The organism is Crossiella sp. CA198, assembly GCF_052078295.1.
Taxonomy (GTDB): Bacteria; Actinomycetota; Actinomycetes; order Mycobacteriales; family Pseudonocardiaceae; genus Crossiella.
The window spans coordinates 114,165-225,796 of record NZ_JBQJIM010000010.1 but is presented as its reverse complement, the minus strand read 5'-3'; the positions used below and the strand labels follow the sequence as shown (position 1 = coordinate 225,796).

Genomic DNA, 111,632 nt, shown 5'->3' with positions numbered 1-111,632 from the left:
CCACCGACAACCGCCTGCTGCCCATCGGCAAGGAGTCGGTGACCGGCACCGCGCTGGACTTCCGCACCGCTCGCTCACTCGGCTCGGCGGCCCTGGACACCGCCTTCACCGACCTGGTCCGGGACGAGCGGGGACACGCCGTGGCCCGGGTGGCCGACGCGACCGGCACTGCCACCGAGCTGTGGCTGGACGGCGGCTACGACTACCTGCAGGTCTACACCGACGACTACGCCCCGGCGGCACGCACGCCGCGCTCTGGCATCACCATCGAGCCGATGACCTGCGCGCCGAACGCCTTCAACAGCGGTGACGGGCTGATCGTGCTGGAACCGGGTCAGAACTGGAACGGCTCCTGGGGGTATCGGTCCATCGCCTCCAGTTCTTCCAACGCGGCCTCTGCCTCGGCCTGATCCTCCGGGGTCTGGTTGGCCAGGATGCCGAGCAACTGCAGGCGGTCGTGGCTGACGGTGCCAGGCTCGGCGGAGTAGACCAGTAAACGCTGGTCGTGCTCGGGGGTCAGCAGGATCTCGCAGTGCACCTCGATCAGTCCCATCTCGGGGTGCAGGAAGCGTTTCTCATCCGACCGGCGCACGGCCACGACGTGTTCGTCCCAGAGTTCGGCGAACTCGGCGCTGCTCGCGCGCAGGGCCCGGACGAACTCCAGCACGTCTTTGTCCTTGGCTCTGCGGGCCACGGTGGCCCGCAGATCCGCCACGTGCACCCGCGAGTGGTGCGGGTGGTCCTCGGCCGGGAACAGCGCGCGGCTCTCCGGGCGGGCGAACCAGCGCCAGTAGAAGCTGCGGTCCCAGCCGTGCGCCGAGACCAGATCACCCATCAGGGCGACCGAGAGCGGGTTCTGCGCGAGCACGACACCAAGGTCGGAGACCACCTGGGCGGGGTTGTCCCACAGGCGGCCCAGCAGCGACCGCAGGCTGGGCCGGATCGTCGCGGTGGGCTCCTGCGGGACCGGTGGCTCGTGCCCGGCGAGCAGGTACAGGTGGTCCCGTTCGTCACCGGTCAGTCGGAGCGCGCGGGCCAGGCTGGCCAGCACCTGGGTGGTCGGATGTCGGCCTCTGCGCTGTTCAAGGCGGGTGTAGGTGTCGGTGGAAACACCGGCGAGGCGGGCCACCTCCTCGCGGCGCAGGCCGGGGGTGCGGCGGCGGGTCAGGTCGAGGCCGGCCACCTCGGCGGGCTGCACGCGGGCCCGGCAGCGGCGGAGGAAGTCGGCGAGTTGGGTTCGGTCCACGGCTCCACCCTGCCCTGCCGCACCGACAGTTATCCAGGGACTCCGAGTCCCTGGGACGCCCAGTCCCAGGGACTCGGAGTCCTCTCCTCAACTCGGCGCCGGCGAGGCAGGCTCGGGTCAGCGGCAGCTTCGCCGCGAAACCGACTGGAGGACCCACCGTCATGAACACCCGTCCCCTCGGCGCCACCGGCCCGGCCGTCGGCGCGCTCGGCCTCGGCTGCATGGGCATGTCCGACCTGTACGGCCCGGCCGACCGGACCGAGAGCATCGCCACCATCCACGCCGCCCTGGACTCGGGCGTCACCGTGCTGGACACCGGCGACTTCTACGGCATGGGCCACAACGAACTGCTCATCGCCGAGGCACTGCGTGGCCGCGATCGCGAGCAGGCCGTCATCAGCGTCAAGTTCGGCGCGTTGCGCGACGCCGACGACAACTGGCTGGGCGTTGACGCCAGACCGGCCGCGGTGAAGAACTTCGCCGCGTACACGCTGAAGCGGCTGGGCACCGACCACATCAACGTCTACCGCCCGGCCCGGCTCGACCCGGCCGTGCCGATCGAGGACACCATCGGCGCCATCGCCGAGCTGGTGCGGGCCGGGCACGTACGGCACATCGGGCTGTCCGAGGTCGGTGCGGAGACCCTGCGCCGGGCCGCCGCGGTGCACCCGATCGTGGATCTGCAGATCGAGTACTCGCTGATCTCCCGTGGGATCGAGGCGGAGATCCTGCCGGTCTGCCGCGAGCTGGGCATCGGCGTCACCGCCTACGGAGTGCTGTCCCGGGGCCTGCTGTCCGGACACTGGGCGCCCGGCCGGGCGATGCCGGCCGGGGACTTCCGCGCGCACAGCCCGCGATTCGCGCCGGAGAACCTCGGACACAACCTGGGCCTGGCCGAGGCATTACGTGCGGTGGCCGAGCCCCGGGGCGCCACGCCCGCCCAGGTGGCCATCGCGTGGGTGCTGCACCAGGGGCAGGACATCGTGCCGCTGGTGGGCGCGCGCAGGCGGGAACGGCTGACCGAGGCGATCAGCGCGCTCGACCTGGAACTGTCCGATGTGGACCTCAAGACGATCGAACGCGCGGTGCCGGCGGATGCCGCTGCCGGAGCACGCTATCCGGAGCCGTTGATGGCGCACCTGGACAGTGAGCGGTGACCCCGGATCGGCCCATGTCGCCCGGCGGGGCGGGTGGGTCATGATGGAGGCTCCCCGTCGAGGAGTCCGCCATGACCGCACCCGGGCCCGGATCCCTGTACTGGCGTTACGCGGGTGACCGCCGTGCGCTGCTGCTGCTCGGGCGGGTCGGTCTGCTGGAACTGATGTTCCCGGCGCTGGGCGCGGGCGTGGTGGAGCACTCGGCGTTCTACACCGAGCCGTGGGCCCGCACCCTGCGGTCGATCCCGCGGATCGCCGGGGTGGTCTACGACGGTCCGGCGGCCGGGTCGACCGCGCACGGCATCCGCGAGCTGCACCACGGCATCACCGGCCGGGATGATCAGGGGCGGCGGTACCACGCCCTGGATCCGGAGGTGTGGTTCTGGGCGCACGCGACCATGTTCGACGCGGTGCTGCAGATCGCGGAGGTCTTCGACCGGCCGTTGACCGAGGCGGAGCGGGAGCAGCTCTACGCCGAGTCGGTGCTGATCTACCGGCGGTACGGGGTGAGTGATCGGCCGGTGCCCGGCGATTGGGCGGAGTTCCATGCCTACTTCGAGCGGGTGTGCGCCGAGCAGCTGGAACTCACCCCGGCGGCGCGGGCGTTGCTGGCCTTCGTGCAGCGGCCCGAGACGATGGCGCAGCCGTGGCTGCCCGCTCCGCTGTGGCGGCTGGTCGCACCGCTGGTGGGCCGGGTGCTGTGGTTCCTGACCCGCGGGTTGTCGCCGCCGGTGGTGCGGGCCAAGATCGGTGCGTGCTGGCGGCCGGTGGACCAGCAGCGGTTTGTGCGGTTCGCGGCGGTGGTAGCCCGGCTCTGGCCGTTGCTGCCGTACCGGCTCCGCTACCTTCCGCGGGCTCGGGTCGCCTTCGCCCGCACCAAGACCGGCCGGGACAACCGGCAGTCTTGGGGTCGCCGCAGGTCAGTGCCGTTCGCGGATGCGCGTTCCCGGTCCGGCGGCTAGCGTCGCGAGGCGGGAGGCGCGGCGAGCGGAGGAGGGGGACTTGCCGGTCCAACAGGTGGTGTTCGCCGCGGAGCTGGCCGAGGCCGGGCTGGAATCGGCCATCGAGCAGTTCCTGCGGACGCGTGGCGACAGCGATGTGCGGGCCGGAGTCGATCCGGCGGTGGTGCGGGCCCTGACCGAGTTGGCGCTGGCCGGCGGCAAGCGGATCCGGCCGGCCTTCGCCTGGTGGGGCTGGCGGGCCGCGGGCGGTGATCCGGCCGGGGAGCGGGCGGACTCGGTGGTGCGGGCGCTGGTGGCGCTGGAGTTGTTGCAGTGCAGCGCGTTGGTGCACGACGACGTGATGGACCGGTCCTCGACCCGGCGTGGGCAGCCCGCGGCGCAGGTGGTGTTCGCGGGCCGGCATCGGGCGGCGGGCTGGTCGGGCTGCGCGGAACGCTTCGGTGACGGGGTGGCGATCCTGATCGGTGACCTGGCGCTGGCCTGGGCGGATGATGCGCTGGTCGGTTCCGGGGTCAGCCATGACATGTTGCGGCGGGCCTGGCGGCCGTGGCAGGCGATGCGCAGTGAGATGGTGGCCGGTCAGTACCTCGATCTGCGGGCGCATGCCAAGGGCGAGGACTCCGTGCCCGCGTTGTTGCGGGTGGCCCGGTTGAAGACGGCCAGCTACACCATCGAGCGGCCGTTGCAGCTGGGCGCCGAGCTGGCCGGGGCGGCTGAGCCGATGGTGAGCCGGTTGCGGGCGTTCGGGCGGTCGCTGGGCGTGGCCTTCCAGCTCCGCGATGACCTGCTGGGGGTCTTCGGCGATCCGGCGGTCACCGGCAAACCGGTGGGCGATGACCTGCGCGAGGGCAAGCGGACCCCGCTGCTGGTGCTGGGGCTGCACCTGGCCGAGCGGACCGGGCGGCTCGCGGTGACCGAGCTGCTGACCGGGATCCTGCGCGGCAGCGGGGAAAACCCGGTGGAGGAGTCCACTGTGGACCGGGTGCGTCAAGGGCTGACCGAGGTCGGGGCGGTGGACGCGGTGGAGCGGATGATCGCCGAGCACACCGCGGCCGCGCTGGCGGCGCTGGCCGCGGCGGACCTTCGTGCGGGCCCGGCCGGGCAACTGGGTACGTTGGCCAGGGTGCTGACCGAACGCGATCACTGACGGGTTCGGCAGCCGGCGGACGACCGAACGGAGTGCGGCCATGCGGCGGGTGACCGGACGGAGCGACCACGTCCTGGTCGTCGGCGGCGGGCTGGCCGGGTTGTCCGCGGCACTGCACCTGCGCGGCAGCGGCCGCGAGGTGACCGTGGTGGAACGCGAGCCGCATCCGGGCGGGCGGGCCGGGCGGCTGGATGTGGACGGGTTCCGGCTGGACACCGGGCCGACCGTGCTGACCATGCCGGAACTCATCGACGAGGCCCTGCACGCGGTCGGCGACTCGCTGGCGGAACGACTGGAGCTGCTGCCGCTGCACCCGGCCTACCGGGCCCGGTTCGCCGACGGCAGCAGCCTGGACGTGCACACCGGGGCCGAGGCGATGGCCGAGGAGGTGCGCCGGTTCGCCGGACCGGCCGAGGCGCAGGGCTACCTGCGGCTGCGGGAGTGGCTGGGCCGGTTGTACGCGGTGGAGCGGGACCGGTTCATCGGCGCGAACTTCGACTCGCCGCTGGATCTGGCCGGCGCCTCGCTGGCGAAACTGGCGGCGCTGGGCGGGTTCGGGCGGCTGGGGCCCGCGGTGGGGCGATTCATCCGGGACCCGCGGCTGCGGCGGGTGTTCTCCTTCCAGTCCCTCTACGCCGGGGTGCCGCCGCAGCGCGCGCTGGCCGCCTACGCGGTGATCGCCTACATGGACACCGTGGCCGGGGTGTGGTTCCCGCGCGGCGGCATGCGCGCCCTCCCCCAGGCCATGGCCGAGGCCGCCGCGGCCGCCGGGGTGCGGTTCCGCTACGGCGAGACAGTGGAATCCCTGGAGGGCAGGGGCGGGCGGGTGCTGGCCGCGCACACCGCCACCGACCGGATCACCTGCGACGCGGTGGTGCTGACCACCGACCTGGCCGCCGCCTACGACCTGCTCGGCCACCAGCCGCGCCGCCCGGTGCCACTGCGCTGGTCACCTTCGGCGGTCGTGGTGCACCTGGCCGCCGAGCAAACCTCGCCCGACCTGGCGCACCACACGATCAGCTTCGGCGAGGCGTGGGAGCAGACCTTCACCGAGATCACCAGCGGCGGCAGGCTGATGTCGGATCCCTCGCTGCTGCTGACCACCCCGTCGCTGACCGATCCGACGCTCGCCCCGCCCGGCCGGGCCGGGCACTTCCTGCTCGCGCCCTGCCCGAACCTGGCCGACGCACCCCTGGAATGGGACCGGATCGGCCCGCACTACGCCGAGGAGATCGTGACGGTGCTGGCCAAACGCGGCCTGCTGCCGGACCGGGCCGCGGTGACCCGGCTGTCGCTGGTGACCCCGGCGGACTGGGCGCGCCAGGGGCTGTCCGCGGGCACACCGTTCGCGCTGGCGCACACCTTCGCCCAGACCGGGCCGTTCCGGCCGGGGAACCTGCCGAGGGCGTTCGCGAATGTGGTGCTGGCGGGGGCGGGCACCACGCCCGGGGTGGGGATCCCGCCGGTGCTGATCTCCGGTCGCCTGGCCGCCCAGCGCATCACGGGCTGACCAGCGCCGCGAGGGCGACACTCTGCCATGCAGGCGGCTGCACGGCGGCCAGACCGCGCGCGGGGTCGATCACCGCTGCACCACCCCGGCGACCGTGATCAGCCCGACCGCACCCCCGAGACCGGCCACTGGCCGCTGGCTAGGCGACCGTGATGTCGCTCAGCTCCAGGGTGATCCCGGCGACGCTGAGGTCCACCGTGTTATCCGGGTTGCGCCGGTATACCCGCCGGCTGGTCGGGAACACCAGCCCGCCCACCGTGCGATGTTCCCCGGTGTAGTGCGCGACCAGCACGTCCGCGTTGACATCGACCGTGTAGTCCAGGCGGCGGAGCAGGCCGTCGGGGCCGTAGTAGAAGGTCTGCTCGGCGGTGTGGGTGGCCAGGTCGGCGGGGAAGGTGACGTGCAGCCGCCGCCAGGTCTCGCCGTTCTCCCGCCAGGTCTCGCCTTCCTCGGCGCGGACGCCGCCGAAGGTGAACAGGTAGGGCGTGACCAGGTAGTTCCACATGGCGTAGCCCAGGAAGTAGCCGACCTGCAGCGGTTGCCACGGGGACAGCTCGTCGTTGCCGCGATAGGTGCCGCGGGGTTCGGCCAGGCGGTCCACCAGCGCGCCCGCACGGTCCCGCAGGGTGACCTCGTCGGGCCGGAAGGTCAGGGTGTGCCCGGGGTTGAGCCAGGGCGTGATCACGTGGTGCTGGCGGTGCGGATCGACCACCAGGGTCTGGCCGGTGAAGGCCTCCGGGTAGCCGCGCAGTCCCCAGAACGGTCCGCCCGCGTTCAGGTGCGCGGTGATCTCGGTGGTGTGCTGCCAGGCGGCCAGGCCGCCGTGCTTTTCCAGCACGAAGTCGAGCAGGTCACTCATTGCCGGTCGCCTTTCAGTGGAACGCGAGCTGGGTGCCGAGGAATCGGTCGGCCTGGCTGACGAACAGTTCCGGGTACTGGAACAGGGCGCCGTGGCCGGATTCCGGGTAAATGCTGAGCTGGGCGTTGGGCAGGTGCCGGGCGAGGTCGTAGGAGTTGACCGTGGGCACCATGACGTCCTCGCGCCCGTTGACCACCAGGGTCGGCTGGGTAATGCGGGCGAGGTCGGCGAACCTGTCCTCGCCGTCGGCCTGCCAGCTCGCCGTGGCGATGCCCTGTGCCTGCATGGTCTGCGCGCCCGAGGGCGGGTCGGCGTCGGCGCGGGCGGTGCGGCGGTCCCAGAACTCGCGGCCTGCGGCCTGGCTGGCGTCGGCGGGGTCGAAGAAGAGGAACAGGAAGTCCGCCAGTTCCGGCACCGCGTTGCGGGTGGCCACGCGCGGGTAGTCCGGGTGCGCGCCCTCGCTGGTGCCGCCCTTGGCCCGGGTGCCGGCCAGGATCAGCCTGCGTACCAGGTCAGCGTGCCGCAGGGCCAGTTCCTGGGCGACCATGCCGCCGATGGAGAAGCCCAGCACGTCCACGGTGCGCAGGCCCAGTCCGCCCAGCGCGGCCGCGACCCCGTCGGCGTGGCCCTCGATGGTGTCGGGGGTCTGGCCGGTGGAGGCGCCGACGCCTGCGTAGTTGAGCAGCAGCACCGGGCGGTGCACGGCCAGGCCGTCGGTGACCGCCGGGTCCCAGTTGTCCAGGCCGCCGCGGAAGTGCTGGAGGAAGACCAGCGGGGTGCCGGTGTCCGCGCCGAAACGGCGGTAGGCGTACCGGGTCCCGTCGACCTCCACGAAGTGGGTCGGCGCGGTGACGTGCGTGTGCGTGGCCATGTCCGTTGTCCTTTCCCGATGTCCAGCCGACTCGGTAAACCGATCGGTACCGCAGACGTTAGCACCAGAAGGAAACCGATCGGTACCCACTTTCCTGTGATCGGCGACACGCGGTTTTCCGGAACAGGAAAACGAGCGGTACCCTGAACACATGACCACCCAGGCCAGCCCGCGCGAGCGCATCCTCGGCGCGACCAGCGCCCTGTTCTACCGGCAGGGCATCCAGGCCACCGGGGTGGAGGAACTGGCCGAGGCCGCGGCGGTCTCCAAGCGCACCCTCTACAAGCTGTTCGGCAGCAAGGACAACCTGATCACGGCCTACCTGGAGCAGCTGACCACCAGATCCCTCGGCAACGAGGCCGGCCTGGCCCGCGCCGACCTGTCCGCCCGGGATCGGCTGATCGTCCTGTTCGACCGCCCGGACCAGGCTCTGGGCTTTCGCGGCTGTCCCCTGCACAACGCCGCGGTCGAACTGGCCGAGGCCAATCAGGCCGCGCACGCGGTGATCCACCGCCACAAGCTCGACTTCCTGCGCCGCCTGACCGAGACCGCCCGCGAGGCCGGGGCTGCGGATCCGGACGAGCTAGGCCGCCAGCTGTTCGTGCTGTTCGAGGGCTCGATGGCACTGGCGACCTCCCTGGATGACGACGCCGCCTTCGACTACGCCCGCCCGGCCGCGCTCAACCTGATCGCCGCCGCCACCGGCAGCTGACCGGAATCACTTTGAGCAATCGCTCAACATGTGCTTAGAATTGAGCACTCGCTCAATCATGGAGGCGCAGCATGGAAACCTCACTCCCGGCACCCGTCTGGCGGATCGTCGCCACGGCGGTGGCCGCGGTGGTCATGGCGGCCACCACGCTCACCCGGATCTCGGAAACGACCCGCGTCGACCCGACCGAGCAGTACCTGGTGGTGATGTCGCTGGTCGGATTCGTCCCGCTGTTCTTCATCGGCAACGACTACGCGTTCCGGGTGGCCTGCCTCGTGGTCGCGGTGAATCCCGGCCTGACCGTCCCGATGCTCTTCATGGGTCCCGGTCTGCTCCTGCTCGGAGTCGGCCTGTCCGGCCGGTCCTGGCTGGCCCGGGTGCCGTTCATCCTGCTCGGCGCGGCGGGCGGCTACCTGATCATCGTCACGACCGTGCACCGCATCTGGGGCTTGACATGACGGCCCCGCCGCGCTGGCTGTGGCGGCTGATGGCACTGCCGGTCACCGTGTCGATGGCCGTCGGCGTGCTGATGTCGATCGCCCTCGGCCCGGCCAGCCCGTTCTTCCTGGCCCTGGCCCTGTTCGGCTTCCTGCCCCTGGCCGCCCGCAGCACCACCCAGCTCGGCATCCTGTGCCTGCTGACCGGCGGCGTCCAGGTGGCCGTGGGTGTGCTGCCGTTCCTGATCCTGTTCGCCGCCAGTGGCGGCGTCATGATGCTGGTGGGACTGGTGGCCTTCGTCAGCCGGCCGGTGCGGGCACCGGCAGGGTGAACTCCGGCCGGGACCAGGTCACCCGGGGCGGCGACGGCGGCAGGATCCGGACCTGCTCCGCGCCCTGCCGACGGTAGAACTCGGCCGCGCGCGGGTGCGAGACGATCCGCACCGCGGTCAGGTCCGCCGCGGTGAGCCGGAAGTCGTGCAGGATCGAGGCGTACTCACCCCGGTAGGCCGAACAGGCGTACATCAGTTCGGTCAACTCCTCGGCCTGACCAGGGTCGGCGGGGCGAATGACGGTCACCTTCGGCAGCCTAGGCGGAGGCACCGACAGCACTACAGGTACAGCAGCGCGGTCAGGGTCAGGCCGCCGATCGCGATCAGCCAGGTGTAGGGCAGCGTGGACAGCATCACCCGTTCCGGGCGGGTGCCGGCGTACTGGGCACTCCACACGGTCTGCGTGCTGGTCGGATCGGACACGCCGAGCACCTGGCCGAGGGAGGACATCAGGCCCAGCACCGCGGTCTGCGGGTACACCCCGCCGGAGATCAGCACCCCGGCCACACCCGCGCCCAGGCCGTAGATGTTGAGCGGCCCCCGGTACAGCGACAGCGGCGCCAGCACCGCGAAGACCACCACGAACAGCACCGGACCGGCCGGGCTGACGGCTTGCACGATCGGGTTCAGCGCCGCGACCGCACCCGGTAGCCGCACCGCGGACAACAGCATGCCGATGGCCACGAACAGCACGATCGGCGGCGCGGCCACCTCGAAGGCCCGGTACAGCGTGCGCAGCGCGCGTTCCCTGGCCCCGCCACGCCGGTAGGTGCTGACCAGGCCGTAGAGCAGTCCAGCGAGCAGGGCGGGCACGATCGGCAGGTCGAAGCCGAGCGCGAGCACGATCGGCACCAGCGGGGTGAGCAGCGCGTACCAGGGCGCGTCGCCACGCCGGGTCCGTCGCCGGGCGGCGGCACGCACCGCCCAGGCGTGCCGCACGCCCTTGCGCCGGGTTTCGATGAGCACGTAGGCGATCCCGATGACCAGCACGATCGGGAACAGCCGCAGCTGGAAGGAGCGGACCTGCTCGATCGGCATCCGCAGCGCGTCGGCCAGGAACTGCCAGCCGATCAGCTCCAGGGGCAGTCCGGCGGAGATGCCCATCAGCACGGTGCCCGCGGCGACCACCTTGGGCACGCCGACCGCGATCATCGCCGGGATCCCCACCACCCCGGCCAGCAGGGCGGCCGGCGCCGAGCCGGTGATGGTGCCGACCAGCAGCGACACCCCGAACACGCCCAGTGCCACCAGCGCGGGCCGTTCCCCGCCGAACTCGACGATCTTGCGCACCAGGGTCGCGGCGATGCCGGTCTCCTCCAGCAGCGCGCCCAGCCAGGAGCCGAGCAGGATGGCGATCATGGTGGCGGCCAGCAGCGGCGCGCCGGTCTGCAGCACGGTGGTGGCCACGCTGGTGCTCTTGCCGAGCAGGCTGGCCCCGGACAGCAATCCGATGGCCACGGCGAGGAAGCCGAGGGTGAACGCGGTGGGCAGCAACCGGGTGAGCATCAGCAGCACACCCAAGGCCATCACGGCCACGATGACAAAGCCCATGGTCAACTCCGGGTGGCGGCGAGGTGGCGGCTGAGGGTCTGGGTGAGGCGCAGCGGGCAGTGCTGTCCGCCCAGGACGTGCCGGGCGTAGCTGTGCGCGGCGATCTCGTCCGCGCCGAGCACGTGGCCGCGCAGGCGGATCCGGCCCAGGGTCAGTGCGGTATGGTCGAGCCGGTGGCGTAGTTCCCGGCCCGCGGTGCCGTGCAGGCGGTGGTGGGCCTGTTCATGGGCGATCGCGGCTGCCTCGACGATCTCCGGCGGGAACGTCTCGGCTGGTCCCTGGCCGCGCAGGATGTCCTGGACCGCGATGATCGCGTCGGTGTAGAGCAGGATCCTGGGGCGGTTGGGCCGGTATTCGGCGAGCACCAGCTCGTCCGGGTGGTGGCCGCCCTCGACCCGGTGCACCGGGATGTCCGGTGGCCGCGCGGTGTGGGCGAGTTCGCGGCCGAAGTCCAGGGCGATGCGGGCCCAGCGGCGCAGGGTGTGCTCCTCGCGGTGCTCGTGGGTCGGGGTGGCGCGCAGCAGCCACACGGCGCGGTCCAGTTCGGTCATCGCCGTTCCTCCATGATCGCCACCAGCGTTTCTCCCGGTGCGCGGGTGCGGAGTTCGGTGTCGATCAGGGCGAGCAGCGCGTCCACGGCGAGCACACCGCTGAGGTCGATCACCTTGGCGCCCACCAGCAATCGGACCGCGGGGGCGCGGGCGCCGCCGTCGCCGTAGCGGGTGCGGTCGCGGATGAGTTCCAGGAGTCTGGCCGGGGCTTCGGCGACGGTCAGCGCGTCCACCTGCGCGTCGGAGCTGTGTACCCGGACCACGCCCTCGGCGTCGACCACGCGCACCGCGAGCCGCGGTCGCCGGAGCAGGCCGCGCTTGCGGGTGTGGCCGAAGACGCGGTAGTTGCCGTTGTGCGCCAACGGCAACACCTCGGCGACCGGTGCGTCCAGGCTGCGCGCGGCGATCTCACCGGCCCGCTGATCGTCCACTGTGGACGCGCGGTCCTTGGTGCGCAGGTCGGTGGCGCCGGTGGCGATGGCGCGGACCAGGTTGCGCTGCGGGTCCACCAGGACCTCCACCTCGACCCCGGCCGGGTCCGCGCCCTGGGCGACCACGGCCGCTTCGGCCTCGGCGCGCACGGCCAGCACGTCGGCGTGCCCGGGGTTGGGCACGATCCGCTCGACCGATTCCCGGACCAGGGCCAGCGCGACGCCGAGCGGGCTGATGACCTCGCTGTGCGCGGCGATCCGCCAGTCCAGCCCGGTTTCCGCGCCCAGGTGCGGGGTGACGGTCGCCGCTCCCCCACCGCCGCCGACCAGGGTGAGCAGGTCCCGGTCCAGCCGGTAGTCGGCAAGCAGGGCGTCCAGGACGGCCCGGACCGGGCGGATCGCCTGGTCGAGCACCGCCCGCGCGGCCACCTCGACCGGCACGCCCATGGCCAGGGCGAGGGGGGTCAGCGCGAGCCGGGCGAGGGTGGGATCGGCGTGCGCGTGATCGCCAGGTGGGACCACGCCGAGTGCGTTGGCCGCGCAGGTCAGGGTGATCGCGTAGCGCCCGCCCGCGGCCTCGATGGCCAGGTAGTCATCCGGGTCCTCGGCTCGTGGGCGCAGGGTGATGAGCCTGGCCTCGGCGAGTTCGGCGGCGGTGGCGAAGCAGGCGTAGGGCAGTCCGGCGATGTGCGCGCTGCGCGGTCCGACCTCGGCGATCTCCCGCTGTCCCGGGGCGAGCCGGATCATCGAGCCGCCGCCGACGCCGACCGTCCGCACGTCCAGCGCGGACAGGTAGGTGTCCCGGCCGCCCAGGCGGGCGTGCCGGATCTGCACCCGGCCGCGGCGGATCACGCTGATGTCGGTGGAGGTGCCGCCGGTCTCCAGGAAGACGCCCTCGCTGATCCGTCCGGCCAGCAGCGCGCCCGCGACCCCGGCGGCGGGGCCGGACAGCACGGTGAGCAGTGGGCGGCTGCGCATCTCGGCCAGCGACATCACCCCGCCGTCGCAGCGCATGACCATCAGCGGCGCGGTGATCCCGGCCGCGGCGATCCCGTGTTCGACCAGGGTGGCGGTCTCCAGCATGCGCGGCATGATCCCGGCGTTGAGCACGGCGGTGCGGGCGCGTTTGGTCAGGCCGTACAGCTTGGAGATCTCGTGGGTGGCGGTGGCGGGGATGCCGGCTTCGGCCGCGGCGGCGAGCACGGCCTGTTCGCCGAGTGGGTCGTCCACGCTGAACGGTTCGACCGCGACCAGCACTTCCGCGCCCGCTTTTCTCAGCGTCGCCACGGCGGTGGCGGCTCCGGCCGGGTCGCGGGCGGCGGCGTAGCTGACCGGCATCGTGCGGCCGGGGGCGAGCTTCAGCTTGCCCAGGGACCGCAGCCGCCCGGTGACCCAGCCGTCAAAACCCTTGCCTATCCCCACGATTCCGACCTTGGCGACATCGCCTTCGAGCAGGGCGTTGGTGGCCTGGGTGGTGCCGTGGGCGAGGAAGCCGACCTCGGCGGCGGCCACCCCGACCTGGGCCAGCAGCTCGGTCAGCGCGGCCACGATGCCGTGTGCCACGCCGTCGGGGTGGTGGTGGCTGGTCGGCACCTTGACCTGGCCGAGCAGCTCGAAGGTGCGCGCGCTGACCGCGACCGCGTCGGTGAAGGTGCCGCCGACGTCGATGCCGACCCTGATCCGTCCCACCGCTCCGCCTTCCGGTGTCCGCATGGTCAGTACCCGCGGATGTCCGGCCAGCGGCGTTCGACGCCGGCGCGGTCCAGTTCCTGGGTGAAGCTCTCCAGCAGCTTGGTTTCGGCGTGCACCTGGTGCGGTTCGACTCCGTTGCGTAGCGAGAAGCCCGCCAGGTGCCCGGAAACCTCTCCCACATTCCACTCGACGGGGTGGAGTCGGAAGCAGCCGTTCGTTATGTGCGTGGTGCCCAGGTTTTTCGCCGCCGGGAGCAGGTTCCGGACCCGTTGCGGCAGCAGCGCGCCGAGCGGGATCTCGAACGGAACGCTTGCCACGTCAAGGTAATTGTCCCCGCCGGTGGAGGCGTGAAGATCGATCCGGTAGCTGCCGATGCCGACCGAATCCGGGTACCTGGTGCCACCGGCCGGACCGACCAGTTCCAGGGCCACATCACGTTCGGTGACTGTCCTTTTGGCACGGATGCGCCTGGATTCGCGGATATATGGTGCTTTCGCGAGTCCGTCAGCCGTTCCGGTGATGTCGTTACGCAGCTTCAGTCCGGGGAAGCCGGTTCCGCCGTCGTGGCGTGGAGCTTCGGTCTGCAGCCAGTACAGTACGGACAGCGACAGTTGCTTGGCCTCGTGCAGGGCAGTACGGACTTCCGCGGCGTCGACCCCGCCGTCGATCTCCAGTGCGGGCATGAGCCAGTAGTCGTTGAGTGGCCAGTTGACCAGGGTGATGTCGGAGTCGAAGCTGCCGGGCTGGTGCAGGCCGCGCGCGAGGATGCGCCGGAAGCCCCACAGCTCCTTGTCTCCGGCGTCCGCGCTCTGGTCCGCGCTGACCGCGAGCGGATCGGTGTCCGGGTTGGGCCGGAAGGTGCGTTCGGTCGGTTCGAGCGTGCGTGGATCCGGTGCGCTGAAACCGATCAGCGGGCCGGGCCAGAACTCCGGCCGGTAGGTGCGCCAGAACGAGTACATCTCCGGCCGGTCGATGACGTGGTTCTCGCCCTGGTGGTGGGACAACGCGAAGCAGTAGGTGATGCCTTGGAGGTTCAGTGGATCAGCGAGATCGGGCGCGTGCGGCTCATCGTGTTCGGCGGCCGCCTCGGCCCCCGTGACGTGTTCGACGCCGGCCATCGGCAGCAGGTCGCCGGATTCGGTGGCGTCCAGGATGTAGGCGGCGCGCACGGTGATCTCGGCGCCGTCCGGCCCGGCGAGGGTGATCGCCTCGACCAGGTCGCCGTGCACGTGCGCGCGGATCGGCTTGTGCCGCAACAGGATGGTCAGTAGTCCGGCGGCGAGCTGCGGCTGGCACAGCTCCTGGAGCACGGCCAGGGCGACCCGCGGTTCGTGGCAGAGTTTGCTGACCCGCCCGGCGCCCGGGTTCAGCTCGCGCTGCCGGAGTGCCTCGGCGCGCAGCGGGTAGGCGCGCCGGTAGTAGGCGCGGATGCCCTCGCGTAGTTCGCGATAGCTCGCGGTGCACCCGAAGCGCTCGATCCACGGGTGCTCATCCGGTGGCACGGCCTGCGCGGTGAGCTGGCCGCCGATCCAGTCGGTCTCCTCGGTCAGCACCACGGTGTGCCCGGCCCGGGTGGCGGCCAGGGCCGCGGCGACCCCGCCGAGGCCGCCGCCGACGACCAGGATCTCTGTTTCACGCTCGGACAATGCTCAGGGCCTTTCGGAAGGAGTCAGCGATGGGGTGCCGGACCGGTGGTGTCGCCGGTGCGCGGCGGGCACGGCAGCAGGTGCTGGTGCGGTGGGTGATCCGCCCCGGTGACCAGGTCGACCAGCAGCCGGACCGCGGCGCGGGACATCTCCTGCCGGGGCACGGTGAAGCCGCTGATCCGCCGGTCCCGCCAGCCGGTGACCGGTGGCGCACCGAGCAGGGCCAGGGACACCGCGCCAGGGCAATCCGCGCCGAGGGTGTCCAGTGCCCTGGACAGGGCGGTGAACACGGCTCCGGTGTCGGTCTCCTCGGTGACCAGCGCGGTGACGCCCGCGGCCAGCCAGCTCGCGAGGAGTCCGGGCGTGATCCCGGCGGCGTCGGCGCGGTGCACCAGGCCGTCGTGGTCGGCGCCGATGGCCGCGGCGGCCCGGCGGACGCCGAGTTCACGGTCGGCCGAGGACGGGGCCTCGTCCCGCTCCCGGACGTAGCGGAAGTGCCGGTGCCCCAGGGCGTGCAGGCCGTGCACGACCTCAGCGGCGGCACTGACGTAGTCCGCGCCGACGTAGGGGATGCGGCCGTCCAGCTCGTCCCGGCGTCCGATGTGGACGAACGGGTAGTCCTCGGCGAGCAGCACGGCGAGCTGGTCCTCGGGCACGTGCCTGCCCAGGAACAGGCAGCCGTCGGCGACCCGGACCCGGCGCAGGATGTCCTGACCGGTGCCGCTGGAACCGGTGAACAGCAGCACGTCCTGGCCCTGGGCGGCGGCCTCGGCCTCCACCCCGGCCAGCGAGGGATAGTAGGAGTGTTCGACGCCGGTGGGGAAGGTCGCGGTGAAGGTGTAGAGGCCGAGGATGTTGTTGCGGGCCAAGGCGAGCCGGGTCGCCACCGGATCGGGCGCGTAGCCCAGGGTCTGCGCGGCGGCCAGTACCCGGCGGCGAGTGGTCTCGGCCAGGCAGATGCCGGACTTGTTGCCGCTGAGCACCAGCGACACCGTGGTCTGGGAGACCCCGGCCAGCCGGGCCACATCCGACTGCGACGGCCGTCTGCGTCCTCTCGCGGCCAACCGGCACCTCCGGATCTCCAGCGCTAATGCGGATTAGCACCGAACTGTCGTCAGCACCGGCCTTGCCCGTCAAGGCGCTGACCGAAATGGGTCAGAACGCAGTACTAATACGTATTAGGTCCTTGACCGGCCGGTATGGGCCGAGAACACTCCCCCGCCAACGCCGTGGTTTCGCAAAGGAGCGAACGACATGGACGACACCGCGCACCACCCGGCGACCTTCTCCCGCCGCACCCTGCTTGGCGGCGCCGCCGCACTGGGTTCGGCCGCCGTGCTCGGCGGGCTACCCGTCCCGGGCTCCGCGACCGCACTCGGCGGCGTGGCGGCGCCGGGTCCGGCCGCCGCGGCCCCTGGCGGCTTCCCCGACTACCGCTACCTGAAGCTGGCCTTCGACAAGGCCACGCTGACCTATCCCCCGGCCCGCCGCGAGGTGATCTTCCCGTGTGTGCGCGGCACCGCGGGCCGGATCGCCACTCCGCTGGGCCGCTTCTACCTCTACTACGCTCCGCACGACGCCCCCGGCGGGATCTGCCTGAGCTACGCCGACTCCCTGGAGGGCCCGTTCCGGGAGTACGGCGGCAATCCACTCGTGCGGCGGGAATGGCCGCCGCACTACGACTTCGTGACGCACGTGTCCAGCCCGCACGTGCTGTGGAACAGCCAGGCCAGGGAGATGTGGCTGTACTTCCACGGGGAGAACACCACCACCCGGCTGGCCCGCTCCGCCGACGGCATCACCTTCCGCTACGACAAGATCGTGCTGTCCACCGACATGCTGCCCGCCGGCACCAGGGAGACCAGCTACGCCAGGGTGTTCGAGCACAGCATCCCGGCGCGCGGGGCGAACTACGTCATGGTCTTCATGATCAATACCACCGCGAACCGGCGGTCGATCGGCTGGGGCTGGTCGGCCGACGGCCGGAACTGGAGCTTCGACCAGCAACCGCTGATCCGGCCGGAAGAGGTCGGGCGGACCAACCTGTCCGGGCCGCACGTGTTGTTCCGCAACGACTCCGCCTACGTCGTCTACCACACCGATCAGGGCGGGATGCGGATCACCGAGGTAGGCAAGGACTTCAGTCGGCGCAAACAACTGGGCGCCTTCCACACGCCGCTGAGCACCGCACCGGACAACGGTCGCTCCGCGGCCCCGTCCTTCGGTTCCGACGGTGGGCGGGAGTACATGTTCTACGAGGCCGGGGATCGCCTCGGCGGCAATATCGCGATCGCGCGGGCGGTGTGACATGCGGGCGTGGACATCGGCGCGGGCAGCGATGCCGGCTGCCCTGCTGGCCGCGGTGCTGACGTTGTTGTCGGCACCGGTGGCGCAGGCCGTCGCGCCCGCGCGGACGGCTGCCCACTGGGTCGCGACCTGGGGCACGGCCATGAGTGAGGGCAGCGCCGAACTGTCCACCTGGCCGAGCTACACCGTCCGGCATTTCCCGCACACCAGCGTCGGCGGGGCGACGGTCCGGATCCGACTGTCCAATGTGTACGGAGACGGGGCGGCTCGCTTCGGCCGGGTCACCGTCGCGGTGGCCAGCGCCGCCAGCCCACGCCGACCGGTCGGCACTCCGCGCGAGCTGACCTTCGGCGGTCGGCGATCGGTCTCGGTGGCCGCGGGCGGAATGGCTGTGAGCGATCCGCTGCCGTTCACCGTCGTGGCGGGTTCGGATCTGGTGGTGAGCATGTTCCTGGACCGCCCGCCGGGTCTGGCCACCCGGCACCGGGCGGCCTACGCGCACAACCACCTGGCCGCCGGGGACCAGTCCGGGGCGCTGGATCCGGCGGTGTTCACCCGCAGCACCACCTCCTGGTATTTCCTCTCCGATGTGGAGGTCGACGCCCCCGGCGGCGCGGTGGTGGCCTTCGGCGACTCGATCACCGACGGCGCCGGGTCCGCGGTCGGCGCCAACCACCGCTGGCCGGACCGGCTCGCCGCGCGGGATCGCAGGCTGGGTGTGGTCAACGCCGGGATCAGCGGCAACAAGGTCCTGGTGGACAACCCGGGCTACGGACCCGCCGGGATCTCCCGCGCGCAGCGGGACATCGCGAACAGGGCCGGGGTGCGCACCGTGATCCTCCTGGAAGGCACCAACGACATCCGGCAGGACGACCCGCCCACCCTGGCGGAGTTGTGGCAGGGCTACCAACGGATCGTGGCCACCGCGCACGCCCGCGGCATCCGGGTGCTCGGCGGCACGATCACCCCGTTCAAGGGCTCGGCCAGGTTCACCGCGGCCAGGGAATCCTTACGGCAGCAGGTGAATCAGCGGATCCGGTCCGGTCAGCTCTTCGACGGGGTGGTCGATTTCGACGCGGCCGTGCGGGATCCGGCTGATCCGGCCCGATTACGGGCGGAGTCGCACAGCGGCGACTGGTTACACCCCAGCGACGCGGGCCACCAGGCCCTCGCCGGGGCGGTGCCGCTCAGCGAGCTACCCGTACCGGCAGTGGCCGGGTCCAGGTCTGGCCGGTGAGGTCCTGGCCGAAGCTGCGGTGCTTGTCCTCGCTGACCAGCTCGAACCCGAACTCCTGGTAGATCTTGCGGGCCGAGGTGAGGACGTCGTTGGTCCACAGGGTGATCGCCGAGTAGCCGGCGCGTTCGGCGAAACGCAGGCATTCCTCCACCAGGCGGGAGCCGATGCCCAGGCCCCGGGCGCTCGGTTCGACCAGCAGTAGCCGCAGCCGGGCGGTGTGCTCGTCCTCGGTCACGCAGAACACGCAGCCGACCGGTTCGCCGTCGACCTCGGCGATCCAGCCAGCCTCCCGGGAAGGGTCGTGATAACCCGCGAAATCAGCGATGATCTTGGCGACCAGGGCTTCGTAGCTCTGGTCCCAGCCGAACTGCTCGGCGTAGAGCACGGCGTTGCGGCTGATCACCCAGCCGTAGTCGCCGGGGCGCAGCGCGCGCAGCACCACCGTGCGTGGGCGTGCACGGGTGGGCGCCAGCACTTCGCGCACCGTGTTCATGGCCGTCACCAGGCGTTCCTGGTCCGCTTCGGAGAGTTCGCCGAGCAGGCCCAGGACCTGCTCGGCCGAGCGGGCGTCCAGGTCGGCGAAGACGGCGCGGCCGGCTTCGGTCAGGCGCAGCACCTGGCGGCGGGCGTCGGCGGCGGACTTCTCCCTGGTCAGGAGTCCGTCGGCGGCGAAGCGGCCGACGATGCGGCTGAGGTAGCCGGCGTCCAGGGCCAGGTCGCGGCGCAGGCCGGCCACGTCCACGGTGGCGCGCTGGCCCAGCTCGAAGAGCACCCGGGCCTCGGTGAGTGTGTACGGGGTGCTCAGCAGGCCCTCGTCGAGCACGCCCAGCTGCGCGGTGTAGCACCGGGTGAAGGCCCGGACCGCGGTGATCCGCTCCTGCCGCACACTCGTCATCGTTGCCCCAGTCTACTAGTTCGTTGACTGAGTCAAACATATCATGGGGTTGACCTGGAGTCCGCTCCAGCACCTAGGGTCCGGCGCAGAGATCACCAGACTGGGGAGCAGCACTTATGCGTTACCGCACACTCGGCGGGACCGGCATCGAGGTCAGCGTGCACTGCCTCGGCGCGATGATGTTCGGCGCGGTCGGCAACTCCGATCACGGCGACAGCGCCCGGATCATCCACGCCGCCCTGGACACCGGCATCAACTTCGTGGACACCGCGGACATGTACTCCACCGGGGAGTCCGAGGAGATCGTCGGCAAGGCCCTGGCCGGACGGCGCGAGGACGTGGTGCTGGCCACCAAGTTCCACTTCCCGATGGGCGAGGGACCCAACCGGGGCGGCAATTCCCGGCGCTGGATCACCCGCGCGATCGAGGACAGCCTGCGCCGTCTGCGCACCGACTGGATCGACCTGTACCAGGTGCACCGCCCCGACCGGAGCACCGACATCGAGGAAACCCTGGGTGCGCTGACCGATCTGGTCCGCCAGGGCAAGATCCGCGCCTTCGGCTGCTCCAGCTTCCCGGCCCAGGACATCGCCGAGGCCCACCACGTGGCCGAGCGCCGGGGCCTGTACCGCTTCCGCACCGAACAGCCGCCATACTCGCTGCTGGCCAGGGGCGTGGAGACCAACCTGCTGCCCACCGCGCAGCGCTACGGCATGGGCGTGCTGACCTGGAGCCCACTGGCCTCCGGTTTCCTCTCCGGCAAGATCCGCAAGAACCAGCCGGTGGACCTGGGCACCGGCCGGGCCGCGCTGACCCCGTTCCGCTTCGACCCGTCCCTGCCGGAGAACGCGGCCAAGTTCGACGCCCTGGAGAAGCTGGCCGAACTGGCCCAGGACCTGGGCGTGACCCTCCCGGAACTGGCGGTGGCCTTCCCCGCCGCGCACCCTGCGGTGACCTCGGTGATCATCGGGCCGCGCACGATGGAGCAGTTCGAGTCGCTGACCAAGGGCGCCGGGCTGGTCCTGGACGACGCGACCCTGGACCGGATCGACGAGATCGTGCCGCCCGGGACGGACCTGTACCGGGCGGACGGGGCTTGGCAGCCGCCGTCACTGGAGCCGGGGCGCCGGCGGCGGCCGGTGGCCGAGCGCGCGGCGGACTGAACGAGCGATCGGGGGCGGCGGTCCGCTACCCGCCGACCGGGAGCCGGGCGGCGGGGCGACGGGCAGCGGCAGCAGGCGACGGCGGGCGGCCTCGGCGGGCGGCGGGCGGGTCAGGGTTGGGCGGCGGGGTTTGCCGAGGCTGCCCACTCTTCCCTGGTGAGCTGGTACTCGACGTCGCCCTGCTCGCTGCCGTCGATCTCCTCGCCGTCCCACTCGGCGAAGAACGTGCGCACGAACCGCAGCCCGGCCTTCTCCATCACCCGCCGCGACCCCGCGTTCACCGTCATGGTGTTCGCGGTGATCATCCGGACCTCGTGCTCGCGAAAAGCCTTGTCCACCAACGCGATCGACCCCTCGCTCGCCAGGCCCTGGCCCCAGGCGGCGGTGGTGAGGCGGTAGCCGAGTTCGACGACCGCGGGGTCGGCCTCGCTGGGGTACAGCTCGAACCAGCCGAGGAACTGGCCGGTCTCGCGGCGGCGGGCGATCCAGTAGCCGAGGTCGTCTGGGTAGCCGCGGCTCATCCTGGTGGCGAAGCCCGCTTCGGTCTCGGCCGCGGTCTGGGGTGCGCTGAGGTAGCGCATGGCCGCCGGATCGCTGTGCAGGGCGATCACGTCGGGGAGGTCGGCGGGGGCCGGGACGGTGAGGACCAGGCGTTCGGTGGTCAGGAAGATCGCCATGGGGTCAGTGTCCGGGATCGGGCAAGTGATTTCCGTTGCAACCAGGTTGGTGCTTTCGGCGTAGAGACGGCATGCGAGTACGTCTGTGGCTGCCGGTGGGGCTGGTTGTCGCGGTGGTGGCCACGGTGCTGATCACCTCGTTCGGGCGGGATCCGTGGCGAACCGGGTGCACCGGGCCGCTGACCGCGCCGGGGAATCCGACCGGGTCGGGGGCCGCGGTGCGCAAGGCGGTGGAGGAGGCCGGACGCGGGGTGAGCATCGGCTACGAGGTGGTCGACCTGTCCTCCTGCCAGGTGGTGGCCGGGGTGAACGCACAGCAGCGGTTCGCCTCGGCCTCGGTGGTGAAACTGCTGATCGCGCTGGACGCGCTGGAGCGGCAGGGCGAGGCGGCCGAGGACCTGGTGGAGCGGATGCTGACGGTCAGCGACGACAACGCGGCCAGTGCGCTGTGGACCGCGCAGGGCGGGCCGCAGATCGTGCAGCGGATGGCCGACAAGCTCAAGCTGGGCGGGGTGCGGCCGCCGAAGAAGGCCGGGCAGTGGGGCGACACCCAGCTCACCGCGCACGATGTCGCGCTGGTGTACCGGCATATCTCCGCGGTGGCCTCCCGGGAACACCGGCGGTTGCTGACCGCGGCGATGGCCGCGGCCCCGCGCGCCGCCGCGGACGGCTTCGACCAGCACTTCGGCATCCCGGACGGCATGCAGGGCGCCCGGTGGGCGATCAAGCAGGGCTGGGGCAGCAGCGCGGAGCGGACCATGGTGCACACCACCGGGCTGGTCGGCGGCGATCACCAGTACGTGGTGGTGCTGTTGTCCAGCTGGCCCGACGGGATGGACCGGATGGCGGCGGGCCGGGCGCTGACCGCGGGCGCCGGACGGGTGAGCGAACCGGTGTCACCCGTCTGACCAGGGTTGGCCGGGCAGCTCCCGGGTAACTGGGAGCATGCCCAACGTCTCGTACTGGATCTCCAGCACCGCGCGGGCCGCCCAGGACCGGGCGGCGCTGCCCGAGCGGGCCGATGTGGTGGTGCTGGGTGCCGGAATCGCCGGAATCACCACCGCCTACCTGCTGAAACAGCTTGGCCTGCGGGTCGCGCTGATCGAGGCCGGACAGCTGGCCGCCGGGGTCAGCGGGCACACCACGGCCAAGGTGAGCGGACAGCACGGGCCGATCCACCAGCGGCTGCGCCGGAGCTTCGGCGCCGGCACCGCGCACGCCTACGCGAGCGCCCAGACCGTGGCCCTGGAGTGGCTGGCCGGCACCTCGGCGCGGCTGGGCATCGACTGCGAGTTCACCCGCGCCACCAGCGTGCTCTACAGCGAACGGCCGGAGAGCGTGCCGCTGTTGCGTGCCGAGACCACCGCGGCGACCGAGGCCGGGCTGCCTGCCAGTTTCGCCGAGCAGACCGAGCTGCCCTTCCCGGTGGCCGGCGCGGTGCGGCTGCCGGAGCAGGCGAAGTTCCACCCGCGGCGCTGGTTGCTCGGCCTGGCCGCGCTGCTGCCGGGCGCGGGCTGCTCGGTGCACACCGGGGTGCGGGCACTGGCGCTGACCGAGGGCGATCCGTGCGTGGTGACCACCACCGAGGGGCGGATCCGGGCTCAGCACGTGGTGGTGGCCACGCATTACCCGATCTTCGACCGGGGTGCGTTCTTCCCCCGGTTGCAGCCGCGCCGCGATCTGGTGGTGGCCGGGCCGGGTGCGGGTCCGGCGGGGATGTACCTGGATGTGGACACCGCGCATTCGGTGCGCACCGCGCCACTGCCCGATGGCGGGGAGCTGCTGATCGTGGGCGGCGAGGGGCATCTGGTCGACGACGGGGAGAACACCGGGGCGCGGTTCGACCGGCTCGCCGCCTGGGCGCGGGAACGGTTCGGGTTGCGGGAGATCCAGTACCGGTGGATGGCGCATGATCTGTCCACTCCGGACGGTCTGCCCTATGTCGGCCGGTTCCACCCGTTCACCAAACGGGTGTGGGTGGCCACCGGATTCGGCCATTGGGGCATGACCAACGGCACCCTGGCCGGACTGATCCTGCGGGATCTGATCGCCGGGGTGGCCAATCCGCACGCCGAGCTGTTCGACCCGCTGCGCACCACCCTGACCCAGTCCGCGCCCACTTTCCTCAAAACCAACGCGCATGTGGCCGCGCGGCTGGTCGGTGACCGGGTCTCGGCCGCGGCCGCCGGTGGACTCGCCGAGCTGCCCGAGGGCCAGGCGAAGGTGACCACGGTCGGCACCAGGGCGGTGGCCGCGTACCGCAGGCCCGGCGGCGAACTGTGCGCGGTCGGGGCGCGCTGCACCCACCTGGGTTGCCTGGTGGCCTTCAACGACGGGGAGCAGACCTGGGACTGTCCCTGCCACGGCTCGCGGTTCGGGCTGGACGGCTCGGTCATCCAGGGACCCGCGGTACGGCCACTGCCCAGCCTGACGGACTGGGTGGCCGAGCACGGGGCGAGCGAGCCGGACAAGGCGCCGGGCGGCTGACGCTTCGACCGGCGGCGGCCGGGGTATCCGGTCCTGGTGAACGCCACCAGACATCGAGTCGTCATCGTCGGCGGAGGGTTCGGCGGGCTGGCCGCGGCACGCGCGCTGCGCAAGTCCGATGTGGACGTTGTGCTGATCGACCGGATGAACCACCACCTGTTCCAGCCCCTGCTCTACCAGGTGGCCACCGCGCTGCTCGCCCCCGGCGACATCGCACCGGCCCTGCGTGATGTGCTGCGCGGGCAACGCAACGCGCGGGTGGTGCTGGGCACCGCGACCGAACTGGACGCGCGGGCCCGCACCGTCCGGGTGGAACTGCCCGACCGTCGGCACGAGGTGGTCGAGTACGACAGTCTCGTGGTCGCCGCCGGATCCGCGGACAGCTACTTCGGCCATGAGCAGTGGCGCGAGGTGGCGTTGCCGATGAAGACCCTCTCCGATGCGGTGCGGCTGCGGTCCCGGCTGCTCACCGCCTTCGAGAACGCCGCCAACGCGCACGACCCCGCCGAGCGGGCCCGGTGGCTGACCATCGCGATCGTCGGCGCCGGGCCGACCGGGGTGGAGCTGGCCGGGCAGGTGGCCGCGATGGCCCGCCGCGGTCTGCGGCGCCAGTTCCGCGATATCGACCCGGCCTCGGCGCGGGTGGTGCTGATCGACGCGGTGGACACCGTGTTGCCGCCCTTCGCCGAACCGTTGCGCGCGCACACCGCGAAGACGCTGGGCAAGCTCGGCGTGGAGGTGGTGCTCAACCGGATGGTCGCCGAGGTCGACCAGGAGGGCGTGCTGTTGCGCGCCAAGGACGAGCGCGAAGGGCGGCTGGCCGCGCGGACGGTGATCTGGGCGGCCGGGGTCCGGCCTGCCGACTTCGCCGATCAGCTGGTCAAGGCCACCGAGGCGCCCACCGACAAGAAGGGCCGGATCAAGGTCGAGCCGGACTGCTCACTGCCGGGTCATCCCGAGATCTTCGCGGTCGGCGATCTGGCCAACCTGGACGATCTGCCCGGACTGGCCGCACCGGCCATCCAGCAGGGCGCTCACGTCGGCGAGGTGATCCGGGCCCGGCTCGGTGAGCGGCCCGCGCCGCCCCGGTTCCGCTACCGCGATCGCGGCACCATGGCCACCGTCTCCCCCGGTGACGCCGTGGCCGACCTGCGCGGACTGAAACTACGCGGCCTGCTCGGCAAGGCGGCCTGGATCGCGGTGCACCTGGCCTTCCTGGTGGGCTGGCGCAACCGGATCGCGGTGCTGGCCCAATGGGGCTGGCTGCTCACCACCGGCCGCCGTTCGCAACGGATCATCCTGGAAGCCGCCGACGAGGGCATGGTGCGGAGGAAGTCTTGACCACCACCGAGAACCAGACGCTGACCCGACTATCCACTGTGGACACCGCGAAGGTGCTGGCGCTGGTGCTGCTGCCGATCGTGGCGCGCGGCGCGGTGATCCGGCGGCCCCGCGCGGTCGCGCTGGCGCAGCGGCTCGACGCCGACCGGCACGCGGTCACCCTGCTGACCCGGTTGCGCGCCCGCTACGGCGACGCGCCACTGCGACTGCGGGTGCCGGGCCGGAACCTGGTGCTGCCACTGGACTCCGCCGACGCGCACGAGGCCCTAGCGCGCTCCCCCGAACCGTTCACCCCGGCGAACCTGGAGAAGCGGCACGCGCTCGGGCAGTTCCAACCCGAGGGTCTGCTGATCTCCCCGGCGCGAGCGCGGGCACGCAGGCGGGAGTTCACCGAAGAGGTGCTGGACACCCCGCGACCGGTGCACCCGCAGGCCGCGGACTTCACCGCGATCGTCCAGGACACCATGGCCCCCTTGCTGGCGCGGCCCGAACTGGACTGGCCCACCTTCACCCGGCAATGGTGGCGACTGGTCCGCCAGGTGGTGCTCGGCGCGGGCGCGGCCGAGGACCACCTGCTCACCGACCGGCTCTTCGCCCTGCGCCGCGCCGGGAACTGGTCCTGGCTGCACCCCAGGGAGAGCAGGCACCGGGAACTGTTCCTGCGGCAGCTGCGCGGCACGATCGAGCGGGCCCAGCCCGGCAGTCTGGCCGCCCGGATCGCCGAAACCCGGCCGGGGCCCGAGATCCACCCGGAATCCCAGGTGGCGCACTGGCTGTTCGCCTTCGACGCGGCCGGTATCGCGATCTTCCGCACCCTGGCGCTGCTGGCCACCCATCCGGAGCAGGAACTCAAGGCCCTGGCCGAATCCGCCGGGGCCAGCCCGGACAGCTACTGGGAACTACCGTATCTGCGTGGCTGTGTGCTGGAGTCGTTGCGGCTGTGGCCGACCACACCGCTGATCCTGCGGGATTCCACAGTGGACACCAGCCTGGGCGGGCACGACATCCCGGCTGGCAGCACGATCATCCTGTTCACGCCGTACCTGCACCGCGCCCCGGCCGGGTTCACCCCGGAGATCTGGCGGGACGGCACCGCGCAGTTCCACGGCGCGCTGGTGCCCTTCAGCGACGGGCCCGCGGTGTGCCCCGGCCGGAACCTGGTGCTGTTCCTGACCACCCAGGTGCTCGCCACACTGCGCCGGGAGCACGAGATCGGCTTGCTGAGCAGGGCGCACCTGCGGCCGGAGCACCCGTTGCCCAGTGTGCTCAACCATTTCGCGTTGCGGTTCGCGCTCAGCCGGCGCGGCTGAGCGCGGTCGCGGCCACCGCGAGGTCCTCGACCAGCGCGGCGAAGGCGGCCTCCCGGTCGGGCGCGCGCAGCACCGCCGAGGGGTGCTGGGTGGCCAGCACCCGCACGGGCAGATCGAATTCGGCAGGCAGGTCGAGGAGTTCGCCGCGGTGCGCGGTCAGCCGGAAGGCGGCGCCGTGCACCGACTGGGCGGCGGTGGCGCCCAGGCACACCACCAGCTCCGGGCGCAGCACGCCGAGTTCGGCGAGCAGCCACGGGCGGCAGGCCACCACCTCGGACCGGTTCGGCTTCTGGTGGATGCGGCGGGTGCCGCGGGCGTCCCGCTGGAACTTGAAGTGCTTGACCGCGTTGGTCACATAGGCCTCGGCGCGGTCGATCCCCGCTTCGTGCAGGGCCTTGTCCAGCAACCGTCCGGCCGGTCCGACGAAGGGTTCGCCCGCCTTGTCCTCCTGGTCGCCGGGCGCCTCGCCGATGAACACCACCCTGGCCGCGCCGGGGCCGTCGCCGAAGACGGCCTGGGTGGCCTCGCGGTAGAGGTCACAGCCGCGGCAGCCGCGCACGGCGGTGCGCAGCTCGTCGAGACCGGCTCCGGACGGCGGCTTCGCACCCGGGTATCTGGGCATCTCAGCTGCCCTCCCGCTGCTCCAGGCCCACCGCGAGCCGCAGTTCCCTGGCCTCGCCCTCCTGGTCCTGCCGGGTCATCAGATCCGAGAGCGCGTCGGCGATCGCGTTGAGTTTCTGCTGGATCGCGTCGTCGGAACGGGTCTGGGTGTTCTGCAACAGGGCGACCAGCAGGAAAGTGACGATCGTGGTCAAGGTGTTGATCACCAGTTGCCAGGTGTCGGCGGTGTCGAAGAGGAAGTAGGACGGCGCCCAGATGACCACCATGGCCAGGCACAGCGCGAAGAACCAGGCCCGGGACACGAAGGTGTTGACCCTGGTGGCGAACCGGTCGAAGAAGGATGGGCGCTTGTCCGCCTCACTGGGCATGACCGCGCCCTGATGCTCGCTCATGCCGTCGGATTCCCCTGGTCGGGTGGCCTCAACCGCCGTTTGCCCCGATGGGCACCGGGTAGCCGGGGCAGGTCGGAACAATCGAGATCGGCGAGGTGAGAACCATGGCGCAAGCGGCGACCAGCGCTCCGGTGCGCACCGCGGCGCAGGCCGCGGCCGTCCTGGTGGCGATCGTGTTCGTGGCGGTCGGCGTGCTCGGCTTCATCCCGGGGGTGACCACCAACTATGACGACCTGCTCGTGGCAGGCCACCACTCCCAGGCCCTGCTGCTCGGGGTGTTCGCGGTGTCGGTGCTGCACAACATCGTGCACCTGCTCTTCGGGGTGGCCGGGCTGCTGCTGGCCCGCACCCCCGGTGGCGCCCGCGGCTTCCTCATCGGCGGTGGCCTGATCTATCTGCTGCTGTGGGTCTACGGCCTGGTCGTGGACAAGGACAGCGCGCTGAACTTCGTGCCGCTCAACGCCGCCGACGACTGGCTGCACCTGGGTCTCGGGCTGGGCATGGTGGCCATGGGCGCGCTGCTGGCGCCGAGGGCGGTGCGATGAGCGCCACACCGGACCACTCGCGCGCGCCGGTGCTGGAGGCGATGCGCGCGCACCGGGAACGCAACCCGATGACCTTCCTGCCGCCCGGCCACAAACAGGGCCGGGGCGTGGACCCCCGGGTCCTCGACGTGCTGGGCCGGGACCTCTTCGCCGCCGACATCATCATGATGAACGGCGTCGACGACCGGCGGATGAGCCAGGAGATCCTCACCGAGGCCGAGGAGCTGATGGCCGACGCGGTGGACGCGGACCTGGCCTACTTCTCCACCTGCGGCAGTTCGCTCTCGGTCAAGGCGTGCATCATCACCGTGGCAGGCCCCGGCGAGGAGCTGCTGATCTCCCGCAACGCGCACAAGTCGGTGATCGCCGGGTTGATCATCAGCGGTGTGCGGCCGGTGTGGGTGCACCCGCGGTGGGATCCGGAATGGCAGCTCGCCCACCCGCCCGGCCCGGCGGCGGTGGCCGAGGGCTTCGCGCGGGCCCCCGACGCCAAGGGCATGCTGCTGATCACGCCCACCGATTACGGGGCCTGCGCGGCGATCGAGGAGACGGCGAAGCTGTGCCACGAGCACGGCAAGCCGTTGATCGTGGACGAGGCGTGGGGCGCGCACCTGCCGTTCCACCCCGATTTGCCCGCCTGGGCCATGGACGCGGGCGCCGACCTGTGTGTGACCAGCGTGCACAAGATGGGCGCCGGCCTGGAGCAGGGTTCGGTGTATCACCTGCAGGGTGACCGGGTGGATCCGAAGGTGCTGGCCGCGCGGGCGGATCTGCTGAACACGACCAGTCCGTCCGCGCTGATCTTCGGTGGCCTGGACGGCTGGCGGCGGCAGATGCACGAGCACGGGCACGCGTTGCTGGACAAGGCCCTGGAACTGTCCGCCTGGACGCGGGAGCGGCTCGCGGCCCTGCGCGGGGTGCGGGTGATGGGCCGCGCGGACTTCGTCGGCCCTGGCCGCGCCGACGATCAGGACCCGCTCAAACTGGTGGTCGATCTCCAGGAACTGGGCATCAGCGGCTACACCGCCTCGGAGTGGTTGCGGGAGAACCGGAACGTCGAGGTCGGACTCTCCGATCATCGCCGCTTCGCCGCGCAGTTCACCGTGGCCGACGACGAGTCGACCGCGGAGATCCTGGTGTCCTCGGTGCAGGCGCTGGTCGAGGCCGCCGAGGACCTGCCGCGGGCCAGGCCGATCGACCTGCCCGCGCCGGGTGAGCTGGAACTGGACCAGGTCGAGCTGCCCAGGGACGCCTTCTTCGGGCCGTGCGAGGACGTGCCCGCGGCCAAGGCGGCGGGGCGGATCGCCGCGGAGACGATCAGCCCCTACCCGCCGGGGGTGCCCGCGGTGCTGCCCGGTGAGCGGATCACCCAGGACGTGGTGGACTACCTGCGCACCGGACTGGCCGCGGGCATGTACATCCCGGACTCCGCGGATCCGGAGCTGGAGACTTTCCGGGTGAGCGCCAGGTGATCAGCGATGGCGCAGGGGCACCAGGAACCACAGCACGCCGAACCCGATCGCGGCGACCACGCCGAGGGCGATACCGGCCCAGCCACCCATGATCACCTCGCCGAGCAGGAGCACCGTGCCGGTCAGCGCGAAGGCCAGCGCGCCGAGGCCGAGCACGGTGAACCTGTTGGCCGCGCTGATGATCCGCTCCCGTTTGCCGCGCCGGAACAGCACCCGGTGCCAGGCCGCGGGCGCGGTCAGCAGGGCGACCGCGGCCCCAGCGAACAGGATCGTGATCAGGTGCGTGATCCGGATCGAGATGTCGACCTGGGTGTAGCGTTCGGTGAAGGTGATCGAGAGCAGGAAGCCGAACAGGATCTGCACCCCGGCCTGGGCCACCCGTAGTTCCTGGAGCAACTCGTTGAGGTTGCGGGTCAACCGTTCCTCGTCGTCGGCCTCCGGTTCGCTCATGCTGGGTCAGTACCCGTTTGACACCGGCTCGAACCACGTTTTCCCCGGTCAGCGCGCTCCCGATGGCGGGGCGGGTTCGAAGTGGACGACCTTGGTGGTGACCAGTTCGTCCAGGAGTTCCGGTCCGTAGCCGAAGCCCTCGCCACTGGCCCCGCGCGGCTGGGCCGCTCCGCCGGGCGCGCCGCCGAACACCGCGTTGATCTTGACGGTGCCGACCGGCAGTTCCCGCCAGGCGAACTGGGCGTGGCCGAGGTTGTTGGTGAGCACGGTGGCGGCCAGGCCGTGCCGGTCGGCGGCGGCCAGCCGGATCGCCTCGGTGAACCCTGGCACGATCCGGATCGCCGCGACCGGGCCGAAGGTCTCCTCGGTGAGCACGGCCATGTCCTCGGTGCAGCCGGTGAGCACGGTGGTCGGATAGAACGCGCCCGGACCGTCGGGAATCTCGCCGCCGAGCAGCAGGGTGGCGCCGGCCTGGACCGCCGCGCTCACCTGGGCGTGCACCTGGTCGCGGTGGCGGCGGTCGACCAGGGGCTGATCGGCGGGCCAGTCCCTGGCCTGGCGCAGGAGTTCGTCCTGGAAGCGGGCGGCGATGGCCTGGTGGACGTAGATCCGTTCCACCGCGGTGCAGAGCTGGCCGCGGTGGGTGAAGGCGCCCAGCGCGGCCTGTCCGGCGGCCCAGGCCGGATCGACGTCCGCGTCGACGATGAGGGCGTCGTTGCCGCCGTTCTCCAGGAGGGTTTTCGCGCCGGTGACCGCGGCGTCGCGGGCGATGAGCCGGCCGGCCGCGCTGCCGCCGACGTGCGCGATCACGTCGACTCCGGCGCGCACCAGGGCGGCGCCGGTGCGCGCGTCGCCGAGCAGGGTGTGCAGCACCCCGGCCGGCAGGCCGTCGGCGAGGATCTCACCGAGCAGGGCGCCGGTGTGCGGGCAGCGTTCGCTGGGCTTGTGCAGCACCGCGCAGCCGGTGACCAGGCCGGCGCCGAGCAGACCGCAGGCCACCGCTACCGGGTCGTTCCACGGGGTCAGGGCGAGCAGCAGGCCGCGTGGTTCGGGCATGGTGAAGTCGGTGGCGTGCCACTGCCCCAGCAGGGTCCGGCCGCCGCGCAGCGGGCCGAGTTCGGCGTACTGGTCCAGGGTGGCCGCCCCGGCCTCGATGCCGCCGAGCGCCTCGGCCAGGGGCCTGCCGGTCTCGGCGCGCTGCACGGCGGCCAGGTCCCCGGCACGGGCGCGCAGGGCTGTGGCCGCGGTGTGCAGTGCGGCGCCGCGCTCCGCGGGACTGGTGCGGGCCCAGGCGTGCTGGGCGGTGCGGGCGGCGGCCAGGGCCGCGGTGAGCTGGTGCGCCCCGGCGATGGGCAGCGTGCCCACCGGGGCGCCGTCCAGGGGGCTGCGGATGTCCAGGCAGGGCGGGGTGGCGGTGCTGGTCATGGGGCCCGGTTACCCGGGCGCGGCCGTTTCACCCGGTCTGGCACGGGGAATCCCTGGCACGGAGGTGATGATCATGCCCGGTAGGCAGGAACTGCCCAGCACGCTGGAGCGTTCGCCGAAGAAGGCCCAGCAGACCTGGATCAAGGCGCATGACTCGGCGGTCAAGTCCTATGGTGAGGGCGAGCGGGCGCACCGGACCGCGTTCTCCGCGCTCAAGCATTCCTTCGAGAAGGTCGGCGACCACTGGGAGCCCAAGAAGGGCAAGGGTCCCTCGGACCGGCAGGCCCGGCGTTCGGCCGGGTCGAAGAGCGTGGGCACGCACGAAGGGGTGGATGCCAACGCCAGCAAGGAACATCTGTACTCGGTGGCCAAGCGACTGGACATCAGCGGCCGCTCCAGTATGTCCAAGCAGCAGCTCGTCGAGGCGATCAAGAAGGCCAACAACCGCAAGACGGCCAAGGCCAGGGGCGACTGAACGCGGGTACGCGGGCCGGGAGCGATCGGCTCCCGGCCCGCGCTCGCGCCGTGCTCACGGCCAGGACGGCTCCTGGTCGTGGCAGACCACGAGTTCACGCAGCTGGCAGCCCGCGGGCTGGCCCAGCGCGAACAGCACCGCCTCGGCGACCCGCTCCGGCGGGTTGAGCATGCTGTCATCGGCCGGCCGGTACTGCTGCGCGCGGCTGTCGAAGAACGCGGTGCGCATCCCGCCGGGGATGAGCAGGGTCACCCCGACCGTGCCCGCGGTCTCCATCGCCAGCGCGCGGGTGAAGCCGACCACGCCGAATTTCGAGGCGCAGTAGGCGGTCGCGTCGCCCGCCGCGCGCAGTCCCAGGGTGGAGGCCACGGTGATGACCCGGCCGCCGCTGACCTTGAGGTAGGGCAGGGCGGCGCGCACCACGGCGGCGGTGCCGAACAGGTTGACCCGCACCACCCGTTCCCAGTCCATTGTGGACACCTCATCCAGTGGGCCGCAGCTGTCGATGCCGGCCGCGGTGACCATGCCGTCCAGTCCGCCCGCCCGTTCGGCCAGCCGGGACACGGCGTGTTCGGCGGCCGCGGTGTCGGCCAGGTCCACCGCGAGGAACTCCTTGGCAGGCACGTCATCGGGTGGCTGGACCCGGTCGAGCACCAGGGCCACCCCGCCTGCCTCGTGCACCGCGCGGGCCACGGCCGCGCCGAGCCCGGACGCGCCGCCGGTCACCAGGATCCTGCCTGTCTCGTTCACCTGTGCTCTCCTCACCTCATCCGGTCCAGGGCCTCGACCAGCCTGCTGGTGGAGCGGCCGGAGTGGTATGGCACGACCACCGCGTGCCCGCCCCAGTCGCGCAGCAGCCCGGCCTCGGGCAGGGTGTCCGCGGAGTAGTCGGCGCCCTTGACCCACACATCCGGCCGCAACCGGGCCAGCGCGAGGGCCGGGGTGTTCTCCTCGAAGATCACCACCGCGTCCACGCTGGTCAGCGCGCGCAGCAGCTCGGCGCGTTCCCGCGCGGGGTTCACCGGGCGGCCCTGGCCTTTGAGTCGGCGCACCGAATCGTCGGAGTTCAGGCACACCACCAGGCAGTCGCCGAGCCTGCGGGCGGCGGCGAGCATCCGGATGTGTCCGGCGTGCAGCAGGTCGAAGCAGCCGCCGGTGGCCACCACGGTGCCGCCCCTGGCCCGCACCGACCGCAGCAGTCCGTCCACAGTGGACTCGGCGGGGGGTGGTTCGCGGTGTCCGGCGGCGCCGCCCCTGGCCAGGAAGTCCGCGGCCTGCTCGACCGCGGCGGCCACCGCCTCGTCCACCGCGGCGCCCCGGTGCAGCGCGGCGGTGGCGGCGGCGGCGAACTGGTCGCCCGCGCCGCACGGGTCCAGCGCGGTGACCGGCGGGGCGGGCACGGCGACCGGGGTGCCGCCGTGGTCGAGCAGCGCGCCTCCGGCGCCGAGGGTGACCGCGACCGCGCCGGCCCGCCAGCGTCGCCGCAGCCGGGCGGCGGCCTCGTACTCGTCCTCGGCGCCCGCGGCGGCCAGCGCCTCGGCGCGGTTCGGGGTGGCCAGGCGCACCCCGGGCACCGGGTCGGGGCCACGCGGGTGCGGGTCCCACACCACCGGGATCCGGCGGGCCTGGCTGGTCAGCAGCGCGCGCAGCCGGGGGTCCTCGGTCAGGCCGCGGCCGTAGTCGGAGACCAGGATGGCGGTGGCGCAGGCGACCGCGTCGAGCATGTCCTCGGTGGCCGGGGGCCGGGCGCTGTGGCCGTAGTCCAGGCGGGCCAGCGAACGCCCTTCGGCGCGCAGTCTGGCCTTCACCGTGGTGGAGCCGGGCAGTGCACCGGCCACAGTGGACACTCCGGTCAGGGTGGCGCGCAGCCGGTCGGCCTCGGCGTCGGCGGCCAGGGCGGTCACCAGGGTCACCGCTTCGCCGTCGGCGGCGGCCAGGCTGGCGGCCAGTGCCGCGCCGCCGGGCCGGTCCCGCCTGCCGTCCAGGTCGAGCACCGGGGCCGGGGCGTCCGGGCAGAGCCGGGCGGCCCTGCCGTCCAGGTCGACATCCAGCAGCGAGTCGCCGAGCACCACCAGGCTCATGACACCCTCCGGCCCGCCAGGGTGTCCATGGTGGCCAGTTCGGCCTCGAAGGCGGTGCACAGCAGATGCACGAACACCAGCTGCGCCTCCTGCACGTGGGGGCTGGGTCCTTGCAGGGCAAGGGTTTCCCCGGCCAGCTCGGACAGCGGGTTGGGGGTGGGGCCGGTGCAGGCCCAGCAGGTGGCGCCGACCTCGCGGGCGGCTTCGGCCGCGCGCAGCAGGTTGGGGCTGCGGCCGCTGGTGGAGAGCAGCAGCACGATGTCCAGCGGGCCGGCGTGCGCGTGCACCTGGCGGGCGAAGACCTCCTGGTAGCCGTAGTCGTTGCCGATGGCGGTGACGCTGGCGGTCTCCGCGCACAACGCGATGGCGGAGAAGGGCCTGCGGTCCTCCCGGAACCGGCCGACGAGTTCGGCGGTGAGGTGCTGGGCTTCGGCCGCGGAGCCGCCGTTGCCCGCGGCCAGCAGCCGGTGCCCGCCGCTGAGCCGGTGCGCCAGCACCCGGCCCCAGCGGCGCAGCAGCGGTGCCTGCCCACGCAACTGGTCCAGGGTCTGGCGCAGGCCGTCGAGGTGGCCGCCGATCAGCTCGCCGCTCATCGCCCCTCCCCCACGGCCAGCTCCGCGGTGGCCAGCACACCGGGGATGCGTTCGTAGGCGCGTTCGGTGTCCGCGGCGATCCGGTCCCAGCCGTAGCGGGCGCGCACCCGGTCCTGGCCGGCGACGCCGAGTCGCTGGGCGAGCGCGGGATCGCCGGTGACCGCGCGGATCGCCCTGGCCAGCGCGTCCGGGTCGCGGGGTGGCACCAGCAGGCCGGTGACGCCGTCGACGACGGTGTCGGTGAGGCCGCCGACCGCGGTGGCGATGACCGGCCGGGCGCAGCTCATCGCCTCCAGGGGCACGATGCCGAAGGGTTCGTACCAGGGGGCGCAGACCACCGCGTCGGCCGAGCGCAGCAGGTGCGGCATGTCCTTGCGCGCCACCTGTCCGAGCAGGGTGACCCGGTCGGCGACGCCGAGGTCGCGGGCGTGCGCGCGCAGCCGCCGGGCTTCGGCGTCCTCGGCCAGCCCGCCCTGCGCGGGGCCGCCGGCGATGAGCAGTTCGACGCCGGGGGCGGTGGTCAGCGCGCTGATGGCCAGGTCGAATCCCTTGCGGGGCACCAGTCTGCCCACCGAGACGATCCGGCGCCGGTGGTTGCGCGGGGCGGCCGGGCCGAGCTGGTCGAACAGCTCGAGGTCGACTCCGCAGGGCACCACCGAGATCCGGTTGCGGGGCACGCCGAGGCGGACCAGCTCGAACACCTCCTCCGAGCAGGTGGCGATGACCCGGTCGGCGACCCGCCCGACCACGCGTTCCACCCCGATCCGTGCCGGCGGGCTGGTGTCGGCTTTGCCCTGGTGGCGGCGCTTGACCACGCCGAGGGCGTGGAAGGTCAGCGCCAGGGGCACCCGCAGTTCGCGGGCGGCCAGTTCCCCGGCCAGGCCGGACATCCAGAAGTGCGCGTGCGCCACCGCCGGGGTGTCCCGCCGCCAGTGCGCGCGCAGCGCTTCGGCGAACTCGCCCATGTGCGGCAGCAGCTGGTCCTTGGCCAGGTAGCGAGGTGGACCGGCGTCCAGGTGCACCACGGTGTAGCCGGGTTCGGCGCTCACCCGCGCGGGCAGCCCGGGGTCGTCGCGGCGGGTGTAGACGACCACCTCGTGCCCGCGGCGGGTGAGCGCGCCCGCGGCGGGTGAGCGCGCCCGCCAGTTCGGCCACGTGCAGGTTCTGCCCGCCCGCGTCGACCTCGCCGAGTGCGGCCAGCGGGCTGGCGTGCTCGGAGATCAGGGCGATGTTCATCGGGTCACCTCCGTCAGGATTCGGTCCCAGTGGTCGACGAAGGCCGTCAACCCGTGGTGTGCCAGTGCGTGTTCGCGGGCGCCCGCGCCGAGTTCGCGGGCCATCGCCGGGTCGGCGACGAGCGCGCGCAGCGCGGTCACCAGGTCCTCCACCCGGCTGGAGAGCACCCCGGCCGCCGGTGGCACCGCGCGCGGCGCCTCGGTGGCGGCCAGACCGATCACCGGCAGGCCCAGGTGCATGGCCTCCAGCAGGGCCAGCCCGAGCGAGGTCCAGCGGTAGGGGTGCAGGTAGACCCGGCGCCGGGCCAGTGCGGTGTGCAGGTCCGCGGCGGGCAGGTCGCCGTGGGCGGTGAGCCGGTCCGGGCCCAGCCCCAGGTGGGCGCCGAGTCCGTCCAGGCCCATGCCGAAGACGTCCAGGGGCGCGGCGGCGGCGAAGCGCGGCAACAGGTCGGTGCCTGCCACCCTGGCCCGGCGGATCGGTTCGTTGACCACCACCCCGGCGTGCGGCAGTTCCCCGGTGTAGCGGTGGCCGGGGTCGGGCACGCCGTGTTCGACCACCACGGTGGGGGTGGCGCCGCAGTCCCACATCAGGTCGTTGAAGTGGGTGACGTGGGCCAGCAGCAGGTCCTGGCGGTCGGCCAGGGGGTGGCGGGCGTCCCGGATGGCCATCGGCGGGGTGTTGTGCTCGACGTAGACCGCGGGCAACTCGCGGCCGAGGGCGCGGCCGGTCCAGCGTTGCGCGAGTTCGATCTCCTCCGGTCGTTGCAGCACCACCACGTCGAGGTCGGTCTCGGCCAGGTGTTCCACCGGCGCCTCGGTGGCCGCTGGCAGGTCCCGTCCGGCCAGGCCCAGGCCCCATTCGCCGCCGACCGGCAGCCGGGGGATGAGGTAGCGGTGCCTGCCGCGGGCGAAGGAGTTGAGCCAGCCGCCGTGCACATGCCACACCAGCACCCGCAGCGCCCGGCTCACGCCGCCACCTCGGCCAGTTCGCGGACGGCGGCCAGCACCGCGGTGGCGGGCACCGAGTTCAGGCAGGGGTGGCCGGGCACCGGGCAGATCCGGGCGCGGCTGTCCCGGCAGGGCGCGTGCTGATCGCCCAGCAGCACGTGCGGGCCGGGCGGCGCCCAGCGGATCGCGGGCACGACCGGGGCGAACAGCGAGACCACCGGGGCGCCCACCGCGGCGGCCAGGTGCGCGGGCCCGGTGTTGCCTGCCACCACCGCGCTGGCCCCGGCCAGCACCCCGGCCAGTTCCGGCAGGCTGGTGCGGCCGCCCAGGTCCAGTGCGCGTCCGGCCGCGACCGAGGCGGTCAGCGCGGTCTCCCCAGGGTCGCCGGTGACCACGACCCGGTAGCCGGCCCGGAGGAGTTCGGCGACCGCCTCGGCGCAGCGCCACGGCGGCCAGGCGCGGGCGGGCACGGACGCGCCTGGGTGCACCACGACGTAGCCCGGCGGGCCGGTCAGTTCCCGGGTGTCCGGGTAGCCGGTGACGGCCAGCCTGCCGTCATCGGCTGGTGGGCGGGGGAATCCGGCCGCGGCGGCGATGGCCAGGGCCCGCCCGGCCTCCGGCTGGTCCTCCTCCAGGTCCGCGCCGGGGCGCAGCCGGATGTCCAGCAGCGCGCCGGGATAGTCCACCGAGGCCGCGGTCAGATGTGGGATCCCGGCCAGCCGCAACACCAGCGCGGTGGGCAGCGGCGACTGGTGGAAGGAGGTGAGGATGACCGCGCGGTCGCACCGCAGCGCCCGCACCGCGGTCACCAGGGACTCGATCTCGGGTGCGCGCACGGGTTCGGGTTCGGCGTCGATCCACGGGCAATGCCAGCACAGGATCCGCCGCACCCCTGGCAGCAGCTGCGCGGCCTGGTGACCGCGCGGTCCACACAGGAGCACCACCTCGGCGGCGTGCGCGATCGCCCGGATGGCCGGTCCGGCCAGCAGGACATCGCCCGCACTGTCCAGCCTGCACACCAGCACCCTGCTCATCGCCGGACCTCCGCCGGTAGCAGCAGGTCCAGCGCGGCGGGCAGATCGGCGGCCACCACCGGCGCGTGCGCGACCTCATGCGCCCTGGTGACCGGGGTCGGCACCAGGATCGAGTACACCCCGGCGGCCTGACCGGCCCGCACATCGGACTCGATATCGCCGATGAGCACGGTGGCGCTGGTCGGCACACCCAGTTCGGCGCAGGCCGACAGGATCATGCCGGGCTGCGGTTTGCGGCAGCGGCAGCCGTCCAACGGCCCGTGCGGACAGACCTGCCAGGTGTCGAAGGGCCCCAGCAGTTCCTCGATCCGGCGGTGCACGGCCGAAACCTGCGCCACCCGCAGCAGTCCTCTGGCGACACCGGACTGATTGGTGACCACCCCGGTGCGGACGCCGCGCGCACGCAGCCGGGCCAGCACGGCCGCGGCGCCCGGCATGGGCGCGACCAGTTCGGGATCCCCGTTGTAGGGGACATCCCGGATCAGGGTGCCGTCCCGGTCGAACAACACCAGACCGGGCCAGGCGGCTTCGACGATTCCTGTCACCTGGCGAGGCTTGCCAGGCGCGGAAGTGCTAAACACTTCGCCGGGAAACGCTACTCCGGGTCACATCTGGTGGTGGGTAAGGCGATTGAGGCCGGGTACACCTACTCGGACTCCCATCCGCGGCGGCCAGGGCGGGCCTCGGCAGGACGCGGTCCGGGCACCCTGGGGCGCCCGGACCGCGATCCGGTGCTCAGCGGGCCAGGCGCTGGGTGAGCATGGCCTTGGCCTGCTCGGCGCCCTTGCGGCTCTCGCCCTGTGCCTTGCGGAAGAACTCGGCCAGTTCGGTGTCGCCCGCGCGTTCGGCGTCCTCGATGTAGGTCTCCAGCCGGAGCACATTGGACAGGCACGCCTCGGTGAACCAGATGATGTTGTAGTCCTTGTCCCGCGTTCCGGTCACGCTGCCGGTTTCGGTGGTGGACACGGATCCTCCTCCGCTGATGGTGTGGTCTTCCCCGTGGGACTACCCGGCAGGCTCCCGCGCACACCGACGTTTCCCGGGTAGGGCCCCGGGTAGCCGCCGGGGCAGAGCGGAGCAGTGAAAGGGGCGCGCGATGCGGTTCGAACGGGTCGTGGTCACCGGGGGCGCGGGCTTCCTCGGTTCCCACGTGTGCGAGGAGCTGGTGTTCTCCGGGGCCTCGGTGGTGTGCGTGGACAACCTGGCCACCGGCAGGCTGTCCAATCTGGACACCGTGGCCGGGCATCCGCGGTTCCACTTCGAGCACGCCGATGTCACCGAGCCGCTGCGGGTGCCCGGCCCGGTGGACGTGGTGCTGCACCTGGCCTGCCCGGCCTCCCCCGCGGCCTACCTGCGGGAACCGGTGACGACCATGCGCACCGGCTCGCTGGGCACCCTGCACGCGCTGGAGCTGGCCAGACTGCACCGGGCCCGGTTCCTGCTGGCCTCCACCAGCGAGGTCTACGGCGATCCGCTGCGACACCCGCAGACCGAGGACTACTGGGGCAATGTCAATCCGGTCGGCCCGCGCAGCGTCTACGACGAGTCCAAACGTTTCAGCGAGGCGCTGACCATCGCCTACCAGGCCCAGTACGGGGTGCGTGGTTCGATCGCCCGCATCTTCAACAGCTACGGCCCGCGGATGCGCCCCGACGACGGCCGGATGATCCCCGCCTTCATCCGGCAGGGCCTGGCCGGGGAGCCGATCACCGTCTTCGGCGACGGCGCCCAGACCCGGTCGCTGTGCTACGTCAGCGACACCGTGCGGGGCCTGATCGCGTTGGCGCGCAACGACTTTCCCGGCCCGGTCAACATCGGCGGCCCGGATGAACTCAGCGTCACCCAGATCGCGGAACGGATCCGAAGGCTCACCGGCGGCACCGCGCCGGTTCGCCACGGCGAGGCGATGACCGACGATCCGCGCCGCCGCTGCCCGGACATCGCCCTGGCCAGGCGGGAACTGGGCTGGGCGCCGCAGGTATCCCTGACCGAAGGGTTGCGGCGCACCGTGGACCACTTCGCCGCGACCTCGTTTGCCCACCGGGCCGCCGGGTAGCCGGTCGCCATGCGCGTCCTGGGTGTCAACGCCATCTTCCACGATCCCGCCGCCGCCCTGGTGGTGGACGGCCAGGTGGTGGCCGCGGCGGAGGAGGAGCGGTTCAGCCGCCGCAAGCACGGCAAACGGCCGGTGCCCTTCTCCGCCTGGGAACTGCCAGAGCAGGCCGCCCGCTGGTGCCTGCGACGGGCCGGGCTGAGTCCGGCCGACCTGGACGCGGTGGCCTACTCCTACGATCCCGACCTGGTCGAACCGGGCCAGCCCGGACTGGACGAGCACTGGGAGGAACTGCGCACCACCTACGCGCGGCGCGCCCCCCAGTTCCTGGCCACCGCCTTGCCCGGCCTGGACCCCGGCATCGTCCGGTTCGTGCCGCATCACGTCGCGCACGCCGCCTCGGCCGGGCTGGCCGCGCCCTTCGGCGGCGATTCGGCGGTGCTGGTGGCCGACGGCCGCGGCGAACGCGCCTCGCACCTGGGCGGCAGCTACCGCGACGGCCGGCTGGAGATCCTGGCCTCCCAGCGACTGCCGCACTCCCTCGGCCTGATGTATGAGTCGCTGACCGAACATCTGGGGTTCCTGCGCGCCAGCGACGAGTACAAGGTGATGGCGCTGGCCTCCTACGGCTCACCCGTGCACGCCGGCCTCTTCCGCGAACTGCTGCGGGTCACCGGCGACGGCGGCTTCCACCTGGAGCCCATCGACTGGGGCGGGTTGGCCAAACCCCGCGAGAGCGGCGAGCTGGGGCCCGAGCACGCCGACCTGGCCGCCAGCGTGCAACTGCGGGTGGAGGAGGTGCTGCTGGAACTCGCCCGCTGGCTGCACGCCGCGACCGGGCACCGGCGGCTGACCATGGCCGGAGGCGTCGCGCTCAACTGCGTGGCCAACACCCGCATCCACGCCGAAGGACCCTTCGAGCAGGTCTGGGTGCAACCGGCCGCCGGGGACGCCGGCACCGCGCTGGGCGCCGCCCTGCACGTCACCGCCACCGAGGACACCCCGGCCGCGCCGATGCCCGGCGCCGATCTGGGCCGGGAATGGACCGGCGACCAGCTCCGTCAGTGCCTGGAGACCGCGCGGCTGACCTACACCGAACCCGCCGACATCGCCGAGACCGTCGCCGCCGCGCTCGCCGAGGATCAGATCGTGGCCTGGTTCCAGGGCCGCGGCGAATACGGGCCGCGGGCGCTGGGCCGCCGCTCCCTGCTGGCCCATCCCGGACGGGCGGACAACCTGGCCCGGCTCAACGAGGTCAAGGGCCGCGAGCAGTTCCGCCCGGTGGCCCCGATGGTGCTGGCCGACCGGGCGGCCGAACTCTTCGAGCGCGGCCCCATTCCCAGTCCGCACATGCTGTTCGTGCACGACGTCCGCCCGGACTGGCGGGACCGTATCCCGGCGGTGGTGCACGTGGACGGCACCGCCAGGGTGCAGACCGTGGACGCGGACCAGGATCCGTTGCTGGGCCGGATGCTGACCGCCTTCGCCGCGCGCACCGGGTTGCCGGTGGTGGTCAACACCAGTCTCAACACCGCGGGCAGGCCGATGGTCGACGACCCCAGGGACGCGCTGGAGTGCTTTGGTTCCGCGCCGGTGGATCTGCTGGCCATCGGCCCGTTCGCGGTACACCGGAGGGAGCTGACCTAGGAATGTCCACAGTGGACTACGCGGTGGTGGTGCCGACGGTGGGCCGGGACAGCCTGTGGCGGCTGCTCAACTCCCTGGCCAACGCCCGCGGCCCGCACCCGGCCGAGGTGATCGTGGTCGACGACCGCCCCGACCCGCAACCACTGGGTCCGACGCCGATCCCGGTGCGGGTGCTCACCTCCGGCGGGCGCGGCCCCGCCGCGGCCCGCAACGTGGGCTGGCGGGCCACCGAACACGAGTGGATCGCCTTCCTCGACGACGACGTCGTGCTCAGCCCGGACTGGCCGGAACGACTGGCGGGCGACCTGGCCCGGCTGGACGGCAAGGTCGCCGCCAGCAAAGCCCGGATCACCGTGCCGCTGCCCGCCGATCGCGCGCCGACCGACGCCGAACTGGGCACCGCCGGACTGGCCAAGGCGGAGTGGATCACCGCGGACATGGCCTACCGGCGCAGCGCGCTGGCCGCACTCGGCGGCTTCGACGAACGGTTCCCGCGCGCCTACCGCGAGGACGCCGAACTGGCCATGCGGGTGCTCGACCACGGACTGGAACTGGCCGAGGGCGGGCGGCGGACCATCCATCCGGTGCGGGAACAGGGATTCCTGGCCAGTGTGCGGGCCCAGCGCGGCAACGCCGACGACGCGTTGCTGCGCAGACTGCTCGGCACCGGCTGGCGGGAACGCATTGGCGGGCGACCCGGCCGCTTGCGCCTGCACACGCTGACAACCGCCGCGGCAATGGGTGCGGCCGGATGTGTGATCGCGGGCAGGCCGCGCGCCGCGATCCTGGCCGGGCTGGTGTGGGCCGGGCTGACCGCGGAGTTCGCGGCACGCCGGATCCAGCCCGGCCCGCGCACCCCGGCCGAGATCACCCGGATGGTGGTGACCAGCGCCGCCATCCCGCCGATGGCCTGCCTGCACCGGCTGCGCGGGGAACTGCGGCACTGGCGGGTGCGGCGATGAGCGCCCCGGAGGTGCTGGTGCTGCGCGCGCTGGGCCTGGGCGATCTGCTCACCGCGGTGCCCGCGCTGCGGGCCCTGCGCCGCACGCACTTCGATGCCCGGATCACCCTGGCCGCACCGGAATGGCTGGCCGGACTCCTCGGCGATATCGGCGCGGTGGACCGGCTGCTCACCACCGACGGCCTGACCGAAGCACTGCGCTGGCAGGCCCGGCCACCCGATCTCGCGGTCAACCTGCACGGCCCCGGCCCGCAGAGCACCGCACTGCTGCGCGACCTAGACCCGGTCCGGCTGATCGCCTTCGACCCCGCGCACTGGCGGGAGGAAGAGCACGAGGTGCACCGCTGGTGCCGGCTGCTCACCGAACACGGCATCCCGGCCGATCCGACCGACCTGCGCCTGCCCAGACCCTGGTGCCCGTCCCCGGTGCGCGGCGCGGTGGTGCTGCACATCGGCGCCAGCCACGCCAGCAGGCACTGGCCTGCCGAGCGGTTCGCCGAACTGGCCCGGCGGCTGCCCGGCCATGTGGTGCTCACCGGCAGTCTGCCGGAGCGGCCGCGGGCCCAGCGGATCGCCGAACTGGCCGGACTGCCCCCCGAACGGGTGCTCGCCGGGTACACCGGCCTGATGGAACTGGCCCCGCTGGTGGCCACCGCCCGGCTGCTGGTGTGCGGGGACACCGGCGTGGCGCACCTGGCCACCGCCTACCGCACCCCGTCGGTGGTGCTGTTCGGCCCGGTCTCCCCCGCCCGCTGGGGCCCGCCGCCACAGCGGCCCGAACACCTGGCGCTGTGGGCCGGGGTCAGCAGCGACCCCTTCGACCACACCCCGGCTCCCGGCCTGCTGCGCATCTCGGTGGACGAGGTGCTCGACGCGGCCCGGCGGCTGCTGCCCCGGAAGGGATCTCGCGCATGGGCGCACACCGGATAGCCGTCATCGGCGCGGGCTACGTCGGCCTCACCACCGCGGCCTGCCTGTCCCGGCTCGGTCACCGGGTGCACTGCGCCGACCTCGATCAGTCCACTGTGGACGATCTACGGCACGGCGTGGTCGGCCTGCGGGAACCCGGCCTGGCCGAACTGGTGGCCGCCGGACTGGCCGAGGGCACCCTGGACTTCGGCGCCGACAACCTGGCCGCGGTCCAGGACGCCGAGTTCGTCTTCCTGTGCCTGCCCACCCCCTCGGCCGCCGACGGGGCCGCCGACCTCGGCGCGGTGCACGCCGTGCTCAGCCAGATCGGCCCCGCCTTGCGCGAGGGGTGCGTGGTGGTGGTCAAATCCACCGTGCCGCTGGGCAGCACCCGGGACCTGCGCGCCCGGCTGGACCGGGCCGGGGTCGCGGTGGCCAGCAACCCGGAGTTCCTGCGCGAGGGCCACGCGGTGACCGATTTCCTGCACCCGCAACGGGTGGTGGTCGGCGCGAGCGAGGAGGACACCGCGCGCCGGGTGCTCGACCTCTACCGCGACACCGGCGCGCCGACGCTGATCACCGATCCGGCCAGCGCCGAACTGGTCAAGTACGCCAGCAACAGCTTCCTGGCGATGAAACTGTCCTACGTCAACACCCTGGCCGAGTTGTGCGAGCGCACCGGCGCGGATCTCACCGCGGTCACCGAGGGCCTGGGCCAGGACGAGCGCATCGGCCCGGCCTTCCTGGCCGCCGGACCGGGCTGGGGCGGCTCCTGCCTGCCCAAGGATACCAGGGCGCTGCTGCACACCGCCACCGAGGCCGAGGTGGAGTTCCCGTTGCTGGCCGCGGCGATCCAGACCAACGAGCGTCAGGCCGGGCGGATCACCGGGCTGGTGGCCCAGGTGCTGGCACGGCCGTTGCGCGGGGCGCGGATCGGACTGCTCGGACTGACCTTCAAGGCGGGCACCGACGATCTGCGGGACTCCCCCGCGCTGGCGGTGGCCCAGGCCCTGGCCACGGCAGGCGCGCACCTGCGCGGCTTCGACCCTGGCGTGCCCGCCGGGCAAGAACGGATCGGGCCGGTGGGGCTGGTGTCCCTGGCGGAACTCGTCGCCGAGGACGCCGACGCGGTGGTGCTGCTGACCGAATGGCCGGAGTTCACCGAACTGGACTGGCCCGGCCTGGCCGCCCGGATGCGCACCCCGCTGCTGGTGGACACCCGCGACCACCTGCCGGCCAAGGCCCTGGCCGCCGCGGGCATCCGCCACCACCGCCTCGGCCACCCCACGCCGAGCTGACCCACTCCCCGCCGAGTTGGCCCAATTCGTACGCGTAATTTGCCCAACCGGGCGTACGAGTTGGGCCAACTCGTCCGCGGACACGATTGGGCCGCCCCCGGTGGTGGCTTGGGGGCGGCCCAATCGTTTTCCGATGCGGCGGCCGGGCCCTGCTTCCCGGCCGCGCGCAGGCTACCTGGTAGTCGGGTCCGCGCCCGGCCGGACCTCACCACGCCAGCCGCCGGTCTCCTGACCGCGGTGCTCGATGAACTCCTTGAACCGGCTCAGATCACCACGGACCCGGGTCTGCACGAAACCGAGCGTGTCACCGACCTTCTCGGTGGCACCTTCCGGCTCGAACTCGATCCGCAGCGACACCTTGGTCTCAGTGCCCTGCGAGGTGAAGGAGACGGTGCCGCGGTGCTTGGGCCCGGACAGCACCGTCCAGGAGATCCGCTCGTCGGGGACCTGGTGCAGGATCTCGGCGTCGAACTCACGCTCCACCCCGGCGATACTGGTCTTCCAGTGGGTCAGCGTGTTCGACACCTGATCGACCCGTTCGACGCCCTTCATGAACTCCGGGAACGTCTCGAACTGGGTCCACTGGTCGTAGACGGCGCGTACCGGCGCATGAACTTCCACGCGTTCCTCGATAACGCTCACTGTCCTGACAACTCCTTTCGTGTCGGTCACGCACTCTCCGGCTACCCGCCGTGCCCGGCCGGAAACGTGTGGCGGCGAAGAAATCGGGAAACCGGTTCCTGTGATCGACACCGATGCCACCCGCCGCTACCGCCGCGCCGCGGACTACCTGGCCGCGGCCATGATCTACCTGCGGGACAACGTGCTGCTACGCGAACCGCTGCGCCCGGAACACCTCAAACCCCGGCTGCTCGGCCACTGGGGCACCTGTCCAGGTATCACCTTTGTCTACAGTGGACTCAACGCGCTGGCGAAGTCGACGGGGCAGCGCACGTTGTTCGTGGTCGGTCCCGGGCACGGCGCGCCCGCGGTGCACGCCAACCTGTGGCTGGAGGGCACGCACGCCGAGTTCGACCCGGCGCTCTCCCTGGACGAGACCGGGCTGACCGAGCTGATCCGCCGGTTCTCCTGGCCGGGCGGGTTCCCCAGTCACCTCTCCCCCGAGGTGCCGGGGGTGATCCACGAGGGCGGCGAACTCGGCTACGCCCTGGCCACCGCGTTCGGGGCGGCCCTGGACGATCCGGACTCCCTGGTGGCCTGTCTCATCGGCGACGGCGAGGCCGAGACCGGGCCGACCGCGGGCTCCTGGCACGGCGGCAAGTTCCTCGACCCGGCGCACGACGGCGCGGTGCTGCCGATCCTGCACCTCAACGGCGCCAAGATCTCCTCGCCCACCGTCTACGCCTCGATGGCCGATGAGGAGCTGACCGCCTACTTCCACGGCGCGGGCTGGACCCCGCAGCTGCTCGATGTCGACCGGACGGAGGATCCGGACGCGCTGCTGGCCGCCACCCTGGACCGCGCGCACACCGAGATCGCCGCCATCCGGGACCGGCGGCCGGAGCGAGCGCGCTGGCCGATGATCCTGTTGCGCAGTCCCAAAGGCTGGGGCCTGCCCGCCTTCGACGCCGACGGCGAACCCCTGGAAGGCACCTTCCACGCCCACCAGGTCCCGATCGAGGCCGACAATCTGGACCTGCTGGAACGCTGGCTGCGCTCCTACCGGCCCGCCGAACTCTTCGACGCCACCGGTGCGCCGCAACCGGATCTGCTCGATCTGCTGCCACCGGCCACGCTCCGGCTCGGCCGGGCGCCACGGGCCAACGGCGGGGAAGTCCGCCGCGACCTGCCGCTGCCCGCACCGGAGAAGTTCGCCGTCGAGGTCAGCGAACCCGGTGCGGGGCAAGCGAGTCCGACCGAGACCGCCGGGAGGTGGCTGGCCGAGCTGATGCGGGTCACCGAGGACCGCCGCGACTTCCGGGTGGTCTGTCCGGATGAGCTGGTCTCCAACAAACTCGACCCGATCCTGGCGGCCACCGACCGGGTTTTCACCTGGCCGCCCGGCAGTCACGCCGAAGCGCTCGGCCCGCACGGCCGGGTCATGGAGGTGCTGTCGGAACACCTGTGCCAGGGCTGGGCGCAGGGCTACCTGCTCACCGGGCGGCACGCGCTGTTCCCCTGCTACGAGGCCTTCGCCTCCATTGTGGACAGTATGGTGAACCAGTACGCCAAGTTCCTCAAGATGGCCGCCGAGGTGCCCTGGCGGGCGCCGGTGGCCAGTCTGAACTACCTGCTCACCAGCGAGGGCTGGCGGCAGGAGCACAACGGCTACAGCCACCAGGGCCCCGGGTTCATCAACAACCTGCTCACCAAGAAGTCCTCGGTCGCCCGGATCTACCTGCCGCCGGATGCCAACACCCTGCTGCACACCCTGCGCCGCTGCCTCTCCGGCACCGGGCGGATCAACCTGATCGTCGCGGGCAAACACCCGGCGGCGCAGTGGCTGGACGACGCGGCCGCCCGCGCGCACTGCCAGGCCGGTGCGGGAGTGTGGGAGTGGGCGGGCACCGAAGCGCGCCGCAGCGCCCCGGAGGTGGTGCTGGCCTGCGCGGGCGGGGTGCCCACGGTGGAAACCCTGGCCGCGGCCGATCTGCTGCGCAGGCACGCGCCCAACCTCCTGGTCAGGGTGGTCAACGTGGTCGACCTGCTCAGCCTGGCCGCCCCGGACCGGCATCCGCACGGCATGGACGAACGCGCCTTCCACGCCTGCTTCGGCCGGGACCTGCCGGTGATCTTCGCCTTCCACGGCTATCCCTCCGCGGTGCACGAGGTGCTGCACGGCCGCCCGGACCCGGACCGCTTCCACGTGCACGGCTACCTGGAGGAAGGCTCCACGACCACCCCGTTCGACCTGCTGGTGCGCAACCGGATGAGCCGCCACGACCTGGCCGCCGACGCGCTGCGCCGGGCGGGCGGCTGGGCCTCGGCGGGCGGCGGACTGGCCCAGCGGCTGCTGCGGGAACGCGATGAGTTGCGCGCGCACGCCTACCGCGAGGGTGCGGACGCCCCGGAGATCACCGACTGGAGGTGGCGGGCATGAGCACCGTGCTGACCGTCAACCCCGGCTCCTCCAGCCTGCAGGCGCACCTGATTTCCGGGGACACCGAACGGATCCTGGACCAGATGCACGTCGAGCGGCCACCGGATTCCGCCGAGGCCGTCGAGGAGTTGCGCAAGCTGCTGTTCCGGGTCGGCGACCGGGAACTGACCGCGGTGGCGCACCGCCTGGTACACGGCGGCGACCAGGTCCGCACGCCGACCGTGGTCACCGACGAGGTGGTGCGCGCGGTGCACCGGGTCGCCGCGCTGGCCCCGCTGCACGTGCCCAAATCCCTGGCGTTGCTGGACCAACTGCGCGGGCAGCTCTCCGGGACACCGCACGTGCTGTGCCCGGACACCGCGTTCCACAGTGGACTCTCCGAAGTGGCCGCGACGTATCCGCTGCCGGTGGCGTGGCGGCAGCGGTTCGGGTTGCGGCGCTACGGATTCCACGGCCTGTCCTACGCGCACGCGGTGCGCAGGGTGGCCGCGATGACCGGCGTCGCCGGGAGCGAACTGAGCCTGCTGCTGGCCCACCTCGGCGGTGGCGCCTCGGTGTGCGCCTACCGCGAGGGCCGCAGCGTGGACACCTCGATGGGTTTCACCCCCCTGGAAGGTGTGCCGATGGCCAAGCGCGCCGGTTCGATCGACCCAGGACTGCTGCTGCACCTGCTCGGCGACGGCGGGCTCAGCCGCCAGGAGGTCACCGACGGGCTGTACCGGCACTCCGGGTTGCTCGGCCTGTCCGAGGGCCGCTCGGCCGACACCCGCGAACTGGTCACGGCCGCGCGGGAGGGCCACCCGCCCTCGGACCTGGCGTTGCGGGTCTTCGCACACCGGGTGGCCAGGGAGCTGGCGGCCGCGGCGACCAGTCTGTACCGGGTGGACGCGCTGGTGTTCACCGGCGAGATCGGCTGGGACCAGCCGGAGCTGCGCGAGGCGATCACCGCCCGGCTGGGCCAGCTCGGCATCCGCCCGGCCCTGGGCGGCAACCGCGAGGACGACGGACCGGTGCACGCCGAAGGGGTGCCGGTGCTGGTGGTCAAGCCCCGCGAGGAACTCCAGCTCTGCCGCGACGCCCTCTCAATCCTCTAACCCACCCCGTGTTGGCCGTTGTCGTACGGTGTGTTGGCCGTTATGGACGGCGAGTTGGCCCAACTGGTACGCCGAGTTGGCTGAAGTGGGCGTACCAGTTGGCCCAAGTGGTACCAGATCGGCCAAGACTGGGTACGACAACGGCCAACACACCGGCGGGGTACGGCTCCGGGCGGCTCAGCCGAGGCGCTCGGTGAGCACCTGCGGGCCGGCTTCGGTGATCGCGATGGTGTGTTCGGAGTGGGCGGTGCGCGAGCCGTCGGCCGAGCGGATGGTCCAGCCGTCGGGGTCCAGCACGATCTGGTCGGTGGTGCGGGCGAACCAGGGCTCCAGGGCCAGGGTCATGCCCGCGCGCAGTTTGAGGCCGCGCCCTGCCCTGCCCTTGTTGGAGACATGCGGGTCCTCGTGCATGGTCCGGCCCAGTCCGTGGCCGCCGAACTCGGTGTTGACCGGGTAGCCGTGGCCGGTGGCGACGGCCTCGATGGCCGCGGAGACATCGCCCATCCGGTTGCCTGGCCGCGCGGCCGCGATGCCGGCTTCGAGGGCTTCCTCGGTGGCGTGGACGAGTCGCAGGTCCTCGGCGGCCGGGGTGCCCACGATGACGGTGCGGGCGGAGTCGGCGACCCAGCCGTCGATGCCGACCGCGAAATCCATGGTGAGGACGTCGCCGTCGCGCAGCGCGTAGTCGTGCGGCAGTCCGTGCAGCACCGCGTCGTTGACCGAGAGGCAGATGACGTTGCGGAAGGGGCCGTTGCCGAAGGACGGGGCGTAGTCCCAGTAACAGGACTGTGCCCCGCGGTCCCGGATCCGGCCGCGGACGTGCTGTTCCAGCTCCAGCAGGTTCACGCCGACCTGGGCCAGTTCGCCGACCTCGGTGAGGATCTGGGCGACGAACCGCCCGGTGGTGCGCATCCGCTCGATCTCCGCGGACGACTTCAACTCGATCATGCAAACCATCCCGCCGTCGGTATAATAATACCAACGTAGCAGTTGCGGTATTAAAATACCACCGGTACCCTGGTGTCGTGGTTCGCAATCCGCTCACGCCCGAACAGATCGAGGCAGGCAGGCGCCTGGGGCGCTTGCTGCGGGCGGCGCGGGCCGACCGGGATCTCACCGAGGTGGCGCACCTGGCCGCCATGTCGCCGGAGACCTTGCGCAAGATCGAGACCGGCCGGCTCCCGAGTCCTGCCTTCGGCGCGATCGTCCGCCTCAGCGAGGCACTCGACCTGCCGATCCAGGACCTGGCCGACGCCTGGCGCGACGACCAGCGACTGGAGGCGGCGTCCTGACCCCCACCGCCGCGTTGGCCGTTATGGACGGTGAGTTGGCCGATGTGGACGGTGAGTTGGCCGGAATGGGCGTACCAGTTCGGCCAAATCGGCGTACGACAACGGCCAACACGGCGTCGGGGCTGCGGGTCACGCCGGGGTGGCCGCCACCGCGGCCGGTTCCAGGCAGTAGACCTGGTAGGCGGCCTTGATCACCGGCTGGGCCACGTTGCGCACCCGCACCCCGCCCGGCGTGCTGCCGTGCTCGGTGCCGAAGTGGGCGTGCCCGTGCACGGCCAGGTCGGTGTTCGCGCCGTCGATGGCCTCGGCCAGCAGGTAGGAACCCAGGAACGGGTAGATCTCCGGCGGCTCGCCCTTGAGGGTGTCGTTCACCGGCGAGTAATGGGTCAACGCGACCTTGATATCGCAGGTCAGGCCGTTGAGCGCGACGGCGAGCCGGTCGGCGACCTCGGTGGTGTGGTTGATGAAGGCCTTCATCTCCCGCTCCCCGAAGGAGCTTCCGCACTTGCCGGCGAAGCCGCCGCCGAAGCCCTTGACCCCGGCCACGCCCAGCGTGCAGTTCCCGACCTTCAACGTCACCGCATCGCCCTCCAGCACGGTGATCCCGCTACCGGTGAGCACTTCGGTGACCTGTTCGGGCACATCGGCGTGGTGGTCGTGGTTGCCCAGCACCGCCAGCACCGGCACCGGCAGGTCCGCGAACTCCTCGGCCACCACCAGCGCCTCGTCCAGGCTGCCGTGTTTGGTCAGATCCCCCGCCAGCAACAGCACATCGGCGCAGTCGCCGAGCTGTTCCAGGGCGGGGCGCAGGCGCCCGGCGGCATCCGGCCCCAGGTGGATGTCGCCGACCGCGGCTATCCGGATCACCGTAGCTCCTCCCGTCCGGTCGGCGCCTCGGCCCGGACCACCTGGGTTTCGTTGTGCACCACCAGTTCCGGCGCCAGCTCGCCGATCACCTCGTCGAGCTTGTCCCGCCGTTCCTCGCTGGCCACCTCACCCGCGAGGAACACGTGCTGGCCGCGCATGGTGACCTTGACCCCCTGCTCGGCGGTGCGAGGGTCCTCCACCAGCGCGCGGCGCAACCGGCTGACCTCATACTGCGGTGTTCTGGCTTCGTTCACCCTGTCCTCCTCGATGGCCGAGCGCGCCGAGTGCCGGGGCGATCCGCAGTCGCTTGGCCAGCAACAGGAATGCCTCGGCGTACGGCGAGCCGGTGGTGTCGGTGGCGACCCGTTCCCAGTCGACCTGTTCGCGCAGCGCGCGGGCCATCGGCAGCAACTCGGTGAAGTCGCAGCGATGCGGCCCGAGCACCAGCAGCTTGTCGATCACCAGGTCGGTGGCCCTGGCCACCGGCGCGGTGACCGAGCCGACCCGCAGGTCCTCGGCGGCGGCGAGCTGTTCCCTGGTGACCGGCCGGTCGTTGGGCCGGAAGATCAGGTCGATCAGCCGGTCCCCGTCGTAGGCCTTGAGCAGCCAGTCCTCCGGCGGCTGCGTGCCGCGCATCCCGTTGTCCATCAGGGCCTGCACCGCGCGGCGGGCGTCCTCGGCGGTGACCAGCAGGTCGATATCGTGATCGGAGGCCGCCCCGCCCCTGGCGTAGACCGCGGCGCCGCCGGTGACGGCGAAGGGGATGTCCTTGGCGCGCAACGTGGTCACCACTTTGACCAGGGTGCGCAGCAAGGCCTCCGGGTCGGCGGTGGGCGGCTCCTCCGGCGGGTCTTCCTGGGGTAACGGCGGCAGTTCCGCGCTCATCGCTGCTCGATCCGCAGCGCGAGCTGTTCCGGCGCACCGGATTCCACCTGCCGCTGCGCATCCGGGTCGGGTTCGCCGAGATCGGGATCACCGGCCGGGGGCGCGGTGTCGATGGTCTCGTCGAGTTCCTCATCCGGCGTGTCGGCCAGCGGCCGCCCTGGCACTTCCGGGGCCTGGTCCGGAACCTCCTCGGCCAGCCGGTCGGCCAGGGGTTCGCCGTCGGCCATCTCGCGGGCGGTGGTGCCGAACCGGTCCGCCTCGGCCCAATCCTCCGGCGGTTCCACGCCTTCTTCCAGTGGGTCCACGCCGATGCGGTCCTCGTCGAGGTTCTCCGCGGTGGTGTCACTACGCTGGTCCTCGGGGCTGTACTCGTGTGCCGTCATGACTTTCGCTCCTCTCAGGCCAGTGTGGTCGCGGTGCCGCGGGCCGCCGGCAGCACGTGCTCGGCCCAGTTGCGGAAGAACTCCTCCTGGCCGGGACCGATCTGCTGCACGTAGACCTCGTCGAATCCGGCGTCCACATAGGACCGCAGGGTGCTCAGGTGTTCCTCCGCGTCGGGTCCGCAGGGCACCGCCTGCCTGCTCATCTCCGGGGTGACCAGGCTGGCCGCCTGCTCGAAGTGCCGAGGGGCAGGCAGCACCTGGGCCAATTCACCGGGCAGGGACTCGTTGGGCCACAACCGGTGCACCGTCTGCACCGCCTTCTCCTCGGTCTCCGCCCAGCACACCTTGAACCCGCCCTGGGTCGGTTTCCCGGCCCCGCCGTGCTCGCGGAAGACCTCGATCGTCTCCGCGTCGGGTTTGGTGCTCATGAATCCGTCCGCGATCCGCCCGGCCAGCCTGGCCGCCTTGGGGCCGAAGGCGGAGAAGTAGATGGGCACCGGGTCCTCGGGCAGGGTGTAGATGCGGGCGTTCTGCACGGTGTAGAACTCGCCCTCGTGGTCGATCTGCTTGCCGGTGTGCAGGGCGCGGATGACCTCCACCGCCTCCTCCAGCATGCGCAGCCGCACGTCAGCGGCGGGCCAGGGATCGCCGAGGATGTGCTCGTTGAGCGCCTCACCGCTGCCCACGCCCAGGGTGAACCGGCCCTCGCACTGCACCGCGGCGGTGGCCGCGGCCTGGGCGATCACCGCCGGGTGGGTGCGCACGGTCGGGCAGGTCACCGCGGTGGTGATCGGCAGCCGGGTGGCCTCCGAGAGCGCCCCGATCACCGACCAGACGAACGGGCTCTGCCCCTGCTCGTCGTTCCACGGGTGGAAATGGTCGGAGATCCACAGCCGCTCGAACCCGGCCTGTTCGGCCAGCCGGGCCTGACGCACCAGCTCCCGGGGGCCGTGCTCCTCGCAGGACAGGAAGTAACCGATGCTGACCATGCCGCCCGGTTACCCACCGCCGCCCGGCTCACACACCCCGCCACGACCGGGCGAAACCGGTGTACACAAGCGCCTGTCTGGGTAAACCCGCGGGTATGAGAGCGATGTGGCGGGGTGCGATCTCCTTCGGGCTGGTCACCATCGCGGTGAAGCTGTACGCGGCCACCGAGGAGCACGATTTCCGGTTCCACCAGGTGCACCGCGAGGACGGCGGCCGCATCCGGTACAAGCGGGTCTGCTCGGCCTGCGGCAAGGAGATCGACTACGCCGACATCGACCGCGGCTACGAACTGGAAGACGGCCGCCTGGTCACGCTGAGCAAACAGGACTTCGAGTCGCTGCCCATCACCACCGACCGGGCCATCGAGGTGCTGGAATTCGTCTCCGCCGAGCAGATCGACCCGATCTTCTTCCAGAAGAGCTACTACCTGGAACCGGACAAGGCCGCGGTCCGCCCCTACGTGCTGCTGCGCACCGCACTGGAGCAGGCAGGCCGGCTCGCGGTCGTCAAGATCACCCTGCGGCAGCGGGAAACCCTGGCCATGCTGCGCGCCCGCGAGGACGTCCTGGTGCTGCACACCATGATGTGGCCGGATGAGGTCCGGGTGCCGGAATTCCCGTTCCTGCACGAGGACACCGAGGTGCGGCGCCAGGAACTGCAGATGGCGGGCTCGCTGGTGGAGAGCATGTCCGGGGACTTCCACCCCGAGGAGTTCACCGACGACTACCGGGTGGCGCTGCAGGAGCTGATCGAGGCCCGCGCCGAGGGCGCCACACCGCCGCGGGCGGGCAAGCCGGACAAGCAGGCCGAGGTCGTGGACCTGATGAGCGCCCTGCAACGCAGCGTGGAAGCCGCGGGCGGCAAACGCAAGACCACCAGCCGCGCCAAGCCCGCCGCCAAGAAGACCACCCGGACCCGCACCACCACGAAGTCCAGCAGCGCCACGAAGTCCGGCAGCGCGAGCAGCACCAAGTCCACCGCCGCGAAACCACGCAGCCCCAAGCGATCCGCCTAGCCGATGGGCGACCTCACCGAGTACCGGCGCAAACGGGACGCCACCCGCACCCCCGAACCGGTGCCCGGACCCGGTCCACTGCCCAGCGGGCACGACGACACCTTCGTCATCCAGGAACACCACGCCAGCCGCCTGCACTGGGACATCCGGCTGGAACGCGGCGGGGTCCTGGTGTCCTGGGCGGTGCCCAAGGGCCTGCCTGCCGAACCCGGCGTGCCCCGCCTGGCCATCCGCACCGAGGACCACCCACTGGCCTACGCCACCTTCGCCGGGCGGATCCCGCGCGGCGAGTACGGCGCGGGCACCATGACCATCTGGGACACCGGCCACTACGAAACCCTCCAGTGGACCAGGTCCCGGGTCGAGATCGTGCTGCACGGCGACCGGGCCGACGGCCGATTCCTGTTCTCCCGCAAGGGCGAGAACTGGGTGCTGCACCGCCTGGACGGCCCGGCCGACCCCACCTGGACCCCGCTGCCCGAGGCGGTCGCACCCATGCTGGCCACCCCCGGCACCCTGCCGCCCACCGAAGAGGACGAGCAGTGGTCCTATGAGTTCAAATGGGACGGGGTGCGCGCGATCGCCCGGGTGGAAGGCGGTCGCCTCAGCCTGTTCTCCCGCAACGGCGGCGAGATCACCGCGGTCTACCCGGAGATCCGGGGCCTCGGCGAGCAACTCGGCAGCACCCAGGCCCTCCTGGACGGCGAACTGGTCGCCTTCCAGGACGGCAAACCCAGCTTCGCCGCCCTGCAACGCCGCATGCACGTCCGCGAGGCCACCGCGATCCGCCGCCTCACCGAGTCCCAGCCAGTGCACTACCTGGTCTTCGACCTGCTGCACCTGGACGGAGGGTCCACAATGGACCTACGGTACGCCGAACGCCGCCGCCTGCTCGACGAACTCGCCCTCTCCGGCCCCCGCTGGCTGACCCCGCCGGCCTACCCCGGCGCCGGTGCCGCGGTGCTGCGCGCCGCCCAGGACGCCGGCCTGGAAGGCGTGGTGGCCAAACGACTCTCCGCCCGCTACCACCCCGGCCGCCGCAGCCCGGGCTGGGTGAAGGTGACCGACCTGCGCAACCAGGAGGTGGTCGTCGGCGGCTGGCGCACCGGCCACGGCCGCCGCGAAGGCCTGGTCGGCTCGCTCATGCTCGGCGTGCCCACCGGCACCGGGCTGCGCTACATCGGCCAGGTCGGCACCGGCTTCACCCAGGAGATGCTGCAACTGCTCACCCGCCAGCTCACCGCACTGGCCAGCGACAACTCCCCGTTCACCGGCGCCATCCCGGCCGACCGCTCCCGCGCCACGCACTGGGTCACCCCGTCCGTGGTGGGCGAGGTGACCTTCCGCGAGTGGACCAGGGACGGCCGGTTGCGCACCCCGTCCTGGCGCGGCCTGCGCCCGGATCGCGACCCGGCCGACATCGCCGCACCGGACCCACTGGACTAGGATTGACCTGCGGAAAGGGGGATCCGGATGGACCGGGACATGCGCGATGTGGACGATGTGCTGCGACTGCTGGACGGCCTGTTCACCCGCGAGGCCGACCGCTGGACCAGCGACGCCGGCTCGGCCTGGTGGGACGGCTTCTACGCCGACCGGGACAAGCCGGTGCCGTTCTTCGCGGCCACACCGGATGAGAACCTGGTCTCCTACCTCGACCGCGGGCTGATCACCCCCGGCCGGGCCCTGGACCTGGGCTGCGGACCGGGCCGCAACGCCGTGCACCTGGCCGCCGCGGGCTTCACCGTGGACGCCATCGACCTCTCCCGCACTGCCCTGGACTGGGCCCGCGACCGGGCCCGCGCAGCCGAGGTCGAGATCGACTTCCGCTGCGGGGACGCCTTCTCCGCCGACCTGACCGGCCCCTACGAGCTGATCTACGACTCCGGCTGCCTGCACCACCTGCCACCGCACCGCCGGATCAGCTACCTCGCCCTGCTCGACCGGCTACTGGCCCCCGGCGGACACTTCGCGCTGACCTGTTTCGCTTCCGGCGCGATGGGTTCGGAGCTGTCCGACACCGAGCTGTACCACCAGGGCGGCCTCGGCGGCGGACTCGCCTTCACCCCGGAGTCCCTGCGCTGGATCTTCGCCGATCTCACCGAGGTCGAACTGCGCCGCATGCACGAGGAACCCGCCGACTCCCCCCGTTTCGGCGAATCCTTCCTGTGGACCGCACTGTTCCGCCGACCCACTACAGTCAATCCGCGTGACGCACAGTAATGACAACGCGGGCTCGGTCGGCGGCCACCTGATCCAGGCCGCCTCGATCACCGGCGACATCCACCTGGGCGCCACCCCACCGCCGATCCCCCGCCAACTCCCACCCGCGCCCACCGCCTTCGTCGGCCGCGCCCCGGAACTCTCCGCCCTCACCAACGCCTTGGGCGGCAACGCGACCGTGGCCATCACCGCACTGGCCGGAACCGGCGGCATCGGCAAAACCGCACTCGCCCTGCACTGGGCACACCAGCGGATCACGGACTTCCCGGACGGGCAGCTCTTCGTCGACCTGCGCGGCTTCAGCCCCGACAGCGAACCCCTCACCCCCGCCACCGCGGTCCGCGGTTTCCTGGACGCCCTCGGCCAGGACCCGGCCCACCAACCGGCCGACCCGTTCGCGCACTACCGCAGCCTGGTCGCGGGCAAACGCCTGCTGATCATCCTGGACAACGCCGTGGACACCGCCCAGGTCCTCCCGCTGCTCCCGGGCAGCCCGACCTGCACCGTCCTGGTCACCAGCCGCAACCACCTGCCCGGCCTGATCGGCGCACACGGCGCCCAGCACGTCGCCCTGGACGTGCTGCCCCGGCCGGACGCGCACGAACTGCTCGCCACCAGACTTGGCCCCGCCGACCCAGCCGACCTACGCGAACTCGGCGAACTCTGCGGCGGACTGCCCCTGGCCCTCAACATCGTCGCCGGACGCGCCCGCACCCAACCCCACCTGCCGCTGTCCGAGGTCATCGCCGAACTCCGCGACACCGGCCTGGACGAAGACGACCCGACCGCCAGCGTCACCGCCGTGCTGTCCTGGTCCCACCGCGCACTGGGCACCGAAGCGGCCCGCGTCTTCGGCCTGCTCGGCATCGCCCCCGGCCCCGACATCAGCCTGTCCGCCGCCACCGCCCTGACCGGTTCCCCCGACACCCGCCGCACCCTGCGCACCCTGGAACAGGCATCCCTGGTGCACCGGGACGCCAACAACCGCTGGCGCATGCACGACCTGGTCCGCAACTTCGCCACCACCGTGGCCACCGACCGGGACCTGGGCGGCCTCACCGACTTCTACCTGCACACCGCCCTGGCCGCCCACCACCACCTCGACCAGCTGCACCAGCTCCCCCTGCCACCCGGCCCACCCCGCACCCCACCACTGGAACTCCCCGACGAACAAGCGGCCCTGGCCTGGTTCGACGCCGAACACGAAGCCCTGTTCGCCACCCTGCGACTCGACGACAACCCGCTGCTGACCTGGCAACTCGCCTGGGCCCTGACCACCTACCAGCAACGCCGCGGCCACCAGGCCCTCCACCTCATGACCTGGGGCCTTGGCCTGGTCGCCGCCGACTACCTCGATCACCCTGAAGCCCGCTACACCGCACTCCGGCTGCTCGGCCGCGCCAGCCTGCGCCTCGGCCACCCCCAGCAAGCACTCGACTGCCTGCGCCGCGCGGTCGAGCTGGCCACCGAATCCGGCGACCTGGCTGGGCAGGCGCACGCCCAGCGCGCGCTCGCCCTCGCCTGGCAGGCCCTCGGTGATCACCAGCAGGCCCTGGAGGCCGCCACTTACGCCCTGGACGCCTTCGAGCAGCTCGGCGCGCCGGAGTGGCGGGCAAAGGCACTCAAGGGCTACGGCTGGCACCTGGTCAACCTCGGCCTGGAACTCAAGGCCGTCGACTACTTCACCACCGCCCTGGAACTCTCCCGCGTCCACCACTACCGGGACGGCGAAGCAGGCGCCCTGCACAGCCTCGGCAGCATCGCGCTCAGACTGGGCCGCCACCACGACGCCATCGACTACCTGCACCAGGCCCTGACCCAGTACCGGGAACTCGGCGACGCCTACGAACAGGCCGACATCCTGCGCCGCCTCGGCAGTGCGCACACCGCCCTCGGCCAAACCGAGCAGGCGGCCACCGCCTGGCGCGAATCCCTTGTCCTGCACCGGGCCCAGCACCGGCACAATCAGGTCGCCTGGCTACTTGCCCGCCTCGGCGAAGGCTGAGGCCAGCCGCCGCGCACCCGCCCCGGACAAACCAGCCAGCCCCGCAGCCCGCCCGGTCGCCAGCAACAACAACTCCCCCACCGGCCCGCGCACCTCATCTGGGCCCTCCCCCGAGGTCCACTCGGCGTCCGTGGCCACCAGGCGCATCCCGCGGAACCGCTTGCGCGCACCGTAAAACGCGCTCTTCAGGACGTGTTCCAGGGCCGCGACCGTCGGCTCCACCGGCAGCACCCGCACCCGACCCAGCGGCCGCGCGATGTCCTGGGTGTGCACCAGCGCATCCGTCAACGGATCCAGCAGCCCCGAACCGGGGGTGCGCTTGGCCGACCCCGCGTGCTCCCGCACCTGCGCGATCAACTCCGCCGGACTGAACCGCGCCGCCCGCTCGATCGCCAGGGTCGCCTCCATCCGGTCGAAGCTGCCCCGCGCCCGGATCGCGGCCTTGGCCAGACCGCCGAAGGTCATCCGGGTGGAGATCGTCATGTGCGCGGCCACCTCGTAGACCGTCCACTCCGGACAGAGCGACCGGGCCTGCCACTCCGATTCGGGCAGGCTCTCCAGGAAATCGGCCAGGTGCAGGCGCTGCTGAGTGGTCCAGTCCAGAATCCGGTCACGGTCCATGGTCGTTCCCCTCCAGGGCGACAAGTCGGTCGCGCAGGTGCGCGCGTTCAGGTTCGGTGCCCGCCAGCTCCAGGGCTTCCCGGTACGCGGTGGCGGCCTCTTCGTCGCGGCCCAGGCGTTCCAGCAGGTCCGCGCGGGCCAGCGGGTACAGGTGGTAGCCGCGGAGTTTCGGCTCCCCGGCGAGTTCATCGAGCAGGGCCAGACCGGCGGCGGGGCCGTCCCGCATGGCCACCGCGGCCGCCCGGTTCAACGCCACCACCGGCGACGGCATGATCGTCAGCAGCACGTCGTAGAGGGCCACGATCTGCGGCCAGTCCGTGCTCGCGACATCGGCGGCCTCATCGTGCAGGGCGGCGATCGCGGCCTGCACCCCGTACCGCCCCGGCGGACCACCCGAGAGCGCCGCGACCACCAGCGGCTCACCTTCGGCGATCATCGCCCGGTCCCAGCGCGACCGGTCCTGATCGGCCAGCAACATCAGCTCGCCGTGCCCACCGGTACGCGCCGCCCGGCGGGCGTGGGTCAGCAGCAGCAACGCGAGCAGCCCGGTCACCTCCCGCTCCGCTGGCAGCAGCCGGTGCAGGATCCGCACCAGGCGGATCGCCTCCTCGGCCAGGTCCAGGCGCTGCAACCGCGGCCCGGAACTGGCCGCGTACCCCTCGGTGAAGATCGAGTACAGCACCTGCAGCACCCCGGGCAGCCGTGCGGGCAACTCATCCGCGCCGGGCATCCGGAACGGGATCCGCGCCTCCCGGATCTTCTTCTTCGCCCGCACGATCCGCTGCGCCATCGTCGCCGAGGGCACCAGGTAGGCCCGCGCCACTTCTGGGGTGGTCAGCCCGGCCAGGCAACGCAGCGTCAGCGCGCCACGATCCTCGGCGGGCAGCGCCGGGTGCGCGCAGGTGAAGAACAACTGCAACCGGTCATCCGGCAGCTCCCCACCCACATCGGCGGCCGGAGCCGGATCGGACCGGTCCGCCTCCACCTGCAGGATGGCCAGCCGGGCCGCATACGCCTGGTCCCGCCGCAGCCGGTCCACCGCCTTGCGCCGGGCCGTGGTCAGCAACCACGCCCCCGGCTTGTTCGGCACCCCGTCCACGGGCCAGTGCGTCAGCGCCGCCTCGATCGCCTCCGCGGCGACCTCCTCGGCCAGGTCCAGATCACCGAAACGGCGCACCAGCGAGGCCAGCAGCCTGCCGTGCTCCTCCCGGAAGATCGACTCGACCGAGGAGGACGCCTGCTCGCTCATGACGATCAGTTCCCGAAGTCCGCGACCGGCCGCACCACGACCGCCCCACCACCCCAGGACCCAGGGCAGCGCGCCGCCCACTTCAGCGCCTCGTCCAGATCGGGCACGTCGATGATGTCGTAGCCGCCGAGCACCTCCCGGGTCTCGGCGAACGGACCGTCGGTGACCGTCCGCTCCCCCGACCCGCTGACCTGCACCGTCGTCGCCGTCACCAGGTCGGCCAGGGCGTGCCCGCTGACCCACACCCCCGCGTCCTTCAGCTCCTTTTCATAGGCCACCCAGTCCTCGAACGTGCAGCCGTTGTCCGCGTCCTTGTCCGCGGCCATGATCATCAGCATGTACTTCACAGTGGTGCTCCCGTCAGTTCTGGTGCTGGCGTACACCATGACGACGAACAGCCCCCGGCGATATCGACACGCCCCAGCGAACTTTTTCCGGTAGCCCCGCGCCAACGGGGTACCCGGGTCGAATGAGCACCGACAACATCGTGGTCGCGGTCGAGGAACGCCAGGTGCGCCTGACCAACCTGGACAAGGTGCTCTACCCGGGCAACCGCACCACCAAATCCGAGGTCATCGACTACTACGCGCACATCGCCCCGGTCCTGCTCCCACACCTCCAGGACCGCCCGGCCACCCTGCGCCGCTTCCCCGACGGCGTCACCGGCGAATCCTTCTACGAAAAAGACGTCTCCCGGCACGCCCCCGACTGGGTACGCACCGCCGAGGTGGCCACCCCGAACAGCAGCCGCGGCCGGGACAGCGTCCACTTCCCGGTGCTCGACGACCTGGCCACCCTGATGTGGGCGGCCAACCTCGCCGCCCTCGAACTGCACGTTCCACAGTGGACAGTCGGCCCCCGCGGCGGCATCCGGCCCCCGGACCGCCTGGTCTTCGACCTCGACCCTGGCCCGCCCGCCGACCTGGTGCTGTGCTGCCGGGTCGCCGAACACCTGCGCGCCGTGCTCGCCGAGGACGACCTCACCGCCTACCCCAAGGTCAGCGGCGGCAAAGGACTCCAGCTCTACGTGCCGGTACGGGTCAACGCCCCCGAACGCACCAGCGCCTACGCCAAGGCCGTGGCCCAGCGACTCGCCGCCCAACTCCCCAACCTGGTCGTGCACCGGATGACCAAGGCCGAACGCACCGGCCGGGTGCTCATCGACTGGAGCCAGAACAACCCGGCCAAAACCACCGTCGCCCCCTACTCGCTGCGCGCCCAGCCGGAACCCACCGTCTCCCAGCCCGTCACCTGGGCCGAGGTCGAGGACTGCACCACACCCGGCCAGCTCCGCTTCACCCCGGCCGACACCCTCGACCGCGTCCAGGACGACGGCGATCTGTGGACCCCCCTGCTCGACCCGCGACGGGCCTGCCCCCTGCCCCGCAGGGCCAGTCCCGCTAGAACACCTCGATGATCCCGGCGATCTGCATCACGATCATCCCCAGCACCAGCAGGGTCAGCACCGAGATCACCGCGATGGTCACCCCGCCCGCCACCCGCGACGGCGTCGGCTCCCGATGCGACAACCCCGACACCCCACCCTCGGCCGGCGGCGTCTCCCCCGGCGGCACCCCACCGCCGGGTTCCAGGCCGGTGGTGCGCTCGGGCTCGGGATGCGGCGGTCGCTGAGTCATGTCCGAGGGATAACCCGTTTCCGGCCGGACACACCGGGTAGGCCAACCGACATGGGTGACATCTGCGCGCAACGCCTCATCGGCCGCCTCGCCGACTGGGGCGTGGACACCGTGTTCGGCCTGCCAGGCGACGGCATCAACGGCCTGATGGAGGGACTGCGCAGACACCGCGACCGGGTGCGCTTCGTCCTCGTCCAGCACGAGGAGTCCGCCGCGTTCATGGCCACCGCCTACGCCAAGGCCACCGGCGGACTCGGCGTCTGCCTGGCCACCTCCGGCCCCGGCGGCATCCACCTGCTCAACGGCCTCTACGACGCCAAACTGGACCACGCCCCGGTACTGGCCATCACCGGCGCACAGGAGACCGGCCTGCTCGGCTCCGGCTACCAGCAGGAAGTCGACCTCACCGCGCTCTACGCCGACCTCGCCGAGTACAACCTGCTCATCACCAACCCACAACAGGTCCCCGGCGTCGTCGACGGCGCCGTCCGCACCGCACTGGCCCGCCGCGGCGTGGCCCACCTGTGCCTGCCCAACGACGTGCAGATCGCCCCCGCCGACGCCGACCCCTACGGCCACGGCGCCCCCGGCATCCCGCACCACGGCGCGCCGATCTTCCCCATCCACCGCCCCGTCCCCGGCACCGCGGAACTCCAGAGCGCCGCCGACCTGCTCAACGCGGGCACCCGCCCGGCCATCCTGGTCGGCGCAGGCGCGCTCGGCGCGGGCCCCGAGGTCGCCCAGGTCGCCGACGCCCTCGGCGCGCCGGTGCTCAAAACCCTGCCCGGCAAGGCGGTCCTGCCCGACGACTCGCCCTACACCGTCGGCGGCCTCGGCCTGCTCGGCACCGCCCCCAGCGCCGAACTCGTCGACGACATCGACACCCTGCTCATGGTCGGCACCAACTTCCCCTACACCCGCCACCTGCCCGACCCCGGCAAGGTCCGGGTCGCCCAGATCGACACCTTCCCCGAACGCATCGGCGTCCGCCTGCCCGTCACCGCCCCGGTCGTCGGCGACGCCCGCGAATCACTCCGCAGGCTGATCCCGTTGCTGGCGCGAAAGGAACACGACCACCTCGGCCGCTATCAGTCCAAAATGGACAGCTGGCGACGCGAGCTGGCCGCGATGGAGAACCCGGACCGCGCCCCCATCGCCCCCCAGTACCTGGCCCACCTGCTGGACACCCTCGCCACCGACGACGCCATCCTCACCTGCGACTCCGGCACGGTGACCACCTGGGCCGCCCGGCACTGGACCATCCGCGGCACCCGCGAGTTCTACCTCTCCGCGACCCTGGCCACCATGGCCTGTGGCCTGCCCTACGCCCTGGCCGTGCAACACGCCCACCCGGACCGGCAGGTCATCGCCTTCATCGGCGACGGCGGCTTCGCCATGCTGATGGGCGAGTTCCTCACCGCCGTCCGGCTGAACCTGCCGATCAAGGTCATCATCAACAACAACGGCTCCCTCGGCCAGATCCTGTGGGAGCAGATGGTGCTGGGCTACCCCGAACACGGCGTCCGTTTCGGCGAGCCCCGCTCCGACTTCAGCGGCTGGGCACGCTCCTGCGGCGCCTACGGCGCGAAGATCACCGCACCCGAGGTGCTGCCCGACGCGGTGCGCGCGGCCCTGGCCCACGACGGCCCTGCCCTGCTCGACGTCGACGTCAACCCGGACGAGCCACCGATGCCCGGCAAGGTCAGCTACGACCAGGCGACCAAGTTCGCCACCGCCTTCCTCAAGGGCCAGCCCCGCGCCAAGCAGATCGCCACCACCCTGTTCAAGGACCGCATCCAGAAGTTCTGACCACCCGCGCCACCGCACCCGGTTGACATGCAGCCGGTTGGCTGCCTATCGTTCAGGCAGCCAACCGGCTGCATGTACGAGAGGATCCGATGGACGAGGTGTTCAAAGCACTGGCCGATCCCAGTCGCCGCCGCTTGCTGGACAGCCTGAACAGCCGGAACGGGCAGACCCTGCGGGAGCTGTGCGCCGGACTGGACATGGCCCGCCAGTCGGTCAGCAAACACCTCACGGTGCTGGAACACGCCGAGTTGATCACCACCACCTGGCGCGGCAGGGAGAAGCTGCACCACCTCAACGCCGCCCCGATCAACGCCATCGCCGACCGCTGGATCACCCACTACCACCGCCCCCGCGCCCAGGCCCTAGCTGACCTGAAAACCGCATTGGAGCAAGGACCCATGGACCCCTTCGTCTACACCACTTACATCCGCACCACCCCCGAGCAGCTGTGGGCGGCCCTGACCACCCCGTCCTTCACCCAGCGGTACTGGGGCGCCACCCTGGAATCCGACTGGCGCCCCGGCTCCACCATCACCTGGACCCAGGGCGAGTGGTCGCACACCGACCCGGAACAGGTGGTCCTGGAGGCCGACCCGCACCGCAGGCTGTCCTACACCTGGCACACCTTCACCCCGGACTTCGCACCCAGCGTCGGCCTGGACCCGGAACTGGGCGCGAAGCTGGCGGCGGAACCGCGGTCGAAGGCGAGCTTCGACATCGAGGCACTGGGCGAGCTGGTGAAGCTGACGGTGACCCATGACGGGTTCGCGCCGGACTCGGTGCTGCGCGGCATGATCAGCGAGGGCTGGGCGCACATCATCGCCAACCTAAAGACGCTGCTGGAGACGGGTTCGGTGTTGCCGGAGCCTGCGCCACAGAACGCCTGACCCAGCCCGGCCAGGGCACCGCCGCCACGCACGCGAGGCCCTGGCCCGCTTGACCCTTCTCCGGCAGGTTTAGCTTTTTTGCGCTTGACCGGATTAATTTCACTCGACACTGACATTATCGACTCAATCATGATTTTGGGCGGATCTGTTCGCGCCGATGCCCGAGGGTTGGGGCTACCGCCCGCCGCGCCACCCGGCCCCAGCGCGACTCCTCGCCCGGCCCACGGCCAACTCGGCGCCACCTCTGGCCTGCCGCGCGACCGCAACCGCGGACGCCACCCGGCCCATCACGGAGACTCAGCGCCACCTCTCCCCGCCGCACGACCGCAACCCCGGACGCCACCGCAGCGCCCACTCCCCGCACCGCCCTTTCTGTGCCGCCCCTTCTGTGCGGTCCTCTCCCTGCCAGGGTTGCGTTCGTCGTCCCACCCGTCCAGATTCACTCGTCACTGAAACCATCATCACCATCAACCGCTGAGTTTGATCCCCACCCCACCTGTGCCTACGATGCGGTCGCCTTGTCGACGGCAACGGGAATCCGACACCTTCGGAGCGGTCGCGCCACTGTGAAGCCAGACCCCGTGCCGTCCACACCGCCACCTAGCGGGCCGCGTCAGCCCGGGGAGGTTTCCCGCCGTGCGTCGTTCCCTGACCGGCCTGGTTCTGCTCGCGCTGACGGCGTTGCTGCTGGTCGCGACCGCCTTCTCCGCCTCCGTCGGTGCTGAGCAACTCCCCATCGGCGCGGTACTCGACGTGCTCGGCGCGCGGCTCACCGGCTCCCCCGGCGCCGATCTCACCTTCGACACCATCGTCTGGAACCTGCGCGTCCCCCGCGGTCTGCTCGCCCTGATCGTCGGCGCCGGACTGGCCATCGCGGGCGCGGCGATCCAGACCCTGGTGCGCAATCCGCTCGCCGACCCCTATCTGCTCGGCGTCTCCTCCGGCGCGGGTGTCGGGGCGACCGCGGTGATCACCTCCGGGTTGTTCGCCGGGGCCGGGGTGTGGGCGTTGTCCGCCGGCGCACTGGCCGGCGCGCTCGGGGCGGCGGCGCTCGTGTTCGCGATCGCGGCGGCCCAGGGCGGATTGACCCCATTGCGGTTGGTGCTCACCGGAACCGTGCTGGGCTCGGCGTTCTCGGCCATCGCCAGCTATCTCGTGTTCCGCAGTGCGCAGCCTGGAGCGGCCGAATCCGTGCTGTTCTGGCTGCTGGGCAGCCTGGCGGGCGCGGACTGGGACCGCCTCGGACTGCCCCTGGCGGTGGTCCTGGTGCTGGGTCTGTCGCTGCTGGCCGGGAGCGGCTGGCTGGACGCCCTCGCCATGGGACCGGACACCGCGGCGGCACTGGGCGTGCCGGTGCGGGTGTTGCGGAACTCGTTGTTCGTGGGCCTGGCCGTACTCGTCGGAGTGCTGGTGGCGATCTCCGGCGGGATCGGGTTCGTGGGACTGGTGATTCCGCACATCGCGCGACTGCTGGTCGGGGCCCGGCACCGGGCGATGCTGCCGGTGGCGGCGCTGACGGGGGCGTTGTTCCTGCTGTGCGTGGACATGGCGGCGCGAGTGCTGGTCCGGCCGGTGGAGGTGCCGTTGAGCGTGGTCACCGGGCTGATCGGCGCGCCGGTGTTCCTGCTGCTGCTCGGGCGGCGGCGGTACCGGTTCGGGAGCGACGGATGAGGCTGCGGGCGACGGGGCTGGACTGCGCGATCGGCGGGCGGACCATCCTGCGCGGGGTCGATCTCGCCGTCGAACCCGGTGAGGTGCTGGGCTTTGTCGGGCCCAACGGCAGCGGCAAATCCACCCTGCTGCGGGTGCTGGCCGGGATCCGGCCGGCCGCGGCCGGGCAGATCCTCCTGGACGGCCAGCCACTGGCGGGGTTCTCGGCACGACAACGGGCGCGGCGGATCGCCATGGTGGGTCAGGAAGAGGAACTGCCAGCCGACCTGCTCGTCGGCGAACTCGTCGCGCTCGGGCTCATCCCACACCGCGCGCCCTGGGCAGGCGGCGACCGGCGGGAACGCGAGGCAGTCCACACAGCACTGTCTACAGTGGACCTCGCGGACGCGGTGGACCGGCCGGTGGAGCAGCTTTCCGGCGGTGAACGGCGCCGGGTTCTGCTCGCCCGCGGACTCGCCCAGGACGCGCCGCTGCTGGTGCTGGACGAACCCACCAACCACCTCGACATCCGGCACCAGCTGCACCTCCTGGACCTGGTCCGCGGGCTGGACCGGACCGTGCTGCTGGCCCTGCACGACCTCAACCTGGCCGCCGACGTCTGCGACCGCGTGGTCGTCCTGCACGACGGCCAAGCCCGCCCGGCCGCCGCACCGGCCGAAGCCCTGACTCCGCGACTGGTGCACGAGGTCTTCGGGGTCCGGGCCACCCGGATCACCCACCCGGACACCGGGCGGCCGCACCTGCTGTTCACCCCCACCCTGGAGCGTCCATGAGCCGTCCCGTCCCCCTGCTGATCGGCGCCATCGCGCTGCTCGCCCTGCCCGCCTGCGGCAGCGGCCCGGCCGCGCAGTCCGCCGCGGGCACCGTCACGATCACCAACTGCGGCACCCCGGTCAGCTTCCCCGTGCCGGCCAAGCGGCTGTTCGTCAACGACGGCAACCTGATCGCGATGACCCTCGCCCTCGGCGCGCAGGAGCAGATCGCGGCGGTCTCCAGCGTGCAGCGGGACGCCCCCACCCTCACCCGGCACTACGGCGCGGTGGTGGACAAGCTCAACTCGGTCTCCCCCGAGTACCCGGCCAGGGAAACCGTGCTCGCCCAGCGTCCGGACGTGATGGTGGCGGGCTGGAGTTACGGCTACGCCGAGGAGAAGCAGCTCACCCCGGCCACTCTGCGTCAGCAGAACGTGGCCGCCTATGTGCTCACCGAGAGCTGCCGCCAGAGCGACGGCAAGGCCGCCCGCGGGGTGGTCGAGCCCTGGCAGGCCCTGCGCGAGGACCTGGCCAACCTGGGCAAGATCACCGGGCGCACGACAGCGGCGGAGAAGGTCACCGCCGATCTGGACGCGCGGCTCAAAACCCTGCGCGAGGCGCCCACACCAGCCAAGGCGCCCACTGTGTTCCTCTTCGACAGCGGCACCGACAGCGTGTACTCCAGCGGCCGCTTCGGCGCGCCCGAGGCGATCATCAGCGACGCCGGGGCCCGCAACGCGCTCTCCGATGTGGACGACACCTGGACCAAGGTCTCCTGGGAACGGGTCGCCGCGGCCAGGCCGGACGCGTTCCTGTTCGTGGACTACCCGCCGCAGAGTTACGCGGACAAGGTCGCGCTGCTCAAGGCCCGAGCCGGGATCAACGAGCTGCCCGCGGTCAAGGAGAACCGGTTCCTCAACCTGCCCTACGCGCTGTGGACCTCCGGGCCGCTCAACATCGACGCCGCCGAACAGGTCCGCAAGGCCCTGGAAGGCTGGCAGCTGGTGCCCGCCTCCGGTGTCACCCCGAAGTTTGACGACCGGCCAGGCAACTGAGCACATCCGCCGATCCGATGGCACGATGGCGGCATGAGCTTCCTGGACAAGGCGAAAGAGCTGGCTGAGCAGGCCAAGGAGAAGGCGGCCGAGTTCGCGCAGAGCCCCGCGGGGGACAAGGCGCGCGAACTCGCCGCCAAGGGCGTGGACGCCGCGGCCAGCGGGATCGACAAGGTCACCGGTGGCAAGTACACCGACAAGATCGAGAATGTCAGCACCAAGGTCGAGGGTTTTCTGGACAAGGACGGCAAGCCGGAGGGTGACGCCAAACCCTGACCCGGCAGACTGACCGGATGCTGCGGACCGATCACGGGCTCGTCCACTCCCCGACCGACCTGGTCGACCTCATGGAGTGCGGGCACCGCAGCCTGCTCAACCAGGCCCTCGCGCTCGGCCTGCCCGGCGCGCCCGCGCCCGAACGCGGTTCCGAGGCCCTGGTCGCCAAACACGGCCTCGCGCACGAGCAGGCCGTGCTGGCCCGGCTCCGGCAACGGTACGGGGCCGGGGTGGTCGAGATCGACACCCCGGCCCCGACACCGGACGCGCTGACCGCGGCCGCCGAACGCACCCGGCAGGCCCTGGCCGCCGGGGCTCCGGTGATCTACCAGGGTGTGTTCTACGACGGCGAGTTCTCCGGCCGCGCCGACTTCCTCATCGCCACCGATGACGGCGCCTACGAACCACATGACGCCAAACTCGCCCGGCACGCCCGCCCGTCCGCGGTGCTCCAGCTCACCGCCTACGCGCACGCGCTCACCCAGACCGGGTTCACCGCAGGCCCGCTGATGCACCTGCTGCTCGGCGACGGCAGCGCGCATTCCTTGCGGGTACAGGAATTCCTGCCGCTGCTGGCCCACCTCCGGGACCGCCTGCGCACCCGGCTCGGCCAGCCCGCCACGCTGCCCGAGCGGCTGTGGGACGACGAACGCCCGGCCTGCGCGACCTGCCGCTTCGCCCAGCACTGCGCCCAGGGCCGCTCAGCCGCCAGGGACCTGTCCCTGGTCGCGGGCCTGCGCACGGACCAGCGGCGCAAACTCGCCGCCGCCGGGATCGGCACCATCGAAGCCCTCGCCGCGGCCACCGAGAACGAACGCCCGCCCACCCTGTCGGCGGCCACCTTCACCGGATTGCGCGCCCAGGCCACCCTCCAGGTGCAACAGGACCTCACCCGCACCCCGGAGGACCCGATCGGCAAGGTCTCCTACGAGATCGTGGCCCCGGACGAACTGGCCGGGCTGCCGCAACCCAGTCCGGGCGACGTGTTCTTCGACATGGAGGGCGATCCGTTCGCACTGGACTCCGACGGCCTGGAGTACCTCTTCGGCGCGATCACCCTCACCCCCGGCGGCCTGGAGCACTTCACCCCGTTCTGGGCACACAGCCGGGTACAGGAGAAACGCGCGTTCGAGTCCTTTGTGGACTTCGTGACCGAACGCCTTGCCGAGCACCCGGATCTGCACGTCTACCACTACGCGCCCTATGAGACGAACGCGCTGAAGAAACTGGCCGCGTTGCACGGCACCCGGGAGGAGGAGGTCGACACCCTGCTGCGCGGCGGGGTGCTGGTCGACCTGTACACCGTGGTGCGCAAGGGACTCCGGGTGTCCCAGCGATCCTACTCGATCAAGTACCTGGAACCGTTGTACATGCCCGAATCCCGGGCCGGGGACGTGCAGAACGCGGTGTCCAGCATCGAGGCCTACGAGGACTACCTCACCCTGACCGAGGTCGGCGACACCGACCGCGCGGCCGCGGTGCTGCGCGGCATCGCCGACTACAACGAGTACGACTGCGTGTCCACCAACCGCCTTTACCGCTTCCTCCTGGAGATCCGCGCCGAAGCCGGGATCGAGCCAGCGCCGCCGATCGATCCGTCCACTTTGGACGCTGCCATCGAGTCCGCCGCCGATGAACTGGCCGCGCAACGCCGTGCCGAACGCGCCGCCAAGCTCGCCGCCCTGGTCGACCCGCTGCTGGCGGAACTCCCGGAGAACCCGGCCGCCTTCACCCCCGACCACCGCACCCGGTCCCTGCTGGCCGCCTCGGTCGGCTACCACCGGCGGGAGACCAACCCGGCGTGGTGGGAGTTCTTCCGCCAGGTCGCCGCGCCACTCACGGATCTGGAGTCCGACAACACCTGCGCCGTCCCGGTGTCAGTGTCCACACAGGACTGGACCGCGCCGTCGGGCCGGGTGCGCAACGCCAAACGCGAGGTTCGCCTGGCCTGCGACCCGGACCGGCCACACCCCTTCGCCCCCGGCGACACCGTGCGCCTGCTCTACCCCGGCCACCGCACCAGGGACGCCCTGGTCGTCGACGCCGGAGCCGACGGCCTGACCGTGCAGGAAAGCGCCAAACCCGCCGAACTCGACGGGTTCGACGGCCGCCCCGCCGCGGTGCTGCCCGGCAGTCCGGTGCGCCCCAGCCCCAAGGACGAGGCCGTGGCCGACCTGGCCCGGATCACCGTGGACACCCTGCCGGTGCTGCCCGCCCACCCCGGCCTGGACCTGCTGCGCCGCCGCCCCCGCCTGTGCGGCAACCGGGATCTCCCTTCCCCCAACGATTTCGACGGCGACCTGGTGGCCACGGTGATCGCCGCTGTGGACGCCCTGGACGGCTCCACCCTGGCTGTGCAGGGCCCACCGGGTGCGGGCAAGACCTACCTGGCCGGCCGGTTGATCGCGCACCTGGTCGCCAACGGACGCAGTGTCGGCGTGACCTCCAACAGCCACAAGGCGGTGGAGAACGTGCTCACCGCGGCCCGTGGCGCGGCGCAGGCGACCGGGGTGGCGCTGCCGATGGCCAAGCGCCCCAAGAAAACCCCCGAACCGGACTGCCTGTGGGAGCAGCCCAAGTCCACCAACGACCTGGCCCGCTGGCGGGAGGAGCAGGGCGGCGGGCACCTGGTCGGCGGCACCGCCTGGACCTTCGCCAACGCCGCGCTGCGCGCCCAGCCCTTCGACGTGCTGATCATCGACGAGGCCGGTCAGTTCGCCCTCGCCGACGCCCTCGCCGTCTCCCTGTGCACGCGGAACCTGGTGCTGCTGGGCGATCCGCAGCAACTCCCCCAGGTCGTGCAGGGCACCCACCCGGCCGGCGCGGACGCCTCCGCGCTCGGCCACCTCATCGGCGCCGCCGACGTGATGCCGCCCGCGCTCGGCTACTTCCTGGACCAGTCCCGCCGCATGCACCCCGCGGTCTGCCTGCCCATCTCGAACCTGTCCTACGCCGGCCTGCTGCACGCCCACCCCAGCGCCGCCGGACGCGGGATCGCCGGTGTGGCACCGGGTCTGCACCTGTACGAGGTCGACCACCGGCACAACCTGGCCTCCTCCCCCGAGGAAGCCGCGGTGATCGTCGACCTCACCCGCGACCTGCTCGGCCGCACCTGGACCGACGGCGACGAGTCCCGCCCGCTCACCGAGTCCGACATCCTGGTGGTGGCCCCGTACAACCTCCAGGTCCGGGTGGTCCGGCGCGCGCTGGAACGCGCGGGCTACCCGGAGGTGCGGGTCGGCACGGTCGACAAGTTCCAGGGCCAGGAAGCCCCGGTCGTCCTGGCCACCATGACCAGCTCAGCCGCCGCCGACCTGCCCCGCGGACTCGACTTCCTGTTGTCCCGCAACCGGTTGAACGTCGCCCTCTCCCGCGCCCAGGTCCTGGCCGTGCTGATCTGCTCACCGCGGCTGGTCGAGGCGGACATCCGCAACGTCGAACACATGCGCCTGGTCGCCGGGATGCTCGGCCTGCTCGCCGAGGCCCGGCCCTGGCCTACCAGGTGACCGGCAGCCCGTCCACGCCACCACCCAGCTTCACCGCCTCCGGATCCACATTCATCGGAATCTCCGCCACTGGCACGGTCAGCGTCAGCCCCGGCAACCGGGCGATGAGCGCACTGAAAGTCTCGCTGAGCTGCACCTTGGCCAGCGGCGCGCCGATGCAGTGACTGATGCCGTGGCTGAAGGCCAGGTGCGGGTTGGGGGCGCGGGTGATGTCGAAGCGCTCGGAATCGGGGAATACCAGGTCGTCGTAGTTGGCCGAGTAGTGATCGCACAGCACCAGTTCGCCCGCACGGATGGTGACCCCGCTGATGTCGATGTCGGACTCGGCGTAACGCGGCATCACCGACTCCACCACCTGCCCCATCCGCAGCACCTCCTCCACCGCGGTCTCGATCAGCCCCGGATCGCGCGCGAGCAGGTCCCGCTGCTCCGGGTGCGCGGCGAACAAGCCGATGCCCACGCTCTGCACCCCCGGGGTGACCAGGAACGGGAAACTGATCGTGGACACCAGCGACACGATCTGCTCCACCGGCACCCCCGCCTCGGCCAGCGCGGTGATGATGTCCGGCCCCGGATGCGCCATCCGCCAGGTCACCGCCTCGACCAGATGCCCGAACACCGCGCCCACCGACGCCTCGTCATCCACCGCCAGCAGCAGACTGATGAAGGTCCGCTCATCCGGCACCCCCAGCAGATCGCTCAGCACCCCGTGCGACAACGGCAGCGAGAACTCACTGTGCAGATCGGCGGGCGGCCCCTGCTCGATCAGCTGATCCAGCAGGGCGTGCACCCGGGCCCGGATGCCCTCGCGCAGCACGGCCACCCGGCGGGCGGAGAACAACGGGGTGAGCGCGGACCGGAAGTCCCGGTGCAGTTGATTGGCCTCGGTGAAATCAGTGCCGAGCAGGTTGTAGTCGAACACCGGACTGTCCAGATACCGCGGCCGGTTCGCCGGATCCGGATGCGCGTTCTCCAACCGCCCATCCAGCAACAGCTTTTTGAGTTCGGCATGCCTGCTCACCAGCCAGGCTTCGTCCCCAGCCCGGGTCCGGACCTTGGTGATCGGCGCCCGCGACTGGAGTTCCCGGAGCACCGGATCCAGCCTGCCGACCACGGGCCGCGTGCACAGCAGCAGCGGTAGTTCCTCCAGATTTGGCGCAGTCGTCACTCCGGCAGCCTCCAGCTCGGTTACGGATGGCGGTTCGAAACCGTCGCGAAGAGAAGTTACCTACCCGAATTGCCGGAATTCACTGGTATGTGGCGTGTTAATGTCACCCGCGCCGGATTCGACCACCACAGAATTCCCCGACCGTCAACCGGCGTGCCTGGCCAGAACTCGCCATCAGCATTCAACCCGTCGATCGCGGGCGGGGCTGCGCATGCGTCCAGCGCCCAGCGCCCAGCGCAGGGGCCAGGGATCGGGGGCCGGGCGGTGCCTCACCGCCGGTCCACGTCACCGCCGGTCCAAGCCGCAACCGGGGACCGGGGCCGCCGAGGCCGGGGCCGGAGCCGGAGCCGGAGGCCGACCCTCGCCGCCAGCGGTCGCCGGGACCACGTTCCCGCCAGTCGCAGGTCGCCAGTCCACTTCACCGCCCGCCGGGCGCCGGTGGCTGGGCGCCGGGCGCTAGTGGCTGGGCGCTGGTGGCTGGGCGCCGGTGGCTGGTGGCTGGCTGGTCCGCGGCACCCCGGTGGCCGGTCCGCGGCGCTTGGCCAGCCCGCGGCGCTGGTGCCGGGCCTGCTCACCTCGCCCGGCCAACTCATCGCCTGGGCATTACCCGGCCGACGCATCACCTGGCCGACTCAGCCACGCGGGGCCGTGCCGACGGTCGCCTCTCCCCCGCCCCGCGCACCGCTTCTTTCTGCGGAACGAAACGATCAGCGGCCGAAGTTCCGCGAGCGGCACATCTCTTGGCGAACAGCCTCAGCTCACCATCCACGCCCAGGTCACCGGCCTCGGCTGCACACTAAAGGATGACGTCGGCCAGGAAACCCGGCACCAGTATAGACGGGCGGGCCTGGGTGAGCTAAGCGTCCGGCATCGCGCATCCCCGGTCCCACGCTCCCCGGTCCCACGCTCCCCGACACCGCGCTCCCCGGCGTCGTGCTGATCTCCGGCCGACCGAAGCCCCGGCCGCCTTTTCGCCTGATTGACAGTCTGATCCGGGGGCTGCTCTACTCGTTTTCGTCTTTCCCGCTGGCGCCGCCGCCGTATCACCCCATACGACGACGGAAATCGCCTCATGCGAAATGTTCAGCCCGCTGAACCCTCCCGCCGCACATTCCTCCTGGGCACCCTCGGCGCGCTCGCGGCCGCCCCGCTGTTGCCGGGAACCGCGTTTGCCGCGCCGGACTGGTCGGTGTCTGTGGTCGACTCGACGATGGCCCGGTTCACCCCGGCCACCCTGGGTGGCTGGACCTATGAACGTGGGCTTTACCTCTACGGGCAGTACCTGGTGTACAAGCGCACCGGGAACGCGCGTTATCTCGACTATGTCCGGCAGTGGATGGACCGGCATGTCGACGCCAACGGCAACTTCGCCAACCGGCTCAACGATCTGGACGCCTTCCGGCCGGGTTACCTGTTGCCGTTGCTGCACCAGGAGACCGGGCAGCAGCGGTACAAGATCGCGGCGGACCGGATCCGGGATCGCTTCCCGAGCTATCCGCGGACCAGCGACGGCGGCATGTGGCATGCCACCGGCAAGGTCGGCGAGTTGTGGGCGGACGGGGTGTACATGGCCCAGCCGTTCATCGCGCTGCACTCCCAGCGTTACGGCCAGACCTACGGTTTCGACGAGTCCACCCGCAACATGCTGACCTATCACACCAGGCTGAAGGCGCCCAGCGGGTTGCTCTTCCACGCCTACGACGCCGACGGCTCGGCTGGGTGGGCGCCGGATCCGCACCGGCATTCCGCGCATCACTGGGCGCGGGCGATCGGGTGGTACGCGATGGCCGCGATGGACATCCTGGATGTGTTGCCCGCCAACCATTCCCGGCGGGCCGCGTTACTGGACACGGTGCGGCAGCTGGCGGTGGCGTTGCAGCGGTTCCAGGATCCGGCCAGTGGGCGCTGGTTCCAGGTGGTCGATCGGGGTAGCACCGCGGGGAACTGGACCGAGACCTCCGCCTCGGCCATGTTCACCTTCATGCTCTCCCGTGGGGTGGAGAAGGGGTACCTGGAGCCGGGCTTCCGCGCGGTGGCGGCCAAGGGGTATCAGGGTGTGCTGCAACGGATCTCGCTGGGCACGGACGGGCGGACGAACCTGCGCGACATCTGTGTCGGCACCGGGCCCGGCGATCTCAACTACTACTTCACCCGGCCGCGCAGCACCAACGACCTGCACGGCCTCGGCGCGTTCCTCATTATGAACGAGCAACTGCTCCGGACCGGCTGACCGCCCGCCGAGTTGGCCCAACTCGTACGCCCGCTTGGGCAAACTCGTACGCCGAGTTGGGCCAACTCGAACGCTCGCCGCCCACTTGGGCCAACTCGCCGCCCACTTGGGCCAACTTGGCGTACCAGTTGGGCCAACTCGGCGTACGAGAACGGCCAACACTCCGGGTGGCTTGCCGGGCGCCCGGCCCTCGGCGGAGGGGCGGGCGCGGGCAGCGGGGTCAGGCTGGGTTGTTGGCGTGGGTGAGGGTTTGCCAGGCTACGAAGAGGATGTTGGTGCCCGCCGGGCGGCGGGACTCCACCAGGCGCTGGGTGTTGGCCATGGTGTGGCCCATCCGGTTGGCCAGGGCGTTGTAGCCGACCTCGGAGACCGGGCCGACGCCACGCTTGATGGTGCCGCCGCACAGCCAGCTCGGGGCCGCCTCGCCGAGTTCGTACTTGGCGTGGAAGCCCAGCGCGTGCCGCAGCCGGTCGCCGATCTCCGGGTACAGGTCCTGGCCCTGGTGCCGGGTGGTTTCGGCGAAGTTGGCGATGCTGGCCAGGCCGTAGCCGGTGTGGGTGAAGTCGCGGCAGGTCTCCTGGCTCAGCCCGTCCACGAAGGTGGACTGGTTGTGCCAGTAGCGGATGATCTCCTCCCTGGTGTCGATGCCGCTGCCCACCGGGCCCTTGGCGTAGGCGCCGTCACCGGTGACGTAGAGGAACGCGGGCACCCGCTGACGGAACTTGGTCACCGCCCGGTCGTAGGCGCTCCGGTCCTCCAGGAACACCGCGATGCCGATGGCTGCCTCCATCATGGTGAGTTCCCAGTTGCCGTTGCTGGTGGCGTGGCCGTTGATCACCTTGGGCAGGTAGACGTTGCGCAGCATGGTGCTGAACCGGGTCACCCCGGCCGCGGACCAGCCGCCGCCGGTGTGCCGGATGATCTCCGCGGCCTTGGCCCAGGACACCCCGGCCCAGGCGGTCTGCAGCGGCGCGTTGCTGTTGGTGTGGTCGCGAATGGTGGCCGACCAGGCGTCCATGATCTGGATGGCCTTGGTCGCATAACGCTGATCCCTGGTGATGTACCAGTTCAACGCGTTGGTGAAGGCCGCGATGGCGTCCTGTCGCTCATCGGTGCAGCCCAGGTTCGGGTTCGAGTACGGACCGCACTCGACCACGGCCCGTGGTTTCGGATTTCGGGACAACGAGGCAAGGGCATGCCCGTTCATCTGGTCATAGGCAGCCTTCCATGGCTGCGCGCCGGCCTGGACCTTGCCCCGCACGAAGTCGAGCTGGCCCCGGCTCACGTACACGCCGGGGTGGGTGAAGGTGGGTGGGGCCAGGGCGGCCGCCGGGGCAGGGATGGCGGCCGGTGCGGGTTCTGCGAACGTAGGCGAGGCGCCTACCAGCAGGAATGATGCGGTGATCGAGGCGAGCGCGGCGACGATTGTCCGGCGTCGATGCAGGGCGGTCATCGGTCTCCTCATGGATGGATACCCGGGTTGCGCGTCGCGGCGAGAAGCGCGGATAACGCAAACGATGGTGTGGTCCAGACCACGCCCCGGTCAATCCGCCGATATTCGTAAATCACCGGAAAACGGCATCGCCTTAGTTCACAACCATGAATTTTCACGGTTGTGAACTAAGGCGATGGATTTACCGGCTGGGCTTACTGGAATGGAATTGTCAACACCGACTGCTGACCCTGGCCCGCGGTCGCGTTGACCCGCAGCGAGGTCGGGCCGGTGCCGATCGCGCTCCACACCTCCAGCCGCACACAGCCGTCGCGCAGCTCGCTGAAGCCGCCCGAGCTGGAGTGCTGGGCGCCCGCGGTGTAGTTCTCCCACCCCGTCACCGGGTCGGTGGCGAAGTAGCGGTAGGTCTCCACCCGGCCGTAGCTGCCGGAGCCGGTGAAGTCGTAGGAAACCCGCGCCTGCACCCCGTTGGCCACACCGGCGCCGGAGTCGACGAACAGGCTGAACCCGGTCTGCCGGGCCGGGTCATGGGTACCGGACAGGCCGCAGGCGGTGTAGGTCTGGGCGTTGCGCGGGACGCCGTCGTTGTTGCCGCCGCCCGCACCGGCGATCGTGTCGGTCCGGGCCCCTGCGGACTCGGTGAGGCTGAGCGCGCCCGGGTTGTTCACGAAGAACCGGTTGCCGCGCACCGGCGGCGGCCCCGTGGTGGTCGTGGTGGTGCCGGTCGTGGTCGTCGTGGTGGAGCTGCCGCTGGTGGTGGGCTGGCCCCCAGAACCGCTGCCGCCGCTCCAGGTGATCGCGCCGGTGGTGGCCGTCTTGCCCGCGCCCACGGTGAGCGTGGTGCCGTTGGAGAAGGTCACCGTGATCGGCTGGTGGGAGATGTTGGCCGCCACATAGGTTCTCGCGCCGTTGCGGGTGAACACCGCGTGCAGCGGGTGGTTCGCGGTGACCGTGCGGTCCACCTGGCCCAGCGCGCTGAGGTTGCGCAGCCACTGGAAGGTGCGGGCCTTGGTCTCGCCCTCCTCCACGGTGTAGCTGCCCGCGCGGAACTCCGCGAGCGCGGTGTCCGGTTTGGACAGTGCCTGGAAGGACCAGATGATGTCCCGCCACACCGTGGGCGGGCCGCCGTTGTTGGTCACCAGCTCCCGCAGGTTGCGGTCGATGTAGGCCGGATCATGGCCCAGGTACAGGGATCCGCCGTTGATCGGCAGCATGTTGATGCCCTGGATCATCTCCGGTTCGGCGCTGAACCAGGTCGAGTACGCGCCGCCGTCGCCCCACACCATGCCGACCGTGGAGTGCTGGAAAGCGCTGGGGAAGTTGACGTCCCGGTTGTCGAACCAGTACTCCTTGATCGCCTCGCCCTGGGTGGTGTACATGAACAACCCGGCGTCGCGGGCCGCGGTGTCGCCGGTGGCCAGGCCCCACTGGATCACCGCGTTGGCGAAGTTCATCCCCTCGGAGCTGGATTCCTGGTTGTTCCCGGCGAAGAACGCGCCGTGCCCGGCCGCCCAGTCGTGGCCGGCGTAGATGTCGAAGTCGCGCAGGAACGGGAACATGGTGTCGTTGCGGTTGAACCCGTTGGCGTCCCTGATCAGCAGGTTCACCATGCCGCCGTACTGGCCGGCCGAGGCCCAGGCCGGGTCGAACTTGGCCAGGGTGGCCGCGGCGGAGATGTAGTAGCCGTAGTGGAAGTGGTGGTCGTTGAGGTCGGTGTCCGAGCCGTAGGAGGCCGGGAATCCGGTCAGCGAACCCCAGTTGCGGTCGTAGTAGAAGACCCGCTCGTTCTTGCCGCCGGGCGCGGTGAACCAGTCGGTGAGCCGGGTGCGGATGGCGCCGATCAGCTTGTCCCGCACCGCCAGGTTGCCTACCTGGTCGGCGATCTCGATCATCCGCGCGGCCCGGCCGAGTGCCTTGCCGGTCCAGTAGGTGTCGTTGTTGAACCCGCCGAACGGGTCACCGGCGGAGGCCTCGCCGAGGTAGTTGTTCAGCGTGCTCAGGTCACCGCCGGTCATGCCGACCTGGGGCAGTTCGGGCAGCACGCCCTGGTAGCGGATGGCGGTGGTGAACGCCGAGGCGCCGACCAGGGTTTTGAGCTGACCACGCGGTGAGACATAGGTTTGCGCGATCGGCGTGGCACCACTGAGGTTCTGCCACTGGTGCGGGTACAGCGCGATCACGGTGCCGCTCTGGCCGCCCTCCATGGCCTGGGTGGTGTAGCGATAGGTGGCGCGCACCGTGCTGGCCGCCTGGTCATAGGCCCACTCCACCTTGGTGCCGGTGACGTGGGCGTGCGCGTGCCGTCCGTAGGAACTCAGCAGCGCCTGCCGGTCCGCCGCGCTGCTGGCCGGGGTGGTCGGCAGCACCGCCACCGAGAAGAAACCCTTGCCCGCCAAGGAGGAGGTGATCGCGTTGCCGCCGACGTTCCAGGTCGAGCCGGACGGCGCGTAGGCCACGTAGTCGTGTCCCTCGGCGGTGAAACCGATGGTGGCCCCGGTGTTGGACCACACGGTCGGCGCGGCCGGGAAGCCCAGGCGCGCGTCGCCGCCGGTGACCCTGGCGTAGACGAAGGGCAGGCCGTGGCCGATGGTGGTGCGCAGGGTGCGCGCGCCATCGCTGAAGTACGGGCTGACCGTCCAGTCGGTCCAGCCGTCCACCTTGACATCCGGCGAGTTCAGCCCGGTCACGCCCAGGGTGAAGTCGGTGGAGTACGGGTAGTGGTACTCGCCGACACCGGTGGCGGTGCCGCTGATGGTGACGTTGGTGGCGTAGTCGACGCCGAGGCCGTTCGCGCTGGTGTTGAAGGAGAACGGGTGCGCCATCAAGTTGTCGGAGTACGCGCAATTGTTGCGCTTGAAGATCAGCGAGGACCACCAGTCGTTGGTCGGCACCGCGCCGGCGGGGGCGTTGCCGGTGACGTACTGGCGGGGGTTGCGCGGGATCTCCCCGCAGGCGGTGGGCAGGACCGCGCCCGCGGGCAGGGTGGTGGTGTAGCTGCCCGCGCCGATCGGCTCGGCCTGGGCCGACCCCGTGCCGACCACGACGGCCAGCGGGACTAACACGCCTAACGTGAGGACCGCGGTGGCAGCGGCCAGCCCACGGCTGAGCAAACTCATGGTTCCTCCAAGCAGGGGGTGGTGAACCACTGGTTTGAAACCGGTTTCAAACGCGTTTCGGGAATGTAACATCCGTCACAGGGGCGGTCAACGCCCAGGTGAATGGGGAGGGTGGGGCTGGTGGCTGGCAGGAAGGCGACGATCACCGACATCGCGGCGCGGGCCGGGGTGTCCAAGGCGACGGTGTCCCGGGTGCTCACCGGCAACGCCGTGGTCGCCCCGGAGAAGCGGGACGCCGTGCTGTCCGCGATGGCCGATCTGAGCTACCGCCCCAACCTGATGGCCAAGGGCCTGGCCTGGGGCCGCACCTTCACCGTCGGCGTGCTCACCCCCGACCTGGCCAGCCCGCTCTACGGCCTGATCATGGCCGGGGTGGAGGCCGAACTGCACGGCCTTGGCTACCAGGCACTGTTCGCCAGCGGCGCCTTCGAGACCGAGACCGAACGCCGCGCCCTGGAACACCTGGTGCAGCGCCAGGCCGACGCGCTGATCGTGCTGGGCGGTCGCCTGCCCGGCCCGGATCTCGTTGCGGCGGCCGGAGATCTGCCCCTGGTCACGGTGCTGCGCGGCGCGCCGGGTCATCCGGCGATCACCCTGGACAACCACCACGGCGCGCGGCTGGCCACCCAACACCTGATCTCCCTTGGGCATCGGGACATCGTGCACATCTGCGGCGAGGCCGGGCAGCAGGACACCGAGGAGCGGCTGCGCGGGTACCGGGACGCGATGACCGCGGCCGGACTGACCCCGGTCGCGGTGCCCGGCGGATACCACGAGGACGACGGGCAGCGCGCGGTGCGCCTGGTGGCGGGCAAGGGAATCCGGTGCACGGCGGTGGTCGCGGCGAACGACCAGGTGGCCACGGGCGCCCGGCTGGCCTTGGCGGAGCACGGTTTCCGGGTGCCCGAGGACGTGTCGCTGGTGGGGTTCGACGACCTGCCGAGCGTGCGGTACGCGGTGCCGCCGCTGACCACGGTGCGCCAGCCGGCCAGGGAGATGGGGCGGGCGGCGGCGCGGGCGGTGCTCGGCCTGCTCGATGGCGCCGTGCCGGAGTTGCCAGCCTTCGCCGCGGAACTGGTGGTGCGGGCCTCCACCGCGCCGCCGCGCGCCTGACCCGGCGGCTACCGGCCGCCGCCGAACTTGCGCAGCCGCATGCTGTTGGACACCACGAACGCCGAGGACAGCGCCATCGCGGCCCCGGCGATCAGCGGGTTGAGCAGGCCGAGGGCGGCCACCGGCAGTGCGGCCACGTTGTAGCCGAAGGCCCACCACAGGTTGCCGCGGATGGTGTTCAGCGTGGCGCGGGCCAGCCGGATGGCGTCCGGGACGGCGATCAGGTTGTCCCGCACCAGGATCAGGTCGGCGGCGTGCAGGGCGACGTCCGCGCCGGTGCCCATGGCCATGGCCAGGTCGGCGGCGGCCAGCGCCGGACCGTCGTTGACGCCGTCGCCCACCATGGCCACCCGGCGGCCCTGGGCCTGCAACGCCCGCACCACCTCGACCTTGCCCTGCGGCAGCACCCCGGCGTGCACCTCCTCGATACCGACCGCCGCGGCGACCAGGCGGGCGGTGGCCTCGTTGTCGCCGGTGAGCAGCACCGGGGTCAAACCGAGTGCGCGCAAGGCTTTGATCGCGCCCGGCGCGGATTCCTTGACCGTGTCCAGCACCGCCAGGAGACCGCGGGCCGCGCCGTCCCAGCCAGCCACCACGACGGTTCGGCCCAGCTTTTCCCATTCCGCGCAGCGTTCCGCCAATTCCGGCTCGACGGTCCAACCGCGTTCGGCGAACAACAACAACCGGCCGATGAGCACTTCCGCGCCGTCCACCCGGCCGCTGGCGCCGAGCCCTGGCAGCGCGGCGAACTCGGCGACCTCGGGCAGTTCGGGGAATTCCGCGCGGGCGGCGGCGGTGATCGCGGCGGCGATGGCGTGTTCGGAGGCGGATTCGACCGCGCCTGCGTAGCGCAGCAGCTCGGCCGGGTCGCCGCTGGTGTAGGTCTCGGCCAGGGACATCCGGCCAGTCGTCACCGTGCCGGTCTTGTCCAGCAGCACCGTGTCCACCGCGCGGGTGGATTCCAGGGCCTGGGCGCTACGCAGCAGGATGCCGAGCTGGGCGCCGCGGCCGGTGGCCACCAGCAACGCGGTCGGCGTGGCCAGGCCCAGGGCGCACGGGCAGGCGATGATCAGCACCGCCAGGGCCGCGCCAAAGGCCGATTCGGTGGACCCGCCCGCCAGCAGCCAGACCGCCAGGGTCAGCGCGGCCAGCACCAGCACCACCGGCACGAACACCCCGGCCACCCGGTCGGCCAGCCGTTGCGCGCCGGATTTGCCCGCCTGGGCCGCTTCGACCAGCGCGGTCATCCTGGCCAGCTGGGTGTCCGCGCCGACGCCGGTGGCGCGCACGATCAGCCTGCCGCTGTGCGAGATCGTGCCGCCGATGACGGTCGTGCCGGTCTCCACCTCCACCGGCACCGACTCGCCGGTGACCATGCTCAGGTCGACCACGGACCGCCCGGACTCGACCACCCCGTCGGTGGCGATCTTCTCCCCCGGCGGCACCACGAACAGGTCGCCGACCAGCAGCTGCCCGACCGGGACCCGGACCTCTTTCCCCTTGCGCAGCAACAACACGTCCTTGGCCGCGAGCAGGGACAGCGAGCGCAGCGCGTCCCCGGCCATCCGCCGGGCGCGGGCCTCGAAGTAGCGGCCGGCGAGCAGGAAGGTGGTCACCCCGGCGGCGACCTCCAGGTAGATGCCGCCGGTGACCGTGGTGCTGAACATCGCGTAGGCGGACCAGCCGAACGCGCTGAGCACCCCCAGCGAGACCAGCGTGTCCATCGAGGCCGCGCCGTGCCGGGCGTTGCGCAGCGCGGCCCGGTGGAAGGGCAGCGCGGCCCACAGCACGACCGGCGCGGCCAGGCCCAGGCACACCCACTGCCAGCCGGGGAAGCGCAGCCAGGGCACCCAGGCCATGGCCAGCGCGAGGTCGGCGAGCGGGAAGGTGAGCAGCACCGACACGACCAGCCGGTGCCACAGCGCGCGCACCGGGTCCGGGGTGTCGGTTGCCGTCGTCTCCCGGACCTCTCGCGCGCTGTAACCAGCGGCGGTGACCGCCTCGACCAGGCGGGGGATGCCGACGGTGGGCGGGAAGGAGACCGCGGCACGCTCGGTGGCGTAGTTGACCACGGCGTGCACACCGTCGATCTTGTTGAGTTTGCGTTCGATCCGGGCCGCGCAGGCGGCGCAGGTCATGCCGCTCAGGGCCAGTTCGACCGTGCCCAGCCGGGTGCCGGGACCGTCGTCTTCGGCCTGGTTACCCGCGGTCGCGCTGGTCGCGACACCTTGCTGCACTGCTCACTCCAGGGGACGCCGCCGACTGCTGTGGACGGTGGCCGGCTCCGCGTGGCGGTGCGTGCACACCGCGCGGAGCCGACCACGCCAGTCAGGTCGGTCAGCTGGTCCACCTGGTTCCCCCCTGTGACCTGAGCCACCCGGCAATCCGCTAGTCGCACCGCTTCCAGGAGAAGTGGTAGGTGGTGCGAATGCTGCCATCCGTGGAGTCCATCGTCATAAAACTGGTCGTCGTCGATGGATTCGAGGACCCCGCCTGCACACGCAGCTCGGTGTTGACGTTGAGGTTCCTGGTCTCGCCACAGGGAGCGTAGATCAGGTTGGGACCTTCGGAGGTGTCGGTTGCCTGCCAGCTATCCGCCCACGGACCGTTGAACCAATGGCTCCGCGACTCGGTGGCCGACATTCCCTGGAAGTAGTAGTTCGCCCGCTGGAGTCCGCGCGCCCCTGGCTGGAGATTCGCGTAACCCCGGTAATCCGCTTTCTGGATCGCGTAGCTGAAGCCCTGCGGGTAGTGGATCCGCAGGGCGAGCTGGCAGTTCTTGCGAACGTCGGTCGGTTTCGCGCCCACGCCGACCTGGGCGAGATAGTCGCTGTAGGTCACGGTAAAGGCGGTCTTGTCGTGGGCGACGGCGACAGCGGACGTGCCGGGCGGACAGCCGGATCCGTTCGCTGTGACCACCTCGACGGTCACCTTGTCCGGCGGCGCTGAATCGGCCGCCGGCACCGGAGAGGCAAGCAGGGAAAAAGCCATTCCAGCCGCGGCCAGCATGGTAATCATGGAATCCCTTCCCAATCGTCTCAATTTATCGACGACGGCGACCCACGATATCGTAAACGGGAGTATTCAACAGCGGCCGTATGGGGCAACTACGAAAGTAGTGCGACCGACTGAGATCACATTTGGGGATCCCATGTGCCCATGAACCCATGAGCGGTAAATGGTTTCTGGACTCATTGTATGTGACTGCATTCTCTGACGCCAGGGATTACGGTGGGCCGGGTGAGCGAGTTGCTGGGGATCGGCCAGGTGGCGCGACTGTTCGGGCTGCGCGCCTCGGCGTTGCGCTACTACGACGAGATCGGCCTGGTGCCGCCCGCCGGACAGGACCGCGGGAAACGCTGGTACGGCGAGGCCGAGTTGCGCAGGCTGGCCCTGGTGCTGACGCTGCAACGCACCGGCATGCTCAGCCTGGAGGACATCCGGCAGCTCCTGGAGGCGGGCCAGGGCGAGTCTGCGCGGACCGTGCTGGCCGGGCGGGCCGCCGAACTGGCCGAGCGGGTGCGCGAGCTGCGGCAGGCCCAGGACTACCTGGAGCACCTGCTCACCTGCCCGCGGGCGCATCCGGTGCGGGACTGCAAGCACCTGGCGGCACGGCTGGACGGGCAGGTGCGGGAGCTGACCGCGGCGGTTGACTTCAAGTCGGCTTGAACCCGCACGCTGCGCGGGTGATCGTCACCAGAACCTTCCTGACCGCGTTGTTCCTGTGCACCGCGCTGGCCCTGTTCGGCACCACCGTGATCGGCGTGGCCCTGCCCGCGATCCAACGGGACCTCGGGGCCGGGGTGGACGGTCTGCAATGGATCGTCAACGCCTACACCGTGTGCCTGGCCGGACTCACCCTCACCGGCGGCGCGCTGGGCGATAGGTACGGGCGGAAACGGTTGCTGCTGCTGGGAATCCTGGTGTTCCTGCTGGGGTCGCTGGTCAGCGCGCTGGCCGACGGGGTGGGCCTGGTGATCGCGGGCCGGGTCGGACAGGGTGCCGGGGCCGCGGTGCTGCTGCCCGGGTCACTGTCCATTCTGGCCAGGAGCACCCCGGATCCGGTGCGGCGCGCGGCGTTGCTGGGCTGGTGGGGATTGTTCGGCGGGCTGGCCGCGGCACTGGGCCCGGTGCTCGGCGGACTGCTGGTGGACGGCTTCGGCTGGTGGAGCGTGTTCCTGCTCAACCTGCCGCTCGGACTGGCCGCGCTGGTCGCGGTGCAGGTGGCGGTGCCGGAATCGGCGGATCCGGCGCACACCGCCCTGGACCCGCTGGGCCAGTTGCTGGGCATCGCCTGGCCGACCGCGCTGAGCCTGGGCCTGATCCGCGCGGGCCGCCACGGTCTGGATCTGGGGGTGTGGATAACGGTCGGGCTCGCCGTGCTGGCAGCGGTACTCTTCGTGCTGGTGGAACTGCGGCAGCCGCGGCCGATGGTGCCGGTGCGGTTGTTCGCGGACCGGGCGTTCGCGGTGGCCAACTACGCCTCGTTCGCGCTGGGTTTCGGGCCCTACGCGGCGTTCGTGTTGCTGGCGCTGTACCTGCAGCAGGGCCGGGGTCTGGGCGCGGCGGAGTCGGCGCTGTGGTTGCTGCCGCTGTCGGTGGCCATGCTGGCGGCCTCCCCGGTGGCGGGCCGGCTGACCGCGCGACTGGGTGGCGCGGCGGCGATGGCGCTCGGCTACGGCGTGGCGGCACTGGGCCTGGGCGGCTGCCTGCTGCTGGGCCCCGGGACCCCGTTCGCCTTGGCGGCACTGGTGTTCGCGTTGGTGGGCCTCGGCATGGGGCTGGCCATGACGCCGACCAACGTCACCGCCTTCGGCGCGGTGCCGATCGAACGGTCCGGGCTGGCCTCGGCGGTGGTGAACACGACCCGGCAGACCGGCACGGTGGTCGGGGTGGCGTTGCTCGGCGCGCTCTACGCGGCGGGCACCGTGGGCACGGATGTGCTGCCGGGCCTGCGGATCGCGCTGGCGGTGGCAGCCGCGGTGACCCTGCTCGCCGCACTCGCGGCGGCACTGCTGCGCACCCCCGTACCACTTGGGCCAACTGGTACGCCCACTTAAGCCAACCCGGCGTACCGGTTGGGCCAACTCGCCGGGGGACTTGCGCCGTCGGTATTCAGCGTTACTATGTACCGGTAGTCAGTGACACCAAGTAGTCCGGGAGGGCGCGGTCCGTGGGTAAGCAGATGACGGAGATGCTCAAGGGCGTGCTGGAGGGCATCGTCCTGGCGATCCTGTCCGGCAGGCCCGCCTACGGCTACGAGATCACCGCGTGGCTGCGCGATCAGGGCTTCGCCGACATCGCCGAGGGCACCGTCTACGCGCTGCTGGTCCGGATCGAACAGCGCGGCTTCGTCGACGTGGCGAAGGTCCCGTCGGAGAAAGGGCCGCCGCGCAAGGTGTATTCGCTCAACGCGCCGGGCAGGCAGCACCTCGAAGAGTTCTGGAGGACCTGGAGCTTCCTCGCAGAACGGCTCACTCAGCTCCGCACAGGGGGTAATTGACATGTTCGTCTCGAAGATCGTCGACACGGTGATCGGCGACAAAAAACGGTGGTGGCAGTACAAGGCACGGGTGAAGAAACTGCCGGTGCTGCGCGGGGTGGACTTCGAGGTGGCGCCGGGCCACATCTTCGCCCTGCTCGGCTCCAACGGGGCGGGCAAGACCACGGTGGTGAAGATCCTGTCCACACTGCTCAAGGCGGACGCGGGCACGGCCAGGGTGGCCGGTTTCGACGTGGCCGCGCAGCCGGCGCGGGTGCGCGAGTCCATCAGCCTCACCGGGCAGTTCGCCGCCGTGGACGAGATCCTCAGCGGGCGGGAGAACCTGGTGCTCATCGCCAGGCTGCGGCACCTGAAGCAGCCACGTGTGATCGCCGCGGACCTGCTGGCCCGGTTCTCGCTGACCGAGGCGGCCGACCGGAAGGTCGCCACCTACTCCGGTGGCATGCGCCGCCGGCTGGACATCGCGATGAGCCTGATCGGGAATCCGCCGGTGATCTTCCTGGACGAGCCGACCACCGGCCTCGACCCCGAGGCCCGGCTTGAGGTGTGGGCCGCGGTGAAGGGCCTGGCCGCGCGCGGCACCACGGTACTGCTGACCACGCAGTACCTGGAGGAGGCCGAACAGCTCGCCGACCGGATCGCGATCCTGCACCAGGGCCGGATCATCGTCAACGACACCCTCGCCGAACTCAAACGACTGCTGCCGCCCGCCGAGGTCGAATACGTCGAGAAGCAGCCGACCCTGGAGGACGTCTTCTTCGCCCTCGTCGGCGCCAAGGAATCACCATGACCACACACTTAGTCAGCGATGTCACCGTCCTGTTCGGACGGTCCCTCAAGCACATCACGCGCAGCCTGGACACCATCATCACCACCGCGATCATGCCGGTGGCGATGATGCTGATGTTCGTCTACGTCTTCGGCGGCGCGATCAACACCGGGTCGGGCTCCTACATCAACTACATGCTGCCCGGCATCCTGCTGATCACCGTCGCCTCCGGCGTCGCCTACACCGCGTTCCGGCTGTTCACCGACTTGCGCAGCGGGATCTTCGAGCGCTTCCAGTCGCTGCCGATCGCCCGCTCCGGCGTGCTGTGGGCGCACGTGCTCACCTCCCTGATCGCCAACCTGCTCTCGCTGGTGATCGTCCTGGGCGTGGCCCTGCTGCTGGGTTTCCGCTCGGGGGCCGGTGTGCCGGCCTGGCTCGCGGTGGCAGGCACCCTGATCCTGTTCACCCTGGCGCTGACCTGGCTGGCGGTGATCGCCGGGCTGTCCGCGAAGTCGGTGGACGGCGCGAGCGCGTTCTCCTACCCGCTCATCTTCCTGCCGTTCCTCAGCTCCGCGTTCGTGCCCACCGCGACCATGCCCGGCCCGGTGCGCGCCTTCGCCGAGCACCAGCCGGTGACCGCCATCGTCAACGCCATCCGCGGCCTGCTCACCCAGCAGCCCGCCGGTGACGACCTCTGGATCGCGCTGGCCTGGTGTGCGGGCGTCCTGCTCGTGGCCTATCTCCTGGCCACGGCGACCTACCGGCGCCGGATCTCCTAGCCTCCGCACCGGATCGGCCACATCTCTTACCGCACAACAACTTTCGCCCTGGAACAGGCTTGTTCGCCATGCCCATTTCCAGGGCATCAGAGAGGATTCCATCATGGAACACACCACCAGTCCCGAGTGCGTCGAGCCAGGCTGGGGCAAGGTCGCTGACGTCTTCCACGCCAACTTCGAGGGCGACGGCGAGATCGGCGCCGCGTGCAGCGTCTACGTCGGTGGCCGCCCCGTGATCAACCTGTGGCGTGGCCTGGCCGATCGCGAGGCCAACCTGCCGTGGCGCGCGGACACCGTCATCCAGGTCGCCTCCACCACCAAGGGCGCCACCGCGATCTGCGCGCATCTGCTGGTACAGCGCGGCTTGCTGGACCTGGACGCGCCGGTCACCCGGTACTGGCCGGAGTTCGGCGCCAACGGCAAGGAACACATCAAGGTGCGCTGGCTGCTCTCGCACCAGGCCGGTCTGCCGATCGTGGACGGACCGCTGACCTTCGCGGAGGCCTGCGCCTGGGACCCGGTCATCCGGGCCCTGGAAGCCCAGCGTCCACTGTGGACTCCGGGGACCGAGCACGTCTACCACGCCGTCACCTACGGGTTCCTGGTCGGCGAACTCGTCCGCCGGATCACCGGCAAGTCACTCGGCACGTTCTTCGCCGAGGAGGTCGCCCGTCCGCTCGGGCTCAGCGCCTGGATCGGCCTGCCCGAGGAACATGAGCAGCGGGTGTCCAAGCTGCACTACGCCGCGCCGTTCAGCGTGCCGGAGCTGATCGCCGGGATGGTCCAGCTGACCGGTCTCGACGAGGACACGGTCACCGCCTGGGTGAACGCCTTGTACAGCCCGGATTCGGTCCAGATGAAGGCGGGCTCACTCGGCGGCGCCCTGGACAACACCACCGACTACTTCACCACGCGGGCCTGGCGGGCGGCGGAGTTCCCGGCCGCGAACATGGTCGCGGACGCGCACTCGCTGGCCCGGATGTACGCCGCCACGGTCAGCGAGGTCGACGGGACGCGGCTGCTGAACCCGGCCACGGTCGAGCAGATGTCGGTCGTGCACACCGACAAGACGCGGATGCACGGGCTGCCGCCGGAGCTGAACATCCCGGCCGACCGCTCCTTCTACATGTCGCTCGGGTTCATGCGGGCCGCCCGGATCATGCCGCTGTCCGGGCCGGGGGCCTTCGGGCACCCGGGTTCCGGTGGCTCGATCGGTTTTGGCGACCCCGACGCCGAGGTCGGCTTCGGCTACGTCACCAACCTGTGGAACTTCCGGCCGGATGACCCGCGGGCGGTGAAGCTGGCCACCGCGGTCCGCGCCTGCCTGGGCTGAGGCCGGGATCGGGCGCGGGCGAGCGAGTTCGCCCGCGCCCCGCGGTCAGCCGGTCAGCTGCCGCATGGCCTCGGCCAGCAACTCCCGCTGCTGGAAGCGGTCCGCCGGGAACGGCATCGCGACCACCCGTTCCGCCCCGGCCTCGGCGTAGGCGGCCAGCTGCGCCGCGGCCTGCGTCGGCGATCCGACCACGATCGCCTGGCGGGCCTCGGCCTCGCTGACCCCGTAGTCGCTCAGCCCACGCACCCGGTCGGCCACCACCGACGGCTCGACCGCGCCGAGCCCGACGCTGAGCCCGACCGTCACCGGGGCCTCGATCCCGCGATCCCGGAGCTGCTGGATCCCCCCGGCCACTACCGAGGGCGGCACGAACGCCGGGTACCAGCCCGCGCCGAGCCGCTCGATCCGCCGCCACGCCGCCGGGCCGCTGCCGCCGATCAGCAGCGGCGGCACGGTGGCGCCAGGCGACATCCGCACGGTCTCGCCGTCGATGGCCGCCTCCCGCCCGGCCACCAGATCGGGCAGCACCGCCAGGATCGCGTCGGTGCGTTTGCCGCGTTCGGCGAAGGGCACGCCGATCGCGCGCCAGGCCGCGTCGCCGTGCGGTTCACCGCCGGTGCCGATGCCGACGATCAGGCGGTCGCCGGAGAGGTGTTGCAGGGTGGCGATCTGTTTGGCCGCCCAGGCCGCGCCGCGCAGGGCGGGAATCAGGACGCCGAAGCCGAGCTTGATCCTGCTGGTACTGGCCGCGACGGTGGCCTGGACCAGGGTGCTGTCCAGGTAGGGCAGGGCGGGGATGAGGTGGTCGCCGGTCCACACCGATTCCAGGCCGAGGCCCTCGGCGTGCCGGGCGTGCTCGGCCGCGGTGGCCGAGGGGTCCACGCCGAAGGAGGGCAGTTGCACGCCGATCTTCACTTGACCTCCAGCAGGGTCTTGCCGATGGTGCCGCGGTTGGCGATGGCGGCGTGCGCGGCGGCGGCCTGCTCCAGGGGGAATCGCTGGCCGATCACCGGGTGCAGCCGTCCGGCGGCGGCCTCGGCGAGCACATGCCGGGTGCTGTCCCGCACCAGTTCTGGGGAGGGGCGCAACGAGACCAGGGTGACGCCGCGTTCGGCGGCGGTCTGCTCGGCGATGCCCGCCCATTCGCCGCTGGCCAGGCCGTAGCTCATCATCCGGCCGCCCTGGCCGAGCAGGTTGAAAGCGGCCCGGCCGATCTCGCCGCCGACCCCGTCGAAGACCACGTCCACCGGCGCGATCCGTTGTGTCCAGCCAGGTTCGGTGTAGTCGGCCACCTCGGCCGCGCCGAGGGAGGCGGCCAGTTCGGTCTTGTGCGTGCCGCCCGCGGCCGCGACCACGGTGGCCCCGGCCGCGACAGCCAGTTGCACCAGCAGCGAGCCGACCCCGCCCGCGGCCGCCTCGACCAGGACCCGCTCCCCCGGTGTGACCTCGGTGGCCCGCAGCAGCATCGCCGCGGTCCGGCCGTCGGCCAGCAGCGCGACCGCGCTGTCCAGGGGCAGTTCCGCCGGGACCCGGTGCAGGGTGGCGGCCGCGGCCACCGCGAGTTCGGCGTAGCCCCCGGAGCCGGTCAGGCTGCTGATCACCCGCTCCCCCACCAGGTCCGGGTCGACGCCGGGACCGGCGGCTAGGACCGTGCCGCCGACCCCGTTGCCCGGGATGACCGGCAGTTCCACCCGGAACGGGCTCTCGCCACCGGCCCGGAACTGGGTCTCCACGAAGGTGATGTTGGCGTAGGCCACCTGGATCAGCACCTGACCCTCGCCGGGTGCCGGATCAGGGGCGTCGCCGGGCTGGAGCACCTCGGGCCCGCCGAACTCGCGTAACCACACCGCACGCATCTGTGTTTCCCCTCAGTAGGTCTGGCCTGCCCAGCCAACAAGCTCGACCTAACTGGAGGTCAACCCCCGGTGCGCATGACTTCGAACACACCGGAGGCGCTCTCCTGCCCGTTCCCGGCCGCGATCCGCTTGCGCACCAGCTCGACGGTGGGCAGGTGGAAGCCGGGGTCCACACCCGCGGTGCGGCTGGCCGCGACGATGTTCTCCAGCGCGAACAGGTTGATGTCCAGACTGGACTCGCCGGTGCTGTAGTCCCCGGTCTCGGTCTCCCTGGCGATCTCGCTGAGGAAGGCGACCATGCCGTTGAGCCACGGCACGGCCAACGCGAGGAACTCGGTCGGGCGAACGCCTGCGGAGTCCAGCATCGCGGTGCCGTGCAGGAAGCCGAACAGGGTGCCGTACCCGGCGCTGAGCAGGGCGTAGCTGTACAGCTCGGCCACCCCCGGGTCCGCGCCGACATAGCGGGCCGCGCCGAGCACGCCGAGCTGCTCGCCGTAGCTGTCGAAGGCGGCCAGGGAGCCGCTGTAGAGGACCTGGGCGTCCGCGGTGCCGATCGCCTGGGGCACCGCCATCACCGCGCCGTCCAGGTAGTCCGCGCCGTGGCCCTGCGCCCAGGTGGCGAGCTTGCGGATGTCCTCCGGGGTGCTGGAGCTGATGTTGAGCAGGGTCCGGCCGCTGAGGCTGCCGACCACCGGGTCGAGCAGTTCGCGCACCGCGCCGTGGTGCGCGAGGACGGTCAGCACCAGCGGGCTGGCCTCGATCGCCTTGGTCAGCGAACCGGCCACGACGGCGCCCCGGGCGGCGAGGTGCCCGGTCTTGCCCGGCGAGCGGTTCCACACCGTGGTCGGGTGCCCTGCGGCCAGGAACGCCTCGGCGAGCGCGGCGCCGAGGCGGCCGAGTCCGATGACGCTGACCGGGGTTTTGCTGCTGGTCACGATGATCACTCCTTGATCGCTGCTGCCTGTGCCACCACCGTGTCTGCCTGCGCTTTCGATTCGCTGGCGATGCGCTGTCGGCGCACCGCCAGCGGGTACGGTTGCCGGGTGCGATTCGGGGTGCTCGGTCCGCTGACCGCCTGGACGGCGGACGGGACACCGGCGCCGGTCCAGGAGTCGAAGGTGCGTGCCCTGCTGGCCGCGCTGCTCGCCCAGGACGGCCGGGCGGTCTCGGCGGACCGCCTGGTGCTGGACCTGTGGGGCGATGAGGTGCCCGCGAATCCCCTGGGCGCGTTGCAGACCAAGGTGTCCCGGCTGCGGCGGGCGATCGGGCGGGATCTGATCGAGTCCGGGCCCGCCGGGTACCGGCTGCGGGCCGAGGTGGACGCGGCGGAGTTCGCCGGGCTCCTGACCGCCGCCCAGGACGCGCCGCCCCGGGAACGGGCCGGGTTGCTGGTGCGCGCCCTCGAACTGTGGCGGGGACCGGCGTACGCGGAGTTCGCCGACGAGGACTTCGCCCGCCCGGTCGCCGAACGCCTGGAGGAGCAGCGCCTGGTCGCGGTCGAACTACTCGGCGCGGCACGGCTGGAACTGGGTGAGGTGGCCGAGGCACTGGCCGGGATCGACGACCCAGTACGGCGGCACCCACTGCGGGAACGGCTGCGCGCGGTGCGGTTGCGCGCGCTCTACCTGGCCGGACGGCAGGCCGAGGCGCTCACCGAGTATGCCGAACTGCGCACTCGGCTCGCCGCGGAACTCGGTGTGGACCCCGGCCCGGAACTGGCCGCACTGCACGAGTCCATGCTGCGGCAGGACCCCGGGCTGCGGGTCGCGGTACGCGCCCGCACCAACCTGCCCGCCGCACTCACCGAACTGATCGGCCGCGAACACACCGTCCGCGCGGTCCGCGCCCTGCTCGCCCGGCACCGCCTCGTGACACTGACCGGGCCGGGCGGGGTCGGCAAGACCAGCCTCGCCCTGGCCGCCGCCGAACCGGGACCGGAGTACCCGGACGGGGTGTGGCTGGTCGAACTGGCCGGCCACCCCGGCCCGACCGCCTGCACCGCGGCCGAGGTCGCCGAGTCGGTGGCCGGTGTGCTGCACGTGCGCGACGATTCCGGCGCCGGACTGGCCGCGCACCTGGCCGAGGCGCTCCGGGACCAGCGGCTGCTCCTGGTCCTGGACAACTGCGAACACGCCCTCGCCCCGGCCGCCGACCTCATCGCGCACCTGCTGCGCGCCGCGCCCGGCCTGCGAGTGCTGGCCACCAGCCGCGAAGGACTCGGCGTGCCCGGCGAACGCCTGGAAGCCGTGCCGCCACTGGCCCCCGCCGACGCGGTCCGCCTGCTCACCCAGCGCGCCGAAGCCGCAGGCGCCGACCTCAGCACCGCCACCCTGGAACAACTGTCCGCGCTGTGCCTGCGCCTGGACAGCCTGCCCCTGGCTCTGGAACTGGCCGCGCCCCGGCTGCGCGTGCTCGGACTGACCGAACTGCTGTCCAGAGTGGACGATCGATTCCGGCTGCTCACCACCGGCGGCCGACTGGTCCCGCCCCGCCAGCGCACGCTGCGCGCGGTGATCGACTGGAGCTGGGACCTGCTCACCGAACCGGAGCGGACCGTGTTGCGCCGCCTGGCCGTGCACGCCGAAGGCGCCACCCTGGCCGCCGTCGAAGCGGTCAGCGCCGCCCCGCCAATCCCCCTCGAAGACGTCCTCGACCTGGTGGCCCGCCTGGTTGATCGCTCCCTGGTGGTCGTCGCCGACGGGCCGCGCTACCGGCTCCTCGAATCCATCGCCGACTACGCGCACACCCGGCTGACCGAGTCCGGCGAACTGGCCGAAGTCCGCGACCGGCACCTGACCTGCTACCTCGACCTGGCCGAGAACGCCCGCCTGCGCGATGCCGGACAACGCGAATGGCTGCCCCGGCTGGACCGCGAATCGGCCAACCTGCGCCGGGCCCTGGACACCGCAGTGGACACCGCCGACACCGACCGCGCGCTGCGACTGGTCCGGGCGCAGACCTGGTACTGGTATCTGCGCGGCAGGCTCAGCGAGGCCGAACGCCAGCTCCGCCTGGCCCTGTCCGTCCCCGGCGCGCACCCGTTGCGGGACACCGTCACCGCCCTGCTCACCGGCATCACCCTGCTCCGCCGGGGCGCCACCGACCCTGACCTCCGCCGCCAGGCCATCGAAGAGTCCACAGTGGACGCCGACACCACCTGGTTCCTGAGTTTCTGCCTCGGCTACACCGGCGCCGACCTGACAGCCAGCGCCCGCAAGCTCGCCGAAGTGTCCACTGTGGACCCCTGGCTGCGCGCGATCTCCCTGGCCACCACTTCATTCCTGACCATCATGCGCGGCGACCTGCGCACCGCGGCCGAGCAGGCCGCCGAGTCACTGGCGGTCTTCGTCGGCCTCGGCGAGGTCTGGGGCCGTTCGCAGGCCACCTTCGCCCTGTCCACCATCGCCGAGATCACCGGCGACTACGCCAGGTCCGCCGAACTGCGCGGCACCGCCCTGGAACTGGCCCAGGAGCACGGTCTGTGGCCCGATGTGGCCGACCAGCTGACCGGCCTGGCCCGCCTGGACCTGTTGACCGGCAACCACTCCCGCGCCCAGGCCCGGCATGAGCAGGCCCGCCGCCTCGCCGTCGAACACGGCTACCACACCGGCGTCATCCACGCCGAACTCGGCCTGGCCCTGGGCGCCCGCCGCACCGGCGACCTGGACACCGCGGCCGAACTGTTCCACCGCGTGCTGTCCTGGCACCAGGACGTCAGCTACGCGCCCGGCATCGCCCTGGCGCACGCCGAACTGGGCTTCATCGCCGAACTCCGCGACAATCCCGACCAGGCCCTGGCCGCACACACAAGATCCCTCACCGCCGCCCACCTCAGCGGCGACCCCCGCGCGGTGGCCCTGGCCAAGGAAGGCCTGGCCGGTGCCCATGCCCTGGCGGGCAGGCACGATGAGGCCAGGGCCCTGCTCGCCGAAGCCGCCGCGCACCGCGCCGCCGCCGGCGCTCCCCTGCCCCCGGCCGAACGCGGCGACGTGGACCGCGTCACCGCCCGGATCGCCGCCTCAGTCCCAGGGCAGCGCTAATCCCGCGTCCTCGGTCACCGAGCGCAACGGCGTGACGGTAGGACATCCCTGCGCCAGCAACGCGACATCGCTGCCGTCCTCGATCGCGCCCTCGGACTCCACGGTGACCAGCTCCAGGCCACCGCCGTCCAGGTGCCGGACCCGGGACTGCACGGTCCCGTGCGCGGCCAGCGAGGCCCGCCGCAACGGCCCCAGCTTGCCGACCGGCACATTGGGCACGTTCAGGTTCAGCACACTGCCCGGCGGCAACTCCCACAACGACTTCAGCACCGTCTCCGCCACCTCCACCGCGGTCTCCCAGTGCTGCTCGGCGACCCCCCGCCCCACATCCAGCGAGACGGCCAGGGCCCGGATCCCGTTGATCCCGGCTGTCAACGCCGCCCCCACGGTCCCCGAATGCAGTACCGCCCGTCCCACGTTGGCCCCGCGATTGACACCGGACAACACCACATCCGGCCGCCCCCCGAACGCTCCCTTGGCCGCCAGCAACGCGATCAGTCCCGGATGCCCGGCCACCGCGTACCCGGGCACCTCCGGCAACCCCTCCAGGCTCCGCCGCCGCACCGCCACCCGCCGCTTGTCCTCCGCCGCGGTCAGTCCGGCACTCGTGCCGCTGGCCTCGGTGGCGGGGGCGGCGACCACGGTGGTCAGCCCGGCCCGGTCGGCCAGGCCGGCCAGCGCGGCGAGTCCTGGGGCGAGGATGCCGTCGTCGTTGGTGATCAGTGCGAGCTGCGTGGTCATGAGCTGCCCTTCATCGCCGGAGATGCTCCTCGCACCTCACCTTGCCGAAGGGTGGGCTGGGTGGCAATGCGGGGGCGTGGCGGCGGCCTGGCCACCCGCTCCCGTTCCGCCGCCGGTTACCGCAGCACCGCGCACTGACCTGTTGCCGGGCCGACCCCGGTGATCGGGGCGCCCAGGTTGTCCGGAGCGGTCGCGTTGCCCCGGCACTGCACCGGTCCGGTGACCGCCACGCCCGCGAGCACCGGTCCGCGATCGGTCGCCGTGGAATCCGACACCCGCAGCGCGCCCACGATCCGGCCGCCGACCACGGTCACGTCGCCGGTGGTGCCGGTCAGCGCGGCAGGGCCGACGATGGTGGAGTTCAGCAGGTGCACGCCGACCGCTCGGTCGGTACGGACGGGGCCGGTGATGGCCGACTCGGTGGCGACCAGGGTGGCGCCGGGGCTGACGGTGAGTGGGCCGGTGACGGTGGCGGCGTTCAGGCAGGTCACGCCGGTGCTCACGACCAAGGGGCCGGTGTGGCGGCCAGTGATCGTGGTGGTGCAGGCCGGGGGTTCGCGGAGCAGCGTGACGGCGAAGCGGCCGGGGGTGGCGGTGTTGCCCGCGGGGTCGATGGCCCGGTAGTCGATGGTGTGGCGACCGTAGCCGGGGGGCACGTTGTCCCAGGGAGACAGCCTGGGGGTGCCGAGTTTGCCGTAGATCAGGTCGTCGATGTTGGTGCCGTTGGGGGTGAACCGGAACGGCGCGGCGGCGTCGGTGGGCCAGCCGAAGTAGTTGTACCAGCCGTCGCCGTTGGTGCGGAATTCCGGGACCACGAAGCCCTGGGTGTCGTCGGTGGCCTTGAGCCGCATGGTGAAGGGCGCATTGAACACGTACTCCGGATCGCCCGTCGGGGAGGTCCTGGTCAGCAGCGGTTTGGACAGCTCGAAGCTGGTGGCGGGGGCCTGGGCGTCGACTGACCAGGTGCGGGTGGCCGTGCCGGTGGTGGCGGTGAGGGTGTGCCGTCCCGGGGTGAGCTTGAGGGACTTGAGGTTGAGGTCGCGGTTGTCGGCGGTGGTGCTCACCTGGCGGCCGTCCAGGGTCCAGGTGACCGGGGGTTCCTGGGCGGCGGGGCGGGTGGTTTGCACGTAGACGACATCACCGCCGCCTACCGGACGGTTGGTAGGGGTGTGTGCGAGGAAGTCGGCGGGCACGTTCGGGCGCGGGGTGGTGAGGCTGGTGTCGATCGTCCAGGTGCGGGTGCGGGTCAGCGCGGTGGAGGCGCGGATGGCCGGGTCGCGGACGAAGTCGGTGGGGTCGGTGACCGTGGCGAGCAGGGTGTGACGGCCGGGGGTCAGGTTCTGCTTGGCCAGATCCACTGAACGGGAGCCGTTGGTGGCCAACGGTTTGCCGTCCAGGGTCCAGGTGACGGTGAGGCTGTGGCTGACCGGGTGCAGGGGTTCGGCCCACACCACGCGGTCCGCCCCGATGGGTGCGGTGTTCGGGGTGCCGTCCTGCAGGATGCTGGTCTTGCCGGAGAGGCGTTCGACCATGCGTTCCCTGGTGGGCTGGTCGAAGTAGTAGCCCAGGGTCTTCATCATCGAGTGTTTGCTGGGCCGCCACACGCCGGTGCTGGCGTACATCCCGGCCTCGAACCGGCCGATCACGCCGCCGGAGTCGCTGGGCTCGCCGAGCCAGCGCCACCACTTCTTCTTCTGGTCTCGCATTTGCTGCTCGGTGAGCAGGGAGTGGTGCACGGAGTCCGGTTCGCCGCCGGTGTAGGCGCCGCCGCGCACGCCGCGGTTGAGGTAGTCGTACTCGTCCTGCAGCCCGCCAAGGGAGTGGCCCAGCTCGTGCGGGGTGATCAGCGCGGACAGCGCGTTGCCACCGGAGGCGGTGGCGTAGGTGCCGCCCGCACCGCCGTAGGTGTCGCTGTTGGCGATGGCCAGGATCTGCCGGTTGGCGGCGGTGGTGCCGGACACCAGGTTGGCGTAGTTGACCACCGCGGTGCTGTCCACGGTGAGCAGGCGGCGCACCCCGCTGGGATTGCAGCCGCCCCAGAAACCCATGCGCAGCGGGGTGTTGCGGCGCGGCGAGCCGATGTCCGGATCGCAGCTGACGCCGGATTCCGGGGAGGCGATCTCCACCGTGTAGACGTTGAGATAGCTGCGATAGGACTTGAACGGCTCGATCGTCCACAGCACGTTGAGGTGCTTGTCCACGTGCTCGCGGAACTTGGGCAGGTCGGCGCTGGTGTAGCCGTCCGGCACGATCACCAGGTTGAACCGCTTGGCCGGATCGCCGGTGACCTGCACGGGCACCACGGTCCCCGGCGGCGCGGCGGGATCGGCCTTGGCCGGACCGGCGGCCAGCAGCACACTCGAGGCCAGGGCCAGCGCGCCCAGCAGCGCGGCGGTTCGTCTCACCATGGTCGGCAGCCTAGAACGCCCCGGCCCCGGCTCAGCAGTGCCGCCCGTCGACAGTGTTGAACTGTTTTTGGCCAAGTAGGCCACCTGGACCAGCGCGGATCAGCCAGGCGTCACAGCTCGCCCAGCTCGGTCAGCACCCGCTGCGCCACGGCGTAGGCGGCGTTGGCCGCGGGCACCCCGGCGTAGACCCCGGTGTGCAGCAGCACCTCGCCGATCTCGGCCGCGGACAGGCCGTTGCGCACGGCCGCGCGCACGTGCATGGCCAGCTCCTCCTGGTGGCCCAGCGCGGTCAGCAGGGCCAGGGTGAGGCAGCTGCGGGTCCGCCGGTCCAGGCCGTCCCTGGTCCACACCGATCCCCAGGCAGCACGGGTGATGTAGTCCTGGAAGGGGGCGGTGAACTCGGTCGTGCTGGCCACCGCGCGGTCCACGTGCGCGTCGCCGAGCACCTCCCGCCGCACCCGCATTCCCTCGGCGTACTGGTCGTCAGACATCGAGTGCTCCCAGGTGGTCCAGGATCAGCCGGCTGAACTCCGCGGGCCGCTCCACGTTGCCCAGGTGCGCGGCCTGGTCGACCAGGGCGAACCGGGCGCCGGGGATCCGGTCCGCGATGAGGCGGCCGTGTTCGGGTGGGGTGGCCGGGTCCTCGGCGCTGGAGATCACCAGGGTCGGCGCGCTGATCGCGGGCAGCAGCGGGAGCAGGTCCATCCGCTCGATCGCCCCGCAGCAGGCCGCGTACCCCTCGGCGGGGGTCGCGGCGACCATCCCACGCAACTCGGCGGCGAACTCCGGCTCCCGCTGGGCGTAGGCGGGTGTGAGCCAGCGGCTGACCACCGCCTCGGCCACCGCGCCGGTGCCCTCGGCGCGGACCAGACGCGCCCGGTCCGCCCACCCGGATCGCGGGGTCAGATCGGCCGAGGTGCAGCACAGCACCAGACCGCGCACCCGGTCCGGCCGGTGCGCGGCCAGCCACATGCCGACCATCCCGCCCAGGGACAGCCCGGCGAAGTGCGCGTCCGGGAGGTCCAGCTCGTCCAGCAACGCCGCCGCGTCGGCGGCCAGGTCGGCCAGCTCATAGGGCCCCGGCGGCGTCAGCGAGGCCCCGTGTCCGCGGTGGTCGTAGGACATGACCCGGTACCCGGCCGCGGCCAGCGCACTCGCCTGCGGCCGCCACATGCGGCGATCGCTGCCGAGCGAACCGGACAGCACCACGGGTGTCCCGTCCCCGGGCCCGTCCACCACGTACGCCGGAAGGATCGTCACCTGACCTCCTCGTGCCACGCGGCCAGCGCGCGATCGACGAATACCCCGGCGCTGCCCAGATAGCCCGCCGGGTCCAGCAATTCCACGATCCGCTGCCGCGACAACTGTGCCGCCACCACCGGATCCGCGCCGAGCACCGCGGCAAAATCCTCCCCCGCCACCGCCCGCCGCGCACACCGGCCGACCACGTCATGCGCGACCAGTCGTCCCACCCGCCCGGTCAGCGCGGCCGTGACCCGTTCGGCCAGCAGCACTCCCCCGGTGCAGTCCAGGTTCGCCCGCAGCCGCTCGGGATCCACCCGCAACCGGTCCAGGCTCTCCGCCAGCCAGTACGCCGCGGCCCCGGTCACCCGGACCAGCTCGGACAAGGGTCGCCACTCGGCATGCCAGTGCCCAGCCGCCCGCTGGTACTCCTGCGCCCGCAAGGAGAACAAGGTGCCCACCAACCCGGGGGCCTGGGCGGCGGCACCGGCGGCGAGTACCGCGGCCACCGGGTTGTGCTTGTGCGGCAAGGTGGATGAGCCGCCGCTGCCCGGCGGGCCGTCCTCGTGGACCTCGCCGATCTCGGTCTGGGCGAGCAGGGTGATGGTGCGCGCGATTCCGGCCACCGCGCCCGCGAGGTCGCCGAGGGCGGCGGCGATGCTGGTGACGCGGGATCGCTCGGTGTGCCACGGGAGGGTGGGTTCGTCGAGGTCGAGCACTCGGGCCAGGGCGGCGAGCACGACCGGGCCGGTGATCGCGGCAGCGGCCGCCGCGGGCCGCGCGAGTCCCGCCTGTGCGACCTCCGCCAGCGAAGCCAGGGTCCCCGCCGCCCCGCCCAGCTGCACCGCGAACCGCAGCCCGCGCAACCGTTCCCGGGCAGCCGTCAGCGCGGACAGCCACCCCGCCGCCGTCAGCCCGAAGGTCACCGGCAACGCCTGCTGCCCCAGCGTCCGCCCGGCCTGCGGCGTGTCCCGGTACCGCAGCGCCAACTCCGCCGCCCGCACTCCAGCTCTGTCCACAATGGACAGCAGCTCGCCGGTCGCGCGGCGCAGCACCAGCATGGACGCGGTGTCCAGCACGTCCTGGCTGGTCGCGCCCAGGTGCACGTACCGCGCTGCCTCGCCGTCCACCTCGGCGGTGAGGGCGCGCACGAGTGGCGCGGCCGGGTTGCCGACGCCGGTTGCCGCCGCGCCGATCCCGGCTGGGTCGTAGCGGGCCGGATCACAGGCCGCGGCAATGGCTTTGGCGTGTTCCGGGGCGAGCAGACCAGCCTCGGACTGGGCCTGGGCGAGGGCACGTTCGAAGTCGAGCATGGCGTGCAGCCAGGCTTGGTCCTCGACCGCGGCTCGGACCGGGCCGGCGGCGCAGAGCGGGTCGAACAGGTCAGACATCGAAGAACACGGTCTCCTGGTCGCCCTGCAGGCGGATGTCGAACCGGTAGCCGTCCTCGGTGCGCGCGGCGATCAGCGTGGCTCGCCGGTCTGCCGGAACCGTGCGCAGGACGGGGTCGGACTGGTGTTGCTCGCTGTGTTCCGGGAAGTAGACGCGGGTCACCACCCGGTGCAGCAAACCGCGGGCCAGCACCGAGATGTCGATGTGTGGCGCCTGAGCCTGCCCTTGCTCAGCCGATCCCACTTCGACGGGCACCGCACCCGGCACCACGGTGCGCACACCGTAGTCGCCCTCGGCGTTGGTCGTGCACCGGCCGAACCCGCGAAACCCTGGCGCCGCAACGGCTCCGCGCGGATCCGCCGGGTGGTTGAAACGTCCGTCGGCGTCGGCCTGCCAGGTTTCCACCACCGCGTCCGGGACCGGCTCGCCCGCGCCGTCCCGCACTGTGCCACGCAACCATACCGCATCAGGCATACTCGGTGCCACCACGTCCGGGCCGTCCGTCCATGCCAGACCCAGCGCGAGGTAGGGGCCGACGGTTTGGGCGGGGGTGCTCATTCGTCCTCCTCGTCCTCGAAGACCGAGGAGTCGTTGCCGCGCAACACGATGTCGAACTCGAAGGCCAGGGCCCAGTTCGGCTGGGTGCGGTCAAGGTCGAAGCGGGAGACCATGCGTTGCCGGGCGCGCGGGTCGGGCACGGAGTTGAAGATGGGGTCCTGGGCGAAGAGCGGATCGTCCGGGAAGTACATCTGGGTGACCAGGCGCTGGGTGAACGCGGCACCGAAGACGGAGAAGTGGATGTGCGCCGGACGCCAGGCGTTGTCGTGGTTCTGCCACGGGTACGCGCCGGGCTTGATCGTGGTGAACTCGTAGCGGCCCTCGTCGTCGGTGAGGGTGCGGCCGGTGCCGTCGAAGTTGGGGTCGACCGGGGCAGGCCAGCGGTCGCGGACGTGTTTGTAGCGCCCGGCCGCGTTGGCCTGCCACAGCTCGACCAGGGAGTTGCGCACCGGTTTGCCGTTGCCGTCGAGCAGGCGGCCGTGCACGAGGATCCGCTGCCCGTGCGGTTCGCCGGGGTGCTGGCGGGTGAGGTCGTTGTCCAGGGGGCCGACCCGGCCGGGGCCGAGCAGCGGTCCGGTCACCTCGGTCAGCCGGTGTGGTAGAACGATGAGGGGTTGCTTCGGGTGGCGGAGCGCGGTGGACCCGTAGGCCGGGCTGTCCAGCGGTGGATGGGTGCCTGGTGGGTCCCGGTGGTAGCGCGGCAGCGCGAGCCGGTGCCCTTCGGTCGTCGACATCGTCTCCCCTTCTGACTTCAGCGACTTCTGACCTCAGCCTCAGCAGCCGATCGGCAGACCGGCGTAGTTCTGGGCCAGCTCGGTGGCCGCGGCGGTGGAGCTGCGCACCGCGTCGAGCTGGGCGAGTTGCAGGCGGGCGTCGAAATCGTCGCCGTGCCGGTGCAGCATGGTGGTCATCCACCAGGAGAAGTGCGTGCACCGCCAGACCCGGCGCAGCGCGGTGTCCGAATAGGACTCGGCCAGCTCCGGTTTGCCATCTAGGAGCCAGGACACCAGCGCGCGGTGCAGCAGCACCACATCGGCCACGGCCAGGTTGAGGCCCTTGGCGCCGGTGGGCGGCACGATGTGCCCGGCGTCGCCTGCCAGGAACAGCCTGCCGTGCCGGAGCGGGGTGGCGACGAAACTGCGCATGGGCAGCACGCTTTTCTCGGTGATCGGCCCGGTCCTCAGTTGCCATCCGCCGTCCTGCGCGCCGAGCCGGGTGGCCAGCGCGGTCCAGATCCGCTCGTCCGGCCATTCCGCCGGGTCCTCGCCTGGCCGGACCTGGAGGTAGAACCGGCTGATGGTGCTGGATCGCATGCTGTGCATGGCGAAGCCGTCCCGGTGCCAGGCGTAGATCAGTTCGTCGGTGGAGGGCGGCACCTCGGCGAGCACGCCGAGCCAGGCGAACGGGTAGTCCCGGGTCCAGGTCTCGCGCAACGACGCGGGCAGGGCCTGACGACTGGGGCCGTGGTGGCCATCGCAGCCCGCGATCACCTGCGCCTCGACCCGGTGCGCCTGCCCGTCGGCGTCGACGAAGGTGACGTGCGGGCGGTCGGTGTCCACCTCGTGCAGCTCGACCTGGCTAGCGCCGTAGAAGACCGGCCGGTCGGCGCGTTCGCGGGCGGCCATCAGGTCCTTGGTGACCTCGGTCTGCCCGTACACCGACACCGAGCGGCCGATCAGGTCGACGAAGTCCACGTGCTCGCGATGGCCGGGCCACTGGAGGTAGATTCCCCGGTGCCGCAAGGCTTCCGCGCCCAGCCGCTCGCCCACCCCGGCCTCGCGCAGCACCTCGACGGTGCCCGCCTCCAGGATCCCGGCGCGGATGCGGGACTGCACGTGTTCGGCGCTCTGGCGTTCGATCAGCACCGAGTCGACGCCGTCGAGCCCGAGCAGGTGCGAGAGCAGCAGCCCGGCGGGCCCGGCGCCGATGATGACCACCTGGGTGCGCATCCACTCCCCTTTCTCCGTGGACGCACCTTGGCCGCCGCGACCAGCGCGGAGCTACCTCACTTTCATTGAATGAGACACTAGTGGCGCACCGAGTGCGCGGGATATCCCCCGGGCGGCGGTGCGCAGCGCGGGCAGGTGGCCCTGGACCTGGGCGTCGTCGGGCACGATCACCGCGAGCGCGGCGGCCACCTCGTTGTCCGGGCCGCGTACCGGGGCGGCGATGCCGGTGACGCCGTCGTCGATGAACCCGCGGCTGAGCGCGAATCCGCCGCGCCGGACATCGGCCAGGAAGGCGCGCAGCCGGCCGGGATCGGTGATGGTGCGCCGGGTGTAGGCGCGCAGCGGCCCGGTGAGCACGGATTCCTGTAGCTCGGCCGGGGCGTGTGCGAGCAGCACCAGCCCGGCCGAGTTGACGTGCAGTGGCAGCCGCCCGGCGATCCGGATGACGTTGTCCACCGCGCCCGGCGCGGAGAGCCGTTCCAGGAACAGCACCTCGCGGCCTTCGAGGACGCCGAGCTGGGTGTGGTGGCCGACCACGGCCTGCAGGTCCTCCATGAACGGCATGGCCGCCTCGCGCAGGTTCAGCGCGGGCGAGGCGCGGGAGGCCAGTTCCCAGATCCGCAGGCCCAGCCGCACGCTGCGGTCGGGTTCGCGGTGCAGCCAGCCGTGTCCCACCAGCTCCTCGATCAGGCGGGAGGCGGTGGGCACGGGCAGCCCGGCGCGGCGGGCGATCTCCGAGACCCGCAGCGCCGGGGTGTCCGTGCCGAAGGTCTCGAAGATGCGCACCACCCGTGCCAGCACCGATTCCCCGGCTGGCGAATTGGCCATGCTCAGCCCTGTTCGGGGTACAGCCCGTGCAGCCAGACCCGCCAGGCTTCGTTGGTGGCGGGCTGTTCGGCCGGGTAGTAGAAGTGGTGGCCGACCGCGATGGTCATGCCGAGCGGGGCGCGGCCGTGGAAGCGGTAGAGCGCGTCCTCGGTGCGCACCGCGAGGAAGGGGCTGTCCTCGCCCTCGAACCAGTCCACCTCGCCGTCGATGGCGGGCAGGCCCTCGGGTGTGAGGTGCACCCGCTCGCCCAGGGCGGGGTTGTGGTCCAGGCCGAGGCCGCGCAGCAGCACCGGCCACGCCTCGGGTTTGGCGGTGGCCTCCGGACCCTCCGCGGTGATGTAGACCGCGGGCCTGCCGGCGAAGTGCCGGAGGTACAGCGCGAGGGTGTGCAGGTACATGTCCCAGCCGCGGGCGGTCAGGCCCTCGAACTCCGCGCCCCAGTCATCGCTGAGGAAGCCGCTGTGCACGAAGCGGAGCACGGTGCTGCCGCCGTCCCTGGCCTCGATCAGGTACTCGAAGGCGTGAAAGGAACCGTCCGGTCCCGCCGGCGTGGTGATCGACAGGTGTTCGCCCGGCTGCCAGATCTCGCAGGCGCCCTCCTCCGGCGCGGGCTGGGACATGAACCAGCCCTCCAGGCCGGGTCCGGTGGAGATCGCGTCCCACACCTGCTGCGGCGTGGCCGCCAGCTCGACTTCCTTGCGCAGCTCGAACTTCCGGCCCATTACGACTCCTTGTCAGTGTTGTGGTCAGGGGATTCCAGCACCGGCTGGACGCTCGGGTGCACCGCGACCAGCACCCGGTGGGTGCGGCCGCCCGCCGCGGTCTCATCGTGGTACTTGCCCACCAGCCCGGCCACCGCAGCGGCCAGTTCCCGCGCGAACGCGGCCCGATCGGTGGCGGAGGCGAAGCGGATCTCGCCGTCGAGGGCGAAGGTCGCCAGGGGTTTCCCGGCCTTGCGGCTGCCGGTGATGAGCCTGCCGACGTCGCGGACGAGGCGGGCGGCCAGGGCGAGCAGCCAGCGCGCGGACAGCTGGTCCGGCGCGCGGGCCGGATCGGGCTGCACCGCGGACAGGGCGTCGGGCGAGATCACGTAGGAGGCGGCGGTGGCCCGCAGCACCCGTTCGGTGAAGTTGCCCTTGCGCCGCTCCTCCACCAGCTCCACCAGGCCGTGTTTCTCCAGTTCACGCAGGTGGTAGTTGACTTTCTGCCGCGGGATGCCGACCCGGGCGGCCAGGGTGCTGGCCGAGCCTGGCTCGACGAGTTCGGCAAGCAGACGCGACCGCAGCGGATCCAATGAGATCTCCGCCGCGGCCGCGTTCTCGATCACCGCTACCTCAAGCATGCGGCAATACTGGCTTGGACAAATTTTTTTGTCAAGGCTTCCCGGTGATCAGCACCCGGAGGTGGCTGGCACCCCGGCGAAGCGGTCGGCGAGGAAGCGGTGCGCGGCCTCGTTGCCGGTGTAGACCAGGGTGATGTGATCACTGGGGTAGCCCTGCCAGCGCGCGTTGACGCCGAGCCGGCAGTAGTCCGCGAACAGCTCCCGGGCTTGGGGCTGGTGCACGAGTTCGTCGTTGTCGGCGTGGTACTGGAACACCGGCACCGGGATTTTCTTGCCGCCGAGCTTGTTCTCCCGGACCCTGGCCAGCCACTGCGGGGTCAGCACCGGGCTGCTGGTGGTGTGCTCGCTGAGCTTGCCCTTCGGATACCAGGTGAGCAGTTCGAGGGTGCAGGCCTCGCGCCGCATCCGGGCGAACTCGGTGCGCCCCTTGTCGTTGAGGTAGTCGTTGAGCTTCAGCTCCGGGTAGGCCTGGTCCAGGCCCATCAGCGCGTAGGCGAGCACGCCGTAGCCGGGCTTGCCCTCCAGGGGCAGCGCCACCTGGATCAGGTCCGCCGGCACGCCGCCGCCGACCACGCCGACCAGGTTCAGCTCCGGCGCGTAGGCCGGCTGGGTCTCCCCCGCCCACATGGCCGCGCCGCCGCCCTGGGAGTAGCCGCGGAAGGCGACCTTCGCGTTGGCGGACAACCCGGCCGCGGGCAGGCGCAGCGCGGCCCGGACCACGTCGATCACCGCGGCGCCCATGGAGCGGCCGACGATGTAGGTGGTGCGCGGTTCGGGGGTGTAGCCCTCATAGTCGGTGATCGCGACCGCGTAGCCGCGATCCAGGAGGTCGTTCACCGCGGGCTGTTCGTAGAGCGCGCCGACGTTGACCATCGCCGAGGGGGTGCAGCGGAAGGCCGGTCCGTGGGTGCCCACGGCCAGGCCGACCACCGGCGCGGTCTTCGGGTCGGCGTTCTTGGGCACCAGCACCGTGCCGGTGACCGCGTGCCGCTGCCCGAGGGCGTTGGTGGACAGGTACATCACCTGCCAGGCCCTGGCCTTGTCCCGGGTGGGCGGGTTGTCCGAGACCCGGGAACGCACCAGGTCGCCGGGCGCGCCGGCGGGCAACGGGTCCGGCGGCTGGTAGAAGCTGTCCGCGAGCGCCACCGGCGACGGCAGCAGCGCCGCCACCAGCAGGGCGCCGGACAATGCCAGCAGGACACGGCGAATGGAACGTGACATCGCTCGACCTCCGAGCCGCACGACTAGTCTGAAAACAGGGAATTGGCCAGCTGGCCGACCCCGCAAAACTACCACTCACCCCGGGGCGCCCGAAGTACTATTCTTTGTCACCTGATCACAAAAACCGGTTCCGGAAACGCGCACCTCCACACGACGACCTCACACGAACAGGCGACGTCGGCTGACAGAGAAATGTTCACATTTGACAGAAATGCCGGATACTCGGCTAATACACGGTATGCGACTGGCGAGTCGACTGTGGTCGACCATCCCGAAGGAGTTCGCCCGCCCGTTCCGCCCGCACGTGGCGCGCATGACCGCGGACATGATCCAGGAGATCCGGCGGGCGGTGCCGGAGTACGAGGCGCTGCTGGGCAGCCAGCACGAACCGGTCATCATCGAGTCCACCGAGAAGGCCATCCTGCACTGCATCGACAACCTCGGCGACCCGCAGTTCCGCAGCGACGAGTGGGCGAGCTACCTGCGCCACCGGGGCCGGGTGGAGTTCCAGGAGGGCCGCAGCGCCAACGCCTTGCAGACCGCCTACCGGGTCGGCGGCAAGGTCGCCTGGCGGCACGTCTGCGCGGTCGGGCAGAACCTGGGCTTCCCGTCCGAGCTGCTGTTCGTGGCCGCCGAGGCGATCTTCGCCTACGTCGAGGAGCTGTCCGCGCTGGCCGTGGAGGGCTACACCGAGGCCCAGCGGCAGGCCGCGGGCAGCCGGGAGCGCCGCAGGCGGCGGCTGCTGGAGCTGATCCTGACCGAACCGGCACCGTCCCGGCGGGTCCTGGTCGAGCACGCCGAGGCGGCCCGGTGGACCATGCCGGACTCGGTGGTCGCGGTCGCCCTGGAACCCCGCGGCGACCAGCACACGCTCAGTCCGCCCGCGCTGGACCCGGAGGTGCTGGTCGATCTGGAGGGCGAGGTGCCCTGCCTGGTCACCGCCAACCCGGAGCGGCACCTGCGCAACCTGGCCCGCAACCTCAACGGCTGGCGGGCCGCGGTCGGCCTGCCGGTGCCACTGGCCGAGGCGGCGATGTCCCTGCGGGGTGCGCGGCGGGCCCTGCGGCTGCTGCAGCGGGACCTGCTGCCGGACCACCCGGTCACCTGGTGCGCGGACGAACTGCCCACGCTGTGCCTGTTCGCCGACGAGTTCCTCATCGGTGAGCTGGCCCGCCGTTGCCTGACCCCCCTGGACGACCTCACGCCCAAGCAGCGCCGCCGCCTGGCCGACACCCTGCTGGCCTGGCTGAGCAGCCGCCGCAACGCCCTGGAGATCGCCGCCGACCTGGACGTGCACCCGCAGACCGTGCGCTACCGGTTGCACCAGCTGGAACGCCTCTTCGGCGACCGCCTCACCGACCCGGACCAGCGACTCGCCCTGGAACTGGCCCTGCGCGCCGAGCGCCTGCTGCACCCGAGTCCGTGACCGCCGCCCGCCCACTTGGGCCAACTCGTACGCCCAGTTGGGCCAACCCGGCGTACGAGTTGGGCCAACTGGGCGGGCGGGTCAGTGGTACTCCACGCTCATGGATTCCGCGCACATGGTCAGCTCGGCGATGGCCACCTGGTCGTGCCTGGTGTCGAAGCTGGGCGCGGCGATCCGGGTCGGGTAGGCGCTGCGTACCCGCCAGGTGACCAGCAGTTCGGGGCCGGGATCGTTGGTCAGGCTGATCGCCAGGTCCCGCTCGGCGACCCGGTCGCCCCAGGCCGAGCCCAGCCAGTCCCACAGCTCACCGCGTGCCGCGCAGACCCCGCGGGTCAGGGTGAAATCGACGTTGTGCCTGCGCGCGCCGATCGGTTCCCGCCCGGTCTGCAGACCGGTGACCCGGACGAACGCCATGACGTCGCCCTCCACCGCCACCCGGAACCGATAGGACGGCATCGGTGGACGCCTGGTGGTCAGTTCGGCCGACGTGCGCATGGGGAGCCCTCTCACCTGGAAGAAGATCAGACCCCAGCATGCGACGACGCTCAGTGACGCCGCCGTGACGTGGCGCACAAACCGGCCTCACGGACGCAACCGCAATGTGGTGATCACCCGGTTGTCCGGCCCGGCGACCAGGCCGGTGAACAGCGGACTCAGGTCTTCCCGGACGCCGCAGCCGGTGAACGGCGGGATCTCGAAGACCGAGGTGTAGCGGTAGTCGGTGTTCGGCAGGATCGGCAGCTCGCCCTGGAGCCGGAACACCGCGGGCGCGCTGGTCCGGCAGTGCGCGCCGACCTCCACCGGCACGGTGTCCTGGCGGACGTCCCGCAGCCGGATCCGCAGCGGCACGGTGATGTCGAGTTTGCCGCCGGGGAGGGTGCCGGTGGCGGGGCCGTCGGGCTCGAACTCGAGGGTGGCGGTGTGCGGGACGAAGCCGAGCACGATGAAGTATGACCTGGTCGGCGGGATGGCCAGGGTGCCGGCGAGCTTGCCGGTGCCGAGGTTGACGGTGGTGTTCATCAGGCCGGGGGTGGTGGTGACCTCGGAGCGGAGCTTGCGGATCGTGGCGGTGGTGCGGACGTCGTGGCGGAGTTCGATCTCGGCGTCCGGGGCGGCGCCGGGGATCAGCGGGGGCGGGCAGGGAGCCTGGCTGGTGGACGGGCCGGTGCTCGGCGGTGGACTGGGGCTGGGTGACGGGCTGGGCCGGGTGGTCGGGGACGGGGTGAGGTGGCTCGTGGGTGGCGGGCTGGACGGGGTGGGGCTCAGGCTGACCTGGGAGGACGTGCTGGTGGCGGCGGGGTCAGGGTCGGTGGCGCCCGGTTGCCCGGCGGCACCCGGGATCGCGACCCGGGGCGGCGAGGCCGCGCCCAGGATCGCGGCGCGCGGGAACGCGCCCTGGGGCTGGATCGCGGCGCGCGACCCAGCCTCCGGCGGCCCGGCGGGTGCTGCCTGCGCCGATCCCGGAGTCGTCGGAGACCCCGGGATCGGCGCGGCCTTGCGGTCGGCCGGCGGCTCGATGGCGGACCGGGCCGCCGGCCGGTCACCGGGCAGTGGTGCCCGGCGTCGCGGGGCCGGGGTGGCGGCGCCGGTCGGGCAGGGACCTGCCTGACCGGCGCCGCTCGCGGCCGGATCGGGATGTGGTCGCGGGCTCTGGTCGGCGGGTGCGGCCCCGGCGGTGATCACCACGGCTGTGGTGGCCAGCACGGTGGCGAGACCGGCCCACCGCCAGCGCCACTGCCTAGCGGCGGGTGACGCCCTGGTCAGCGCGGGGCCGGGGCTCATTTGGGGGCCGGGAGGGTGGGGAACTCGGCCAGCTGGTCGGGGGTCGGCGGATCCACCACAACCGGGGCACCCCAGTCGTGGAAGTCCGCCGAGACGGCGCCGATCGAGGCCCGCACCGGCCGGTCGTTGCCGTCCACCGACAACAGGACACTGTGCCCGGCCGGCACGGCAACCTCGTAGCGCACACCTTCGGGTGCGGTCTTGGCCGAGGCCAGGCTGGCGCCCGCAGGGACCAGCTTGCGCGGGTCGGACAGGTCGCGGATGCGCTCGGCCACCTCCGCCATCGGCTTGGCCAGCTCGGCGCCGTCGCCGGTGAGCCGCAGCCAGGATCTGGCGCCCGGTGCGCGGTGGTCATCGGGGATCCGGACGTAGGACGCGCCGGGCAGGAACGCGTACGTCACGGGCTGACCACCGGGTTTGGTCAGTTCGCACCGGGCGCTGGTGGTGTCCCGGCGGCACACGGCCTTGCCGGTCACCCCCAGATCGAGGTCGACCGCCACCGACTTCTGCGTGTCGGCGGCGGTGCTGATGGCCCTGGCCAGGGCTTGCGCGTCCGGATGGCCGGGCGCGGCGGCGGGCGTGCTGCTGCACGCGGTGACCGCGAGCAGTAAGAGCAGAGCGGGGATGGTGGCGCGCATCAAGGCCTCCGGCAGGCAGGGGTGGGACCCGGGTGCGGACGGGCTGGCGGCGAACGCCGTCCGCACCCGGGGGCTGGTTACGCCTTCTTCAGGTCGAGCGTGATCGTGTTGCCGGGACCGGAGGTCACGGCGCTGACCACGTTGGTGATGAAGGCGCCACACCCGGCGAAGGCCGGGATCTCGTAGTCGCCGGTGAGCGTGCCGCCGACCATCGGGTTGAAGTTCGGACCCGAGTTGAGCGCGATGTCAGCGGGCTTGGTGGTCTGGCAGGTGTTGCCGAGGACCACCGGGATGCCCCAGATCCGGATGTCGGGCAGCCGGATGGTGACCTTGGAGCTGGACTTGACCACGCCGCCGGTGAAGGTGCCGGTGGTCTTGCCGACGGGCAGCAGTTCCACCACGGACTCGGTGGGAATGAACCCGAAGAGCTTGAAGCTGGCCTTGGTCTTGGGCAGGGACAGATCGCCGGTGAGCGCGCCGGAGGTCAGGTTGACCTTGGCGGCGAACTCACCAGGGCCGAGCACGACCGGGGTGTTGAGCTTCTTGATGTGGGACTTGCCGTTGAGGCCGTAGCTGATCTCCAGGTCCGCAGGCGGCGGGGTGGTGGAGGTCGAGGTCGGGCTGGTCGTGGTGCTCGACGGGCTGGTCGTGGTGCTGGTCGGCTTGGTGGTGCTGCTGGAGGTCGTGCTGCTGGTCGTCGTGGTGGTGGTGCCAGGCGGCAGCACGTCGACCTCGTACAGCCTGGTCTTCTGTGCCGGATCGGTCTTCTTGATGGTGCAGGCCGAATCGAAGGTGCCAAGGCCGGTC

At 71.6% G+C, this 111,632-nt stretch carries 107 protein-coding genes (2 of these 107 cut by a window edge); 48 read left to right on the top strand and 59 right to left on the bottom strand.

Going from position 1 to position 111,632, the window contains the following annotated elements:
- Positions 1-410: the 3' portion of an aldose 1-epimerase family protein gene (locus tag ACTOWY_RS18745; protein ID WP_441310931.1), read on the top strand. Its footprint begins 523 nt before the window's first position; the window shows 410 of its 933 coding nt (coding positions 524-933); its start codon lies off the left edge, out of view; its stop codon occupies positions 408-410.
- Here ACTOWY_RS18745 and ACTOWY_RS18740 read toward each other — a convergent pair.
- Positions 335-1,246: a helix-turn-helix transcriptional regulator gene (locus ACTOWY_RS18740; RefSeq protein ID WP_441310930.1), complete on the bottom strand. Its 912-nt coding sequence runs from the start codon at positions 1,244-1,246 to the stop codon at positions 335-337. The two genes, ACTOWY_RS18745 and ACTOWY_RS18740, sit on opposite strands and share 76 nt — an antisense overlap.
- A 161-nt stretch (positions 1,247-1,407) precedes the next feature.
- Between ACTOWY_RS18740 and ACTOWY_RS18735 the strand changes: the two genes are divergently transcribed.
- The 4 genes from ACTOWY_RS18735 to crtI all read left to right on the top strand — a co-directional run bounded on the left by ACTOWY_RS18735 (position 1,408) and on the right by crtI (position 6,022).
- The gene (locus ACTOWY_RS18735) at positions 1,408-2,403 is read left to right on the top strand and encodes an aldo/keto reductase (RefSeq protein WP_441310929.1); all 996 of its coding nucleotides are present in this window, start codon (positions 1,408-1,410) and stop codon (positions 2,401-2,403) included.
- Positions 2,404-2,474: 71 nt separating this feature from the next.
- On the top strand, positions 2,475-3,365 hold the full coding sequence (locus ACTOWY_RS18730; RefSeq protein WP_441310928.1) for an oxygenase MpaB family protein: 891 nt from the start codon (positions 2,475-2,477) through the stop codon (positions 3,363-3,365).
- Positions 3,366-3,405: 40 nt separating this feature from the next.
- Entirely contained in the window at positions 3,406-4,512 is a 1,107-nt protein-coding gene (locus ACTOWY_RS18725; protein ID WP_441310927.1) for a polyprenyl synthetase family protein, read from the top strand.
- A gap of 40 nt (positions 4,513-4,552) precedes the next feature.
- Positions 4,553-6,022, top strand: coding sequence for a phytoene desaturase family protein (crtI, locus tag ACTOWY_RS18720; protein WP_441310926.1), 1,470 nt, complete (start codon positions 4,553-4,555; stop codon positions 6,020-6,022).
- A 139-nt stretch (positions 6,023-6,161) separates the two neighbouring features.
- Here the strand turns inward: crtI and ACTOWY_RS18715 are convergent, their stop codons facing one another.
- Together ACTOWY_RS18715 and ACTOWY_RS18710 are read right to left on the bottom strand one after the other, a co-directional pair.
- The gene (locus tag ACTOWY_RS18715) at positions 6,162-6,881 is read right to left on the bottom strand and encodes a hypothetical protein (RefSeq protein ID WP_441310925.1); all 720 of its coding nucleotides are present in this window, start codon (positions 6,879-6,881) and stop codon (positions 6,162-6,164) included.
- A gap of 13 nt (positions 6,882-6,894) precedes the next feature.
- On the bottom strand, positions 6,895-7,752 hold the full coding sequence (locus ACTOWY_RS18710; RefSeq protein ID WP_441310924.1) for an alpha/beta fold hydrolase: 858 nt from the start codon (positions 7,750-7,752) through the stop codon (positions 6,895-6,897).
- A 151-nt stretch (positions 7,753-7,903) separates the two neighbouring features.
- Between ACTOWY_RS18710 and ACTOWY_RS18705 the strand changes: the two genes are divergently transcribed.
- The 3 genes from ACTOWY_RS18705 (at position 7,904) to ACTOWY_RS18695 (ending at position 9,233) form a co-directional block, all read left to right on the top strand.
- Positions 7,904-8,464 (top strand): TetR/AcrR family transcriptional regulator, encoded by a 561-nt coding sequence (locus ACTOWY_RS18705; protein ID WP_441310923.1) that lies wholly within the window; start codon positions 7,904-7,906, stop codon positions 8,462-8,464.
- 71 nt (positions 8,465-8,535) lie between these two features.
- Positions 8,536-8,922: a hypothetical protein gene (locus ACTOWY_RS18700; RefSeq protein WP_441310922.1), complete on the top strand. Its 387-nt coding sequence runs from the start codon at positions 8,536-8,538 to the stop codon at positions 8,920-8,922.
- A complete protein-coding gene (locus ACTOWY_RS18695) occupies positions 8,919-9,233 on the top strand; it encodes a hypothetical protein (protein ID WP_441310921.1) in 315 nt (104 codons plus the stop codon). The genes ACTOWY_RS18700 and ACTOWY_RS18695 overlap by 4 nt, the downstream gene beginning before the upstream one ends.
- Here ACTOWY_RS18695 and ACTOWY_RS18690 read toward each other — a convergent pair.
- From ACTOWY_RS18690 to ACTOWY_RS18665, 6 genes are read right to left on the bottom strand one after another with little or no spacing between them, the layout of a single operon-like run.
- Entirely contained in the window at positions 9,202-9,480 is a 279-nt protein-coding gene (locus ACTOWY_RS18690) for a hypothetical protein (protein ID WP_441310920.1), read from the bottom strand. The genes ACTOWY_RS18695 and ACTOWY_RS18690 overlap by 32 nt on opposite strands.
- 32 nt (positions 9,481-9,512) lie before the next feature.
- Positions 9,513-10,784, bottom strand: coding sequence for a transporter (locus ACTOWY_RS18685; RefSeq protein ID WP_441310919.1), 1,272 nt, complete (start codon positions 10,782-10,784; stop codon positions 9,513-9,515).
- A gap of 2 nt (positions 10,785-10,786) precedes the next feature.
- Positions 10,787-11,335 carry a hypothetical protein gene (locus tag ACTOWY_RS18680; RefSeq protein WP_441310918.1) on the bottom strand — a complete coding sequence of 183 codons (549 nt, stop codon included), beginning with the start codon at positions 11,333-11,335 and terminating at the stop codon, positions 10,787-10,789.
- Positions 11,332-13,479 (bottom strand): hydantoinase/oxoprolinase family protein, encoded by a 2,148-nt coding sequence (locus ACTOWY_RS18675; protein ID WP_441310917.1) that lies wholly within the window; start codon positions 13,477-13,479, stop codon positions 11,332-11,334. The genes ACTOWY_RS18680 and ACTOWY_RS18675 overlap by 4 nt, the downstream gene beginning before the upstream one ends.
- Before the next feature lie 2 nt (positions 13,480-13,481).
- Complete coding sequence (locus tag ACTOWY_RS18670; protein WP_441310916.1) at positions 13,482-15,104, bottom strand: FAD-dependent oxidoreductase; 1,623 nt, start codon at positions 15,102-15,104, stop codon at positions 13,482-13,484.
- 23 nt (positions 15,105-15,127) lie between these two features.
- The gene (locus ACTOWY_RS18665) at positions 15,128-16,168 is read right to left on the bottom strand and encodes a LacI family DNA-binding transcriptional regulator (RefSeq protein ID WP_441310915.1); all 1,041 of its coding nucleotides are present in this window, start codon (positions 16,166-16,168) and stop codon (positions 15,128-15,130) included.
- Between the two features lie 190 nt (positions 16,169-16,358).
- Between ACTOWY_RS18665 and ACTOWY_RS18660 the strand changes: the two genes are divergently transcribed.
- Both ACTOWY_RS18660 and ACTOWY_RS18655 read left to right on the top strand, forming a co-directional pair.
- Positions 16,359-17,411: a hypothetical protein gene (locus ACTOWY_RS18660; protein ID WP_441310914.1), complete on the top strand. Its 1,053-nt coding sequence runs from the start codon at positions 16,359-16,361 to the stop codon at positions 17,409-17,411.
- A 31-nt stretch (positions 17,412-17,442) separates the two neighbouring features.
- Entirely contained in the window at positions 17,443-18,648 is a 1,206-nt protein-coding gene (locus ACTOWY_RS18655) for an SGNH/GDSL hydrolase family protein (RefSeq protein WP_441310913.1), read from the top strand.
- Here the strand turns inward: ACTOWY_RS18655 and ACTOWY_RS18650 are convergent.
- Positions 18,599-19,543, bottom strand: a complete 945-nt coding sequence (locus ACTOWY_RS18650; RefSeq protein WP_441310912.1) for a bifunctional helix-turn-helix transcriptional regulator/GNAT family N-acetyltransferase — start codon at positions 19,541-19,543, stop codon at positions 18,599-18,601. The two genes, ACTOWY_RS18655 and ACTOWY_RS18650, sit on opposite strands and share 50 nt — an antisense overlap.
- 116 nt (positions 19,544-19,659) lie before the next feature.
- Here ACTOWY_RS18650 and ACTOWY_RS18645 point away from each other — a divergent pair, with 116 nt between their 5' ends.
- Positions 19,660-20,706: an aldo/keto reductase gene (locus ACTOWY_RS18645; RefSeq protein WP_441310911.1), complete on the top strand. Its 1,047-nt coding sequence runs from the start codon at positions 19,660-19,662 to the stop codon at positions 20,704-20,706.
- A gap of 110 nt (positions 20,707-20,816) precedes the next feature.
- Here the strand turns inward: ACTOWY_RS18645 and ACTOWY_RS18640 are convergent, their stop codons facing one another.
- Positions 20,817-21,383, bottom strand: coding sequence for a GNAT family N-acetyltransferase (locus tag ACTOWY_RS18640; RefSeq protein ID WP_441310910.1), 567 nt, complete (start codon positions 21,381-21,383; stop codon positions 20,817-20,819).
- Between the two features lie 71 nt (positions 21,384-21,454).
- Between ACTOWY_RS18640 and ACTOWY_RS18635 the strand changes: the two genes are divergently transcribed.
- Genes ACTOWY_RS18635 through ACTOWY_RS18620 form a run of 4 tightly spaced genes read left to right on the top strand, consistent with a single transcriptional unit; the run spans position 21,455 to position 26,521 of the window.
- Positions 21,455-22,291, top strand: a complete 837-nt coding sequence (locus ACTOWY_RS18635) for a serine hydrolase (protein ID WP_441310909.1) — start codon at positions 21,455-21,457, stop codon at positions 22,289-22,291.
- A gap of 37 nt (positions 22,292-22,328) precedes the next feature.
- Positions 22,329-23,870 (top strand): FAD-dependent oxidoreductase, encoded by a 1,542-nt coding sequence (locus ACTOWY_RS18630; RefSeq protein ID WP_441310908.1) that lies wholly within the window; start codon positions 22,329-22,331, stop codon positions 23,868-23,870.
- A 36-nt stretch (positions 23,871-23,906) separates the two neighbouring features.
- On the top strand, positions 23,907-25,211 hold the full coding sequence (locus ACTOWY_RS18625) for an NAD(P)/FAD-dependent oxidoreductase (RefSeq protein WP_441310907.1): 1,305 nt from the start codon (positions 23,907-23,909) through the stop codon (positions 25,209-25,211).
- Entirely contained in the window at positions 25,208-26,521 is a 1,314-nt protein-coding gene (locus tag ACTOWY_RS18620) for a cytochrome P450 (RefSeq protein ID WP_441310906.1), read from the top strand. Before ACTOWY_RS18625 ends, ACTOWY_RS18620 begins: the two co-directional genes overlap by 4 nt.
- Here ACTOWY_RS18620 and ACTOWY_RS18615 read toward each other — a convergent pair.
- Both ACTOWY_RS18615 and ACTOWY_RS18610 read right to left on the bottom strand, forming a co-directional pair.
- Positions 26,505-27,143 carry a UdgX family uracil-DNA binding protein gene (locus ACTOWY_RS18615; RefSeq protein ID WP_441310905.1) on the bottom strand — a complete coding sequence of 213 codons (639 nt, stop codon included), beginning with the start codon at positions 27,141-27,143 and terminating at the stop codon, positions 26,505-26,507. The two genes, ACTOWY_RS18620 and ACTOWY_RS18615, sit on opposite strands and share 17 nt — an antisense overlap.
- Position 27,144: 1 nt before the next feature.
- On the bottom strand, positions 27,145-27,534 hold the full coding sequence (locus tag ACTOWY_RS18610) for a low affinity iron permease family protein (RefSeq protein WP_441310904.1): 390 nt from the start codon (positions 27,532-27,534) through the stop codon (positions 27,145-27,147).
- Positions 27,535-27,638: 104 nt separating this feature from the next.
- On the opposite strand from ACTOWY_RS18610, the gene ACTOWY_RS18605 reads away from it, so the two are divergent.
- Both ACTOWY_RS18605 and ACTOWY_RS18600 read left to right on the top strand, forming a co-directional pair.
- On the top strand, positions 27,639-28,079 hold the full coding sequence (locus tag ACTOWY_RS18605) for a DUF4383 domain-containing protein (protein ID WP_441310903.1): 441 nt from the start codon (positions 27,639-27,641) through the stop codon (positions 28,077-28,079).
- Positions 28,076-29,551 carry an aminotransferase class I/II-fold pyridoxal phosphate-dependent enzyme gene (locus tag ACTOWY_RS18600; protein ID WP_441310902.1) on the top strand — a complete coding sequence of 492 codons (1,476 nt, stop codon included), beginning with the start codon at positions 28,076-28,078 and terminating at the stop codon, positions 29,549-29,551. The genes ACTOWY_RS18605 and ACTOWY_RS18600 overlap by 4 nt, the downstream gene beginning before the upstream one ends.
- On the opposite strand, the gene ACTOWY_RS18595 is transcribed toward ACTOWY_RS18600, so the two are convergent.
- Together ACTOWY_RS18595 and ACTOWY_RS18590 are read right to left on the bottom strand one after the other, a co-directional pair.
- Positions 29,552-30,001 (bottom strand): DUF6328 family protein, encoded by a 450-nt coding sequence (locus ACTOWY_RS18595; protein WP_441310901.1) that lies wholly within the window; start codon positions 29,999-30,001, stop codon positions 29,552-29,554. It lies immediately after the preceding gene.
- Between the two features lie 48 nt (positions 30,002-30,049).
- Positions 30,050-31,426: an aldehyde dehydrogenase family protein gene (locus tag ACTOWY_RS18590; protein ID WP_441310900.1), complete on the bottom strand. Its 1,377-nt coding sequence runs from the start codon at positions 31,424-31,426 to the stop codon at positions 30,050-30,052.
- A 73-nt stretch (positions 31,427-31,499) separates the two neighbouring features.
- On the opposite strand from ACTOWY_RS18590, the gene ACTOWY_RS18585 reads away from it, so the two are divergent.
- Positions 31,500-31,901 (top strand): ChaB family protein, encoded by a 402-nt coding sequence (locus ACTOWY_RS18585; RefSeq protein ID WP_441310899.1) that lies wholly within the window; start codon positions 31,500-31,502, stop codon positions 31,899-31,901.
- Positions 31,902-31,955: 54 nt separating this feature from the next.
- Here the strand turns inward: ACTOWY_RS18585 and ACTOWY_RS18580 are convergent, their stop codons facing one another.
- The 8 genes from ACTOWY_RS18580 to ACTOWY_RS18545 form a co-directional block, all read right to left on the bottom strand.
- A complete protein-coding gene (locus ACTOWY_RS18580; protein ID WP_441310898.1) occupies positions 31,956-32,651 on the bottom strand; it encodes an SDR family oxidoreductase in 696 nt (231 codons plus the stop codon).
- A gap of 11 nt (positions 32,652-32,662) precedes the next feature.
- Positions 32,663-33,982, bottom strand: coding sequence for a PfkB family carbohydrate kinase (locus ACTOWY_RS18575; RefSeq protein WP_441310897.1), 1,320 nt, complete (start codon positions 33,980-33,982; stop codon positions 32,663-32,665).
- Positions 33,979-34,575 (bottom strand): D-sedoheptulose-7-phosphate isomerase, encoded by a 597-nt coding sequence (locus ACTOWY_RS18570; RefSeq protein ID WP_441310896.1) that lies wholly within the window; start codon positions 34,573-34,575, stop codon positions 33,979-33,981. Before ACTOWY_RS18570 ends, ACTOWY_RS18575 begins: the two co-directional genes overlap by 4 nt.
- On the bottom strand, positions 34,572-35,669 hold the full coding sequence (locus ACTOWY_RS18565) for a glycosyltransferase (RefSeq protein WP_441310895.1): 1,098 nt from the start codon (positions 35,667-35,669) through the stop codon (positions 34,572-34,574). The genes ACTOWY_RS18570 and ACTOWY_RS18565 overlap by 4 nt, the downstream gene beginning before the upstream one ends.
- Before the next feature lie 138 nt (positions 35,670-35,807).
- Complete coding sequence (locus tag ACTOWY_RS18560) at positions 35,808-36,779, bottom strand: glycosyltransferase (RefSeq protein WP_441310894.1); 972 nt, start codon at positions 36,777-36,779, stop codon at positions 35,808-35,810.
- Positions 36,776-37,792, bottom strand: a complete 1,017-nt coding sequence (locus tag ACTOWY_RS18555) for a glycosyltransferase family 9 protein (RefSeq protein WP_441310893.1) — start codon at positions 37,790-37,792, stop codon at positions 36,776-36,778. Before ACTOWY_RS18555 ends, ACTOWY_RS18560 begins: the two co-directional genes overlap by 4 nt.
- Positions 37,789-38,337 (bottom strand): D-glycero-alpha-D-manno-heptose-1,7-bisphosphate 7-phosphatase, encoded by a 549-nt coding sequence (locus ACTOWY_RS18550; RefSeq protein ID WP_441310892.1) that lies wholly within the window; start codon positions 38,335-38,337, stop codon positions 37,789-37,791. The genes ACTOWY_RS18555 and ACTOWY_RS18550 overlap by 4 nt, the downstream gene beginning before the upstream one ends.
- Positions 38,338-38,527: 190 nt before the next feature.
- Entirely contained in the window at positions 38,528-38,758 is a 231-nt protein-coding gene (locus ACTOWY_RS18545) for a hypothetical protein (RefSeq protein ID WP_441310891.1), read from the bottom strand.
- A gap of 130 nt (positions 38,759-38,888) precedes the next feature.
- Between ACTOWY_RS18545 and ACTOWY_RS18540 the strand changes: the two genes are divergently transcribed.
- The 5 genes from ACTOWY_RS18540 to ACTOWY_RS18520 are packed head-to-tail and all read left to right on the top strand — an operon-like array spanning position 38,889 to position 44,660.
- Positions 38,889-39,848: a UDP-glucuronic acid decarboxylase family protein gene (locus ACTOWY_RS18540; RefSeq protein ID WP_441310890.1), complete on the top strand. Its 960-nt coding sequence runs from the start codon at positions 38,889-38,891 to the stop codon at positions 39,846-39,848.
- 9 nt (positions 39,849-39,857) lie between these two features.
- Complete coding sequence (locus ACTOWY_RS18535; RefSeq protein WP_441310889.1) at positions 39,858-41,492, top strand: carbamoyltransferase family protein; 1,635 nt, start codon at positions 39,858-39,860, stop codon at positions 41,490-41,492.
- A 2-nt stretch (positions 41,493-41,494) separates the two neighbouring features.
- Complete coding sequence (locus ACTOWY_RS18530; RefSeq protein WP_441310888.1) at positions 41,495-42,454, top strand: glycosyltransferase family 2 protein; 960 nt, start codon at positions 41,495-41,497, stop codon at positions 42,452-42,454.
- Complete coding sequence (locus tag ACTOWY_RS18525) at positions 42,451-43,383, top strand: glycosyltransferase family 9 protein (RefSeq protein WP_441310887.1); 933 nt, start codon at positions 42,451-42,453, stop codon at positions 43,381-43,383. The genes ACTOWY_RS18530 and ACTOWY_RS18525 overlap by 4 nt, the downstream gene beginning before the upstream one ends.
- Positions 43,365-44,660: a UDP-glucose dehydrogenase family protein gene (locus ACTOWY_RS18520; protein ID WP_441310886.1), complete on the top strand. Its 1,296-nt coding sequence runs from the start codon at positions 43,365-43,367 to the stop codon at positions 44,658-44,660. The genes ACTOWY_RS18525 and ACTOWY_RS18520 overlap by 19 nt, the downstream gene beginning before the upstream one ends.
- 171 nt (positions 44,661-44,831) lie before the next feature.
- Here the strand turns inward: ACTOWY_RS18520 and ACTOWY_RS18515 are convergent, their stop codons facing one another.
- Positions 44,832-45,302, bottom strand: a complete 471-nt coding sequence (locus ACTOWY_RS18515; RefSeq protein WP_441310885.1) for an SRPBCC family protein — start codon at positions 45,300-45,302, stop codon at positions 44,832-44,834.
- Positions 45,303-45,402: 100 nt separating this feature from the next.
- On the opposite strand from ACTOWY_RS18515, the gene ACTOWY_RS18510 reads away from it, so the two are divergent.
- On the top strand, positions 45,403-47,721 hold the full coding sequence (locus ACTOWY_RS18510) for a phosphoketolase family protein (RefSeq protein WP_441310884.1): 2,319 nt from the start codon (positions 45,403-45,405) through the stop codon (positions 47,719-47,721).
- On the top strand, positions 47,718-48,815 hold the full coding sequence (locus tag ACTOWY_RS18505; protein ID WP_441310883.1) for an acetate/propionate family kinase: 1,098 nt from the start codon (positions 47,718-47,720) through the stop codon (positions 48,813-48,815). The genes ACTOWY_RS18510 and ACTOWY_RS18505 overlap by 4 nt, the downstream gene beginning before the upstream one ends.
- Before the next feature lie 177 nt (positions 48,816-48,992).
- Here the strand turns inward: ACTOWY_RS18505 and map are convergent, their stop codons facing one another.
- Positions 48,993-49,763, bottom strand: a complete 771-nt coding sequence (gene map / locus ACTOWY_RS18500; RefSeq protein ID WP_441310882.1) for a type I methionyl aminopeptidase — start codon at positions 49,761-49,763, stop codon at positions 48,993-48,995.
- Between the two features lie 77 nt (positions 49,764-49,840).
- On the opposite strand from map, the gene ACTOWY_RS18495 reads away from it, so the two are divergent.
- The gene (locus ACTOWY_RS18495) at positions 49,841-50,107 is read left to right on the top strand and encodes a helix-turn-helix transcriptional regulator (RefSeq protein ID WP_441310881.1); all 267 of its coding nucleotides are present in this window, start codon (positions 49,841-49,843) and stop codon (positions 50,105-50,107) included.
- A gap of 129 nt (positions 50,108-50,236) precedes the next feature.
- Here ACTOWY_RS18495 and ACTOWY_RS18490 read toward each other — a convergent pair whose 3' ends face one another.
- Genes ACTOWY_RS18490 through ACTOWY_RS18470 form a run of 5 tightly spaced genes read right to left on the bottom strand, consistent with a single transcriptional unit; the run spans position 50,237 to position 53,231 of the window.
- Positions 50,237-50,974, bottom strand: a complete 738-nt coding sequence (locus ACTOWY_RS18490; RefSeq protein WP_441310880.1) for a metallophosphoesterase family protein — start codon at positions 50,972-50,974, stop codon at positions 50,237-50,239.
- A complete protein-coding gene (locus ACTOWY_RS18485) occupies positions 50,971-51,228 on the bottom strand; it encodes a BON domain-containing protein (RefSeq protein WP_441310879.1) in 258 nt (85 codons plus the stop codon). Before ACTOWY_RS18485 ends, ACTOWY_RS18490 begins: the two co-directional genes overlap by 4 nt.
- A complete protein-coding gene (locus tag ACTOWY_RS18480; RefSeq protein WP_441310878.1) occupies positions 51,200-51,859 on the bottom strand; it encodes a nucleotidyltransferase family protein in 660 nt (219 codons plus the stop codon). Before ACTOWY_RS18480 ends, ACTOWY_RS18485 begins: the two co-directional genes overlap by 29 nt.
- Positions 51,856-52,242, bottom strand: coding sequence for a hypothetical protein (locus tag ACTOWY_RS18475; protein WP_441310877.1), 387 nt, complete (start codon positions 52,240-52,242; stop codon positions 51,856-51,858). The genes ACTOWY_RS18480 and ACTOWY_RS18475 overlap by 4 nt, the downstream gene beginning before the upstream one ends.
- 14 nt (positions 52,243-52,256) lie before the next feature.
- Positions 52,257-53,231 carry a TIGR03557 family F420-dependent LLM class oxidoreductase gene (locus ACTOWY_RS18470; protein WP_441310876.1) on the bottom strand — a complete coding sequence of 325 codons (975 nt, stop codon included), beginning with the start codon at positions 53,229-53,231 and terminating at the stop codon, positions 52,257-52,259.
- A 95-nt stretch (positions 53,232-53,326) separates the two neighbouring features.
- Between ACTOWY_RS18470 and ku the strand changes: the two genes are divergently transcribed.
- Genes ku through ACTOWY_RS18450 form a run of 4 tightly spaced genes read left to right on the top strand, consistent with a single transcriptional unit; the run spans position 53,327 to position 58,475 of the window.
- Entirely contained in the window at positions 53,327-54,247 is a 921-nt protein-coding gene (gene ku, locus ACTOWY_RS18465) for a non-homologous end joining protein Ku (protein WP_441310875.1), read from the top strand.
- 3 nt (positions 54,248-54,250) lie between these two features.
- Positions 54,251-55,693, top strand: coding sequence for a non-homologous end-joining DNA ligase (ligD, locus tag ACTOWY_RS18460; RefSeq protein ID WP_441310874.1), 1,443 nt, complete (start codon positions 54,251-54,253; stop codon positions 55,691-55,693).
- Between the two features lie 27 nt (positions 55,694-55,720).
- On the top strand, positions 55,721-56,470 hold the full coding sequence (locus ACTOWY_RS18455) for a class I SAM-dependent methyltransferase (protein ID WP_441310873.1): 750 nt from the start codon (positions 55,721-55,723) through the stop codon (positions 56,468-56,470).
- Complete coding sequence (locus ACTOWY_RS18450; RefSeq protein WP_441310872.1) at positions 56,457-58,475, top strand: ATP-binding protein; 2,019 nt, start codon at positions 56,457-56,459, stop codon at positions 58,473-58,475. Before ACTOWY_RS18455 ends, ACTOWY_RS18450 begins: the two co-directional genes overlap by 14 nt.
- Here ACTOWY_RS18450 and ACTOWY_RS18445 read toward each other — a convergent pair.
- Genes ACTOWY_RS18445 through ACTOWY_RS18435 form a run of 3 tightly spaced genes read right to left on the bottom strand, consistent with a single transcriptional unit; the run spans position 58,449 to position 60,692 of the window.
- Positions 58,449-59,096 (bottom strand): maleylpyruvate isomerase family mycothiol-dependent enzyme, encoded by a 648-nt coding sequence (locus ACTOWY_RS18445; RefSeq protein WP_441310871.1) that lies wholly within the window; start codon positions 59,094-59,096, stop codon positions 58,449-58,451. The two genes, ACTOWY_RS18450 and ACTOWY_RS18445, sit on opposite strands and share 27 nt — an antisense overlap.
- Complete coding sequence (locus ACTOWY_RS18440; RefSeq protein WP_441310870.1) at positions 59,086-60,345, bottom strand: RNA polymerase sigma factor; 1,260 nt, start codon at positions 60,343-60,345, stop codon at positions 59,086-59,088. Before ACTOWY_RS18440 ends, ACTOWY_RS18445 begins: the two co-directional genes overlap by 11 nt.
- Positions 60,346-60,350: 5 nt before the next feature.
- Entirely contained in the window at positions 60,351-60,692 is a 342-nt protein-coding gene (locus ACTOWY_RS18435) for a YciI family protein (RefSeq protein ID WP_441310869.1), read from the bottom strand.
- 122 nt (positions 60,693-60,814) lie between these two features.
- On the opposite strand from ACTOWY_RS18435, the gene ligD (ACTOWY_RS18430) reads away from it, so the two are divergent.
- Positions 60,815-61,762: a non-homologous end-joining DNA ligase gene (ligD, locus tag ACTOWY_RS18430; RefSeq protein WP_441310868.1), complete on the top strand. Its 948-nt coding sequence runs from the start codon at positions 60,815-60,817 to the stop codon at positions 61,760-61,762.
- Here the strand turns inward: ligD (ACTOWY_RS18430) and ACTOWY_RS18425 are convergent.
- Positions 61,746-61,982, bottom strand: coding sequence for a DUF6480 family protein (locus ACTOWY_RS18425; protein ID WP_441310867.1), 237 nt, complete (start codon positions 61,980-61,982; stop codon positions 61,746-61,748). The two genes, ligD (ACTOWY_RS18430) and ACTOWY_RS18425, sit on opposite strands and share 17 nt — an antisense overlap.
- A gap of 51 nt (positions 61,983-62,033) precedes the next feature.
- Here ACTOWY_RS18425 and ACTOWY_RS18420 point away from each other — a divergent pair, with 51 nt between their 5' ends.
- The 7 genes from ACTOWY_RS18420 to ACTOWY_RS18390 all read left to right on the top strand — a co-directional run bounded on the left by ACTOWY_RS18420 (position 62,034) and on the right by ACTOWY_RS18390 (position 71,938).
- The gene (locus ACTOWY_RS18420; RefSeq protein ID WP_441310866.1) at positions 62,034-63,791 is read left to right on the top strand and encodes a thiamine pyrophosphate-dependent enzyme; all 1,758 of its coding nucleotides are present in this window, start codon (positions 62,034-62,036) and stop codon (positions 63,789-63,791) included.
- An 89-nt stretch (positions 63,792-63,880) separates the two neighbouring features.
- Positions 63,881-64,678, top strand: coding sequence for an ArsR/SmtB family transcription factor (locus ACTOWY_RS18415; protein WP_441310865.1), 798 nt, complete (start codon positions 63,881-63,883; stop codon positions 64,676-64,678).
- A gap of 636 nt (positions 64,679-65,314) precedes the next feature.
- Positions 65,315-66,349: a FecCD family ABC transporter permease gene (locus ACTOWY_RS18410; RefSeq protein WP_441310864.1), complete on the top strand. Its 1,035-nt coding sequence runs from the start codon at positions 65,315-65,317 to the stop codon at positions 66,347-66,349.
- Positions 66,346-67,122 (top strand): ABC transporter ATP-binding protein, encoded by a 777-nt coding sequence (locus ACTOWY_RS18405; protein ID WP_441310863.1) that lies wholly within the window; start codon positions 66,346-66,348, stop codon positions 67,120-67,122. The genes ACTOWY_RS18410 and ACTOWY_RS18405 overlap by 4 nt, the downstream gene beginning before the upstream one ends.
- On the top strand, positions 67,119-68,156 hold the full coding sequence (locus tag ACTOWY_RS18400) for an ABC transporter substrate-binding protein (RefSeq protein WP_441310862.1): 1,038 nt from the start codon (positions 67,119-67,121) through the stop codon (positions 68,154-68,156). The genes ACTOWY_RS18405 and ACTOWY_RS18400 overlap by 4 nt, the downstream gene beginning before the upstream one ends.
- Positions 68,157-68,189: 33 nt before the next feature.
- Positions 68,190-68,432 (top strand): Rv0909 family putative TA system antitoxin, encoded by a 243-nt coding sequence (locus ACTOWY_RS18395; protein WP_441310861.1) that lies wholly within the window; start codon positions 68,190-68,192, stop codon positions 68,430-68,432.
- Positions 68,433-68,449: 17 nt separating this feature from the next.
- Entirely contained in the window at positions 68,450-71,938 is a 3,489-nt protein-coding gene (locus ACTOWY_RS18390; protein ID WP_441310860.1) for a TM0106 family RecB-like putative nuclease, read from the top strand.
- On the opposite strand, the gene ACTOWY_RS18385 is transcribed toward ACTOWY_RS18390, so the two are convergent.
- Together ACTOWY_RS18385 and ACTOWY_RS18380 are read right to left on the bottom strand one after the other, a co-directional pair.
- Positions 71,928-73,106 carry a cytochrome P450 gene (locus tag ACTOWY_RS18385; RefSeq protein WP_441310859.1) on the bottom strand — a complete coding sequence of 393 codons (1,179 nt, stop codon included), beginning with the start codon at positions 73,104-73,106 and terminating at the stop codon, positions 71,928-71,930. The genes ACTOWY_RS18390 and ACTOWY_RS18385 overlap by 11 nt on opposite strands.
- A gap of 456 nt (positions 73,107-73,562) precedes the next feature.
- The gene (locus ACTOWY_RS18380; RefSeq protein ID WP_441310858.1) at positions 73,563-73,694 is read right to left on the bottom strand and encodes a hypothetical protein; all 132 of its coding nucleotides are present in this window, start codon (positions 73,692-73,694) and stop codon (positions 73,563-73,565) included.
- 484 nt (positions 73,695-74,178) lie between these two features.
- On the opposite strand from ACTOWY_RS18380, the gene ACTOWY_RS18375 reads away from it, so the two are divergent.
- Entirely contained in the window at positions 74,179-75,336 is a 1,158-nt protein-coding gene (locus tag ACTOWY_RS18375; RefSeq protein ID WP_441310857.1) for a glycoside hydrolase family 88/105 protein, read from the top strand.
- A gap of 220 nt (positions 75,337-75,556) precedes the next feature.
- Here the strand turns inward: ACTOWY_RS18375 and ACTOWY_RS18370 are convergent, their stop codons facing one another.
- Both ACTOWY_RS18370 and ACTOWY_RS18365 read right to left on the bottom strand, forming a co-directional pair.
- A complete protein-coding gene (locus ACTOWY_RS18370) occupies positions 75,557-76,789 on the bottom strand; it encodes an alginate lyase family protein (protein ID WP_441310856.1) in 1,233 nt (410 codons plus the stop codon).
- A 194-nt stretch (positions 76,790-76,983) separates the two neighbouring features.
- Positions 76,984-79,905, bottom strand: coding sequence for a glycosyl hydrolase (locus ACTOWY_RS18365; RefSeq protein ID WP_441310855.1), 2,922 nt, complete (start codon positions 79,903-79,905; stop codon positions 76,984-76,986).
- A 120-nt stretch (positions 79,906-80,025) separates the two neighbouring features.
- Between ACTOWY_RS18365 and ACTOWY_RS18360 the strand changes: the two genes are divergently transcribed.
- Positions 80,026-81,018, top strand: coding sequence for a LacI family DNA-binding transcriptional regulator (locus tag ACTOWY_RS18360; RefSeq protein ID WP_441310854.1), 993 nt, complete (start codon positions 80,026-80,028; stop codon positions 81,016-81,018).
- A gap of 8 nt (positions 81,019-81,026) precedes the next feature.
- Here ACTOWY_RS18360 and ACTOWY_RS18355 read toward each other — a convergent pair whose 3' ends face one another.
- Both ACTOWY_RS18355 and ACTOWY_RS18350 read right to left on the bottom strand, forming a co-directional pair.
- Positions 81,027-83,186, bottom strand: coding sequence for a heavy metal translocating P-type ATPase (locus ACTOWY_RS18355; RefSeq protein ID WP_441311008.1), 2,160 nt, complete (start codon positions 83,184-83,186; stop codon positions 81,027-81,029).
- A gap of 220 nt (positions 83,187-83,406) precedes the next feature.
- Positions 83,407-84,036 carry a DUF4360 domain-containing protein gene (locus ACTOWY_RS18350; protein WP_185004809.1) on the bottom strand — a complete coding sequence of 210 codons (630 nt, stop codon included), beginning with the start codon at positions 84,034-84,036 and terminating at the stop codon, positions 83,407-83,409.
- A 222-nt stretch (positions 84,037-84,258) separates the two neighbouring features.
- Between ACTOWY_RS18350 and ACTOWY_RS18345 the strand changes: the two genes are divergently transcribed.
- The 6 genes from ACTOWY_RS18345 to ACTOWY_RS18320 all read left to right on the top strand — a co-directional run bounded on the left by ACTOWY_RS18345 (position 84,259) and on the right by ACTOWY_RS18320 (position 89,402).
- On the top strand, positions 84,259-84,687 hold the full coding sequence (locus ACTOWY_RS18345; RefSeq protein ID WP_441310853.1) for a MerR family transcriptional regulator: 429 nt from the start codon (positions 84,259-84,261) through the stop codon (positions 84,685-84,687).
- Positions 84,688-84,704: 17 nt separating this feature from the next.
- A complete protein-coding gene (locus tag ACTOWY_RS18340) occupies positions 84,705-86,078 on the top strand; it encodes a DHA2 family efflux MFS transporter permease subunit (RefSeq protein WP_441310852.1) in 1,374 nt (457 codons plus the stop codon).
- Between the two features lie 113 nt (positions 86,079-86,191).
- A complete protein-coding gene (locus ACTOWY_RS18335) occupies positions 86,192-86,521 on the top strand; it encodes a PadR family transcriptional regulator (protein ID WP_441310851.1) in 330 nt (109 codons plus the stop codon).
- 1 nt (position 86,522) lies between these two features.
- A complete protein-coding gene (locus tag ACTOWY_RS18330; RefSeq protein WP_441310850.1) occupies positions 86,523-87,311 on the top strand; it encodes an ATP-binding cassette domain-containing protein in 789 nt (262 codons plus the stop codon).
- Positions 87,308-88,069, top strand: a complete 762-nt coding sequence (locus ACTOWY_RS18325) for an ABC transporter permease (RefSeq protein ID WP_441310849.1) — start codon at positions 87,308-87,310, stop codon at positions 88,067-88,069. The genes ACTOWY_RS18330 and ACTOWY_RS18325 overlap by 4 nt, the downstream gene beginning before the upstream one ends.
- Before the next feature lie 103 nt (positions 88,070-88,172).
- Positions 88,173-89,402, top strand: a complete 1,230-nt coding sequence (locus ACTOWY_RS18320; protein ID WP_441310848.1) for a serine hydrolase domain-containing protein — start codon at positions 88,173-88,175, stop codon at positions 89,400-89,402.
- A gap of 45 nt (positions 89,403-89,447) precedes the next feature.
- Here ACTOWY_RS18320 and ACTOWY_RS18315 read toward each other — a convergent pair whose 3' ends face one another.
- From ACTOWY_RS18315 to ACTOWY_RS18305, 3 genes are read right to left on the bottom strand one after another with little or no spacing between them, the layout of a single operon-like run.
- Positions 89,448-90,317: an LLM class flavin-dependent oxidoreductase gene (locus ACTOWY_RS18315; RefSeq protein ID WP_441310847.1), complete on the bottom strand. Its 870-nt coding sequence runs from the start codon at positions 90,315-90,317 to the stop codon at positions 89,448-89,450.
- Positions 90,314-91,258: a zinc-binding dehydrogenase gene (locus tag ACTOWY_RS18310; RefSeq protein ID WP_441310846.1), complete on the bottom strand. Its 945-nt coding sequence runs from the start codon at positions 91,256-91,258 to the stop codon at positions 90,314-90,316. The genes ACTOWY_RS18315 and ACTOWY_RS18310 overlap by 4 nt, the downstream gene beginning before the upstream one ends.
- A gap of 59 nt (positions 91,259-91,317) precedes the next feature.
- Complete coding sequence (locus ACTOWY_RS18305) at positions 91,318-92,193, bottom strand: NAD(P)-dependent oxidoreductase (protein ID WP_441310845.1); 876 nt, start codon at positions 92,191-92,193, stop codon at positions 91,318-91,320.
- 108 nt (positions 92,194-92,301) lie between these two features.
- Between ACTOWY_RS18305 and ACTOWY_RS18300 the strand changes: the two genes are divergently transcribed.
- Positions 92,302-95,298: an ATP-binding protein gene (locus ACTOWY_RS18300; protein ID WP_441310844.1), complete on the top strand. Its 2,997-nt coding sequence runs from the start codon at positions 92,302-92,304 to the stop codon at positions 95,296-95,298.
- Here ACTOWY_RS18300 and surE read toward each other — a convergent pair.
- From surE to ACTOWY_RS18240, 12 genes are all read right to left on the bottom strand, one after another.
- The gene (gene surE, locus ACTOWY_RS18295; protein WP_441310843.1) at positions 95,278-96,039 is read right to left on the bottom strand and encodes a 5'/3'-nucleotidase SurE; all 762 of its coding nucleotides are present in this window, start codon (positions 96,037-96,039) and stop codon (positions 95,278-95,280) included. The genes ACTOWY_RS18300 and surE overlap by 21 nt on opposite strands.
- A 116-nt stretch (positions 96,040-96,155) precedes the next feature.
- Positions 96,156-98,447, bottom strand: a complete 2,292-nt coding sequence (locus ACTOWY_RS18290) for a M64 family metallopeptidase (RefSeq protein WP_441310842.1) — start codon at positions 98,445-98,447, stop codon at positions 96,156-96,158.
- Positions 98,448-98,557: 110 nt separating this feature from the next.
- Positions 98,558-98,938: a 4-carboxymuconolactone decarboxylase gene (pcaC, locus tag ACTOWY_RS18285; RefSeq protein ID WP_441310841.1), complete on the bottom strand. Its 381-nt coding sequence runs from the start codon at positions 98,936-98,938 to the stop codon at positions 98,558-98,560.
- Positions 98,931-99,707, bottom strand: a complete 777-nt coding sequence (gene pcaD, locus ACTOWY_RS18280) for a 3-oxoadipate enol-lactonase (RefSeq protein ID WP_441310840.1) — start codon at positions 99,705-99,707, stop codon at positions 98,931-98,933. Before pcaD ends, pcaC begins: the two co-directional genes overlap by 8 nt.
- Entirely contained in the window at positions 99,704-101,080 is a 1,377-nt protein-coding gene (locus ACTOWY_RS18275; RefSeq protein ID WP_441310839.1) for a class-II fumarase/aspartase family protein, read from the bottom strand. Before ACTOWY_RS18275 ends, pcaD begins: the two co-directional genes overlap by 4 nt.
- Positions 101,073-101,639: a protocatechuate 3,4-dioxygenase subunit alpha gene (pcaG, locus tag ACTOWY_RS18270; RefSeq protein ID WP_441310838.1), complete on the bottom strand. Its 567-nt coding sequence runs from the start codon at positions 101,637-101,639 to the stop codon at positions 101,073-101,075. The genes ACTOWY_RS18275 and pcaG overlap by 8 nt, the downstream gene beginning before the upstream one ends.
- Positions 101,636-102,373, bottom strand: coding sequence for a protocatechuate 3,4-dioxygenase subunit beta (pcaH, locus tag ACTOWY_RS18265; protein ID WP_441310837.1), 738 nt, complete (start codon positions 102,371-102,373; stop codon positions 101,636-101,638). The genes pcaG and pcaH overlap by 4 nt, the downstream gene beginning before the upstream one ends.
- Before the next feature lie 39 nt (positions 102,374-102,412).
- The gene (locus ACTOWY_RS18260) at positions 102,413-103,588 is read right to left on the bottom strand and encodes a 4-hydroxybenzoate 3-monooxygenase (RefSeq protein ID WP_441310836.1); all 1,176 of its coding nucleotides are present in this window, start codon (positions 103,586-103,588) and stop codon (positions 102,413-102,415) included.
- A gap of 51 nt (positions 103,589-103,639) precedes the next feature.
- Complete coding sequence (locus ACTOWY_RS18255; protein WP_441310835.1) at positions 103,640-104,416, bottom strand: IclR family transcriptional regulator; 777 nt, start codon at positions 104,414-104,416, stop codon at positions 103,640-103,642.
- Between the two features lie 2 nt (positions 104,417-104,418).
- Positions 104,419-105,138, bottom strand: a complete 720-nt coding sequence (locus tag ACTOWY_RS18250; protein WP_441310834.1) for an SRPBCC family protein — start codon at positions 105,136-105,138, stop codon at positions 104,419-104,421.
- Entirely contained in the window at positions 105,138-105,758 is a 621-nt protein-coding gene (locus ACTOWY_RS18245; RefSeq protein WP_441310833.1) for an ArsR/SmtB family transcription factor, read from the bottom strand. The genes ACTOWY_RS18250 and ACTOWY_RS18245 overlap by 1 nt, the downstream gene beginning before the upstream one ends.
- Before the next feature lie 48 nt (positions 105,759-105,806).
- Positions 105,807-106,979, bottom strand: a complete 1,173-nt coding sequence (locus ACTOWY_RS18240; RefSeq protein ID WP_441310832.1) for a lipase family protein — start codon at positions 106,977-106,979, stop codon at positions 105,807-105,809.
- Between the two features lie 238 nt (positions 106,980-107,217).
- Between ACTOWY_RS18240 and ACTOWY_RS18235 the strand changes: the two genes are divergently transcribed.
- The gene (locus ACTOWY_RS18235) at positions 107,218-108,405 is read left to right on the top strand and encodes a helix-turn-helix domain-containing protein (protein ID WP_441310831.1); all 1,188 of its coding nucleotides are present in this window, start codon (positions 107,218-107,220) and stop codon (positions 108,403-108,405) included.
- Between the two features lie 81 nt (positions 108,406-108,486).
- On the opposite strand, the gene ACTOWY_RS18230 is transcribed toward ACTOWY_RS18235, so the two are convergent.
- The 4 genes from ACTOWY_RS18230 to ACTOWY_RS18215 form a co-directional block, all read right to left on the bottom strand.
- Positions 108,487-108,900, bottom strand: coding sequence for a phage tail protein (locus ACTOWY_RS18230; RefSeq protein ID WP_247757274.1), 414 nt, complete (start codon positions 108,898-108,900; stop codon positions 108,487-108,489).
- Positions 108,901-108,987: 87 nt separating this feature from the next.
- Complete coding sequence (locus tag ACTOWY_RS18225; RefSeq protein WP_441310830.1) at positions 108,988-110,187, bottom strand: hypothetical protein; 1,200 nt, start codon at positions 110,185-110,187, stop codon at positions 108,988-108,990.
- Positions 110,184-110,825, bottom strand: coding sequence for a hypothetical protein (locus tag ACTOWY_RS18220; protein WP_441310829.1), 642 nt, complete (start codon positions 110,823-110,825; stop codon positions 110,184-110,186). Before ACTOWY_RS18220 ends, ACTOWY_RS18225 begins: the two co-directional genes overlap by 4 nt.
- A gap of 77 nt (positions 110,826-110,902) precedes the next feature.
- Positions 110,903-111,632, bottom strand: the 3' portion of a protein-coding gene (locus tag ACTOWY_RS18215) for a DUF6801 domain-containing protein (protein WP_441310828.1). Its footprint extends 536 nt past the window's final position; only the last 730 of its 1,266 coding nucleotides appear in the window; its start codon lies off the right edge, out of view — the gene reads right to left on this strand; its stop codon occupies positions 110,903-110,905.

What these genes read in the sequence shown, in the direction of transcription:
- ACTOWY_RS18735 (WP_441310929.1), top strand. Translation starts at nt 1,408, where the DNA reads ATGAACACCCGTCCCCTCGGCGCCACCGGCCCGGCCGTCGGCGCGCTC.
- ACTOWY_RS18730 (WP_441310928.1), top strand. Translation starts at nt 2,475, where the DNA reads ATGACCGCACCCGGGCCCGGATCCCTGTACTGGCGTTACGCGGGTGAC.
- crtI (WP_441310926.1), top strand. Translation starts at nt 4,553, where the DNA reads ATGCGGCGGGTGACCGGACGGAGCGACCACGTCCTGGTCGTCGGCGGC.
- ACTOWY_RS18715 (WP_441310925.1), bottom strand. Translation starts at nt 6,881, where the DNA reads ATGAGTGACCTGCTCGACTTCGTGCTGGAAAAGCACGGCGGCCTGGCC.
- ACTOWY_RS18710 (WP_441310924.1), bottom strand. Translation starts at nt 7,752, where the DNA reads ATGGCCACGCACACGCACGTCACCGCGCCGACCCACTTCGTGGAGGTC.
- ACTOWY_RS18705 (WP_441310923.1), top strand. Translation starts at nt 7,904, where the DNA reads ATGACCACCCAGGCCAGCCCGCGCGAGCGCATCCTCGGCGCGACCAGC.
- ACTOWY_RS18700 (WP_441310922.1), top strand. Translation starts at nt 8,536, where the DNA reads ATGGAAACCTCACTCCCGGCACCCGTCTGGCGGATCGTCGCCACGGCG.
- ACTOWY_RS18695 (WP_441310921.1), top strand. Translation starts at nt 8,919, where the DNA reads ATGACGGCCCCGCCGCGCTGGCTGTGGCGGCTGATGGCACTGCCGGTC.
- ACTOWY_RS18685 (WP_441310919.1), bottom strand. Translation starts at nt 10,784, where the DNA reads ATGGGCTTTGTCATCGTGGCCGTGATGGCCTTGGGTGTGCTGCTGATG.
- ACTOWY_RS18680 (WP_441310918.1), bottom strand. Translation starts at nt 11,335, where the DNA reads ATGACCGAACTGGACCGCGCCGTGTGGCTGCTGCGCGCCACCCCGACC.
- ACTOWY_RS18675 (WP_441310917.1), bottom strand. Translation starts at nt 13,479, where the DNA reads ATGCGGACACCGGAAGGCGGAGCGGTGGGACGGATCAGGGTCGGCATC.
- ACTOWY_RS18660 (WP_441310914.1), top strand. Translation starts at nt 16,359, where the DNA reads ATGGACGACACCGCGCACCACCCGGCGACCTTCTCCCGCCGCACCCTG.
- ACTOWY_RS18655 (WP_441310913.1), top strand. Translation starts at nt 17,443, where the DNA reads ATGCCGGCTGCCCTGCTGGCCGCGGTGCTGACGTTGTTGTCGGCACCG.
- ACTOWY_RS18650 (WP_441310912.1), bottom strand. Translation starts at nt 19,543, where the DNA reads ATGACGAGTGTGCGGCAGGAGCGGATCACCGCGGTCCGGGCCTTCACC.
- ACTOWY_RS18645 (WP_441310911.1), top strand. Translation starts at nt 19,660, where the DNA reads ATGCGTTACCGCACACTCGGCGGGACCGGCATCGAGGTCAGCGTGCAC.
- ACTOWY_RS18640 (WP_441310910.1), bottom strand. Translation starts at nt 21,383, where the DNA reads ATGGCGATCTTCCTGACCACCGAACGCCTGGTCCTCACCGTCCCGGCC.
- ACTOWY_RS18635 (WP_441310909.1), top strand. Translation starts at nt 21,455, where the DNA reads ATGCGAGTACGTCTGTGGCTGCCGGTGGGGCTGGTTGTCGCGGTGGTG.
- ACTOWY_RS18630 (WP_441310908.1), top strand. Translation starts at nt 22,329, where the DNA reads ATGCCCAACGTCTCGTACTGGATCTCCAGCACCGCGCGGGCCGCCCAG.
- ACTOWY_RS18615 (WP_441310905.1), bottom strand. Translation starts at nt 27,143, where the DNA reads ATGCCCAGATACCCGGGTGCGAAGCCGCCGTCCGGAGCCGGTCTCGAC.
- ACTOWY_RS18610 (WP_441310904.1), bottom strand. Translation starts at nt 27,534, where the DNA reads ATGAGCGAGCATCAGGGCGCGGTCATGCCCAGTGAGGCGGACAAGCGC.
- ACTOWY_RS18605 (WP_441310903.1), top strand. Translation starts at nt 27,639, where the DNA reads ATGGCGCAAGCGGCGACCAGCGCTCCGGTGCGCACCGCGGCGCAGGCC.
- ACTOWY_RS18600 (WP_441310902.1), top strand. Translation starts at nt 28,076, where the DNA reads ATGAGCGCCACACCGGACCACTCGCGCGCGCCGGTGCTGGAGGCGATG.
- ACTOWY_RS18595 (WP_441310901.1), bottom strand. Translation starts at nt 30,001, where the DNA reads ATGAGCGAACCGGAGGCCGACGACGAGGAACGGTTGACCCGCAACCTC.
- ACTOWY_RS18590 (WP_441310900.1), bottom strand. Translation starts at nt 31,426, where the DNA reads ATGACCAGCACCGCCACCCCGCCCTGCCTGGACATCCGCAGCCCCCTG.
- ACTOWY_RS18585 (WP_441310899.1), top strand. Translation starts at nt 31,500, where the DNA reads ATGCCCGGTAGGCAGGAACTGCCCAGCACGCTGGAGCGTTCGCCGAAG.
- ACTOWY_RS18575 (WP_441310897.1), bottom strand. Translation starts at nt 33,982, where the DNA reads ATGAGCCTGGTGGTGCTCGGCGACTCGCTGCTGGATGTCGACCTGGAC.
- ACTOWY_RS18570 (WP_441310896.1), bottom strand. Translation starts at nt 34,575, where the DNA reads ATGAGCGGCGAGCTGATCGGCGGCCACCTCGACGGCCTGCGCCAGACC.
- ACTOWY_RS18555 (WP_441310893.1), bottom strand. Translation starts at nt 37,792, where the DNA reads ATGAGCAGGGTGCTGGTGTGCAGGCTGGACAGTGCGGGCGATGTCCTG.
- ACTOWY_RS18540 (WP_441310890.1), top strand. Translation starts at nt 38,889, where the DNA reads ATGCGGTTCGAACGGGTCGTGGTCACCGGGGGCGCGGGCTTCCTCGGT.
- ACTOWY_RS18535 (WP_441310889.1), top strand. Translation starts at nt 39,858, where the DNA reads ATGCGCGTCCTGGGTGTCAACGCCATCTTCCACGATCCCGCCGCCGCC.
- ACTOWY_RS18530 (WP_441310888.1), top strand. Translation starts at nt 41,495, where the DNA reads ATGTCCACAGTGGACTACGCGGTGGTGGTGCCGACGGTGGGCCGGGAC.
- ACTOWY_RS18525 (WP_441310887.1), top strand. Translation starts at nt 42,451, where the DNA reads ATGAGCGCCCCGGAGGTGCTGGTGCTGCGCGCGCTGGGCCTGGGCGAT.
- ACTOWY_RS18520 (WP_441310886.1), top strand. Translation starts at nt 43,365, where the DNA reads ATGGGCGCACACCGGATAGCCGTCATCGGCGCGGGCTACGTCGGCCTC.
- ACTOWY_RS18505 (WP_441310883.1), top strand. Translation starts at nt 47,718, where the DNA reads ATGAGCACCGTGCTGACCGTCAACCCCGGCTCCTCCAGCCTGCAGGCG.
- map (WP_441310882.1), bottom strand. Translation starts at nt 49,763, where the DNA reads ATGATCGAGTTGAAGTCGTCCGCGGAGATCGAGCGGATGCGCACCACC.
- ACTOWY_RS18480 (WP_441310878.1), bottom strand. Translation starts at nt 51,859, where the DNA reads ATGAGCGCGGAACTGCCGCCGTTACCCCAGGAAGACCCGCCGGAGGAG.
- ACTOWY_RS18475 (WP_441310877.1), bottom strand. Translation starts at nt 52,242, where the DNA reads ATGACGGCACACGAGTACAGCCCCGAGGACCAGCGTAGTGACACCACC.
- ACTOWY_RS18470 (WP_441310876.1), bottom strand. Translation starts at nt 53,231, where the DNA reads ATGGTCAGCATCGGTTACTTCCTGTCCTGCGAGGAGCACGGCCCCCGG.
- ku (WP_441310875.1), top strand. Translation starts at nt 53,327, where the DNA reads ATGAGAGCGATGTGGCGGGGTGCGATCTCCTTCGGGCTGGTCACCATC.
- ligD (WP_441310874.1), top strand. Translation starts at nt 54,251, where the DNA reads ATGGGCGACCTCACCGAGTACCGGCGCAAACGGGACGCCACCCGCACC.
- ACTOWY_RS18455 (WP_441310873.1), top strand. Translation starts at nt 55,721, where the DNA reads ATGGACCGGGACATGCGCGATGTGGACGATGTGCTGCGACTGCTGGAC.
- ACTOWY_RS18445 (WP_441310871.1), bottom strand. Translation starts at nt 59,096, where the DNA reads ATGGACCGTGACCGGATTCTGGACTGGACCACTCAGCAGCGCCTGCAC.
- ACTOWY_RS18440 (WP_441310870.1), bottom strand. Translation starts at nt 60,345, where the DNA reads ATGAGCGAGCAGGCGTCCTCCTCGGTCGAGTCGATCTTCCGGGAGGAG.
- ligD (WP_441310868.1), top strand. Translation starts at nt 60,815, where the DNA reads ATGAGCACCGACAACATCGTGGTCGCGGTCGAGGAACGCCAGGTGCGC.
- ACTOWY_RS18425 (WP_441310867.1), bottom strand. Translation starts at nt 61,982, where the DNA reads ATGACTCAGCGACCGCCGCATCCCGAGCCCGAGCGCACCACCGGCCTG.
- ACTOWY_RS18420 (WP_441310866.1), top strand. Translation starts at nt 62,034, where the DNA reads ATGGGTGACATCTGCGCGCAACGCCTCATCGGCCGCCTCGCCGACTGG.
- ACTOWY_RS18415 (WP_441310865.1), top strand. Translation starts at nt 63,881, where the DNA reads ATGGACGAGGTGTTCAAAGCACTGGCCGATCCCAGTCGCCGCCGCTTG.
- ACTOWY_RS18405 (WP_441310863.1), top strand. Translation starts at nt 66,346, where the DNA reads ATGAGGCTGCGGGCGACGGGGCTGGACTGCGCGATCGGCGGGCGGACC.
- ACTOWY_RS18400 (WP_441310862.1), top strand. Translation starts at nt 67,119, where the DNA reads ATGAGCCGTCCCGTCCCCCTGCTGATCGGCGCCATCGCGCTGCTCGCC.
- ACTOWY_RS18395 (WP_441310861.1), top strand. Translation starts at nt 68,190, where the DNA reads ATGAGCTTCCTGGACAAGGCGAAAGAGCTGGCTGAGCAGGCCAAGGAG.
- ACTOWY_RS18390 (WP_441310860.1), top strand. Translation starts at nt 68,450, where the DNA reads ATGCTGCGGACCGATCACGGGCTCGTCCACTCCCCGACCGACCTGGTC.
- ACTOWY_RS18375 (WP_441310857.1), top strand. Translation starts at nt 74,179, where the DNA reads ATGCGAAATGTTCAGCCCGCTGAACCCTCCCGCCGCACATTCCTCCTG.
- ACTOWY_RS18370 (WP_441310856.1), bottom strand. Translation starts at nt 76,789, where the DNA reads ATGACCGCCCTGCATCGACGCCGGACAATCGTCGCCGCGCTCGCCTCG.
- ACTOWY_RS18365 (WP_441310855.1), bottom strand. Translation starts at nt 79,905, where the DNA reads ATGAGTTTGCTCAGCCGTGGGCTGGCCGCTGCCACCGCGGTCCTCACG.
- ACTOWY_RS18350 (WP_185004809.1), bottom strand. Translation starts at nt 84,036, where the DNA reads ATGATTACCATGCTGGCCGCGGCTGGAATGGCTTTTTCCCTGCTTGCC.
- ACTOWY_RS18330 (WP_441310850.1), top strand. Translation starts at nt 86,523, where the DNA reads ATGTTCGTCTCGAAGATCGTCGACACGGTGATCGGCGACAAAAAACGG.
- ACTOWY_RS18325 (WP_441310849.1), top strand. Translation starts at nt 87,308, where the DNA reads ATGACCACACACTTAGTCAGCGATGTCACCGTCCTGTTCGGACGGTCC.
- ACTOWY_RS18320 (WP_441310848.1), top strand. Translation starts at nt 88,173, where the DNA reads ATGGAACACACCACCAGTCCCGAGTGCGTCGAGCCAGGCTGGGGCAAG.
- ACTOWY_RS18310 (WP_441310846.1), bottom strand. Translation starts at nt 91,258, where the DNA reads ATGCGTGCGGTGTGGTTACGCGAGTTCGGCGGGCCCGAGGTGCTCCAG.
- surE (WP_441310843.1), bottom strand. Translation starts at nt 96,039, where the DNA reads ATGACCACGCAGCTCGCACTGATCACCAACGACGACGGCATCCTCGCC.
- ACTOWY_RS18290 (WP_441310842.1), bottom strand. Translation starts at nt 98,447, where the DNA reads ATGGTGAGACGAACCGCCGCGCTGCTGGGCGCGCTGGCCCTGGCCTCG.
- pcaC (WP_441310841.1), bottom strand. Translation starts at nt 98,938, where the DNA reads ATGTCTGACGACCAGTACGCCGAGGGAATGCGGGTGCGGCGGGAGGTG.
- ACTOWY_RS18275 (WP_441310839.1), bottom strand. Translation starts at nt 101,080, where the DNA reads ATGTCTGACCTGTTCGACCCGCTCTGCGCCGCCGGCCCGGTCCGAGCC.
- pcaG (WP_441310838.1), bottom strand. Translation starts at nt 101,639, where the DNA reads ATGAGCACCCCCGCCCAAACCGTCGGCCCCTACCTCGCGCTGGGTCTG.
- pcaH (WP_441310837.1), bottom strand. Translation starts at nt 102,373, where the DNA reads ATGTCGACGACCGAAGGGCACCGGCTCGCGCTGCCGCGCTACCACCGG.
- ACTOWY_RS18260 (WP_441310836.1), bottom strand. Translation starts at nt 103,588, where the DNA reads ATGCGCACCCAGGTGGTCATCATCGGCGCCGGGCCCGCCGGGCTGCTG.
- ACTOWY_RS18255 (WP_441310835.1), bottom strand. Translation starts at nt 104,416, where the DNA reads ATGGCCAATTCGCCAGCCGGGGAATCGGTGCTGGCACGGGTGGTGCGC.
- ACTOWY_RS18250 (WP_441310834.1), bottom strand. Translation starts at nt 105,138, where the DNA reads ATGGGCCGGAAGTTCGAGCTGCGCAAGGAAGTCGAGCTGGCGGCCACG.
- ACTOWY_RS18245 (WP_441310833.1), bottom strand. Translation starts at nt 105,758, where the DNA reads ATGCTTGAGGTAGCGGTGATCGAGAACGCGGCCGCGGCGGAGATCTCA.
- ACTOWY_RS18240 (WP_441310832.1), bottom strand. Translation starts at nt 106,979, where the DNA reads ATGTCACGTTCCATTCGCCGTGTCCTGCTGGCATTGTCCGGCGCCCTG.
- ACTOWY_RS18235 (WP_441310831.1), top strand. Translation starts at nt 107,218, where the DNA reads ATGCGACTGGCGAGTCGACTGTGGTCGACCATCCCGAAGGAGTTCGCC.
- ACTOWY_RS18230 (WP_247757274.1), bottom strand. Translation starts at nt 108,900, where the DNA reads ATGCGCACGTCGGCCGAACTGACCACCAGGCGTCCACCGATGCCGTCC.
- ACTOWY_RS18225 (WP_441310830.1), bottom strand. Translation starts at nt 110,187, where the DNA reads ATGAGCCCCGGCCCCGCGCTGACCAGGGCGTCACCCGCCGCTAGGCAG.
- ACTOWY_RS18220 (WP_441310829.1), bottom strand. Translation starts at nt 110,825, where the DNA reads ATGCGCGCCACCATCCCCGCTCTGCTCTTACTGCTCGCGGTCACCGCG.